A 105193-nucleotide genomic window follows, 5' to 3' on the forward strand; every position below is an offset into this window, starting at 1 on the left:
CGACCACAACCAACTCCTCGGCTGGTCCTGGCTGTTCGCCCCGCACAGCTGGCATCTGGGCGCCGAGGCCACCAGCCCGGTGCGCGCCTACGAGTTCGACGCCACCGCAGTCCGCTCGATGTGCCGGGACGACCCCGCGCTCGGCGCGAGCGTCGCCCAGTGGGTGGGGGACGTCCTCGCCCACCGCCTGCGCTCGTCCCGCACCCGGCTGCTGGACCTGTACGCCCCCTACGGCAGCGGCAGCCTCCTGTGAACGCGCCGCATCGAAGTGACAGCGCCGAAGGAGGCGTCATGCACGGCAGCCCGCACATCGTCAGCGACGTCATGACCCAGACCGTCGCCGCCATCGGCCGGGGCGCCTCCTTCAAGGAGATCGTGCGCATGATGCACGACTGGAAGGTCAGCGCCCTGCCCGTCATGGAAGGCGAGGGCCGCGTCGTCGGGGTGGTGTCCGAGGCCGACCTGCTGCCCAAGGAGGAGTTCCGCGACAGCGACCCCGACCGGCACACCCAGCTGCGCCGCCTGTCCGACCTCGCGAAGGCCGGCGCGGTGACCGCAGGGGAGCTGATGACCTCACCGGCTCTCACTGTGCACGCGAACGCGACGCTCGCCCAGGCCGCACGGACCATGGCGCACGCGAAGGTCAAGAGGCTGCCCGTCGTCGACGACCTGGGCATGCTGCAGGGCATCGTCAGCCGCGCCGACCTGCTGAAGGTATTCCTCCGCGAGGACGAGGACATCGCGGAGGAGGTCCGCCGCGAGGTGATGTCGTACCTCTTCCCCACCCCGGCGTCAGCCGCACGCGTCTCGGTACGGGACGGTGTCGTGACGCTCAACGGCCGTATCCGGGACGCGTCCCTGGTGCCCGTGGCAGCACGGCTCATCCGGGCCGTCGAGGGGGTCGTGGACGTGGAGTTCGACATCTCCGCGCACGGCCACTCCTCTGAGCCGGCCCCTGTCCCGTCGCGTCACAGCGAGGACGCCGCACCGTCGTGAACCGCCCCGCGAGAAAACGTTGCAGCATCGCGGCGCAGTGCTGACGGCATCGCGCACGTCCTCATCCAGCGCGCACCCACCGTACGGACACCACCCGTTCCGCCCGTTCACGCCTGCAGGCATGCGCAAGGCTGGTTGGCATCGGCGAGCTCCTGCACCTCCTGGTCCTCCCAGGCGGCCCGGTCCCACTGCGGTCCTGGCGTAAGAGGCATCCTGAGGTGCCGGTGCTCGAAGACGCGGGGGATTCGGTCCTTGTTGCGAGAGCCACGTGCCCCGTAGCCGTGGTGCCCTCGTAGGCACGGCTATGCGGCGACCCCGGTGCCGGGCACCGGGGTCTGGATAGAGCGGAGCATTCCGGCCCGCCCTATGGGGGCGTCAGCTCGTCGGCGACATGTGACGCCCACGTCTCGATCGCGGTGAAGTCGCGGAAGTCCCCGCCCTTTCCATTGCGGACGATCATCCGTGCCACCCATCCCTTCGCACTCTCCTCCAGGCAGCCCCCGAAGGTGACGTGATCCCTGGCGTCGACCTCGACCATGGCCTTCTTCACTCCGGGCACGGCCGGGATCTCCCGCTCCGAGGCCGAGGCGTCGAGCGGGCCGCTGCTGAACAGCCACAGCGGGCGTTCGGCCAAGTCGTGGCGGTGCCGGCGGAGGAACCGGCGCGCGTGCTTCTGCCAGCGCCCGGCGTACAGTCCGCCGCCGACCACCACCGCGTCGTACGACGCCACCGTCGCGACGGTCTGGGCCGGAAGGGCCTCGACCGTCAGCCCGCTCTTGCGCAGGACGTCGGCGATGGTTTCGGCGATCTGCGCCGTCGATCCGTTCGTGGTTCCGTAGGTGACCAACACGGTGCCGGTCATGGCGGTACGCCTCCTCTCACTTCCTGCGCAGCCAGTCGTCGGCCACGCCGTGCAGCGCCTGCTCCTGGGTGCGCAGGCGCGTGTCGTCCAGTCGGTAGGAGAGCTTGTCGACCACGCCGACCACGCCGTCGATCCGCGCGATCATCGACAGGGCGATCGCCGTCTCGCTTTTGCGTTCCATGTGGCCGGTGAGTGTGACGACGTCCTGCACAACGGCCACGTCGATGCTGCGCGGCGGAAGCCACAAGGTGCGCCTCAGTACGTCCTCGCTCACCTCGTCGCGGATCTCCCCGTCAGGCCGGAGGAACACCTGGAGCAGGTCGCGGCGGGTGACGATGCCCACCAGCCGGTCCGCCTCGTCGAGCACCGGCAGGCGTTCCACCTGGTGCCGGGCCATGGTGCGGGCGGCCTCGACGATGGGTGTCGTCGGCGTGGGCGGTGATGGGCGCCGCCGCCCGTGCCCGGACTGCCGGCCAGGCCGTTGACCGGCCACGAGCGCCCGCCGCGCGATCTGCGGACCTGCGTCCCCGATCACGCGGCGAGTCTGTGAGCCGGTCGCCGTCGTCACGCCTGCTGCGGTACGACGGCGACGGGGCAGGCGGAGTGGTGCAGGGCCGTGTGGGCGACCCGGCCGAGCTGGAGCCCGAGATGCCCCTCGCGGCGCCGCCCACCGACGACCAGCAGGTCGGCCTCGTGCGAGGCGTCCACGAGCACCCGGCGGGCATGACCCTCGACGGTACGCCGGCGCACATCGATGTCCGCCGGGACGTCCTGCAACGCCGCTTCCAGTTCCTCGGCCGCCCGCTCCTCGTGCAGGCGGGCGGGTTCGCCGGACATGAGCGGGTGGTCGGTGGATTCATGCGCGGGGCACCGCCACGCCCGCACGGCCTCCAGAGGCACCCCGCGTCGCCGTGCCTCCTCGACGGCGAACCTGACGGCTTCCGACTCCTTCACGTCCTCGCCGACGCCCACGACGACGCGGCGGCGCACCGGGGGCGTCGCCCGGTTGTCGTGGCTGCCGCGCAGCACGATCACCGGGCAGTCAGCGTGGGCGGCGACGGCCAGGCTCACGGAGCCGAGCAGCATCTCGGCGATGCCGCTGCGGCCGCGGGTGCCCACGACCAGCGCCGAGGCGTGCCGCCCCTCGCGCACCAGGGCGTACTCCGGCTCCTCGAACACCACGTCCGCGGTCACCTCCAGGTCAGGATGCCGGACACGTGCCCGCTCGGCGGCGGCGCCGGCAACGTCCTGGGCCAACGGCAGCGCGGTCGGCTTGCCGATGTCCCGGGCGAGTGCGGCACCCTCGTACCGCTCCCACAGGCAGGCGTACACCACCCGCAACGGCACCCCGCGCAGCACGGCCTCGTCGGCCGCCCAGTCGACGGCCCGCAGGCTCGGCTCGGAACCGTCCACGCCCACGACCAAGGGCCCACCGAGGGCTCGTTCCACCGCTGAGTTCATGATCTCCACTCCTTCAGAGGGTGCGTTCAGTCGTGCGCGACGACGGCGACGGGCGCGGTGGCGTGGTGCAGTACCGCATGCGTGACGGATCCGATGTGGACGCCGATCGGGCTGCGGCGGATCCGGCGGCCGACGACGACCAGCGATGCGTCGCGGGAGGCGTCTATGACGTGGTTGGCAGGGCTTCCGGACCGGGACTCCTCGGCGACCTCGACGTCCGGGTACTTCTGCCGCCAGGGGCGCAGCACCTCGGTCAGCGCGGCAGCCTCCTGTCGGCCCAGTTCGGCGTTGAGCTCGAGGTCGGCGGGCAGGCCGTAGGCGGAGTAGGGCGGAAGGTTCCAGCCGTGCACGACCCTCAGCGAGGTACCGCGGCGGGCGGACTCCTCGAAGGCGAAAGCGATCACCGTGTCATGGGGGTGGCCGATGTCGAGGCCGAGCACCACGGGCCGGTACGCGGTCGCGGCGGACGGGATGCCCGCGGGATCCGCCTCGTGCTCGTCGGCGGCCTGCTCTCCGGCCCGCACCAGCACGACGGGGGTCTCCGTGTCCGCGATGACGGCCATGCCGACGGATCCGACGAGGAATCCCCCGATCCCGCTCAGCCCGCGGGAGCCGAGGACCAACAGCTCGGCATCCTTCGCCGCCCCGGCCAACGCATCCGCCGGCCTGCCGGAAATCTGCTCCATGTCCACGTGCACCCCGGGATGGCGCAGGCGCAGTCCCTCGGCCGTCTCACGCGGAATGCGCTCGCTCCAGTGCGCTTGCGTCTCGGCCCCCAGGAGCGGGGCCTGCGCCATGGGCTCCGGGACGGGTTCCCAGACGTGCACCAGCCGCAGCGCCAGTCCGCGCAGCTTCGCCTCGCGGGCCGCCCACTCGGCGGCGGCGCGGCTCTCGGACGAGCCGTCGAGGCCCACGGTGACGTTGCGGGACATGGTGTCCACCTCCAGGTCGGGGTTCTGACTCCAGAGTGGCGACGAGGAGAGACCGGGTGCAGAGACCGCAGGTCCCCGGTCAGGGGCCGACAGGCCCCATCGGCCGATGGCGTCCGCGCGTAGTGCCCACGATGCCAGCGTCCATAGAGCAATACGTGCCAGCAAAGCGATGCCCATGTCGAGCGGACCGGGGGTGGTCCCCCCACCCCATCCGAGAGTCGTGCGCTCGGAGCCGAACCTCGTCCGAGAACACCTACGGAAGCAGGGGGCCGGTCTGCACAAGCAGCGGCACCCGCGGGCCGTTCGGCATCTCGCGGCCTTCCGGGTGCCCGAAGGATCACGAGGTCCTTCAGCCCAAGGAGGATCATGTTCCAGAGCCCGGTCTGCGAGCATCATCACGCCGGGTGCCATGACCGTCCGCCAACCTGGACTGTTACCGGTAGTTCGTTAAATCCGGCGGTGGTGTGGGTTGACGACGGGTCGAGTTGGTCGTAGGCCGGTGATAGGGGCCAACTGCCGTGCTGGGGGCTGAAGATGACCGCTCGCCGTCCGTGTCCGCGCGCCGGGGCCGCTGGAGGACTACGCTGCCCGGTTCGACGACCTCTTCTTCAGCCTGGCCCAGCGGCGGGGGTTTCGTGAGTATCTGACCGGGCTGCTGGCGCCGCGGGAGCGGAACAAGACGATCACCTGCCTGGCAGGGGCGGAGCCGGTGGCCGGTGCGGGAATGCCGGGGGTGCAGCGGCTGCAGTTCTTCCTGTCCGAGTCGCCCTGGGAGGCCGAGCAGATCAACGACCGGCGGCTTGAACTGCTGCGCGAGGAGCCGGCGACGGCTCCGCACGACGGCGGGGTCATCGTGATCGACGACTCCGGGGACCGCAAGGACGGCACCGCGACCGCGCACGTGGGCCGGCAAGTGGCTGGGCCGGCTGGGCAAGACCGACAACGGCATCGTCACGGTGACCACGGTGTGGACCGACGGCCACGTCTACTACCCGCTGCACGCGCACCCCTACACCCCCGCCCACCACTTCCCCCGCGGCCGGTCCGATCCCGCCTTCCGCACGAAACCACAGCTGTCCGCTGCCCTCGCGGCCCGGGGCAAGCAAGCGGGCTTCGGCTGCCGGGCGGTGGTCGCCGACTGCGCCTACTCCGTCAGCGACGACTGGTACTTCGCACTGCGCGAGGCCGGCCTGGCCTACGTGGTGGCGCTCAAGCCGCACCGCGGCACCTGGGTTCCGGCCGACCAGCCGCACACTCCTATCGAGGCCGCCCATACCCTGACCTGGCGCGATGCCAAGCGTCCCGGCGACTGGACGCCCGTGGAGCGTCACTTCCGCGACGGGCACACCGAGACCTGGTGGGCCGCCGATGCCCGACTGGGCGGCTACGGTCCCGACTCGCCCTGCCGTCTGGTCGTGGCCACCACCGACCCAGCCCGGCTGCCGGAGAAGGCCACCTGGTACCTGGCCACCAACCTGCCCAACCTCGACGCACCCCACGCCGCCACCAGCCCGCACCCGCCCGCCGACCTCGCCGAGATCGTCCGCCTCTACGGCCTGCGGCCCTGGATCGAACAGAGCTACAAACAGATCAAGGACGAACTCGGCTGGGCCGACTTCCAAGTCCGCTCCGACCGCGCCATCCGCCGCCACCAGACCCTGGTCAACTGCGCCTTCTCCTTCTGCTGGGACCAGTGGTTCGCCCCACCCGGACCCCTGGACGCCACCGCCCCGGACCCGTGCCCCGACGAGGGGCCAGAGAGGGGGACCAACCGAACCCCACCCACCCCAACTGCCCTGCTGGCCCAAGGCATTACGTTCGGTCCGCGCCTGGCTCACCCCTGCCACCACCCTGAACCGATGGTGGCGATCCTGGACGGACAGAGACCCACCCCCCGATCTCCAGGCCCTGATCGACGCGGTCACCACCGGACACGGTATTGATCTCTACCTCCGGATTTAACGAACTACCGGTAACGACCGGTCATGGACGTCATCGACCTTTGGCCGGGCCTGGCGGTGCGGGCCGTCGACGTACGCCAGCGGATGGGGACGCGCGGTCGCGCGAGGACTCCCGGACATGACGGCATGGACCTCCCGGAATCCGCCGACTGTTACTGGCACGGTTGACTTGTTCCTCGGACCCTTCAGGACCTGCGGTTTTCCAGCTGCCACACCCGGACCGGGCGGTGCCGGCGGCGCAGTGGGGGCGACCGGCCCTGGCTCTTCGGCCCGTGATCGCGGAGGATCTCTGAGAGGCAGGGGGCCGGTCACGCCCAGGGGGCGCTGCCGGCACCGCGACGGACAGCGCAGAACGAGGAGATGGCGATGGCGGACGGTCAGCGACCCGGTCACGAGGATCCGATCCGGGTCTTCCTGCTGGACGACCACGAGGTGGTACGGCGCGGGGTGCGCGACCTGCTGGACGACCAGCCGGACATCACCGTGGTCGGCGAGGCCGGTACCGTCGCGCAGGCCCTGGTCCGCGTCCCCGCGCTGCGCCCGCAGGTGGCGGTCCTGGACGTGCGCCTGCCCGACGGCGACGGCGTGACCGTGTGCCGCGAACTGCGGTCGAGCATGCCCGACCTGGCCTGCCTGATGCTGACCTCCTTCGACGACGAGGAGGCACTCCTCGACTCGATTATGGCCGGGGCGTCCGGCTACGTGCTGAAGCAGATCCAGGGCTCCGACCTGGTCTCGGCCGTCCGCACGGTCGCCGCAGGCCAGTCGCTGCTCGACCCCAGCGCCACCACCAGGCTGATGGCCCGACTGCGCAACGACCAGCAGAAGGAGGAGGAGCCGGACGCCCTGCCCGGCCTGACCGGCCGGGAGCGGGAGATCCTGGCGTTGATCGGCGAGGGACTGACCAACCGCCAGATCGGCCAGCGGCTCTACCTCGCGGAGAAGACGGTGAAGAACCACATCTCACGGCTGTTGGCCAAGCTCGGCGTGGAGCGCCGCATCCAGGCCGCGGTGATAGCCACCCAGGCCCAGGACCGGCTCCGGCGCGAAGAGAACTGAGCCGGCGTTCTTCGCGGAAGGCGGCTGGGCCGAACGTCCCCGATGCCGTCCCCATGCGGCCCACACCTGGCACATATCCCGTCCCGCATGCTGGGAGCGGACCCCGGTCACCATCGGGCACCAATCGAGAGGACGACGGATGGAGGGCGTGAAGCCGGGCTCCGCCGGTGAGAGCAGCCCCGCTTCCGCGGGCCGAAGCCGTCCTCGGCGCGCTGCTGTCCGCGTTCCCCACGAGCGTGTCCGGCTGGCCCGGATGCGCACCTCGCAGGACCGTGTCGCCGACGCGATCACCTCGTTCGCGGGGACGATGCGGTTCGTCTACCTGCACGCTGTCTGGTTCACGGGTTGGATCGCGCTGAACGAGGGCCTGCTCGGGAAAGCAGAGATCTTCGACCCGTATCCCTACGGGCTGCTCACCATGATCGTCAGCTTGGAAGCGATTTTCCTGTCGACGTTCGTCATGGTCAGCCAGAACCGGCAGGCGGCACGCGAGAACGTACGCGCCGATCTGGACTTCGAGACCAACCTGCGCTCCGAGGTGTGGTCGGTTCACATAGGAAAGGCACTGGGCCTCGACCCTCAGCAGATCGAACAGCACGTGCAGGAGATCATCGCGCAGAGCAAGGCAGGCATGGACCTCGAGCAGCGTGGGACGCCGGTCGACCCCCAGGACCTCTGATTCCCGCTCACCACCGGATCGCCGGGCATCCGGTGTCGCCCGGGGCCGCAGCACCACAGAAGGAGAGTGCACGTGGAGGCCATTGCGTACGGCGTCCTCGCGGACGAGGAGCCGCTGCTGCACGACGCATTCACACGTGAGTTCGCGGGCCGGCATGAACTGCGCTGTCTGGGACTTTTCCTCAACCGGGACACCGCCCCCACCGCGGCCGGGCACGAGATCGTGCTCACCAGCGTCAACGACACCCTCGACGCCGAGGTCCTGCGCACCCTGGCCTCGGGCGGCACGAAGATGATCGCCCAACGGGCCACCGGCTACAACAACATCGACCTGACGGCGGCCGGGGAACTCGGCCTGACAGTGGCCCGGGTGTCGTCCTATTCGCCCTACTCGGTCGCCGAGTTCGCCTGGGCGCTGGCGCTCGCCGTCGACCGGCGGATCGTCCGTGCCGCGCACCGCACCCGGGAGTTCGACTTCCGGCTCGACGGGCTGATGGGCCGCGACCTGCACGGCCGCACAGCCGGTGTGGTGGGCACCGGCAAGATCGGGGCCGCGTTCGCGCGGATCGCCCACGGCTTCGGGATGCGGCTGCTGGGCTGGGACGTCGCCGAGAACCCGGACTGCCTGGCCCTGGGCATGCAGTACGTCGAGCGGGAGCGGCTGTTCGCCGAGGCGGACCTCGTCAGCCTGCACGTGCCGCTGTTGCCGGACACCCACCACCTCCTCGACGCGCGTGCCCTGGGGCTGATGAAGGACGACGCGCTCCTGGTCAACTCCAGCTGCGGCGGCCTCGTGGACACCGACGCCCTGCTGGAAACCCTGCGCGCGGGGCGGCTCAGCGGCGTCGGCCTGGACGTGTACGAGGAGGAAGCCGGCGTGTTCTTCCTCGACAAGTCCCTGGAGGTGATGACCGACGAACGCCTCGCGCGGCTGATGACCTTCAACAACGTCCTGGTCACCTCGCACCAGGCGTACTTCACCCGGGACGCCGTCGGCCAGATCGCCGAAACGACGGTGGCCAACGTCGCGGACTACTTCGCCGGCCGAAGCGGTGACAACACGCTCGTCCGGTCGCCCACCACCTGAGGCGCCAACAATCTGCACATCACGGCACGGTGCGGAGCCCTGTGGGCAGGCGTCTGGCCGTAGCTCAGCGTGCTCCCTCCGAAATCCCACAGAGCCTGAAACCGAATGATCACTCCACGTACTGGGGGCTTCGCGCAGAAGTATGGACGGCATTCGGGGTTTCACCCGCCCGGCAGGTCCCATGAGGCGGACACTGGGATCAGCCGGCCGGGCGCGGGCTGACCGCCACAGCGTGTGGCGTGTCCGCCGAGCCGTCAGTGGGGTCTGCGTCCCGGTGGGTGCGTGCGAGGAGGATGCCATGGCATTGCGAGAGAAGACGGTGACCACGCTGGTCGCCGAGGCCACCGCGGCGCCGTCCATGCACAACGCTCAGCCGTGGCGTTTCCGCTTCCTGTCCGGTGAACGTCTCTTGCTGCTGTATGCCGACCTCGAGCGGGCCATGCCCCGTTCCGATCACGGCAACCGGGCGCTGCACATCGGCTGCGGGGCGGCACTGTTCAACCTGCGCGTCTCCGCCGCGCACGCGGGCCTCACCCCGGACGTCCGGCTGCTGCCCGAGCCGCAGGACCCGCTGCTGCTCGCCGCCGTCGATCTGACCGGGCAGGCCGGGCGCGCGCCGGACGAGGAGCTGGCCCGGCTGCACGGGGTGATCCGGCAGCGACACACCAGTCGCCATCCCTTCGCGGAGAAGGACATCCCCGAGGACATCCGGACCACACTGCAGGATGCGGCGGCACGCGAGTCGGCCGCCCTGCTCTTCCCCGGCCCCTGGCATGCCGAGACGGTGCTCGACCTGGTCCGCGACGCGGAGAGCCGCGATGTCATGGACTCCGGCGCCCGCGAGGACCTCGTCCGCTGGACCCGGCTCGGCCCGGAGGCGGACACAGCCGTCGACGGTGTCCCCGAGTACGCCTTCGGGCCGCGCAAGCGGGACGGCAAGGCCCCGGTACGGGACTTCTCCGGGCGCCGACCGGTGGCCGACCGCGGCACCACCACCTTCGAGTACACCCCGCACCTGGCCCTGCTGAGCACCCCCGGCGACGGCCCCGCCGACTGGCTGCGCGCCGGTCAGGCACTGGAACGGGTGCTCCTGGAGGCAACCCTGGCCGACCTGGCCACCTCCCTCACCTCCCACGCGCTGGAGACCCCCGAGCTGCGCCTGCTGGTCCGTGACCCGGGATCGGGCACGGGGCAGGTGCAGATGGTGCTGCGTCTCGGCTACGGCCCGCGAGGTCCGGCCACGCCCCGCCGCCCGGTCGCTGACGTTCTCGACATCGTGTAACTGCAAGACCGCTTCCGTCTGACTGGGCCTTGCGATCGCGCGCATATGTGAGTGTTCGCTCAGCGGCACGGCCTCGGTGGGCGGCCCTGGCGTCGGTATCAAGGCACATCCGGCGGAGGTCCCCGATCGGACCGTTGGCCGCATGGCCGTCTGGTTGTGGGACCGTTTCATCTTCGCGGCGGGACGATGGCGTTTGTGATCGGCGTCTTCCGCGCACTTCCGGCACGGCGTGTGGGGACGAGACGAGGGACGAATTGGCCCCACGTTGCTGTCGGTTGTCCTTGAGGTGTTTGGCGCGTGCGGTCGCTGGAGACCCGCACGGAAACCAGGCGCGACCCCGTGGCCCGTTCGGACCGAGGGGTGGCCGGGGGCGCTGTTGCCGCCAACGGGTCCGGTGGTGGGGGTGTCCGCATCCGCACGAGCCGATCGGCCTCAAAGGGAAGGCCATTCGGCCCTCGGCCCCCGTACGTGGATCAAGCCACGATGGTGAGCGCCATCCCCTTGCACATCCGTACTGCTGAGGAGACCCATGCTTTCGCCCGAGTCGGCCACCGTCGTCCGTGCCACCCTTCCCGCCGTCGGCGGAGCCCTGGACGAGATCACGGCGCGGTTCTACGACACGATGTTCGCCGAGCAACCAGAGCTGCTGGACGGGCTGTTCAACCGCGGCAACCAGGCCAGCGGACAACAGCGCCGCGCTCTGGCCGGGTCCATCGCAGGCTTCGCACAGGCACTGCTCGCCGACCCCGACGCCCGCCCGGACGCGCTGCTGTCGCGGATCGCTCACAAGCACGCCGCACTTGGTGTCACAGAGGACCAGTACACGATCGTCCACAAGTACCTGTTCGGAGCCATTGCCGACGTGCTCGGCGAGGCGGTCACGCCGGAGGTCGCCGCCGCCTGGGACGAGGTGTACTGGCTGATGGCCGGCGCGCTCATCGCCCGGGAGGCCCGCCTGTACCAGGAGGCGCAGGTCGACCCCCGCAATCCGTGGCGACAGTGGACGGTCGTCGAGCGGCGGGAGGAGACCCCCGACGCGGTGTCCTTCCTGCTGCGCCCGGCCGACGACGGCCCGATCCCCTCCGGCAGGCCCGGCCAGTACGTCAGCGTCCGCGTGAAGATGCCCGACGGCATACACCAGTTGCGCCAGTACAGCCTCTCCGGCGCCCCCGGCGACCAGCTGCGCCGTATCACCGTCAAACGGGTCGCGAGCGTGGCCGACGCCCCCGAGGGCGAGGTGTCCAACCAGCTGCACCTCACCGTCCGGGCCGGCGACGAGCTCACCCTGTCCGCCCCGTTCGGCGACGTCGTCCTCGACGACGCCGACGGCCCGCTGCTGCTGGTCTCGGCCGGCATCGGCTGCACCCCGATGGTCGGCATGCTCGAACACCTCGCGGCGACCGGAGCCGCCCGCCCGGTCACGGTGCTGCACGCCGACCGCTCTCCGGCCGACCACGCCCTGCGCGCGGACACCCGCCGCCTCGTCGGCCGACTGCCCGACGCCCGGACCGAGTTCTGGTACGAACAGGACGCCGCCGCCGAACCCGGCGCCCGCACCGGTCTGATGGACCTCGACGCACTGGACCTGCCCGCCGACGCCGACGTCTACCTGTGCGGCTCACTGCCCTTCATGCGCACCGTGCGGGCCCAGCTGCTGCAGGCCGGCATCCCCGCCCGCCACATCCGCTACGAGGTCTTCGGCCCCGACCTGTGGCTGGCCCACGCGGAAGGCTGAGCACAGGCACCGCACAAGGGTGGGGCGTCGGGCCGGTGACCCGGCCCGACGCGGACCATCGCCTCCCTCGTTCAGGGCCCGCGACGGCTGCCTCCCCGCCGTCTCCAGGGTGCGGACCCAGTCGAAGTCGCGCCGGGCGGGCGGCGACGCCGACCCGCCGAGGAGGCGGGCGGACCATGCAGACTGACAGTCTCGCGAGCGTCACCAGCTGGAGCTGTGAAAGAGCGCGGTGAGATGTTGGGGCGGAAGGGCGCTACAGCTGCGGCGGTTCATCCGGGCGGCGGCCGATCAGGGACTCGATGTGCTGCCGTACCAGGTGAAGGTCGATATCGGCGAGGAAGGCGGTCTCTGTATGCCCGCGGTACTTCATCTGGTCGGAGGTCAGAGCCCGAGGGATACCCCGGCCCCGAATCCACATCTTGATCTGGCGCTCGAACGCCCAGGCGTCACCGGTGAGGTCGAAATTCCATCGTGCGACCAACTGCCAGCCCTGGGAGAGGTGCTGGGTGAGGCGCTGCTCGATGTTGGCGATGCCCCACTTCAGAGCACGGTGACCGTCGTGGACGACGAGGTAGAGGTAGCCCGGCCGCGCGGGGTTGATGCCACGCTCCGCGCAGGTGGGACAGCCACCCTGCGGACCGCGGATGTTGTGCAGCGTCGGTCCCGGGTCCAGGACCGTCTCGCACGTCATGCAGCGTGATTTCCAGGGGAGTTCCGTGCTGCCGGGATACTTCACAAGCGGTTCGAGGGCCTTTTCCAGCATGCTGGAGATGGCCACCTCGTCGTCGAGCCGCAGGGCGTCTGAGATCTTCTCCGAGCGGCACGACCAGCATTGGTGACCGCGGGCGCGGACCTTCGCGTACGTGGGGGTTGCGACATGAGAGCAGCGCAGGCAGCGAGACAGCCAAGGCTGCAGTGACCCCGGATAGGCGATGAGAGGCTCCAGGTCGGCCGCACGCATCAGCTTGCGTGCAGACTCATCGGTGACCTCACGTCCGGCGCAGTTGGTGCAGCCGCCGCGGCCGTTCTGAACGTGTGACAGCTTCTTCGGCTTGATCGCCCCACAGTGGATGCACCTGGCCGGCCAGGGCTTTCCCGCTCCCGGATAGCCGACAAGAGGCTCCCAGCCCCACTCGAGCATGACGGCGGCCGCCTGCGCCCCGTCACGGGTGAGTTTCGCAGCGATCTTGAGGGAACGGCAGGTCTTGTTGCAGGCTCCGGTTCCTTTGTTCACGACGTCGTTGTAGCGCGGCGCGCTCACCTGGTTGCAGGTCAAGCAGCGGCATTTCCACGGATGTTGGGTCCCTGGGAAGGGTTCGACGGGGCGCGCTCCGCGACGTGTCATGGCTTCGACGGCCTCGGCTTCGGATATTTTGCGCGGCAAAACAGGCCCCCCTGATAGCACGGCATACGCCCAGCTCCGTTTGAGGGAGAACCTATTCCCAAAGCACGTTCCCTGGGCGGGGTGCTCCCTTTTCGGTACGGTGCGACGGCCGAATCCGACGCCGCTTGCCGGGCTTCGTCGCCGTGCGGTCCGCCGGGGCAGGGCTTCGAATCCCGAGCCGGGCCGCAGCCCGTATTCCGTGTCAGCCGTGACCTCGTGGCCCCGGTGCGCGCTGTCCGTCGGTCAGGGAGCGCATCCCCGCCCGGTACGCGGCCGCGTCGATCCGGCCTTGCAGCCGCCGTCTCACCAGCCGCCGCTCGGCCGTCTCGAGTGCGGCACGGTGGCCCCACAGCCGGGACCGGAGCGGGCGGCCGCCCTCGTCCGATGTCAGCAGACGAACTGTGTCATACAACGCGCCCGTAAGGATCAGTAGGTGGAGCACTGCGGCGGTGACGGTCATGGCACTGGCCCTGCAAGGAGAGTGGTCGTGTCCAGCCTGCCTCGGGGCTGCCTTACTGGTACAGGGCCGGGCGGGGACAAATGGTTGGCCGGCTGTCCCCTTCGGCGGCTGGACCGGCGAACGACTGGCGGCCGCGACCCGGGATCCGGGGAGACAAGGGCGGCCCCGGAGACTCGCCATGGGGCAGGCCGAGATCCTGGGCCTTCCGTAGGGGCGCCCGCCGTCGTCCGGCGCACGGCTTTAAGGCCGTTTGGCGCGCCGGCAGGGGCCGGTCAACCCTCTTCCGAGCGGGGCTGGTGGCGCAAGGTGGGCGATACGGGGAGATCGTTGCAAAGGAGCACCGCCATGCAGACCCGGGAAGTCGACGCCACAGCCGTTCAGTGCCTGCTCGCCGCGGCGGTGGCCGCACCGTCGATCCACAACACGCAGCCCTGGCGGTTCGGCCTGGATCTAGACAGCCGGTCAATCCAGGTCCGCGCCGCCCCCGGACGGCGGCTGTCGACGACCGATCCCGACCTGCGGGCCCAGCATCTGTCGGTGGGCGCGGCCGTCTTCAACCTTCGGGTGGCCGCAGCACACCTGGGCTGGGAGCCGGTGGTCCGGCTGCTGCCCACGGCGGACGATCCTGGCCTGCTGGCCATCGTGCAACTGGCCGGGCCCGCCGAGGACGGATCGGCGTCCCTGCGGCACCTGTACGAGGCCATTGAGCGGCGTCACAGCAGCCGGCTGCCCTTCACCGGCCGCCCCGTGCCGGAGCCGATCGTGACGGAGATGATCAGCGCGGCACGTGCGGAGGGCGCCCACCTGGAGGTTCCCGACATCATGGGGACCCGGCGCCTGCTGCGGTTGACCCAGGCGGGCGAGGTCCGCAACGCATCCCATCCGGGCCGTGTGGCCGAGGCGCGCGGCTGGCTCACCGCCCCGGGAGGCGAGACCGGTTACGGCATCCCGATGACCGCCGTCGGGGCCTTGGACGCGTCCGGGCGGATACCGATGCGGGACTTCACCGGCCGGCTGCCCGTGCCGCATCTACCTGCCCTGCACTTCGAACGCCACGCGCAGGTGGCACTGTTGTGGACGGCGTGGGACCGGCGGGAGGACTGGCTGAGGGCCGGCCAGGCGCTGCAGCATGTGCTGCTCACCGCGACCGAATACGGGGTGCGCACCTCGATGCTGCACCAGGCGATGGAATGGATGGATCTGCGGGCGGCAACGGGCGGAGGGCGTCGGCGGCGCTGCCCGCAGCTGCTGATCCGGTTCGGCTACGGCCCCGAGGGCGGCCGCACACCGCGCGCGACCGCCAACGCCAGGCCGCAACCCTCTCCAGGCCCCGAGCCCGGGCTTCCGGTGTGAGGACGGCTCCATCTACGTGATCCTGTCGGGTCGGCAGGTGCCCTGCCGACCCGACAGGAATCAGAGGCGCCCGCACCGGCCGCGGCTCATCGCGTGGTGCGCGTCCCCGTGATCTCGCGTCCGGTGACCAGCGCGGACTCGATGCGGACGAAGACTCCGTCACGTACGGGCATCCAGGACTGCGGGCCGATGTGTGCGAGCCGTTCGTGGTCAGCGGGGTCGGTCACCACGGTGGCCTGGCCGGTGACGACCACGCTCCAGCCGGACCGGGTCGCCGCGGTGAACGTCCGCCTCGAAGGCGACCACCACCCCGTCGATGGCGCGTACGAGGTCGGAGCCGGAAGAGGTGTAGAGCAGGACGGAGGCGTCCTCGTCCAGGGAGAAGTTGACCGGGAGGACCGCGGGCAGCGCCTGCCGGGTGTACACAACCCGGCCGACCGGCACCTTGGCCAGCAGGCGAAGGCAAGCATCCCGGTCGAGAATGCGAAAGGCATCGGTCTCGAGCATCCCACCATGGTCAGCGGGGATCCCGTGGCCGGGTAGGGCCGGTCGGCCCTACTTTGCCTCCCGGCCGCAGCCGCGGTGTCGAAGGAGTCGCGCGGGCCATCTGGGGCACGCGTCCGAGGAGGACTCGGCCTGATCCGAGGTGGGGACCGTCAGCCCGGCGGCAGGGACCCATGGCCCATGCCTCCCAGGTGTCCGGCAGCGGACAGTGGCTGAGGAGCCGCCGATCGTCTGCGGCCCCGTTGGCAGAACGACCGTGAGCAAGAGGGAAGGGACGGACAGCATGGTCCAGTCTTCGACGACGGAGAGCAGCAGGACGGCCTCGGGTGCACCGGCGCCGGGAGGGGCGTGGCTGATGCTGGCCCTGGCCACCGTCGGGTTCGCCGTCAACTTCTGGGCCTGGGCGCTGCTCAGCCCGCTCGGCCCTCGCTTCAAGGACACCCTGGACCTGACCTCCTTCCAGCAGTCGCTGCTGGTGGCCGTGCCGGTCGTGGTCGGCTCCCTGGGCCGTATCCCGGTCGGCGCGCTGACCGACCGGTTCGGCGGGCGCGTGATGTTCCCGATCGTCTCGGCCGCCACCATCGTGCCCGTCCTCTACCTGGGCCTGGCCGGACACTCCTCGCTCACCGCCCTGCTGGCCGGCGGGTTCTTCCTCGGCATCGGCGGCACCTCGTTCGCCGTCGGCGTGCCCTTCGTGAGCGCATGGTTCCCACCCGAGCGGCGGGGCCTTGCCATCGGCGTCTTCGGCATGGGCATGGGCGGCACCGCGATCAGCGCCCTGACCACGGTGAAGCTGGTCGACGCGCACAGCATGTCGACGCCCTTCCTGATCACCGCGGCCGTCCTGGCGGCCTACGCGCTGGTGGCCGCGCTGGTGCTGCGGGATGCCCCCGGACGCAGCGTGCCGACCGAACCGCTGGGCCGGCGTCTGGCCGCCACCCTGCGCCTAGGCGTCACGTGGCAGGCGTCCGCGCTGTACGCGGTGGCCTTCGGCGGCTACGTCGCCTTCTCCGTCTACCTGCCCACCTACCTCAAGACCGGCTACGGCCTGGCCCAGGCCGACGCGGCCAACCGGATGGCCGGCTTCGTGCTGCTCGCGGTGGCCATGCGGCCGATGGGCGGCTGGCTGTCCGACCGCATCGGCCCGGTGCGGGTCCTGGCCGGGGCGCTGGGTGTGGTGCTGGCCGGTGCGCTCGCGCAGTCCTTCACGCCGGCCCTGGCGCCGGTGGGCACGATCGCCTTCCTGACCATGGCCGCCGCGCTCGGCGCGGGCAGCGGCGCGGTGTTCGCGCTGGTGGCGCTGCTGGCTCCGGCGAACAAGGTCGGTTCGGTCACCGGCATCGTCGGCGCGGCCGGCGGCCTGGGCGGGTTCGTGCCGCCGCTGGTGATGGGCTCGCTGTACGGCGCCTACGGCTCGTACGCGCTCGGCCTGATCCTGCTGGGCGCGGTCGCGGCGGCAGCGCTGACCTTCACCGAAACCGGGGTGCGGCACGCGCTCACCCGCCGCACGCCCGGCGTCCCCTCCCACTGAACCGACGCAGAACGGAAACCGGAGTCCTTCGATGTGCGAATACTGCGGCTGTCAGTCCGTGGCGACGATCGACGAGCTGACCCGCGAACACGACGAAGTCGTCACCCTCATCAGCCACGTGCGCGACGCCCGACGCGACGGCGACCTCGCCGGCATGGCCGGACTCGCCCGCCGCATCACCACCGTCCTGGTCCCGCACACCCAGGTGGAGGAGCACGGGCTGTTCCCCGCGATGGCCCTGGAGTTCCCCGACCACATCGCCGTCCTGGAGGCCGAACACCGCAGCATCGAGACGGTGCTGGCCGAGGCCGCGGACGGCGTTCCGGCGGATCCCACCTGGCCCGACCGGCTGCTGGAGGTGCTCGCCCTGTTGCGTGACCACATCCTCAAGGAGCAGGACGGCGTCTTCCCCGCCTCGCTGGCGACCCTGTCTACCGAGCAGTGGGAAGCCGTGGAGGCGGTGCGCGCCGAAGCGGGCAGCGCCCTGTCCCGGCCTGCCGCCTGACGGCCGCAACCGGGTGAGAAGCCGCTCCAACTCCAACCCGACCGTTCCCGTGCCCGACCGGACCATCCGGCCGGACACGGGAACGTCGGTATGGTCCTGCGGAACCCGGGTAACCGCTTCGGCGCGCAGACGATCTCCATCAGCCGTGTTTTGCCTGATTGCGGTGTGACGGTTGACCTTTCGGGGGACGGCGGCCATAGAGTCGTGTGCGGCCGGACTTGATCACGACTCGAACGGGCCGATGCGCCCGGGGCGGAGTGGCACGGTGAGCACGGAGACCAGTCGGGAACGGGCACAGGCGGGCATGGACGGCGAGCTGGCGCAGGCCCTGGTACGAAGTCGCCGGTTCTTCACCCGGGCGGAGGTCTCCGACGACCTGCGCACCCTGCACAAGGCCGGCGGGCGGCAGGCGGACGATTTCTACCGGGACCGCTGGTCGCACGACAAGGTGGTGCGCTCCACCCACGGCGTGAACTGCACCGGCTCGTGCTCGTGGAAGGTGTACGTCAAGGACGGCATCATCACCTGGGAGGCGCAGCAGACCGACTACCCCTCGGTCGGCCCGGACAGTCCGGAGTACGAGCCGCGCGGCTGCCCGCGCGGGGCGGCCTTCTCCTGGTACACCTACTCGCCCACCCGGGTGCGCTACCCGTACGTGCGTGGCGTGCTGCTGCAGATGTACCGGGAGGCCAAGGCACGCCTCGGCGACCCGGTGGCGGCCTGGGCGGACATCGTCTCCGACCCCGACCGGGCCCGCCGCTACAAGCGGGCACGCGGTAAGGGCGGCCTGGTGCGGGCGAGCTGGGACGAGGCGGTGGAGATGGTCGCCGCCGCGCACGTGCACACCATCAAGGAGTACGGGCCCGACCGGCTGGCCGGGTTCTCCCCGATCCCGGCGATGTCGATGGTCTCGCACGCCGCCGGAGCCCGCTTCTACTCGCTGCTCGGCGGGGCGATGCTGTCGTTCTACGACTGGTACGCCGACCTGCCGGTCGCCTCGCCCCAGGTCTTCGGCGACCAGACCGACGTACCGGAGTCGGGGGACTGGTGGGACGCCGGCTACCTGATCATGTGGGGCTCCAACCTGCCGGTCACCCGCACGCCGGACGCGCACTGGATGGCGGAGGCCCGCTACCGCGGCCAGAAGGTCGTCGCCGTGTCCCCGGACTACGCGGACAACGTCAAGTTCGCCGACGAATGGCTTGCCGCCCAGCCCGGCACCGACGGGGCCCTCGCCATGGCCATGGGACACGTGATCCTCAAGGAGTTCTTCGTCGACCGGACCACGCCGCAGTTCACCGACTACGTCACGAAGTACACGGACCTGCCCTTCCTGGTCGCCCTCGACGAGGCTGAGGGCGAGCCGGGCACCTTCACGCCGGGCAAGTTCCTGACCGCCGCCGATCTGGGCGGCGAACACGCCGAGGCCGAGCACGCGGAGTTCCGCACCGTGCTGCTGGACGCGGCCACCGGCCGGCCGGTGGTGCCCAACGGAACGCTCGGCGACCGTTACGGCGAGGCGGGCGCCGGCAAGTGGAACCTCGACCTCGGTGGCATCCAGCCGTTGCTGTCCGCCGAGGGCGGCGAGGAGGCGCCGGTCGCCGTCGACCTGGCCCGCTTCGACGCCCCCGACGGCAGCGCGGCGCTCCTGCGGCGCGGTGTCCCGGTCCAGCGGGTCGCCGGGCGGCTGGTGACCACGGTGTACGACCTCCTGCTCGCCCAGTACGGGGTGGCCCGCGACGGCCTGCCCGGCCGGTGGCCGTCCTCGTACGAGGACGCGGAGGAGCCGTACACCCCGGCCTGGCAGGCGGCGATCACCGGAGTGGACGCCGGGAAGGCGGCCCGGATCGCCCGGGAGTTCGCGGCCAACGCCGAGGAGTCCGGCGGCCGTTCGATGATCATCATGGGGGCGGGCACCAACCACTGGTTCCACTCCGACACCATCTACCGCGCGTTCCTGACGTTGACCACGCTGACCGGCTGCCAGGGCGTCAACGGCGGCGGCTGGGCGCACTACGTCGGTCAGGAGAAGGTCCGCCCGATCACCGGCTACTCGGCCATCGCGACCGCCGGCGACTGGAACCGGCCGGCCCGGCAGATGATCCAGACCGCCTACTGGTACCTGCACGCCGACCAGTTCCGCTACGACCCGTTCTCCGCCGACACCCTCGCCGCGGCCGGCCCGGGCACGGGCGGCCCGTTCGCCGGGAAAACCACGGCGGATGTCATCGCGCAGTCGGCGCGGATGGGCTGGATGCCGTCGTATCCGACCTTCGACCGCAACCCCCTGGACCTGGCCGACGAGGCCGAAGCCGCCGGCCGGCCGGTCGCCGAGCACGTCGTGGACGAACTGAAGGCGGGGCGGCTGCGGTTCGCGGGCGAGGACCCCGACGCCCCCGAGAACTTCCCGCGCGTGCTGACCATCTGGCGGGCCAATCTGCTGGGCTCCTCGGCCAAGGGCAACGAGTACTTCCTCAAGCACCTCCTCGGCACCGACCACTCAGTGCGGGCCACCGAGGCGCCGCCGGACGCCCGCCCCAGGGAGGTGGTGTGGCGGGAGGAGGCGCCCGAGGGCAAGCTGGACCTGCTGCTGACCCTGGACTTCCGCATGACCAGCACGACCGTCTTCTCCGATGTCGTCCTGCCCGCCGCCACCTGGTACGAGAAGCACGACCTGTCCAGCACGGACATGCACCCCTTCGTGCACGCCTTCAACCCGGCCATCGCCCCACCGTGGCAGACCCGCACCGACTGGGACGCCTTCCACACGATCGCCAAGGAGTTCAGCCGCCAGGCCGCCGATCACCTGGGCGTCCGCAAGGACGTGGTCGCCGCCGCGCTGCAGCACGACACCCCGGACGAGATGGCCAACCCGCACGGCCGGGTGCTCGACTGGAAGGCGGGGGAGTGCGAGCCGGTCCCCGGCCGCACGATGCCGAAGCTGGTGACGGTGGAACGCGACTACGGCGCCGTCGCCGACAAGATGGGTGCTCTCGGCCCGCTGCTGGACACCCTGGGTGCCACCACCAAGGGCGTCACCTTCAAGGTCGGCCGCGAGCTGGAGTACCTGCGGCACAAGAACGGCACCGTGCGCGGCGGCACGGCCGACGGGCGGCCCTCGATCGCCCGCGACACGCACGCCTGCGAGGCGATCCTCGCCCTGTCCGGCACCACCAACGGCCACCTCGCCACCCAGGGCTTCCACACCCTCGAAGCCCGCACCGGCACAAAGCTGGCGGACCTGGCCGCCGAGCACGAGGGCAAGCAGATCACCTTCGCCGACACCCAGGCCGCCCCGGTGCCGGTCATCACCTCCCCGGAATGGTCCGGCTCGGAGACCGGTGGCCGCCGCTATTCCCCGTTCACCATCAACGTCGAACGCCTCAAGCCCTGGCACACCCTCACCGGCCGCCAGCACTTCTACCTCGACCACGACTGGATGACCGCCCTCGGCGAGCAACTGCCCGTCTACCGGCCGCCGTTGAACATGCACGCGCTCTTCGGCGAGCCCCGCATCGGCGACACGGGCGAACTCGGCGTGACCGTGCGCTACCTGACCCCGCACAACAAATGGTCGATCCACTCCGAGTACCAGGACAACCTGTTCATGCTCTCCCTCTCGAGGGGCGGCCCGACCATCTGGATGAGCACCCAGGACGCGGCCAAGATCGGCGTCCACGACAACGACTGGGTCGAGGCCGTCAACCGCAACGGCGTGGTCGCCGCCCGCGCCATCGTCTCGCACCGCATGCCCGAGGGCACCGTCTACATGCACCACGCCCAGGACCGCCTCATCGACGTGCCCCGCACCGAGACCACCGGCCGGCGCGGCGGCATCCACAACTCCCTGACCCGCCTGCTGATCAAACCCAGCCACCTCATCGGCGGCTACGCCCAGCTCTCCTACGCCTTCAACTACCTGGGCCCCACCGGCAACCAGCGCGACGAGGTCACCGTCATCCGCCGCCGCACCAACCAGGACGTGGAGTACTGACATGCGTGTGATGGCTCAGATGGCGATGGTGATGAACCTCGACAAGTGCATCGGCTGCCACACGTGCTCGGTCACCTGCAAGCAGGCATGGACCAACCGCACCGGCGTCGAGTACGTGTGGTTCAACAACGTCGAGACCCGGCCCGGCCAGGGCTACCCCCGCCGCTACGAGGACCAGGAGAAGTGGCGCGGCGGCTGGGAGCTGAACAAGAAGGGCCGCCTCGCGCTGAAGGCGGGCGGCCGGTTCAAGAAGCTGATCCAGATCTTCTCCAACCCGGTCCTGCCGTCCCTCGACGACTACTACGAGCCGTGGACCTACGACTACGAGACGCTCACCAACGCCCCGCTGCAGGAGCACACTCCGGTCGCCCGCCCCAAGTCCCTGATCTCCGGCAAGGACATGAAGATCTCCTGGTCGGCGAACTGGGACGACGACCTCGGCGGATCGGCTGCGACCAGCGAGCAGGACGTGCTGCTTAACCAGGTCTCGGAGAAGATCAAGTTCGAGTTCGAGCAGACCTTCATGTTCTACCTGCCGCGGATCTGCGAGCACTGTCTCAACCCGTCCTGCGCGGCGTCCTGCCCCTCCGGCGCCATCTACAAGCGGGAGGAGGACGGCATCGTCCTGGTCGACCAGGACCGCTGCCGGGGCTGGCGCATGTGCGTCACGGGCTGCCCGTACAAGAAGGTGTACTTCAACCACCGCACCGGCAAGGCCGAGAAGTGCACCTTCTGCTTCCCGCGCGTCGAGGTCGGCCTGCCCACCGTCTGCTCCGAGACCTGTGTCGGCCGGCTGCGCTACATCGGCCTCGTCCTCTACGACGCCGACAAGGTACTCGAAGCCGCCTCCACCCCGGACGACAAGGACCTCTACGAAGCCCAGCGAGGCGTCTTCCTCGACCCCAATGATCCGGAGGTTGTTCGCGAGGCGGAGAAGGCGGGCATCCCCCGGGACTGGATCGAGGCCGCCCAGCGCTCCCCGATCCACGCACTGATCAACACCTTCAAGGTGGCCCTGCCGCTGCACCCGGAGTACCGGACGATGCCGATGGTCTGGTACATCCCGCCGCTGTCCCCGGTGGTCGACGCCGTCCGCGACACCGGACAGGACGCCGAGAACCACCGCACCCTCTTCGCCGCCGTCGACGCCCTGCGCATCCCCGTCGACTATCTCGCCCAACTGTTCACCGCCGGCGACCCGGCACCGGTGGACGCGGTGCTGCGCCGCCTGGCCGCGATGCGCGCGTACATGCGCGACATCAACCTCGGCCGCGAGCCGAACGACGCCATCCCCGAGGCTGTCGGGATGACCGGGGAGCAGGTGTACGACATGTACCGGCTGCTGGCGCTGGCCAAGTACGACGAGCGCTACGTCATCCCTCCCGCCCACGCCGAACAGGCCCACAAGCTCGAAGAACTCGCCACCGAATGCAGCCTCGACTACGAAGGCGGCCCCGGCATGGGCGGCTCCGGACCCTTCGGGGAGACCTCCGGCGGCGCCGCGCCCATCGCGGTGGAGAACTTCCACGCCTTGCGCGACCGGCAGACCGCCGACACCCCGGCCACCCCCACCGACAAGGCCACCCGGGTCAACCTCCTCAACTGGGACGGCAAGAGCTCCCCACCCGGCCTGTTCCCAGACAGGCCGGCCGACAACGCCAACGGCGCGGACCGCGACGGGGAGGTGGAACCGAAGCCATGAAACGGAAGACCTCGCGCACCACCCGCACCCAGCCCTGGCACGCCGACGCGTGGCAGGCGCAGTCGCTGCTGCTCGCCTACCCCGACGAGAGCTTCGCGCAGTACCTGGCCCTGGCCGGCCGGGTCGCCACCACCATGCCCGAACCGGTCGCCCGCCCCCTGCTCCGCTTCACCGCCCACGCGCAGCAGACCGACCCCGCCGACCTGGCCGCCGCCTACGTGGCCACCTTCGACCACCGCAAACGCTGCTGCCTCTACCTGACCTACTACGCCCACGGCGACACCCGCAAGCGCGGCCTCGGCCTGCTGCGGCTGAAGCAGACCTACGCCGCGGCCGGATGGCGCCTGGGTGACGACGAACTGCCCGACCACCTCGCCGTGGTTCTCGAGTTCGCCGCGACCGACCCGGCGACGGGAGCGGGCCTGCTCACCGAACACCGGGCCGGCCTGGAACTCCTGCGGCTCGCCCTGAACGACGACGCCTCTCCCTGGGCCCACATCCTGGACTCCGTCTCCGCCACCCTGCCCGCCCTGGCCGGCGACGACCGCGAGGCCGTCATGCGTCTGGCCGCCCAGGGCCCGCCCGAGGAACAGGTCGGCCTCGACCCGTACGCGCCCCCCATGCCATCACCCGTGTCAGCCCCCGTGTTCCTGCCCGACCCCGTCGTAGGAGGTCCCCGATGACCGCACCCGCGCAGCCCCTCACCCTGGCGGCGGAGGCAGGCACCGGCGCCATCCTGCTGTGGGTCGCCCTGCCCTACGTCGCCCTCGCGATCTTCATCCTCGGCCACATGTGGCGCTACCGCTACGACAAGTTCGGCTGGACCACCCGCTCCTCCCAGCTCTACGAGAACCGGCTGCTGCGCATCGGCAGCCCGCTGTTCCACTTCGGCATCCTCGTCGTGCTCCTCGGCCACATCGGCGGACTGATCATCCCCAAGAGCTGGACCGAAGCCGCCGGGATCAGCGAGCACACGTACCACATCGGCGCGGTCGTCCTCGGCACCATCGCTGGCGTCGCCACGCTGGGCGGCCTGGCCATCCTGATCTACCGCCGCCGCACCGTCGGCCCGGTGTTCTCGGCCACCACCCGCAACGACAAGGCCATGTACGTCTCCCTGACGGCGACCATCGTGCTGGGCCTGTCCGCGACGGTGGCCGCGAACGTCGTCGGCGGGGGATACGACTACCGCGAGACCATCTCCCCCTGGTTCCGCTCCATCTTCTACTTCCAGCCCGACCCGGACCTGATGTCCGGCGCCCCGGTGCTGTTCAAGCTCCACGCGATCAGTGCCCTGCTGCTGTTCGCCGCCTGGCCCTTCACCCGGCTCGTCCACATGCTCACCGCGCCGCTGGGCTATCTGACCCGCCCCTACATCGTCTACCGCAGCCGCGACGTCCAACTCGGCGCCCGGGCCCCGCATCGAGGCTGGGAACGCACGGGTTCATGAGCGGTCGCCACCTGGACGTGCGGTGACACTGGGCCGACGGTGAGCGGACACCAGCAGGGCCGCGCGCCGGGTTTCCCCGGATGGCCGGCCAGCGCCTTCATCGACTCAAGTGGCCGCCACGCCCGGGGAGGCCGAGGGTCAGGCCCACGCTTCCCACGCGGAAATCACGCCGGAGTGCAGACTGGCGCGCGTGTCCCCTGCGAGCCCCCGGCGAATCAGGGCCGGAGCACCGATCAGGTGGAACCGCACCCGGGGACCGAGCGCAAACACCTCGCGCACCTCCTCGGCGGTGATCCCGTCGCCGCATTCCAGCTCTCGCAGGTCGAGAAAGAATGCGCTGTGCCCCTGGTCGGCGTGGGAACGGAGCCGCTGGTGCAGGGGGTGCCGGGTGGCGGTGACGAGGGCGCCGCTGACCGCGATCCATACCTGTGACGAGGTCTCCGCCAGGACCCGTGTCCGTATGATCGCCATCTGCACCATGCCCCCGCTGTGCTCGTCGACGTGCCGGCGGTGGTGAGGGCATGCAGCCGCTCATGGACCCGCGCCTGACTCTTGCTATCACCGCACTGGTGTCCTGCCTGATCAGGCGCGGTGCGTGTACGCGAAGCCTCCCCGAGTCCCGCACACGTGTAACCGCGAACTCCGCACCTGCGGTCCACGCATCCGAGGGCGAGACGCACCGGCGATGGCGCCGCAGGTGAGGACGGGGGCGGGGGGTGGTTTGAGGTCAGGACGGGTCGGTCTGTCCCTGGCCCTTGTGTCCCAAGTGGCTCACGCGTTCCAGAACCCCGCACAGCGTCAGCCGACGCGACGACAGCTTTCCTGCGTGTGCTCATGGAGATACCCGCCCGCGCCTGGCAGCACGCAGGTCCGGTCCGTGAGGACCGGGCCGCAGCCCCTCTCAGCGGGCTCCCTCTCAGCGCGGCTCACCAGTGGCCGAGGACCTTCAGCCACAGGCCGCCTACGCCCATCCAGATGACGATATTGGCGCCGGCGGCGATCAGCCCGGTGCGCCACCATTCGCCGAGGGTGACATAGCCGCCGCCGAAGAGCACGGGAGCCGGGCCGGAGGCGTAGTGGGTCAGGCCGCCGTACAGCGAGCTGATGAAGCCGAGCACCAGGGCGGCCAGCACCGGCGGGGCGCCGGTGGCGACGGCTGCCGCGAGGAAGGCGGCGTACATCGCGGCCACATGGGCAGTGTTCGAGGCGAACAGGTAGTGGGAGAAGAGATAGACCAGCGTCAGGATCACGAACGCCGTCTGCCAGCCCACCCCGGAGGTGGCGTCGGTGATGCTGTCGCTGAACCAGCCGATGACGCCGAGCTGCTGGAGCTGACCGGCCATCATCACCAGGACGGAGAACCACACCAGCGTGGTCCAGGCCGCCTTCTCAGCCACCAGGTCGCCCCAGGTCAGGACCCCGGTGACGAGCAGCAGGGCCACGCCGGTGAAGGCGGAGACGGTGGCCGACAGGTCCCAGACCTGGCCGCCGGCCGACCACAACAGGAGCAGCAAGACGAAGACGCCCGCCATCGTCCACTCCTGACGGGACATCGATCCGAGTTCGGAGAGCTGGGCGCGGGCCTGGCCCGGGGCCTCGGGCGTCTTGCGCACGCCCGGCGGGAAGACGCGGTGCAGCAGCGCGGGGAGCACCAGCAGCGCCACCAGCCCGGGGACGATCGCCGCGAGTGCCCAGAAGGTCCAGGTGAGGTGGATGCCGTGGTCGGCGGCGAGCTTCTGCACCAGGGGGTTGGCGGCCATGGAGGTCAGGAACATGGCGCTGGTGACCGTGTTGATCTGCATCGCGGTCACGGTCAGGTAGGCGCCGAGCCTGCGGCGGGACTCGTCGCCGGGGTGCGAGCCGGCGTTGGTGCTGAGCGAGCGGATGACGGGGTGGATGACGCCGCCGGAGCGGGCGGTGTTGCTGGGCGTGGCCGGCGCCAGCACCAGGTCGGTCAGTGTGATGCCGTAGGCGAGGCCGAGGCTGCTGCGGCCCAGCACACGGACGAACAGCAGCGCGATCCGCCGGCCCAGCCCGGTCTTGGTGAAGCCCAGGGAGATGAAGAACGCCGCGACGATCAGCCAGATCGTCGGCTCGGAGAACCCGCCGAGCGCGACATCCGGCTCCAGTGTTCCCGTGATCATGGTGACCGTAAGGCCGACCAGTGCGACCGCGCCGAGCGGCAGCGGTTGCAGGATCAGACCGAGCACGGTGCCGACGAAGATGGCCAGCACCGCCCAGCCGCCGGACTTGATTCCCTCCGGCTGCGGCAGCACATACACGATCAGGCCCGCCGCGACCGGAATGATCCACTTCAACGCCGTCCACACCCGCGCCCGCCGCACCGCCGTGGCGGTCCTGGCCGGAGCAGGGGCCGGCGCCGGCCTGGCTCGTGTTCCTTCGGTGTCCTGGAAGGGGCTCATCATCGCCATCCGGTAGGTGGAGTCCGGCTTGCCTCAGTGGGCTCAGCCGAACCAGGGGGAGCTTTCGCCTCCACGGTGACGGAAGGAGACGGCCCCCGGCGCGAGGCAACAGGCCCCCACGATGGGGCCAAACGGGCACCGGCAGGGAGGACCAGCGGGCGCCCCGGGTCCCGCCCGACGCAACTGCCCGGACGGTAACGGCCGCTGAGCGCGGGTGAGTTGTGCATCCCCCGTCGACTGGTCAACACCGTGGTCGTCGGTCGGCTGACCGCCCTCGCGTCCGGCAGCCTGCTGCCGCGTCGAGCGGTCCGGCTCGCCCCTCCCAGGGACAGCACAAGGGCCGCGCGCACAAGGGCTTGATCACCACGAGGGGGCCGGCGACCGAGATTAGGCTGGGCCGCAGGGCAATGAGGCTGCGACCAACGCGGGTTGCCGCACTGCCTGCCCGCGCTCGTCGACCCGACTCTGTGCACCGTGAGGTATATCGCTCTCCTGAGGCGGCACGGCGGTTGCCCGGCGATGGCCAGGGCCTGCGATGCCTCAGCGCCTGGATCCCCACGCACGGATGCGCCGACAACACCGGGTCCAACCCGGGGTGTACTACCCGAACTGGGCCACCCTCGGGCCGACGCGCACGTCGCGTGTCCTCGTCTGCCCGATACCGAAGGTGCCTTCGTCGGCACGACAGGCACCGGCAAAGGGGCTCAGGCTTCTGTCCGTGGGGGAAGGGGAACCGTCCATTCGGCGACGGTGCCGGTGGGCTCATTCGGGGAGAGGGCGAAGCTGCCGCCGAGGTCGGCGGCGCGTCGGCGGAGGTTGTCCAGACCGCTGCGGCGGGTAACCGCAGGGTCGACGCCGACTCCGTTGTCGGCAACACGCAACCGCACCCGGGTGCCGTCCGTCTCGGCGGTGACCTCCACGGAGGTGGCCTGCGCGTGCCGGGCAGTGTTCGACAGCGTCTCCCGCACCACCGCGACCAGCTGCTCGGCATGGTCGGCGGGCACGTCGGTATCGAGCAGACCGGTCATGCGCAGGGCAGGAGCGAAGCCCAGCGTCCGGGCGGCCTGGTCGGTCTCGGCCAGCAGCTTCGCGCGCAGTCCGCCGCGCCCGTCGGAGCGGTCGCGCTCGCGCAGTGCGTAGATCGTGCCCCGCACGGTCTTGATGGTGTCGTCGAGGTCGTCGACGACACGCTGGACGCGCTCGGCCACCTGCGGCCGGTCGGAGATGCGGCCGAGGACCGAGTTCAGGGTCAGCCCGGAGGCGAACAGCCGCTGGATGGCCAGGTCGTGCAGGTCGCGGGCGATGCGGTCGCGGTCGGAGAGAACCATCAGCTGCTCGGCTTCGCGTCGGTGCTCGGCGATCTCCAGGGCCAGAGCGGCCTGGTCGGCGAAGCCGTCGATCATGGCCATGGTGGCGTCGGAGAACTCTGGGCCGCCGCTCAGGTTGGCGACCTGCAGGACCCCGCGGGCGCGCTCGCCGCCCCCCAACGGGAGCAAGAATCCGGGCCCCAGGTCGATCTGTGCCGCGGAACCGCCCCCGGCCTGCTCCTCGCCGGACAGCGCGCCGCTGGTGATGCGCTGGTTGGAGTGGTAGACCTTCGCGGCCAGTGTGGTGGCCGGCAGCACCAGCCCGTGCACCTGCTCGGCACCTTCGCCGTCGGCGGCCTCGATCACCAGCTCGTCGCCGCCCTCGAACGGCACTGCCAGGGTCACCAGGTCCGCGCCCGCCAGCCGCCTGACGGTGGTGGCGACCCGGTGCAGGACCTGGTCCGGGTCAGTGCCCGACAACAGGCTCCGGGTCAGTTCGCTGCTGGCCGCCAGCCACTGCTCCCTGCGGCGGGAGTCCTCGTACAGGCGGGCGTTGTCGATCGCGACGCCGGCCGCAGCCGCGAGCGTACGCAGCACCGCCTCATCCTCGGCGTCGAACTGCGCCCCGCCGCGCTTGTCGGTCAGATACAGGTTGCCGAAGACCTGGTCGCGCACGCGCACCGGCGCACCCAGGAAGGTCGTCATCGGCGGGTGCCCCTCAGGGAAGCCCACCGAGGCGGGGTGCCGGCCCAGGTCGGCCAGGCGAAGGGGCTCCGGCTCGCGGATCAGCAGTCCCAGGATGCCCTGCCCCTCGGGATAGTGGCCGATCGCTCCGATGGTCTCCTCGTCCATGCCGACCGTGATGAACTGCCGGATCCGCCCTTCCGCGCCCACCACCCCCAGCGCCCCGTACTGGGCGTCCACCAGGGTCACGGCGGATTCGGTGATGCGCCGCAGCACCACGTCGAGATCCAGATCGGAGCCGATGGCGAGGACCGCGTCCAACAGCGTGTGCACCCGGTCCCGGGTCGCACGCACCTGCGCGATCTGCGCCTGCAGACCCTCCAGCAGCTCATCCAGCCGCAACTGAGGTGCCGCCGGACCGCTCTTGCGTTCCTCTGCCGGACCGTCCGTCATCCCCGCTCCCTCCGGACAAGGCGCCGATGGCACCTCCCCATCATGCCCGAGCGGCCCCGTCAGCAAGCGAACACGTGTGTTAAATAGCCGTCCCAGCAGCCAGATCTTATGCCCCACCGACGTCGGCGGCTGAAGCAGTCCCTTCCCATGGGCCGTCGCCAAGGGTCCTTGGCGGGAGCCGCGACCGTACCCGACCGTTGAAACGGGCACAGGGAGCATTCCGGAGACTGGCTCAGCCGCCGCGGTACCTCGGCCTGTGCCGTGTCCGGTGCGCAGCGACTCGCACTGGATGTCGTAGCGGACGCGCTGGAAGGGCGGCATGGCCCGGACCTGGAGGTTCAGGTCTTCGCGCAGGAACGTCTCGAAGCGGTCGGGGGTGATGTCGAGGCCAGGGGTGAGTTCCTCGCGGCGGGCGAAGGCGTCCTCGGTGAACCACTTTCGCTTGAGCACGTGCCCGGCGGTGACGGTGGGGATGAAGGAGGCGTAGCCGATCTCGGGCTCGGGGCCGGTGACGTCGAACAGATGGTTCTCGGTGTGGTGGATCTGGAACTCTTCCCGGTACTCCGGACGGCAGCCTTCCAGCTTGCCGTCGCGCAGGGCCTTGAGCAGTTCCATGGACGCGGACCAGATGTCCGGTGCCGGGTCGAGGGTGTACTTGATCTCCAGCTCGGTGCCGGAGAAGTGCTTGCGGAAGTACCGCAGATGGTTGTTGAGCGCCGTGCTCGACTCTGCGTGCGCCGTCAGCACGGGGTCGAACCAGCGCAGTTCCTCGACCGGGCCGTGGCCTACTGGGTCCCGGGTGGTGCGGACGAAGCAGGCGTCCTCGGGGTGGAAGCGGATCTGCGCGTACGCGTGGTAGCCGCCGCCGGGGTGTTCGGCCAGGTAGCACAGCGGCACCAGGCCGGGGGCGGCCTCGGTGCCGACCAGGCCGCGCAGGGCGGGGCCGGCGATGGCGTCGGGGAACAGTTCGCCGCCGTCGATCCTGGCCGCCCCGAGCCGGGTGCCGCCGGGGTGCAGCGCTTCGGCCGGGCAGGGCCCCAGCGCGTTCCAGCGGACGATCACGGTGGTGGCCGGTCGGCATACCTCCTGCGGTGGCACCCGTACGAGCACGATCGGATCGTCTGGTCGCCGTGGCGCGGTGCGGTTGAGGAGGTGGACGCCGCCGAGGACGACCCAGGCTCCCCGGTCCGAGGGCTGCTCATCGGGCACGCTGGTCTCCTTCGTGTGAAGCGGGTGCCACGGGTGATCGCCCTGCAGCCCGAAGGGGCCACCGGGTCGGCCGGACATCCCCGGATGGCTGCCTGCTCGTCGCTGCGACGTCCGGCCGGTTTGTCGGCCTAGGGTGGGGCGGGTGAGTCATGGTGAAGTCGGTCAGGTGATTTTGGACGAGGCTGTTGCGGATGCCCGCCTCGCCGCATGGGAGTTCGACGGTGCACGGGCCTGGCTGGAGGAAGCCCGCCGGCATCCCATGGAGCCGTTGGCGGCCGAGGTGTGGGTCACCGACCCTGCTTTCGAGCACGTCCTGCTGGTCAAGCACCGCGTGCGCGGATGGGTGCCGCCAGGCGGCAAGGTGGAGCCGGGCGAGGCGCCGCGGGCGGCGGCGGCACGAGAGCTGCTGGAGGAGACCGGCCTGCGCTGCGAGCTGCTGCCCGAGCCCGCAGCCGTGGCGGTGCGTTCCTACCGGGCCGACTGGACTCCGACGCTGGGCCTGTCCTACGCGGCGATCGTCGGACGCGACGTTCCGCTCGCCGGGGAGCAGAACCAGCCGGCGGCATGGTTCCGTCTGGACACAGGCTGGGACAGCGTCTTCCCCGAGGACCGCGAGCGGATCCGTGCGCACGCTCGCCGTCTGGCAGCGGGCCGGGCGGTCGGCTCCCGCTGAGGCAGGCCCCTGGCCGCCGTTCACAGGATGGCCTCGATCCGCTCGAGGTCGGCCGAGGGCAGGGTGACGAGCTCAAGGTCGTGCAGGAAGCGGCACCACACCGGCTCCAGGCCGGGTTCACGCTCGAACTCCTCACGGTCCAGGCATCCGTTGGCGTGCGCGGCGGTCCGCAGCGCGTGCTGCTGCAGCTGGGCCGGGTGGATCCACTGAGGGGTGCGGACCTCCCGGGGCGAGGGGCACAGCGACCCGGATACCTCGGCCTGGAAGATCCACCAGTGGTGGCCGACCGGACCGCTGGGCGTGCGGTGGCAGTGGTTGGGCCGCCACTGGTCCAGCAGCAGGTGCAGGTGGGTGACGGTAAGACCGACCTCTTCGGTGACTTCGTCGCGGGCGGCCTGCTCGGGGCCGCCATGCTCGTCGACGTGGCCGGCGACCGGGGCGATTCCGGCCGGAGGAATCGCCCGCTCGAAGACCAGCAGACCGCTCGGGGAGGAGATCAGTACCCCGACGCTTGCGTGGTCACAGAGGGGGGCCCCGCCGTCGGGAGCCGGGGCGGCCGGGGTCATGCGGTGGCCTCCGGCCGTTGGGCGACGACGACGAGCCAGCTAGTCACGGCCGGGGCGTCGGGGGTTGTCATGGCGTAGGCGGTGTCGAGGATCTGCATCCGCTGGGCGTGGGTGAAGCCGCCCTCGGGCCGCGCGAAGATGGGGATGGACAGCCACGCCTTCTTCTCGGCCATGGTGCTGTGCTGGGCGGTGACCTCTGTGCCGACGACCGTCAGTCCGGCTGAAGTCAGCTGCTCGGTGACGGTTTTCAGCGGCAGCTTCGGCGGCCTGTCCGCGTCGCGCGGCGGTGGGGTGTATCCGTGGGTCTCAGCGGCGACTTGGCGGATGAGGGCGTTCAGGGTAGGTCCGGTGCGGGTGGACAGTTCGTCGGGGTGCCGGACGCCGGCGAAGCCACCGCCGATGTTGAAGACGAAGCGCCCGCCTGGGCGCAGGATGTGGGCGACGGCCGCGAACACTGCGGTGGTGTCGGTCTTCCAGATCGCGGAGTTGCACACCACGGCGTCGGCGCTGCTGGCGTGCAGGTGGTCGGCGAGCCGTTCGGCCGGGGCAGTGATCCAGGTCAGGCGGGCGTCTGTCAGGGTGCGGCGGCCGACGCGCTGCATCGCGGCGGCGTTGTCGACGGAGACGACCCGGGCGCGGGCCGGGATCAGGTCGAGGATCGCGCGGGCGGTCGCGCCGGCGCCGCCGCACAGGTCGACCACCAGGCTGGCGTTGGCCAGATGACCTCGGCGGGCAAGGTCGCGGCTGGTCGCGTCGTACATGGGGTGGGCGCGGGTGAAGGCGTCGTACGCCTCGGCGTTGCTGTCCTCGTCCCAGCCGAGGATGGCGTCCTGGGGTGCCATGTTGTGTGGCCTCGCTTCTCAGGGCGGCCCGGCAGTGCAGGCCGGGCGTTCGGGCAGGGTCAAAAGAGCGCGGACTGTACGGCGGCGGGCGGTGAGGAGAACTGTGCGCCGAGGACGATGCGCCGACCCTTGAGGGTGCCGAGGTCGAGCAGGTAGGGCAGTTGTTCACCGTCGCCGTCGAGGGTGGCGAGGACCTGGGAGCCGAGGCAGGAGAGCACCGTCAGCCCGTGCTCACCGGAGCGTGGGTCGTGCGGGTACAAGGCGCGCCCGGTCTCCGGCGTCCGCAGCAGGTCGCCTTCGCTGGGCGGCGTCCACGGCTCCGGTGTGGCCGGGACGTTCAGGCCGCTCAGGGCCTCGGTGGCGCGGTCGAGGTGCCGCTGGTGCGCGGCACCGGTCGGGGTGAGGTCGCGCAGCTCGGCCAGGGCCGTCAGCTTGGCCGCGGCTCGCACGGTCTGCGTCAGGCCGAGGTGGCGGGTAAGGGCATCCTCCAGGAACCGCACGGCGCGGCCGTCAGCACTCCGGGCGAGGTAGGTAGCGATCAGGGCACCCTGTTCGTCGAGGCGGGAGCGCTTACGGGGTTCGGCCGCGGTGCCGATCTTGGTGGTGCCGTCGGCGAACGTCGCCAGGTACAGCCAGTGCGGCTGGGCCATGTACGCCGCCAGGGCGTCGGGAACATGCCCGCCGGAGTGGAACCGGTGGGCGAAGCGGAAGTCGTCCCGCCCAGCGCAGGCCGGGCACTGTCCGCCGGCCTCGGCCGGGGCCCGGTCAGGGCAGGCGACCGCCTCGACGCGGACGCGGTCGGCGAACCGGTACCGGCCGGTGCACCACCGGCCGGTACCGCTCACCTGGTAACTCAGGCGCCTGCCCATGACCGGGGCGTAGACGAGTGGTCCGCCGGTCACGGGGGCGAGCAGAAGACGGGGGTCTGCGCTCGCCCAGGTGATGCCGTGACAGACGTATGTCCCGCTGGCGGGCAGGGCCTGGTCCATGGTGCGTTCCTTGTCGATCGGGGAGGGAGGGCCGGTTTAGACGGTCAGGCGCAGACGGTCGGCCAGGGCAGCGGCGGCGGCCTTGAAGACCTGGTCTCGGTCCAACTGGGCGACGTCCAGCGTCAGCCAGGCGCCGCGCTCCGCCTGTTCGCGCATCTGGTCCAGGACGGTGTCCTGGTAGCGGATGAAGTCCTCGTCACCGCCGCCGGCGTGGCCGGCCTCCAAGGAAGTGAACGAGCCTTTGCGGACGAGAGCCTCGCGGGCACCGATGTTCAGGAAGAACACCAGGTCCGGCTTTGTGAGATGCGCGAAGATCTGCTCGCACAGGCGGGGGGAGACCTCGGGGTTGACCGCGTACCGAGCGAGGATCTTGTGGTGCGCGTTGTCGAGGATCACGTGGGTTCCCGCGGCGAGGGCCGGCTGGATGACGAGCCGGTCCTGCAGGGTGTACCAGGAGGCCAGGGCAAGCAGCCAGTAGTGGTCGCCGCATGCCTGGGCGACGCCGGCGTCGCGCCGGTAGACCAGCTCGTTGAGGCGGTCGAGGTAGGCGGACAGCTCCGGGTCCCGGCGGACGTCGGTGCTGTGCTTGCCGATGAGGACTGCCGTGTGGCCGGCGTCGTTGAGGGCCTGGTGCAGGCGGGCGGCGAGGGTGGACTTGCCGGCCCCGTCACCACCGACGAAGGTGATCAGCTTCCCGGCTGCGGTGGTGGTCGGCGCGTTCGCCGTCATCGGGATTCTCCCAGGGGGTGGGTCGGGCTGGCGGTCAGGCGGCCGGTGATGATGGTGCGGATGCGGTCCACCAGGACGGCGCGCTGGCGCAGGACGTCGCTGTGACGCTCATTGGACAGGTCGGCGGGATAGTGGGTGGCGAGGTTGTTGGAAATGACGTGGAGGTAACCGAATCTGATCCCCGCCTGGCGCGCCGCCGCCCCCATGGGGCCGATCTCCGGGTCGACGAAGGCGTACGAGGCGGTGTGCTGGGCCAGCCAGTCGCGGTTCTCCAGCAGGATCGACGGGGAGGACACGTGCAGGCCGCTGCGCACCCCATCGTGGGCGGCGGCGTAGTCGCCGAAGAAGTCGTCCCAGCTCACCAGCGCCCCGCGTACCAGGCTGGTGTTGCCGGTCGCCAGCCAGGCGTTCGGTTCGACGCCGGGGGTCAGCGAGCCGACCTTGCCGACGTAGACGACATCGCCTGCGCCGAGTTCGGCAAGGCGCGCGACGACCCGTCCGGCCACGTCTCCCCAGATGCTGTGGAGGAACCCGAGGTAGACCACGCGACGGCCGGCGACGTCGAGGCGCTGCCAGGCGTAGCCGGGTCCGCGGGTCCACACTCCGTTCTCGGGAGCGAGGTACTGAAGGCCCCAGCCGACGATCACCAGGTCGCCGTCCAGTTCCAGGTCGAGCGCGTCGAGCGCCGTTCGGCACTCCTCCTGCTCGGGCGGCTGATAGGTGACGGTGCCGACGGGGCGGCCGGTCATGGCCAGATACGTGGCGATGATCAGGGCGTAGTGCTGGACGTAGTCGGCTCCGGGGAACGCCTTGACGATGAGGTCACGGCCGTGGATCTCTGCGGTGGGCCGTTCGATGTTGAACAGCTTCCCGGTCTTCTCGTACCGGGAGATCACGGCCGTGCGGTCGTAGCCGCCGATGACGCGGATGCTGTCCCAGTCCTGGTCCTGGATGAGGTGGTGGACCTTGATCTCCAGGTAGCGCAGCAGCCTCGCGTGGGTCATAGTGTGCCCGGCCGGCTCGATCGGGGCGGCGCGCAGGAGTCCGGAGGTCGGGTCGGCGAGTAAGGGCGTCATCGGTGCTCCTCGGCGATCGTCACGGTGCTGCCGGCCGCCGCGCGAACGACGGAGATGTTCTTCCGGATGAGATCGAACCGGTCTTCGGGGATCGGGCCGAGCTTCTCGATGCGGGGCGTGGAGGACTTCTCGTATGGCCCTTCGGGCAGCAGGGCGACGCCCATCGCGCCGAGGATGACCGGGGCTGCGCCGTCCACGGAGGAGATCCACTCGTGCTCGCGCTGCTCGATCAGCTCCAGGTGCCCGGTCCGGCCCAGACCGAGCAGCCGGTAGATGAGCAGATCGTCGACCAGGCCGCGATCCTGCAGGTAGGCGGTCGCCAACCAGCGGGTGCGGCACAGTTGCTCGTCGGGATCCGGTCGACGCGAGGCCGGCAGGGCGATGGCCCAGGCCCAGCCGCTGGTCACGAAGGCGTCGTAGGTGCGCAGCCACTCGTCGTCGTCAGCGGCGTGCAGGACCGCGCACAGCCGGAATGCGTCGCCGGACAGCTTCCGGATCTCTCGCGCGGCCTTCTCGCTCGCCTTCAAGGTCGCGGCCCCGTCCCGCATGACGTCCGGCAGGATGATCTCCCTCGCGGATACCGCCAGCGCGGCTTCGACGAGGCTTTCCGCCGGCAGGGCGTAGCCGAGGTCGAAGAGCCCGTTGTCGATGATGATCTCGGCGCCGCGCTCGGCCTCGTGAGCGAAGAAGGCCCGGTAGCTCTCGTCGGACAGCACGTGCTGGGCGGCCACGTGGTGGACGCGGGCCGGCTCCTGGGCGACGAAGTTCTTCAGGTAGGCAGGCGGAGCGATGACGGAGAAGTCGATGCCCGCGGTGGTGATCACGACGCCCCCCACAGGCCGGTGGTGAGGGTGAGGAACTGCTGGGAAAGGACGGGGTCGGTGCCGAAGCGCCCGCCCGAGTGCACCGTGGTGGTGCGAGCCTCCTCCATCCGTACGCCCCGCATGCTCATGCACAGGTGCACGCCGCGTACGGCGACGGCGATGTTCTCGTGTCCGATCACGCCGTTGAGGTATTCGGCGACCTGGCGGGTGAAGCGTTCCTGGACCTGCAGTCGGCCGGCGAAGTGCTGGGCGATCCGCCCGAACTTCGAAAGGCCCACCACCTCGCCATCCGGCACGTATCCAGCCGTGACCTGCAAGTTCATGGGCAGCATGTGGTGCTCGCAGAGCGACCACACGCTCATGCCGCCCACGATGACCAGCTGACCACCCAGCTGGGACTCGGTGAAGCAGGTGGCCGTTTCGGCGCCGTCCGGGGACAGGAAGGCTCTCCACCAGGCCGCGACGCGGTCCGGGGTGCCGGTCAGCCCCTCGCGGGCGGGGTTCTCGCCCAGCTCGACCAAGAGCTGGTGGATCAGGCCGGCGACCCGGCCGGTGTCGATGACCGCAGCGGGCCCGGCGACGGCAGCGGTCGGCGCCGCCGCAGGGCTGGCGATAGAGGTCGTCATGGGCGTCTCTCGTTTCCGGGGACTGGGGAACGGATGGGGCGTGGAGTCGCGTGCGGTCAGCGGCCTCGGGCGTCCGCGAAGGCCAACACGTGAAGGCGGGTGGTGAAGTGCCAGTGCCGGGCCGCGACCCCGTCCGCGAGGACCCGGGTAGTCGCGGTGATCACCTCGGGGGTGGTGCCCTCCGGCATCACCCACACCGGCGCGAGCCGGTGGGCGTCGGCCAGCTCGGCGATCCGGTCGAGGTCGTCCACCGTGGAAGCGACGAACTTGAACGCCGCCCGCCCGGAGGCCACAAACGCCTCCAGCGCGGCTGGCACGATGCTCTTGGTCTCCTTCACGCCGAAGCTGGCAAGCTTGGGCGAGACGTTGAACCGGACCCCGTCGGCCACCAGCTCGGGAGTGGGCGCGATGGTGCCGTTCGTCTCGCACTCGATCCGCTTGCCGGCTGCTATCAGTCCCCGGACGAGAGGCACCAGTCGCGCCTGCTGGATCAACGGCTCGCCGCCGGTGATCACGACCAGCTCGACCGGTGAAGACGTGGCCCAGGCCACCAGGCCCGCGACGGATTGCCTCGTCGACTCCTCGTGCGGGTCGAACCGAGACCAGTCCCAGGTGTACTTCGTGTCGCATCTCGTGCAAGTGAGGTTGCACCGGGACAGGCGGATGAACAGGGCCGGGTGTCCGCAGCTTGGGCCCTCGCCCTGAAACGTCGGCACCTCGGTACCGAAGCACTCCGCGACGATCAGGGATTCGCCTTCGGCAGCTTCCGGTTCGAGGTTGAGCCGCTTGGTTGTGGTCATTGGCCCACCACATCGAAGCGGGCCCAGCTGCTTGCGGTCTCGCGGACCAGGACGGCGACAAGGCGGCCGGGGATCTCCGATTGGAGGTTCTGAACGAACCAGCCGGCCAGGAACTGGGCCAGGCGCTCCGAGGTGGGCTCGAAGGGCAGGATCTCGTGCAAGTTGTGGTGGTCGAGCTCGGTGTCCAGGAACGACTTGAACGGGGCGAGCGCACCGAAGTCCGTGACAAAGCCGGGATCCTCCAGCGCGGATGCAGTGAGGATGACCTCAACCTCGTAGCTGTGCCCGTGCTGGCGGGAGCACTTGTGCTCATGCGGCAGCCGGGGAAGCCGATGGCCAGCCTCGAAGGCGAACTTCTTACCGATGGTGAAAATGCCGGGCGGTAGTGGAACAGCAGTGAAGCCCATTCGATTTCTCCGAGAGGTGAGGGTGTGGCTGATTCGGGCGGGGTGGGGCAGCCGCCTCTTCAGGCGGCTACGCGCTGTGCCCCCAGGTGGTTCTTCGCGGCCTTGTCCAGCACCTTGGTGAAGTGCTCGGCGCGCTCATCGCCCTCGGCCTCCTGAGCGCGGAGGCCCCCGAAACGGGCCCAGTACCGCCGGCAGACGTCCCTCTCCATCAGCTTCGAGGCGTAGAACGGCAGACGCCCCTCCCGGACGAAGCCGAGGCGGTCGCGCAGGCTGGGCATGCAGATGAGCTGGTTGGCCTTCAGCAGCTGCATGTACTCCTCGACGTCCAGGTCCTCGGGCGTCCAGAGCTTGGCGAGGTCAGGGTTGGCGGACATCTGCGTCAGCCAGTCGAGTTGGTTGCGCGCGACGGTCGCCTCATTTCGTTCGGCCTGGTGCCGCGCGTCCTGCCTCAGCCGGGCGGCTCCGACCACGACGGTGGCGAGGGAAACCGCGCCGCCGGCAGCGAGAACGGCGGTGGTGAGCTTCATGCTTTAACGGTCCTTTCACGCAAAGTGATATGGGGCGAGGGCGGGTCTGTGGAAGCCTGCGGGGCTCGCTGCGTCATGCGACCCCCGCTAGCACGACGGCCGGTGAGCCGCCGACAATGCGATCCAGGGCGTACCGGCGGCGCACAGTGTCCAAAGCGACGGCGATCGGCGGCAGTCCGACGGCGGCCCTTCGCTGGTCCAGCAACTGCGGCGCCCGCAGTGGGCACAGCTCCACCCCTGCTGCGCTGAGGACGAGTTGCGTCCCGAACTCTTGGGGGCGCCCGCTGTTGACCAGGGCGCGGTCGTGAAGGTGGGCCCAGTGCTGGATGCGCGCATCGCCGTCCTGGACCGCACGTTTCAAAAGGGTGGTGGCCGCCCGCTGGAAGTCGGGTTCGTCGTCGGCGTGAAGAGCGATGCTCCAGGCGGCACGTGCTGCGTCGGGGCCCACGAGACGGTGGCCGGGCCAGTCATGTTCGGCCAGGATGCGGCGCAGCACTTTGGTGTCGGCGTGCTCAGCGTGACGGTCCTGGCCGAGGTGGACGGCGTCGAGCTGGTTGCGTACGCGTCTGGCCCGGCGTGCTGCCGACTGTGCGGCGCGGGCGATGAGTTCGCGGGCGAGGTCCGGCCGCAGCGGTTCCGCGGTCCTCACGCGATACTCCGCTGGTCGGCGGCGGACTGCGGCTCGTGGACCTGGCAGCCGATGAGCGCGCTCAGCCCAGGCCGAAGCTCAGCGGTGAGTTCGAGGCGCGCGACTCGCTCATGGTGCTGTCCGGTGCCCGATCCACGGACGTCCCAGCCCATGTCGGTGAGCCGACGAAGGAATGTGGCGATCGGATCGACGTCGAGAGGATGGCGGGCCATGGCCTCGGCCCGCACGAGCGGTACCTCGAGCCGGGCGGCGAAGTCGGAGGCCCAAAGAGTGATCAGCCGGACGGTGTCATCGGAGTGACCGGGCAGGGTGTGGACGCAGTCCAGGAAGAGGCACGGGCCTTCGCCCCATCCGAGGTCGGGCCCGCGTTGCGGGATCATGCAGGCCAGCAGCAGCCCGTCCTCGAACAGTCCAGCCGGTTTCATCTGCGGGGCGCGGAACAGGGCCGGGATATCGGACCGGGCGGGTGTAGGCACCCCGCGCATGGCGAGCCAGCGCTGACGGTCCTGGACGAGGGCCGCGGCCTCGTCCCGTTCGGCGTCGGTGCGCAACGACCGCATCTCGTACACGGCCGGTAACCCTTTCGCGCACTGGCTTCGAGGCGCGGGGGAGGACTCGATGGCCGCAGAAGCGGGTGAGGCATTCACTGGCTCGCTCCGCTCTCCATCGTGGTGGCCCGCCTGGCGCCCAACAGGCCCCACGCGTGGGCCCAGGCGACAAGTTGGGTGGTGTTGGCCGCCCCGGTCTTGTCGAGCAGTTCGTCATGTGCGGCTCGCACGTCGGCGGGCGCGATCTTGGCTATGGCAGCAATGTCGCTGGGACTGCTGTGCTCAGCGACCGCCCGCAGCAACAGTTGCTGCTCTGGAGTGAGTTCCGGCATTGGCCTGTCCGTTGTGGGCGGAGCGACCTGCCGGGCGTTGCACAGGAAGTGCACGATCACCGGGGGCTTGCAGCGGGGCGGGCAGTGGAGGCTCTCCCGGATGTCGCGTACGTACTGGCGGACGGTCACGGCCGACAGCCCGGTCCTCGCGGCGATCTCTTGAGGGCCGAGGCCGTCCACGAGGTGCTGGGCGACGCGCTGCTGGGTCGGGGTCAGGGGGGTGATCGGTGCGCTGGTCATCATGCGCGGGGTCACGGGTGTCTCTTTCGCGGCTGGGTTGAGGGATATCGGGTGGGGTGTCGCCGGACCCCGCGGGGGACGGGGGCCGGCGACACGGGCCCGTGCGCGGCGGTCTGGATTCACGGGGCGCCGCACACGGGGGCTCATGCGGCTGTCGGGTCGGGGCGGGCCCACGCCGCTTCGGCGGCGAGACGTTCTGACCACTGGATGTGGGCCTCGTCGAAGGCGGCGTCGGCGAGGCGTATGCGCTGGACTTCGCCGGTTCCGGCCGGTGGGTAGGTGAACTGGATGTCGCGCCACAGGCGCTGGAGGATGTAGTCGCCGTTGAGGGCATGGGCGCCGTGCAGCTCCATGGCGTCCTGGGTTGACTGCATCGCCCACTGGTGGCCGAGGTACTTGGCGTTGATCAGGTCGGCGTCGCAGGGCAGGCCCTGGTCGAGGAGGTGCACGGACTGATAGGCCAGGATTCGCCCGGCGCGCAGGCGGGCCTCCATGTCACCGATGCGGTCCCGCAGAACCGGCAGATCGGAGAGGGCGCCCCGGTAGCGGGAGCGCGTCTTGAGGTAAGCGGTCGAGGTGGCCACGACTGCCTCGTGTATTCCCAGGCTGACTGCGGCCAGGTTGGGACGGCCGTACAGGATGCTGCTGCTCTGCGCTACGCCCAGCCCCTGTCCGATCTCTCCGACCACGTTTTCCTCGGGGACGCGGACATGATCGAGGTCGAGGCGGCCGGCGGAGAAGCCGTGCAGGCCGAGGCCGGGACAGTGGTCGGCGACTGAGAGCCCTCGGCGCTTGGATTCGACCATGAACGCGGTCAGCGCCTGGGAGGTGCTCACGCCTGCCTTGGCGGTCCGGGCGACCACGAGGTGGGCTCCCGCGAGGTGGCTATTCCCGATGTGGATCTTGCTGCCGGTGATCACCCATTCGTTGCCGACGTGCTCGGCGATGGTCTCGATGCCGCCGATGTGTCCGCCGGCTCGCGGTTCGGTCACGGCGATCGACAAGAGCAGTGAACCGTCCGCTACGCGGGGCAGCCAGCGGCCCTTCTGCTCGTAGGTGGCGAAGTGCAGCAGGGCGCCGACGGGGATCAGCGTGGCCTGGAGGATGGCCGCCGCAGCCGCCGAGACGCGGGCAATGCGGTGGACGAGGATTGTCTTGGCCACGTGTCCGGCGTCCAGCCCGCCGAAGGAGGACGGGACGCTGACGGCGAACCAGCGTCGTGCGGCCATCAGGTCGGCGACCTTGCGCTCCACCCTGCCGGGGGCGGCCTCCATGCGTGCGGCGCGCGGCGCGATGTGCTCGGCCGCGAAGGCGTCCGCCTCGTCCCACAGCAGTTCGTGGCGGGCGTTGAGATAGGGGCGCAGCGCCGGCGGCGGCGTGGTGGGTGTGGCGGGCATGGTCCTCTCCCTCTCCCTGGATGAAGGTCGCACGGTGGAGCGGCCGGGGATCGCCTGCGGCTCCCGGGTGGGGGGTCGTGCAACGGACTAGCGGACGGGCGCGCGGGCGATGTGGTCCATCACCCGGACGCCGGCGTTGATGACGATGTCTCTCAGCCGTCGGGCCTCGCCCAGGGGCCGCTTCTCGGGGTCGATGACGCACACCGTGCCCAGCACGGTGCCGCTGTCGTGGATGAGCGGGGCACCGAAGTAGGAGCGGATCCCGACCGCGTCGACCACGGGGTTGCCGCTGAAGCGCGGGCTGGCGTGCACGTCGTGCAGCGGAAGGGCCTTCTTGCGGGCCATGACCTCCGGGCACCAGCCGTGGTCGCGGCTCATGGTGCGGCCGACGATGACGTACCCGCTGTCCGCGGGCGGCTGGTGCAGCCCGACGAAGGTCTGCTCCTCCAGGAAGAGGTTGACGAAGCCGTACACGAACCCGGCTTGTGTGGCCATGTCGCGGGCCAGTTCGTCGAAGTCCTCGCTGGCAGCGGTGGGCACGCCTAGGCGATCCAGCAGCTCGTACCGCTGCGCCAGCTCGGTCGCCTGCAGGGCCTGCGGGACGGGGACGGTCTGCCGCGCGCGGTAGGGGTCGTTGGGCTGATACGACATCAGGCGTCCTGAAAGGTGGTAGCGGATGCGGGGCGAGCGGGGCTTGCCGATGCGCTCTTCAAGGCGTGGCCAACGAGGGTCAGCAGGACGCCAGCGACGTGGTTCGGATCGCGGGCGTCGCAGGTGACCACCGGCACAGAGGCGGGCAGTTCGAGGGCGGTGCGGACCTCATCGGGGTGGTAACGATGTGCTCCGTCGAACTGGTTCACCGCGACGACGAAGGGCAGGCCGATGTCCTCGAAGAAACCGACGGGGGTGAAGCTGCTTTCCAGGCGGCGGGTGTCGACCAGGACGACCGCGCCGACGGCTCCGCGACAGAGGTCGTACCAGAGGTCGACGAACCGGTCCTGGCCGGGCGTGCCGAACAGGAACAATTCCAGGGGCACGGGCGCGTCGGGCAGGTTGAGGCGACCGAAGTCGAAGGCGACCGTGGTGGTCTGCTTGGCCTCGACGCCCGCCAGGCTGTCCACGTCCGCGCTCGCCTCGGTCAGGTACTCCTCCGTGCTCAGCGGCGTGATCTCACTGACGGCACCCACGGCGGTGGTCTTGCCCGCGCCGAAACCGCCAGCGATCACGACCTTAAGCACGGTCGGTGCACCGGTACGCGGGCGCGACGACGGCCGCAGCACCACGGCCGGGTCACCCGGCCTGGGGGTAGGCGATGGCATCGGGCCACTTCCTCTTCAGGCCCGCAGACAGGGCCGCCAGCAGTTGTGCAGAGGGACGTGCATGCGCGTCGGACGCGGCATAGGCGGTGACGGGGACGACCAGGGCGTCGGCGTCCAGGAGGTCGGAGATGAGGATCTTGACGGCGGTTACGGGACGGCCGAGTCGGCCCGCCAGCTCGGTCACCGAACGCCGGTGCTCCCGGCACAGGGCGAGGATCTCTGCGCATTCTTCGGCCTGGCCCGGGCCGGGCCGCCCGGGTCCGGCGTCCAGCACCGTGTCCAGGCCGAGCAGATGCCGTGGCCGGGTGCGACCGCGCGTCAGGATGTAGGTCCGCACGAATGTCGAATCCTCGGCCGCGCTCCCGTGTGCGGTCACCGGACCTCATCACCCGTGCCGACGCGGACGGGGATCTGCATGTAGGGGGCGAACTTCTGCACCAGGCGCCCCATCTCGAACCCGACGGTGCCGGCATCGGCGTCCATGGTCGCGATCACCGTGAGGACCGTGTCCACCACGCCCCGTTCGTTGCCGGGATGGCCCTCGAAGGCCGCGCTGCGACCGGAACTCTGGACGAAGATCAGACAGTCGTCTCGCTCGATGACGACCTGCCTCGCCGGCCTCTTCTTGTGGGTGGGGCCGGTGATGTTCGCCGCGAGTGAGGCCACTCCGCTGATGGCGGCCGACAGTTCGTCCGCCCAGTCCTTGTCGACGTCGCTGTCCAGCAGCCGCAGTCCGTCCCGCGAGAGCAGGACGGCGTGCGTGACGCCCGTCGTGTCGGAGGCGAACTGCCGCAGCAGCCAGGCCATGTTGTCCCGCTGTCCGCTTGCCGTTGTCTCGGTTGCGGGTGCGTCGCCGGTCACGTTGTTCATCGCGGGGTGGGTACTCATAGGGATCGCTCCAGAAGGGGGGAAGGGCCAGCGGATGTAACGGCCACCGGGAACGTGGAGGGACGAGGTTCAGGGCCTGGGGTGCTCTGTCGAAGCGGTGGGAGAACCGGCTTGCCCGCTGGCCTGGATGCCGGTGCGGAAGGCGGCTGCGAGCCCTGGCGTCGCCGCGATCACGGGGGCTTGCTCCCGCTCGTGTGGCGGATGGAACGTGCCGGCCTGGCGTCTACGCGTGGGAAGGGCGGGCGCATCGGCAGAGTGACCTGCCCGTGCGGGTTCCGGAGCCCCTGCGGTACCGGGGTGTGGGACCTGCCCCGGCCTCGGAGTGGCTGGAGTCGCGGCAACCTGCTGCGGTTGCGGCGCCAAGGGGCGGGCGTCCTGGGGCAGCGCGCTCGCATCGTCGACGGAGGGAATCGCTACCAGGAGCCGTGCCGGGATGACCACCAGGGCGGTGGTGCCTCCCGTCACGTTCTCCTGCAGGAGAACGGACAGCCCGTGCGACTGGGCGATCTTCGCGGCGACCAGCAAGCCGAGCTGCCCCGCTCGCACCTGGCCGCTGACGTCGACCTCTTCGGGGGCCTGGAGCAGGTGGTTCATCTGCGCCCGCGTCTGCGGATGCATGGGGATGGCCCGGTCCTCGACCTCGACCGCCAGCCCGTTCGCCACCCGCTGCGCACGCACCATCACCTTCGTAGCCGGATCGGAACACTCACAGGCGTTCTCGACCAGCTCAGCCAGCAGGTGCGTCAGGTCCGGACCCACATGGCCGGGAAGGCCCAGCTCCGCGCCCACGGACCCCGCCGCAACCGCCACCCGCGGATACTGCACGACCTCGGAGACGGCGCCGCGCAGCACGCTCTTGACGGGAACGGGCCGACGCACGCTGCGCAGGGACTGCCCGCCCAGCACCGCCGTGCTCTCGACCTGGCGACGCATCCGCGTCACGAGGTGATCGATCTCGAAGATCTTGGCCAGCAGCTCCGGGTCGTCGGTCAGCATCTCCAGCTGGCTCAGTGCTTCAAGTGCCTTGCCGACCAAGGCGTGCTCGCGCATGGCCAGGCGGCGCAGCACTTCCATGAGGACGACGGACTGGGACTCGTCGTGCACCCGTATCAACGACGCGACGGCCCGCACTTGGAGAGCATTCAACGCCTTGTCAATCTCGGCGTCAGGGCTGGCAGGTGGCGCCTGCAGGTCCGGCAGCGGCGGGCGTCCCCCGCGGCACAGCTCGTCCGCCGACCACTGCACCGACTTCTCGATGGCCGCGGCTGCCCCTGCGATTGCTGCCAGCGCCGTTGCCCGGGCCTCCTCCGCCGCTGCCTGTATGGCTCCTGCGGCCGTTCGCGCTCCGCGAGCCGCCATCGTGGCGACGCCCGCGAGTCCGCAGATCAGGCCGGCCAGGAGCCAGCCGGGGCCCACCGCGGACACCGACCAGAGGGTGAAGGCGGCACCCAGCAGGGCGGCAAGGAGCACTAGGGGCAGTGCGACGGCGCGGTGGACACGGTGCAGGGTGAACGCGTTGATCGGAGGCCGCCGTCGGCGGTGGCCGGTGGCGGCCGGCCGTGCCGAAAAGGCGCTGTCAGGCATGGGAATCCTCGTCAGGGTGGGGGTGGCTAGGCGTGCTGCAGCGTCAGGTCTGCGCAGGTCTTGTGTGTGCTGCGTGCGGTCGAGCGGGGTGACGGAAACGCGACCGCGCCGCGGTGGGAGGACTGCGTCGCCAGGAGTTGAAGCAGCCGGGCGCTCTGGATCAGGCCCATGTGGCTGAATGCCTGCGGGAAGTTGCCGAGCTGGCGCTGCTGGACGGGGTCGTACTCCTCGGCCAGGAGGCCGAGGTCGTTGCGCAGTGCGAGGAGGCGTTCGAACAGGGCGTGGGCCTCGTCGAGGCGGCCGGTCAGGGCCAGGGCGTCTACGAGCCAGAAGGAGCAAAGGACGAATGTGCCCTCGTCTCCGCTCAGGCCGTCCACCCCGGTGTGGTCGCCGATGGTCGGGTAACGGCGCACAAGCCCGTCAGACGTGGAGAGTTCACGGCGCACTGCGTCCACGGTGCCGATGACGCGCGGGTCGTTCGGCGGTAGGAAGCCAACGCGGGGGATCAGCAGCGTGGCGGCGTCGAGTTCCTTGGAACCGTAGGACTGGGTAAAGGTGTTGCGCACCGGATCGAAGCCCCTGGTGCAGACCTCGTGGTGGATGGTTGCCCGCAGCTCGGTCAGGCGGGCCAGGTCGATGTCGAGCGCGCCGGCTTCGGCCAGGCGGATGGTGCGGTCGATCGCCACCCAGGCCATCACCTTGGAGTGGACGAAGTGCTGGCGTGCCCCGCGGATCTCCCAGATCCCCTCGTCGGGCTCCCGCCAGCGCTGTGCCAGGTGCTCGACGAGCCGCTGGTGCAGGACCGCGGTGTCGGCACAGTGGGCCACACCGCTCTCTTGCGCGAGGTACAGGGTCTCGATCACCTCGCCGTACACGTCGAGCTGGAGTTGGTCCGCCGCCCCGTTCCCGACCCGCACCGGCGTCGAGCCCTCATACCCGGGCAGCCAGGGCAACTCCCGTTCCCGAAGATCACGCTCTCCGGTGATCGCGTACATGATCTGCAGGTTCTCTGGGTCGCCGGCCACGGAACGCAGAAGCCAGCGCCGCCATGCCTGCGCCTCCTGCCGGTAGCCGGTCTCCAGTAACGCGGCCAGGGTCGTAGCGGCGTCGCGCAGCCAGGTGAAGCGGTAGTCCCAATTGCGTCGGCCGCCGATCTCCTCGGGCAGCGAGGTGGTCGGCGCGGCGACGATCCCGCCGCTCGGGTGGTAGGTCAGTGCCTTCAGTGCGATCAAGGAACGGACCACGGCCTCACGGTAGGGGCCGTCGTAGGTGCACTGCTGCGTCCAGTCCTGCCAGAAGGCGAGCGTCTCGGTGAGCGCCGCGTGCGGGTCGGGGATCTCCGGAGCCGGTGCGTGGGACGGGCACCAGCTGAGCACGAACGCCACGCTCTGCCTGGCGCGGATGGCAAAGGCACTGACGACGACCCCGTCCTTCTCCGCCTGCGGGACGCAGGTGTCGAGCCACAGTGCGTCCGCGCCGGCCTCCGCGACCATGCGCCCATCGGCCTCGTGGATCCACGGGCTGACGCTGCCGTATCCCGGCCGCGGACGCATGGCCGAAACCATTGCCACCTCACCGGCCAGACCCTCGACGATCCGGATCACCTGCGGTGCCCCGTCGCGAGGCGGCATGAAGTCCAGGACGCGGACCGACCCGGCCGGTGTGCGCCAGATCGATTCGAGGACGAGCGTGTCACCGCGGTACCGGCGCTCGGCGACCGCTTCGGGCCCGGAGGGGCCAGGCGCGGCCGGGGCGATCTGCCAGGTGCCGTGCTTGTGCGTGCCGAGCAGGCCGGCGAAGACGGCCGACGAGTCGAACCGGGGCAGGCACAGCCAGTCGATCGAACCGTCGTCGCAGACGTGGGCACTGGTCTGCATGTCGCCGATCAGGCCGTACTGCTCGATGCGCGGGAGGCGTTTCATCGTGTGGGTCTCCGTAGTCCCCGTGGACCCGGGGGTGGCTTCGGGGCCGCCGGGGCGGCCGGGAAGTGTCGGTGAGAGAGGCACGGTGGTTACCGGTCCGGGGGAGGTCTGTTCTGCCTCGGCCGGGGATCCACGTCCCGTGGAGCAATGCGGCCGGTTACTCGCTCACCACGAAGAGCCAGCCACGCCATGGGACCGAGAATCAGCGCGATCAGAACTGCCCCGGCGGCGGTCATGTCCGGGGCTCCGACGCGGCCAGAACCACGCACGCGAGGGCGAGAGCGAAGACCGCGCCGCGCAGCACGTTGATCGGCGGCTTCCACCAGCGCCGTCTCTGGACCGACTTCGCAGGGGCCACGTCGTGGGCCTGCACGGCAGCGATAAGGTCTTGGGTCGCCTCGGCCAGCCTGACCAGATGAACCCTGCTGGGCATGTAGCCATCGGGGAGGCCGCCCGAACAGAGCTGCTGCGCACGGAGCAGGGCTGGCTCTTGCGAAGGCGTCAGAGCTCCGAGCTGGCTGACGTGTCCTCGCAGCCGCAGTGCGAGGTCCTCCACATCGGCGGCAGTATCGGGTAACGGCGAGTCCTCGCCCAGCACGAGCGCCACCGTTTCCGTCGCCGAGGCCGCCGGGTCCCGTCGCAGGATGGGCTCACCAAGGGCGTGGCTTCTCCTTCCCTGATCACTGAGTTGGCACGCCCGGCGAAGGGCCAGCGAGGGACGCATGACGCAACTCCTAGGTGAATCAAGCCAACTTGAGCGAGGAACGCTGTGCACCGCAGGCAACTGACGTGCAAGGTGAGTGATCCTGCGGCTACGTTGAGCGAACCGCGAATCCCTGTCAGGGGGTATGCCTACGCGGCCCTCAAGGCCGTCAAAGGCGTCAAAGATCATTTCGGAACCGAGGGGCAGTACATGGCCCGTGAGAGAAACGTCGCCCTTGCCGCGCTCCTGCGCGAAGCGGGCTGGTCCCAGCCCCAAGCAGCCGCCGCGGTCGCTCGCGTTGCTGCGGAGAGCGGTGCACGCGAACTGGAGGCCATTTCCCGCTCCCACATCGCCATGTGGGTCCAGGGCACGAAGCCCAGTGGACGAGCGCCTCATATCCTGCGTGAGACGCTGTCCCGCAGGCTCGGCCGACGCCTCACCCTCGCTGACCTCGGACTGGAAGATGGGCCGACAGGATCCACTGACAGTAGTTCTGACTGGAGCGTCGACCCTCTGACCGTGCTGACCGAGCTGGGAAGCGACGATCTGGACATGCACCGACGCAAGCTGTTGGCTACCACCGCGTACTCGGCCGCCGGCCTCGTCCTGCCTGCCGCTCCATGGTGGGCAGCCGCCCCGGCCACGGCGGCCTCGCGCCCTGCAGTCTCCTCCCGGCTGGTGACTCAGGCTGACATCGACGATGTCCGCAAACTGACCACCTTCTACTCCGCGAGGGACCAGCAGCGCGGTGGAGCCTCGGGGCGCTCGGCCCTGGCCGGCCATCTTCGCGACGAAGCGGTGCCGCTCCTGGGCAGCAGGTTCCGAACGGAACAGCACCGCCGGGATACGTACTCGGCCGTGGCAGAGATGACCTACCTCGCCGGCTGGATGGCCTTCGACGCCTCCGAGCATCGGACCGCCCAGCGCTACCTCACCCTCGCCGCACGCATTGCGGCCGAAGCCGCAGACGGACCGCTGGGCGGCCACATCCTGCGTGCCCTCGCCCATCAAGCAGTCGACCTCGGGCACCCACGCAGAGCGCTCGACCTGGCCGACGCCTCCATGTCCCGCACCCACTACGGCCAGGCCAGCTCGCGGGAGAAGGCCCTGCTCGCGGTAGTCCATGCCCGCGCCCTGGCCGCCGGCGGCGACCGCCGCGGCACTCTCGCGGCCATCAGTCGCGCGGAGAGGGACCTCGCACGTGCCGATAACGAGGATGCCCCCGACCGCGTCAGCTTCTTCCAGGAAGCCTCCCTTGCCCACGAGACTGCGTGTGCCTTGCGGGACCTGGGAAATCCTCTCGACGCGGAGTTGCATTTTCAGCGCAGCGTCGCCACCCGCCGACGGCAGCAGTATGCCCGTACCCACAGTGTGACGCTCGGCTACCTCGGTGCTGTCCAGGTCCAGCAGGGACGCCTCGATGAGGCATGTGGTACCTGGGGACAAGCACTGGACGCCATGGCTGGCGTCCAGTCCGGCCGCGCCCGCGACGTCATCGTCCGCATGCAGAGCGACCTCTCGCCTGTGCGGCAACGTGGTGGCCGCCACGTCGCCGAACTGGACCGCCGGGCGCGGGAAATGCTGCGCGCCATAGGCTGACCACAGGGCACGTCCGCAGCTATTGACGGCAGCTGCTGAACACGCGACCCCGTTAGAGAGGAACGAGCGCCGATGGCAACGTACGAGGTCGAATCGATCGCAACGGTGGTCGGGGGCCACACCCGCGTTCAGGACGATTACCAGGGCGGAGTCGAGTCGGTCATCCGTCTCAACGAGGCGTACCCCCTTGAGACGCTGCAGGGAATCGAAGAGTTTTCCCACCTGACGGTGACCTGGCTCTTCCACCTGGCGCGACCGGAAGACGTCCAGCTCCACGCACGCAGCCCCCGCGGGAATCCGGACTGGCCGTCGACCGGTACCTTCGTCCACCGCAACCATCGGCGTCCCAATCAACTGGCGATCAGCTACCCGCGGCTGCTCAAGGTCGAGGGGCGGGACCTGTTGGTCACCGATCTCGACGCTGTAGACGGAACGCCCGTGATCGACTTGGCACCGTACTTCGAACAGATGGGGCCTCGTGGCCCGATCCGTCAGCCTGCCTGGCCCGGCGAGATGCTCGAACCGAATTACTGGGCGAAGGCAAGCGAACGGCCCTCGGAGCGCCCTGTGTGACAGAAGCGACTGAGCTGCCCGGCTTGCCATTTGCATCGTCGGCAACCAACTGGAGGTCTGGCTCAGCTGCAGCCCTCGCGTCTTGGAACTCACACCACGTCTCCTCGCCGCTGCTCTCCCATGCGTCTGAGATCGCATCGACCAGCCGGATCCCGCGCCCCGATTCACCGTCGGGTCCGGCTTCCTTGAGCACAGCGGGCGCCGGGTTGTGGTCGGTTACCGAGACACGCACCACGTCGACGCCCACCGTGATGCGGAGCACGACTTCGCCCTCACCGTGGACTACGGCGTTGGTGACCAGCTCCGAGACGGCCAGTACGACGAGCCCCGCCACCGGCTCCGAAACATGGCACCGCCGCAGGAACGCCCTGGCTATGCGCCGCATCTCCCCGACCTTCGCGAGGTCGGGGAGAAGGGCCGCCTGACAGGCATGGGATGCCGCCGGTACCTCTGCCCTCGCCCATGCGCCGGGCTCGTCTTCCTGAACCGGCCTGACGCATGACGCGCCTGCTGTAGCCGCACAGCTACGGATGCCCCCGCCGGGCGGGGCCGCCTCTTGGAGCTTGGTCATGTGGGCTATGGCACCGCGCGGCGACGCCGTCGACCAGGGGAATCCAGAGGGGGAAAAATATGTCAAGGGGGAAACTGCAGGGGGGAATTGAGGCCATGATTGGATTCCGCCCACCAACAGAGGTCACACTCATGCCAGACCCGTTCGCCGACCTGCTCCTCCGGCTGCGGCAGGAGGCAGGCCGGACTCAGGAGGAGCAGGCGGAGGCGATCAACGCTGTCTCCGGCCGGGACACCATGACCCGCCGAGAGATTAGCCGTTATGAGAACTTCGAGAACATTCCTACCAACCACACGATCGGCCACATCGCGGCGGCCTGCGGTGTCCCCTTCGAGGAACTACAGCGAGAGGCCAAGGCCGCCCGCGCTCGGAAGAGAAAGGGGCATGCCGATGCAGGGGAGGAGCAAGACGCCGTGAAGCGTCGCACGCTCCTGGGTAGCGCCACCATCGGCGTGAGCGTGGCCGCCGAGCCCTGGGGGCGCCTCGCCTTCGCCCTCAGCAAGGGGGCCAAGATCGATTCGCCCGCTGCCGCCGCGCTCATCGACCGAGCCGCTGAACTGCACGTCCAGGAACTCAACCTCAGCGCGCGGCGGCTACAAAAAACGGTCGAGTCGCATCTTGACGCGATCACTGCGGCCCTGCCTCGTGCAGGCGATCACGAAGGCGCTCTCACCATCGCCGCCGGAGAAACCGCCGCTCTGGCCGGTTGGGTGGCCTGGGACCTGGGGGAGCACGACAAAGCCAACGCCTACTACAAAGTCACGTCGCAGTGCGCGGCGGCTGCCGGGCATCCTCCACTCCGAGCCCTGGCCCTGACCTACAGCAGCTACGGCGCTTTGGCGCCAAAGGCGAAGATGGAGTTCCTCTCCCAAGCCGCCAACGACGTGCGCGGCCACGGTAACGCTACTGCTGCCGCCTGGGTTCTCGGTAGGCATGCGGAAGAAGCTGCGGCGGCCGGCGACGAGGTGGGAGCGCTCCGGGCGTTAGACCGAGCGCGCTTCGCTTACGATTTCGCGGACCACGCCAGCGAGCAGGCATGGGTCAGGTTCGTGACCCCATACCGCATGGACTCGTTGGCCCTGTCCGTGTACGGCCAGCTGAGGCGTCCCGAGCTCACGTCCACAGCTGATACCGCGGTCGACCGCCTCGGAGACGGACTACCGGACGGGGGCGTCGTGGTCCTCGGTGATCTCGCTTCGGCCCTACTGCGTGGGGGTGACGTCGATCAAGGGGTGTACGTGTCACGTCAGTTCGTCGCAGCTGCAGAGGCCAAGCCCAACACGATGGGCAAGGAGCGCGCATCGACTATCGCCTCGTCGCTCCCTGACAGTGAGCAGGAACTCGGCCGCCATCTACGGAAGTTCGCATCCTGAGACCCCACACGCAGTAGGCGGGTAAGCCCAGGACGCCAGCGCCGTCGTACGGGCGGCCCGGCGCTCCGCAGAACCTATGCCGTCTCCTCGATAACCCAGGACAGGTACGCCTCCGACCCGCCGGTCACGGGCAGCGTGATCCACTGGGGTACGTCGTAGGGGTGCTTCTCGTGCAGCCACGCCTCCAGTGCCGGGAGACGGTCCGTCGTAGTCATGTACGAGATCCGCCACTCCTGCGCCGTCTCGACCTTCCCCTTCCACCAGTAAAAGGCTGTGATCGGCGCATCAATGTGAACGCCCGCTGCCAGCTTGCTCTCGACCGCGCCACGGGCCAACGCCTTCGCCTGATCCTCGTTGTCGCTGGTCGTCTGCGCGATCACAATCTCGTTGGCCATGCAATTACCTCTCCAGTCCAGTTACCGCGACTGTACCGAGCCGTCAAGGGCACACGTCACGCTGCTGAAACAGCATCATCCCGGCCCGTGCCGGACCATCTGCTAAACAGAGCGGCGTGATCATACGGGTCACCGAGCCATCGAGGCGGCGACGCCCCTGTCCGAGGACGGTCACGGGTAGTTGCGGCATCGAAAGCGGAACCCCGCGGGGCACAGAGCCGCGGGCACACCCGAGTGCGTGACCTGTGAACGTCGACCGCACGACGGCCCGTCCGCTACTGATGGACTTCAAGCGGGTCCCCGTCGTGCCGTCGGAGTGGGATCTTGACTCTATGGCCGCGGAGATGACGACGGCCGACGCGGCCACCGAGACCGAGTACGCCCTGTTTCGCGAGACGTACGGCACGGACGTCACCGAGGTGCGAAGGATACGCGTTCCTCCTCGCGAGTTGCGCATGGCGACCTACAAAGCCCCGTATGAGGCCACGCGACCGAGTGGCAAGCAGAGGCTCAGTACCGTGTCGACTGCCTGCATGGCCGTGCAGCGCCGTGACCCTGGAACTGGAGAGGGATCCATGTAACCCTCACGAACACTCCGACACTCAGGTGTTGTAGCTCTTCAGTTTCACTTCGCTCCCCAATTGCCTGCGCCCTCCACTGGTATGTCTGCAGCGTAGCCGGCGACCTCCGCCGCCTTCTTTTCGGAGGTTGTGGGCCGCTCGTCCGGGCTGGTCCCTGGCATCGTGCACATCGACATCACGGTGCGACCAAGTCAGGTGAAGGAGGAGCACGCCTTGCCCCTCTTCTCCGACGGAACGCCCCCTGCGTCTTTCGGTTGGCCTTCCCGCGGCTCGGCATTCGCCCACGGCAGACGAGAAATAGCCCCGAAGGACTGGAACCTCCTCTGGGAATATGTCAACGTACAACGTCCCGGAAAATACCAAGTCAGTGGCGGGATTCAGGATTCCAGGCCGACCTGCACGTCGGCCATGACGACGTCCGACACCTCGCGCTGCTCGGCCTCATCGCGGAGGCCCCGACCCAAGGAGCACCCCTGTCGAATGCCGCTCTCCGATCGGTCCGATTCAGCGCCCCCATCTGCTCGACACTTGGTGCCCTGAACGTATGGACCACATCGGAGCGAGAGGATTGCGCCGCTCCTCCCCGGCGCTGTGCCCCTGTGTTTGTGCGACCGCGTTGACAACGGACTCGGGGTGTTCGTGACGGACGGCGCGGCCTCGTTCTCCGATCGCGCCGACTGGCCCCCTGTGTTTCGTCCGATGCAATCGTCCGTGAGTTGCCCTGCGGGGCGCAACATAGACCACGATCGCCGGTTGGCCAAACCGGCGATCGTGACGACCATTGAGGTGTTCTCAGCGGCTGTGCTTGGCGGTGGAGCCGTTCGGACACCATGGCCCTTCATGTCGGCGACCAGTAGTCCCCGTAACTGACAGAGTTTGCCCATCAGTTGCGGCGGAGTGGGTGCAAGTCGAGCACTGCTGCTTGGGCCGCCGACATATCTGGAACATCCGAGGAAACATCAATGGCTCGTCCACCTGCGCTCAAGCTCGCCGAGGTCCTAGCGGAAATCAGGATGAGCCCGTCGGCTTTCTATCGCCTGCGCGCTCGCGGTCAGGCACCCCGAATGATCAAGCTGCCCAATGGTGAACTGCGCTGCCAGCGCGCCGATCTGGATGCGTGGTGGGATGCGTGTGAAAGGGATACGCCTGGATGGCGATGAGTTATAACATCCGCTTCTGGGAGATACGTGAGCGCCCCGACCGGCGCAAGCCTTTCCAGATTCGGTGGACGGTTAACGGGCGAGAGAAGTCTGAGTCCTTCATCGCGTTCGCGCTTGCTGACAGCCGGCGTGCGAAGCTGATGACAGCCGCGCGCGAGGGTGAGCCGTTTGACGAGCACACAGGTCTGCCATCATCCGAGTTGCGGTCCATCAAGCAGCGCACTACGTGGTACGACCTGGTGCACGAATACATCGAGCAAAGATGGGAGCGCACGCCAGGGAACACCCGCCGCACCCTGGCTGATGCCTTCGCTACGGTCACGCCCGCCCTGGTACGCCCCGGCGCAGCGTATTCCGATCCGCGGGTACTGCGGCGTGCCCTGTACTCGTGGGCATTCAACAAGAAAGCTTGGGAGTGCGAGCCCACCGAGGAGTGGCTCCATGCGCTGGACTGGATGAAGCGCAACTCGCTGCCGGTCAGCGCCCTCGCGGAAGCCGACGTTCTGAGGCGGGCCCTCGATGCGATGTGCCGCAAGCTGGACGGCAAGGCGGCTGCGGCTAAAACAGCCCGACGCAAGAGGGCTGCGTTCAACGAAGCTCTCAACACTGCGGTGGAGAAGGGGTACTTCGCAGAGAACCCCCTCAAAGGGCTCCGGTGGCAAGCGCCAGCAGTCAGTGAGGAGGTGGATCCGGCCGCCGTTCCCAATCCGGCCCAGGTGCTTCGGCTGCTCGAGGCCGTTGCTCGCCAGCGGGGGCGGGGTCCTCATCTTGAAGCATTCTTCGGTTGCATGTACTTCGCGGCTATGCGGCCAGCAGAGGTCATCCACCTTCGGATCGAGCAATGCCACTTGCCAAAGACGGGATGGGGCATGCTGAACCTCTCGGGCGGGGTCGTCACGTCTGGCAAGGGGTGGACCGACGACGGTGAGGTGCACGAGGTGCACTCGCTCAAGCGTCGCGCGGCAAGCGCGACGCGGCCTGTTCCCATCCCGCCGCAGTTCGTACGCATGCTGCGTGCCCATGTGAATCGGTTCGACGTGGCACCTGACGGTCGACTTTTCCGGAACCAGGCTGGCAACTACGTGGACGCTGCCGCCTACGGCATCACATGGGCGCGGGCCCGGGAATACGCCCTGACCCGTACTGAGCGCACTTCTCGCCTGGCCAAGCGGCCTTACGATCTCCGTCACGCCGGGATCTCGTTCTGGCTCTACTCCGGAGTGGACCCGGCCGAGTGCGCCCGCCGCGCCGGCCAGAGCATCGAGGTTCTCTTTCGCCACTACGCCAAGTTCCTTGACGGCCTTCGAGAGCAGGCGAACCGTCTCATCGAGCAGTCCATGAACGAGTGGCAGCGCGTCAGTCAGGGTGACGTACCCGAGGGCTGAACCGGGGGTTTGGTCCGTGACTGGTCCGGAAGCACTGGTCAGGAGGGGTGCAGTCGTGGGAGGAATTGGGAGTTAGCACGCAAGCCGGGCCCGGTCGAGAACGGGTTGCACGAAGGGCGCCTGACGGGAGAAAACCCAGGTCAGGCGCCTTTTCGCATGTGTCTAGAAGAAGCCCAGCCTCTTCGGCGAGTACGACACCAGAAGATTCTTCGTCTGCTGGTAGTGCTCCAGCATCATCTTGTGGTTCTCGCGGCCGATGCCCGACTGCTTGTAGCCGCCGAAGGCCGCGTGGGCCGGGTAGGCGTGGTAGCAGTTCGTCCAGACGCGGCCCGCCTGGATGGCCCGGCCCGCGCGGTACGCCGTGTTGATGTCCCGCGTCCACACCCCGGCGCCGAGGCCGTACAGCGTGTCGTTGGCGATCTTGATGGCGTCGTCGAAGGTGTCGAACGACGTCACCGACACGACCGGTCCGAAGATCTCCTCCTGGAAGATCCGCATGCGGTTGTCGCCCTCGAAGATCGTCGGCTGGACGTAGTAGCCGCCCTTCAACTCGCCGTCGTACTCGATGCGTTCGCCGCCGGTCAGGACTCGCGCGCCCTCCTGGCGGCCGATGTCCAGGTAGGAGAGGATCTTCTCCAGCTGGTCGTTGGAGGCCTGCGCGCCGATCATCGTGTCGGTGTCGAGGGGGTTGCCCGGCTTGATCTGCTCGGTGCGGGCGACGGCCGCCTCCAGGAACTCCGCGTAGTTGCCGCGCTGGATCAGCGCCCGGGACGGGCACGTGCACACCTCGCCCTGGTTCAGCGCGAACATCGTGAAGCCCTCGAGCGCCTTGTCGCGGAATTCGTCGTTCTGCGCCCAGACGTCGTCGAAGAAGATGTTCGGCGACTTGCCGCCGAGCTCCAGGGTGACCGGCTTGATGTTCTCCGAGGCGTACTGCATGATCAGCCGCCCCGTCGTCGTCTCGCCGGTGAAGGCCACCTTCGCGACCCGCGGGCTCGACGCCAGCGGCTTGCCGGCCTCCGCGCCGAAACCGTTGACGATGTTCACCACACCCGGCGGCAGCAGGTCCGCGACCAGGCTCATCCAGTAGTGGATCGACGCCGGGGTCTGCTCGGCCGGCTTGATGACGACCGCGTTGCCCGCGGCCAGCGCCGGCGCGAGCTTCCACGTCGCCATGAGCAGCGGGAAGTTCCACGGGATGATCTGCGCGACCACACCCAGCGGCTCGTGGAAGTGGTACGCCACCGTGTCGTCGTCGACCTCGCCGAGCGAACCCTCCTGCGCGCGGATCGCGCCCGCGAAGTACCGGAAGTGGTCGATCGCGAGCGGGATGTCGGCCGCCAGCGTCTCCCGCACCGGCTTGCCGTTCTCCCAGCTCTCCGCGACGGCGAGCTTCTCCAGGTTCGCCTCCATGCGGTCGGCGATCCTCAGCAGCACGGCGGAGCGCTCGGTCACCGACGTACGGCCCCAGCCAGGGGCCGCCGCGTGCGCCGCGTCGAGGGCCCGCTCCACGTCCTCCGCGGTGCCGCGCGCCACCTCGGTGAACGGCTGCCCGTTCACCGGCGACGGGTTCTCGAAGTACTGCCCCCGGACCGGCGGCACGTACTCGCCGCCGATGAAGTGGTCGTAGCGCGCCTGGTAGGAGACGATCGCGCCCTCGCTGCCGGGCGCCGCGTAACGAGTCATGCTGGTCAGCCTCCACACGATGCGCTGCCCGCCGTTGGGCAGCTCTCGTCCGGGACGGTAGGCGACGCGACGTTGCACCCACGTTGCACCGATGTCAGGCGGTACGAGGGCCGGGTCGGCGTGCCCCCGCGCGCGGCGCCGGTCAGCGGCGCGCCGAGGTGCCCGGCCACGCCGGGGGAGCGGCCAACTCGGCCTCCAGCGCCGCGAGCCGCGACCGCACCGGAGCCGTCGGGCGCACCGTCGCGAGCGCACGCCACACCTCCAGGTCGTCCTCGCCCCACGGCGCGTGCGCCCAGTCCGCCAGCAGGTCCGGGTCGCGGCGGGCGATCAGCGCCGAGCGCAGACCACCGGCGAGACGCTGCCGCAGCCGTACCACCGCCGGCGCCTGGGACCCGGGCAGCAGCGGACCGGTGTACGCCGCCGCGGCATCCGTGACCGCCCCCGTCTCCAGTCGCCGCTCCACCACCGCCACGTCCGACTCGACGGGCACCGTCAGGCGGTAGGGCCGCGAGGCCAGCAGCCCGGGACCGAGCGTCCGGCGCAGCCGGGCCAGTTCGGCCCGCAGCGTCACCGGCGTCACCGACTCGTCCTCGTACAGCGCGCACAGCAACTCGTCCCCGGTGAGGCCCTCCGGGTGGCGGGTGAGCAGCACCAGGATCTCGCTGTGCCGGCGGCTCAGTCTGAGTCTGCGCCCGCCGGCGGCGAGCAGCGCCTCGTCGCGGCCCAGCGCGGTCAGCACCGGTGTGTCGGCGGCGGGTCGCTCCGGGGTGAGCAGTGCGAGCTGGGACTCGGCGGCCCGCGCGACCGCCTGCACGAAGCCCAGGCTGTGCGGGTGCGCCAGGCCGTCGCCGCCCGTGATGTCGACCGCGCCGAGCACCCGCCCGGTGCGCGGATCGTGCACCGGCGCCGCCGCGCACGTCCACGGCTGCACCTGCCGGATGAAGTGCTCGGCCGTGAACACCTGCACCGGACGATCGACGGCGACGGCCGTGCCGGGCGCGTTCGTCCCGACCGCCGTCTCCGACCAGCGCGCGCCCGGCACGAAGTTCATGCCGTCCGCGCGCCGCCGGGTGGCCGGGTGGCCCTCGACCCAGAGGAGTCTGCCGTGCGCGTCGCAGACCGCGAGCAGGTGCTCGCCGTCGGCGGCGAACGTCCCCATCAGCTCCCGGACCAGCGGCATCACCCGGGCCAGCGGATGCTCCGCGCGGTAGGTGCCGAGGTCGCCGTCCGTGAGCTCCACGCTGGCGGTGCCGTCCGGTCCGACGCCAGCGCGGGCCGAACGCCGCCACGAGTCGGCGACGACGTCGCGGACCGGCCGCGGCACCGTGCCCGCCTCGGTGAACCACTCGTGCGCGCGCCGCAGCGTCCGCGTGCGCTCGGCAGGGTCGGCTCCCGGCTCCAGAGCCACCCAAGGATCGGTCAACTCGGCCTCCCGGAAGGTCGTGCGGTACGGGACATGGTTACTCCGGGTGTCCGTACGGACAATGGTTTCGACAGGTCTCACCCGAACGGTGTGGGCGTCACGGGCATCTTCGGCGTCGGGACAGCCGCCCGGGGCCATGGCCGGCTGCGCCTCGCGGAATCACGTTACGGCGCCCGCCGGCGGAGCCGAAGCGGGCAGCTCCCGGCCGTGGACAACTGCCCGGTTGTGGACAACTCCCTCACCCGATCGGGTGGTTGGGCCGGGGACACGGCCGTCGGAGGGAGGGGCGGTCAGCCGCGTTCCGCCACCGACGCCGGATCGTCCAGCACCGCCCGCACCACGGAGTGCGCCGCGCCGAGCAGCGGTCCCTCCGGGCCGAGCCGGGACACGGCGACCGGGCAGGCCGGGCCCGCCGTGCGCCGGGCCAGTTCCTCCCGCAGCGACGGCAGCAGCCACGGCGCGAGACCGGCCAGCGCGCCGCCCAGCACCACGCCCTGCGGATCGAGCAGGTTGACCGCTCCGGTGAGGGCGATGCCGAGTGCCGTACCCGCCTCGCGCAGGGCGTGGCGCACGTCCTCGTCGCCCGCCGCTGCCCGGTCGGCGAGCAGCCCCACCCGGTCCTCGCCGGGTTCCAGCCCGGCCGCGCGCAGCACCGCCTCCTCACCGGCGTACTGCTCCAGGCAGCCCCGCCCGCCGCACGGGCAGTCGGGCCCGTCGGGCCGGACGGGCACATGGCCCAGCTCGCCCGCGAAACCGCGCGTTCCGCTCAATGGCCGCCCGTCCACGACCACCGCGCCACCGATGCCGATCTCGGCCGACACGTGCAGGAAGTCCCGCGGCGTGCCGTCCCCGAGCCACAGCTCGGCCAGCGCGCCGAAGTTGGCCTCGTTGCCGACGGTCAGCGGGAACCCGGTGGGCAGCAGCGTGCCGAGGTCCGTGTCGTTCCAGTCGAGGTTCGGGGCGCGGACGACGGTCCGGGCGTCGCGTGCCACCAGGCCCGGTACGGCGACGGCGAGCCCGGCCGGCCACAGGCCCTCGCCCTCCGCCTCCGCGACGACCAGGTCGACCAGCTCGGCGAGTTCGGCGACGACCGGTCCGGGCGCCCGGCCGCGGTTCGCGCCGTGGCGCACGGCACGCGCGCGTATGTGCCCGCGCAGGTCGACCGCGCAGACCGCGAGGTGGTCGACGCCCACCTCGGCGCCGATCCCGGCCGGACCGCGCCCGCTGACCGCCAGCGCCGAGCCGGGACGCCCGACCCGGCCCGGCCGCTCCGGGCCGAGCTCCTCGAGCAGGCCCGAGCGGATCAGCTCGTCCACGAGGGTCGACACCGCCGCACGGGTCAGCCCGATGCGTGACGCGACGGCGGCGCGCGACAGCGGCCCCTCGGCGCTGACGGTGTGCAGCACCCGGGCGAGATTGCGGCGGCGCATGCCCTGCTGGGTGTCCGGCGTCCGGCGTCCGGGGCCGGCGGGATGGGCCTCGTGCAGCGGTGCGGTCATGCCTCGGTCAGTCCTCAGTCCGTGCGCCGCTCCAGCAGCGGGGCCGCGTCGGAGAGTACCCCGGCGATCCTGGCCAGCGCCGCCTCGTCCCGCTCCACCGGGTCGAGCACCGGTCCGGCGGCCGTGTTCCAGCGCCGGGCGACCGCGGCCGGGTCCTCGCCGGTCAGCAGCCCGGCCGCCTGCGCGGCGGCGCCGAGCGCGACCAGTTCCTTGGCCTCGGGGATCCGCACGGGTCGGCCCGACAGCCGCCGTACCGTCTGCTGCCAGGCGGTGCCGCGGGCGCCGCCGCCGATCAGCAGCAGCGGGGCCGACCTGTCCGCGTCCTCGTCGAGGACCAGGTCGAGGGCGCCCAGCAGCGAGTGCACCGCGCCGTCGTACGCGGCCTGGAGGAGTTGCCCGGCAGTGGTGTCGTGCCGCAGCCCGTGCAGCAGGCCGGACGCGTTCGGCAGGTTGGGGGTGCGCTCGCCGTCCAGGTAGGGCAGCAGCGTGACCGACGTGCCGGGCTCCACGGCCTCGCGGTCCAGGCCCAGCAGGCTCGCGACGCGGTCCACGGCGAGCGTGCAGTTCAGGGTGCAGGCCAGCGGCAGCCAGTCGCCGCGCGCGTCGGCGAAGCCGGCCACGGTGCCGGTCGGGTCGGCGGGCCGCCGCCGCGACACGGCGTACACCGTGCCCGACGTGCCGAGGCTCATCACCGGCGTGCCGGGACGCACCCCGAGGCCCAGCGCGGCCGCCGCGTTGTCACCGGTCCCGCACGCCACCAGGGTGCCCTTGGAGAACGGCAGGTCGTGGCTGTCGCGCACGGTGCCCGCCACCTCGCCCGGCCGCACCACGCGCGGCAGCAGGGCCGGGTCGAGGCCGACGCGCGCGAGGATCTCCTCGTCGTACGCCTCCGTGCCGGACGCCCACCAGCCGGTGCCCGAGGCGTCGCCGCGGTCGGTCGTGCCCTGCCCCGTGAGCCGCTCGGTCAGGTAGTCGTGGGGGAGACGCACCGCCCTCGTCGCGCGGACCGCCTCCGGTTCGTGCTCGGCGAGCCAGGCCCACTTCGTGACGGTGAACGACGCGGCCGGCACCGATCCGGTGCGCTCCGCCCAGAACTTCGCGCCGCCCAGCTCCTCCGTGAGACGGCGGGCCTGGGGCGCGGAGCGCACGTCGTTCCACAGCAGGGCGGGGCGCACCGGCTCGCCCCGGTCGTCCAGCGTGACCAAACCGTGCTGCTGGCCGCCGATCGACACCGCGGCGGCCTCGCGCGCCGCGTCGCCGCACTGGCGCAGCGCCTCGCACAGCGCGTCCCACCACTGGCGCGGATCGCTCTCCCGGCCCGCGCCGGACGACACGGTGTGCGGCGCCTGGCCGCTCGCGACGACCCGGCCGGTGGCCGCGTCGACGACCAGCGCCTTGGTGGACTGGGTGGACGTGTCCACACCGACGACGAGCGGACCCTCGGCTGCTGACATCGGGTTTCTCCCTTTTTCCGCGGCTCAGCGGGGATCTGACCTGGGGTTTTGCGGGCGACGGGGCCGATTTCGACCCTGCCGGCGCCCCTCGGGGACATCTGGTCCCTTCCCAGAGGTGCGTCCGCATACTAATTTGTAAAGCGCCATGACGAAATAGTCTCAGCGAGCAAGGAGCCGCGGCATGAGCTACCAGCCCACCCCCGAGGACAGGTTCACCTTTGGTCTGTGGACCGTCGGCTGGCAGGGACGGGATCCCTTCGGCGACGCCACCCGCCCCGCCCTCGACCCGGTCGAGACGGTGCAGCGCCTGTCCGAGCTGGGCGCCCACGGCGTCACCTTCCACGACGACGACCTGATCCCGTTCGGCTCCTCGGACGCCGAGCGCGAGGGCATCGTCAAGAGGTTCCGCCAGGCCCTCGACGCGACCGGCATGCGCGTGCCGATGGCCACGACGAACCTGTTCACCCACCCGGTGTTCAAGGACGGCGCGTTCACCGCCAACGACCGCGACGTGCGCCGCTACGCGCTGCGCAAGACCATCCGCAACATCGACCTCGCGGTCGAGCTGGGCGCCGAGACCTACGTGGCGTGGGGCGGCCGCGAGGGCGCCGAGTCCGGCGCCGCCAAGGACGTGCGCGACGCCCTGGACCGCATGAAGGAGGCCTTCGACCTGCTCGCCGACTACGTCACGAGCCAGGGCTACGACCTCAAGTTCGCGATCGAGCCCAAGCCGAACGAGCCGCGCGGCGACATCCTGCTGCCGACCGTCGGACACGCACTGGCCTTCATCGAGAAGCTGGAGCGCCCGGAGCTGTTCGGCGTCAACCCCGAGGTCGGGCACGAGCAGATGGCCGGCCTGAACTTCCCGCACGGCATCGCTCAGGCGCTGTGGGCGGGCAAGCTGTTCCACATCGACCTCAACGGCCAGTCCGGCATCAAGTACGACCAGGACCTGCGCTTCGGCGCCGGCGACCTGCGCGCCGCGTTCTGGCTGGTCGACCTGCTGGAGTCCGCCGGGTACGCCGGCCCGAAGCACTTCGACTTCAAGCCGCCGCGGACCGAGGACTTCGACGGAGTGTGGGCCTCGGCGGCCGGCTGCATGCGCAACTACCTGATGCTCAAGGAGCGCGCCGCCGCGTTCCGCGCCAACCCCGAGGTACAGGAGGCGCTGCGCGCGGCCCGCCTGGACGAGCTGGCCCAGCCCACCGCCGCCGACGGCCTGGAGGCCCTGCTCGCGGACCGGTCGGCGTTCGAGGACTTCGACGTCGACGCCGCCGCAGCCCGCGGCATGGCCTTCGAGCGTCTGGACCAGCTGGCCATGGACCACCTCCTCGGCGCCCGCTGAACCACGCCGCCGGACCTCCGGACAGAGCAACGGGAACGGGCCGGGACACGTCGCACGACGTGCCCCGGCCCGTCCCCGTCGGGTGGCGGAACGTCAGACACCGCGCGGCACGCGCACGTACGTGATCGTCGTCTCGACGCCGCTGTCCACCAGCCGGCCCTCCGCGTCGAACGCCTCGGCGCCGTCCGTCATGCCGAAGTCGTTGTCGTTGATCAGGGCGAGCGTGTCGTGGTCCACGCGCGCGATGCCCTCGATCTTCCCCGGCACGCCCTCGACCGTGCCGAAGTCCACCACCAGCCGCTTGGCGAGCACCGGCACGCCCGCGGCCGCCGGGTCCTCCAGCTCTTCGAGCGACGGGGACGTCGTGTCGTCGTCCCAGGCGCCGCCCAGGATGTTCGCGGCACGGTCCAGGCGCACCAGGTGCAGCCGGGCCGCCTTGTCGGTGCGCTCCTCCACCAGCAGCCGGTCGCCGCCCACCGCGACCACCGAGGAGATCTTCAGCTCGGACGTGTCGTCCTCACCGGGATCGACCACACCGACCGGGTCGAAGCGGTAGGCGTACTCGGCGGTGACCGCCTGCTTCTTCGGCGAGAACCGCAGCAGGCGCGTGGTGCGCGAGGCCTCTCCGGCATCCCCGTCCGGCAGCGACAGCGGGCTCTGCACGGCCATGACGAGGTCGCCGCCCGGCAGTTGGGCCAGCCCTTCGAAGCCGCGGTTGACCTTCCGGTGCAGCAGCACCGACGGCAGCGCCTCCACCACCGGGTAGTCGGCACCGGTCAGATTCAGCCCTTCGGGCACGTAGCGCGTGAGGACCTTCCCGCGCGCGGAGACGTGCACGAGGGAGGGCCCGTACTCGTCCACGAGCCAGAAGCTGCCGTCGGCGGCCCGCACAATGCCCTCGGTGTCCAGCCCGTTCGGGTCGTACGGCAGCGGCGTGCCGGCGTCGTAGGAGTACGGCGCCTCGTCGCGGCCCTGCTGGTTCGGCAGACCGGTCACGGGCTTCCCGGAAGAGGTGGTGACCGGGATGGCGTCCAGCACCCTCACCGTGTCGCCGGTGACGCGGACCTTCACGATCGCCGGGTCGAAGCCCGGCACCGGGAACGTACGGCGCTTCTTGCCGTCCACCTTGATCTGGCCGTTGGGGCCCCGGTCGGTGACCGTCCAGAACTCGCCCTCGCGGCCCGCCGGGTAGATGTCGCTGCCGATGCCGCCGAGGTCCACACCGCGGTCGTCCGCGACCGTGCCCGGCAGCAGCGCGTTGCTGAACCCGGCGAGCGGGATGTCGCCGAGCGTCGCCACGCGCGTGACGTGCGCGTCCGCCGTCTGGGCACCCGTGGCCGGGGCGGCCGCCGCCAGAGCGGCCACCACGGCGAGCGGCACGCCCGCGGCGACGGAACGGTGGATGCGGCGCCGGCCTGCGGCATACGGGGACATCGGGCCTCCTGGGAGCAAGTGTGCTGACAGTGGCCAGATTTGGTTGTGGTGCGGAACGTCGTACGACCACGGGGTGAACGCGGGGCATCGCGTGATCGTCGGAACGGCCGAGCCGGGACTGGGAACGGCCGAGCCGGGACTGGGAACGGCCGAGCCGGGACTGGGAACGGCCGGGAGCGATCGGGGAGCGGCCGGGAGCGATCGCGGAGCGGGTCAGCCCGCCGCCGGCTGTCCCGCCGCCGCGAGTGCCGTCGCCGGGTCCCGGGACGCGGCGCCCGCCGGCATCCAACGGCCGTCCTCCTCACGGTACGGCCACCAACGACCGTCCCTGCCGAGCCGCAGCTGAAGGGAGGAGCCGACGACGGTCCAGTGGTTGGCACGCGCGTGCAGCAGCGGCCGCTCGTCCTCGTCCCAGGCGGCGTCCAGCGCGGCACACGCGCGTGCGAGAGCCTCACCCTCCACCGCCCACTCGTCCTCCAGCACGGACAGCGCGGCCACGCCGCCCTGCCGCCACGCGCGTGCCGCCCGTGCCAGATCCTCCCGGCCGCGCCCCTCGGCGAGGCGCGCCGCCACGGACTCGTCGGGATCACCCGCTGCCAGGCGCGCCGCGTCCTGCGCGACGGTCGGCTCGGCCGCCGGCTCCCGGCGGTCGTGCCCGGGGCGCAGCGCCTCCGCCAGCAGACGGTGCGCCTCCGCCGCCGTCCGGGCCGCCAGGTATTCGAGCGCGGCCGGGTCGACACCGGGCGCCGGTGCCGCCTCGGTGTCGAAGGACGGCGGCGCACCAGGGGCGTCGGGAAGCTCGGGCAGGGCGGGCAGAGGCGGCAGGAGACCGCCCGTCGCGTAGGCCTCCACCGCGTCGACCCCGTCGGGCCGGGGCGGCTCCGTGGTGGCCGCGCCGCTGCGGGCCTGGAGGTCGTCCAGGACGGCCTGTTCGCCGCGTCCGCGCAACAGCAAGAGCGTGAACGGGTCCTGGTCCAGCAGCCGCGCCATCTGGTAGCAGAGCGCGGCGGTGTGCGCGCAGTGGTCCCAGGCGTCGCACTCGCACTCCGGCTCCAGGTCGCCCAGCCCCGGGAGCAGATCGACGCCGGCGTGCGCGGCGTCCTCCACCAGATGGGGCGGCATCTCCCGCTCCAGCAGCGCCGCGACGTGCCCGGCCCGCTCGGCGGCCATGCCCAGGAGGCGCTCCCACTGCTCGTCGGACAGCCGCTCCAGCAGGACGTCCGCCCGGTGCGCCGTGCGGTCACGGTCCTGGACCACGGCCGTGATGCGACCCGGCCGCACCGACACCGCGCCGACGGCACCCGCGCGTGCGAGCCGGCGCCCCGCCTTGAGCTGGGCCGAGTCGAGTGCCGTGTCCTCAAGGGCCTTCAGCCAGGCGTGCCCCCACCACGTCTGCGCGAATCCCTTCCCGCGCGCGGGCGGCAGCGCCGCGAACGTGCGTTCCGTGTGACCGTCGTACCCGCTCATCGCGTGCCCCCTCGCAACTCCACCAGATCGGCCAGTTCGGCGTCGGACAGCTCCGTGAGCGCCGATTCGCCCGCGCCGAGCACCGAGTCGGCGAGTTCCCTCTTGCGGCTCAGCATCTGCGCGATGCGGTCCTCGATGGTTCCCTCGGCGATCAGCCGGTGCACCTGCACGGGGCGCGTCTGCCCGATGCGGTACGCGCGGTCCGTGGCCTGCGCCTCGACGGCGGGGTTCCACCAGCGGTCGTAGTGCACGACGTGCTCGGCGCGCGTCAGGTTCAGGCCGGTGCCCGCCGCCTTCAACGACAGCAGGAACACCGGGACTTCGCCGTCCTGGAAGCGGCGCACCATCGTCTCCCGGTCGGCGACGGGCGTCCCGCCGTGCAGGAACTGCGAGTCCACGCCGCGTGCCGCCAGGTGCTGTTCGATCAGGCGCGCCATCTGCACGTACTGCGTGAAGACGAGGACGGCCGCGTCCTCGGCGAGGATGGTGTCGAGCAGCTCGTCGAGAAGCTCCAGTTTCCCGGAGCGCCCCACGATCCTGGGCCGTTCCTCCTTGAGGAACTGCGCCGGATGGTTGCAGATCTGCTTCAGCCCGGTCAGCAGCTTCACGATCAGGCCGCGCCGGGCCATGCTGTCGGCCCCGGAGATCTCGGCGAGCGCCTCGCGCACCACGGCCTCGTACAGGGCCGCCTGCTCCTGGCTGAGCGACACCGGGTGGTCCGTCTCGGTCTTCGGAGGCAGTTCCGGCGCGATACCCGGGTCCGACTTGCGCCGCCTGAGCAGGAACGGCCGGACGAGTCGGGAGAGCCGCTCCGCGGCGGCGGGGTCCTGACCACCCTCCACGGCCTGGGCGTACCGCGCGCGGAACGCGCCGAGCCGGCCGAGCAGACCTGGCGTCGTCCAGTCGAGGATCGCCCACAGCTCCGAGAGGTTGTTCTCCACCGGCGTGCCGGTGAGCGCCACGCGTGCGCGTGCGTCGATGGTGCGCAACTGCCGCGCGGTCGCCGAGTAGGGGTTCTTCACGTGCTGCGCCTCGTCGGTGACGACCATGCCCCACGGCACGGTGCCCAGCCGTTCGGCGTCCAGCCGCATCGTGCCGTACGTGGTGAGGACGAAATCGCCGTCCGCGAGGTCCTCCAGTCCCCGGCGCGTGCCGTGGAAGCGGCGCACGCGCGTGCCGGGCGCGAACCGCTCGATCTCCCGCTGCCAGTTGCCCATCAGGGACGTCGGGCAGACCACGAGGGTGGGTCCGGCGGCCGACGGGTCGGTCTGCCGGTGCAGGTGAAGGGCGATCAGCGTGATGGTCTTGCCGAGCCCCATGTCGTCGGCGAGGCAACAGCCCAGCCCCAACGAGGTCATCCGGGCGAGCCAGTTCAGGCCCCGCCGCTGGTAGTCGCGCAGCGTGGCCGCCAGGGCGTCGGGCTGCGGTACGGGCTCCTGCCCCTCGGGTTCCGCGAGCCGCTCCCGCAGGGCGGCCAGCCAGCCGGTGGGGCGCACCTCGACGCGGCGTCCGTCGATCTCCGTCGAGCCCGTCAGGGCGGCGCCGAGCGCGTCGACGGGCGTGATCCTCCGGTCCTGCTGCGCGCGGGCCCGTCGCACCTCCCGAGGGTCGACCAGGACCCACTGGTCGCGCAGCCTGACCAGGGGGCGGGTGGCCTCGGCGAGCCGGTCGAGTTCCGCGCGCGTGAGCCGCCGGCCGCCCAGCGCGAAGCGCCAGTTGAAGGCGAGCAGGGCATCGGCGGAGAGAAACGACGGCAGGTCCGAGGCGGCCTTGACCGGCTCACGGTCACCGCCGGGCGGGCCCACCTCGGCGTCCGCGGTGAGCTCCCGCGCGAGGCCCTTCGGCCAGTGCACGTCCACTCCGGCGGCGGCCAGCGCGCGCGTGCCCGCGGAGAGCAGTTCGGTGATCTCGTCGTCGGCGAGCTCGACGGCGTCGGGCACGGTGGCCGACAGCAGCCGCGCGAGCGGGGGCCAGGCCCGGGCGGCGCGGCGCAGCGCCAGCAGGGCGTCCAGGCGGGCGCGCGGCCCGAACGCCTCGGCCGCCGTGCCGCCCCACACCTCGGCGGCGTCCGCGACCAGCGCGGGGTCGCTCACGCTGTGCACCTGAAGGACGGCCCGGAACGTCACGGCCACGTCGTCCGTCACCGCCGTGCCCAGACCGGGCACCTCGACCCGCAACGAGAGCCGTACCCCGGCGTCGTGGCCCGCGGCCACGTCGGCGGCCCACGCGCGCTGGTCCGGCAGGTGCTGCGGCTCGTGCACCGCGTAGGCGGGGCCGCCGGTGACGAGGGGCGCGGCGGGGGAGCGGGGCAGCGTGTCGGCGACGGCGTCCAGGAAGGCCCGCAGCAGCCGCTCGGGGTCGGGCAGCAGCGGGGGCCCGTCGGCGGGCACGGGCACGGCGTGCCCCTCGGGCGGCATCGACGCGGCCAGGCTCCGCACCAGTTCCAGGTCCTCGGCGTGCAACGGGCCGAGACGCCAGGCGTCGTGGTCGGCGGAGGACAGTCCCGGCAGCAGCAGGCCGCGCGCCACGAGACGCAGGGCGTGCACGGCTGCCGCGCCCCAGAACGCGGCTGCCGGGTGCCCCTCCCCGCAGGCACGCACGCGCGTGAGGACGTGCAGTGCCGCGCGCACCGGCAGTACGACGGCGGGTACGGTCACGACCTCGACACCGTCGTCGCCGTTGCCGCAGGGCACGACGACCTCGAGGTCCTCCGTCGAGCCCACGTCGACGGTGGGAACGGTTTGGCCGTCGGGATGCCAGAACGCGATCCGACCGGTGCGGGCGGGGACGCCGGGCAGGAAGACGGCACAACAGCGGGCGAGTTCGGAGACCCCGGAGCAGGTTGCCACAGAAGACTGCTGCACAGCGATGGCGCATTCCTCAAATTTGACTAGTTGGCGGAGTCGTCGATAGTACAGCATCGAACGCACTCGTCCCGCATGATGTCGGCGTGACGTGAGTCACTGGATGCGGTGGGGTTCGTGTGGGAGGCGTGTGCCCCGGGCCGTGTCCCGCCGTGTCCCCGACGCGCGTCAGGGTCCGGCCTCAGGGACGGCTCGGGGTCGCGGTCCGGAACCGCGCGGAGCGCGCGGCCGTTCTTGAGACTGAGAGCGGCAAAGGCCGCGAAGGAGGCGACGCTCATGTCGAAGAACGCCAAGATCGCCGCGGGGGGTGTGGCGGCCGGGCTCGTCCTGATGATCTGGCTGCCCTGGTGGGCCGCGCTCCTGATCGTCCTGGGAGTCCCGGCCGCCGCGTACCTCGCGCTCGACCCCTCGCAGCGGCGCAGGCTGCGCCGGATCAACCGCAGGGAGATAGGCCGCTGAGGCCCCGCCGCCGCTAACGCCGCGCCGCGTCGCCGTCCAGGGCGCAGGAGTTCACCACGTCGCCGCTCGCCGGCCTGCCCACCGTGTGGTCGGCGGGCGGCGGGGTGCCCCGCTCCACCCAGGCGGTCAGCGCGTCGAACGCCGAGCGGTGGCAGGGCAGGATCGGCCGCAGCCGGTCGGGATGCGTGTCGTACAGGCCGTCGACGTGCGTACCGCCCTCGATGCCGTAGTAGCGGTGCAGCCGCCCCCGCCCGCTCGCGTCGACCATGCGCGCGTACACGTCGGAATCGGCGGCCTTGGGCAGCAGCGCGTCCATGTCGCCGTGCAGCGTGATCAGCGGCTTTCCGATGCGGCCCGTCAGCGCCACGCGGGACACGGCGCGGTGCACGGCGCCGGGACGCGACGCGTAGTCGTACGCCGCGTCGGAGGCGCACGGCGCGAGGATCTCCTCCACGGTGCTCCCTGCGGACGGACCCGGACACGCCGGGTCGTAGTCCGGGTCGAACTCGGCACGGTAGATCTTCTGCGTGACCCCCCAGTACGCCTTCTCGTGGTACGGCCACAGGAACTCCGAACCCCGAGCGAAGCCCACCGCGTACAGGTCCTCGTCCCGCGCGGTGCCCCGCATCCGCGCGACCGTCGCCGGCAGCGACGTGAGCAGGCTGGGCCCGCGCGTGGTCCACAGGGCGCCCTCCCAGTCCACGCCTCCGTCGTACAGCTCCGGGTGGTTCTCCAACTGCCAGCGGGTGAGGTAGCCGCCGTTGGAGATGCCGGTGATGTACGTGCGGCGCGGCGCGTGCCCGTAGCGCTGGGCCACCACCCGGCGGGCCGCCCGCGTGAGTTCCGTGGTGCGCGTGTTCCACTCGGCGACGGCGTCGCCGGGCCGGTCGCCGTCCCGGTAGAAGTCGGTCCCGCTGTTGCCCTTGTCCGTCGCGGCGTAGGCGTAGCCCCGCGCGAGCACCTGGTCGGAGATCGCCTTGTCCGTCGCGTACTGCTTGCGGGTGCCCGGTGCGCCGGTGACGACGAGCCCGCCGTTCCAGCGCTCGGGCAGCCGGATCACGAACTGCGCGTCGTGGCGCCAGCCGTGCGTGGCGTTGAAGTGCGAGGTGTCGGGGAAGTAGCCGTCGAGCTGGATCCCCGGCACACCGGACGGAAGGCGGGTGCCCGCCGCCGTGAGGCCCGCCTGGTCGGCCGGGTCCGTGTACGGCGTGCCGGCGAGTCCCGTGGTGGTCAGGTCGGCCAGGCAGGCGCTGCGCTGATGCGCGGCTCCGGGGACCCGCAGACGCTCGTGCTGCGCGCAGGAGGTGCCGTCGGCGGGCGCGGCGACGGCGGGCGCCGGGCCGGTGAGAGCCGCCGCCGTGAGAACGGCGGCGACGAACGGAACACCTGGGGACAGACGCATCTGGGCCTCCGGAGTGGGACGGGACAGCCGGCACGGCGGGGAAGTGGAGCCGAGGGCTGCCCCATCGTGCGGTCCTTCCCGCACCCCATCCATGGGTTGGGACCACATGGAGCCGCGTCACCGCATAGGGGTTCGTCACAGGAGGCGCCGTGAACGGGCGGCACGGTTCAGCTGGGGCGGACCGCCATCTTGTCGAGGGCCTCCAGCAGGCCCGGCAGTTCCGGGCCACGGCCCACCGGCAGGACCTCGCCGGGTTCCTCGTCGAGGAGCACGAACGCGATGTCGTCGGTCCTGGCCACCAGCGACCAGCCGGGGCCGTCGGCACGCAGCGTCCGCGCGTCGCCCGGGGCGAACGACGACCGGACCCGGCCGAGGGGCGGCGGCGAGTCGAGATAGGCCCGGGCCTCGGCCAGGACCCGTCGAATCCCGCCGTGACCCCTGGGGGCGTCGGGCTCGTCGGGGGCCACGGGCGCGTTGGGAGTTCCCTGCCCTGCCGCGCCCTCGGCGGCGGCCTCCGGGTCCCGGTTCCCCGCGGCCGCCTCGGGGCTCTCCGCGCCGCTCGCCGCACCCTCGGCGTCCGACACGGCGCCCTGCCCCGCTGCCCCGCCGACGAACTCGGCGTCGTCGATCTGCTCGCGCCACGTCGCCCACTGCAGGGCGATCTCGTCGGCACCCAGGCGGCGCTGTGCCGGGCCCCAGACCGAGGTGTCCGGCGGCGTCAGCGGCGGGCCTTCGGCGATCTCGGGGGCGGGATCGTGCGGCGCGGGAACGTTCGGCGCCGCGACCGCGACCGCGAGGGGCCAGCCCGGCAGCGCGGCGACGACGCTCCGCTCGTCCGGCGACAGGTCGTACTCCATGCCGCAGTCCCAGGAGGCGATGGCCACGGCGACCAGCGACACGTCGTCCACGACCACGGTCCATCTGGCGCCGTCGCCGTCCTGGCCGAGCACCAGGCCGTAGCCGTCGGCGAGCGGGGGGAGACCGAGCGCGGCGCACGCCTCCGGATAGTCGTCGCCCAGCACACTCGGGAACTTCGCCGGCGTCAGCAGCACCGCCGTGAGCACATAGAGCGCATCGTCGTCGGCGGCGACGGCGTTCTCGTCCGTCCCGGCCATCCCAGCCTCCCCAAAGGTTTGTCCAACGGCGCGCACACTAATGCGCCGGGAATGCCCTTGTCACGACTCCCAGTGCCATCCGGAGCTGCGGCTTTCCGTGTAGACCGGGCGAATCGACCGCGCGCCTTACTCCCGGGTCAGTCAGGCCGGCCACCGCGCCCCGCGCCGCGCGCCGTCGCGCCCCGTACATCTCCCGCTGCACAACGTAGAGTTGGAGTTCCGACGGCAGAAGGGGGACGCGGTGCGGCGCTTCGCACGGCTGGAGCAGATCCGGCGGATGGATCCGTACGAGGACGCCGCGGAGATCTACCGGCTCTCCTCGGCCTACGAGTTCCCCTGGGACTTCACCCGCGCTCTCGAACTGGCCCTCTACCGCACCTACGCGGTGCCCTCCATCGGTCGTCTGCTGGCCGAGACGGCGGAGCTGACCGACCGCACCCAGCGCCGGTACGACGACACCTCGCTCCTGCTCGACGCGATCGTCGAGCACGGCTTCGGCAGCCCGCAGGGCAGAACCGCGATCCGCCGCATCAACCAGATGCACCGCGGCTACGACATCAGCAACGACGACATGCGCTACGTGCTCTGCACGTTCGTCGTGGTGCCCAAGCGATGGATCGACGCCTACGGATGGCGCAGGCTCTCGCGCCACGAGACCGTCGCCGCCGCGGTCTACTACGCCACCCTGGGACGCCACCTGGGCATCAAGGACATCCCGGAGACCTACGAGGAGTTCGCCGACTGCCTCGACGCTTACGAGGACGCCCACTTCGGCTGGGACGAGGGCGCCCGGCGGGTGTCGGACGCCACGCTCGCCCTGATGGCTTCCTGGTACCCGCGGCCGGTGCGCCCACTGCTGCGCACCGCGACACTGGCCCTCCTCGACGATCCGCTGCTGCGCGCCTTCCGCTACACCCCGCCCGGGCCCGGCACGCGCGCGTGGGTGCGCCGCGCGGTGCGGCTGCGCGGGCGCGCTGTCCGTCTGCTGCCCCCGCGCCGCGAACCGCACCACGCCCGCCAGAACTGGGAGATCAAGAGTTACCCCGACGGATACCGGCTCGACGACCTCGGCACCCGCCCGGTCCCGGGCGTGCGCGGCTGCCCCGTCCGGCACGTGCCCGGACCGGCGGCGGAGTGAGTTCGGGCGGGAGCTGACAGTGCCGCCCGGGCGGGTACGTACCGGACGGACGGGCGCCGAGGAGTCGCGTCCGGGTTCGGACGGCGGCTGCCGGCCAGGTCCGGTGGCCGGCGGGCCGGGAGCGCCGTCAGCCCGATCGGACCGCCAGCGCGAGGAACCTGGCGTCCTCGTCGACGTACGACGTCAGCCGCCAGCCCGAACGCGCCAGCAGTGGACGGAGATTGGGTTCGGCACGCAGGTCGGCCGGGGTGACCTCACGGCCCTGGCGCGCGGCGAGCGCGGCCCTGCCGATCGGATGGAACAGCGCGAGCCCGCCGCCCGGGCGCACCACGCGCGCCAGCTCGCGCAGGTTCTCCTCCGGCTGCGGCAGATGCGCGATCAGCCCCGCCGCGAACACGGCGTCGAGCGAACCCGGACGCAGCGGCAGCGCCGCCACGTCCGTGAGCAGCAGCCACCCGTCGCGGTCCCGTCCTGCCCGTACGGCGGCCTCCAGCATGGCCGGTGTCAGATCCGCGCCGACCACCACCCCGGAGGGCCCCACCGCGGCCCGCAGCGGCTGCAGGGCCCGGCCGGTGCCGCAGCCCGCGTCGAGCACGCGGTCGCCCTCGCGCAGACCGAGGTCGGCGACGGCGGCCGCGTAGGCCGGACCGTCGTCGGGGAACTTGGTGTCCCAGTCGGCGGCGCGGGCGGTGAAAAACTCCTGCACGTGCGTGTGGTCGTCGCTCATGCCCGCATGATCCCGCACCAGAGCGCGTGACGCGGCGCACCGGAGCGCAGGACCCGGCGGACCGGAACCCACGCAACGAGGCAACGGAAGCTGCGACTCCGTATACCGGAACGTGTGATGCCCGGTGCACACGTTCGAGCGTGACCCGATCGGTCCCGGGTGTGTCTGCGTCATATTGCGGCACCTTTCGAAATGCGCCCCGTTCGTGCGCCCTTGACCCCGCTAGCGTCCCGGGGCCATGGGACACCTGGACCACGCCACCCTCGGCTGGCTGACCCCCGCGCTGTCGTACGCGATGGCCTGCACCGGCGCCGCCCTCGGCCTGCGCTGCACCGTCCGCGCACTCGGCACCACAGGGCGGGCGCGGCGGAACTGGCTCGTCACCGCCGCCTCCGCCATCGGCACCGGCATCTGGACCATGCACTTCGTGGCCATGCTCGGCTTCGGCGTCAGCGGCACGGACATCCGGTACGACGTGCCGCTGACCCTCGTGAGCCTCCTCGTCGCCATGGCCGTGGTCTGCGGCGGCGTCTTCGCCGTCGGCTACAGCCGCGACCAGGGGCGGGCCCTCCTGATCGGCGGGTTCACCACCGGGCTCGGCGTCGCGAGCATGCACTACCTGGGCATGGCCGCCGTTCGGCTGCACGGGCAGGTGCACTACGACCCGACGCTCGTGGGCCTGTCCGTGCTGATCGCCGTCGTCGCGGCGACGGCCGCGCTGTGGGCCGCCCTCAACATCAAGTCGCCCGTCGCGGTCGGCGTCGCCTCGCTGATCATGGGCGCGGCCGTCAGCAGCATGCACTACACCGGGATGCTCGCCGTGCGCGTGGACGTCACGCCCTCCGGCGAGGTGCTGCCCGGGGCCACGGCGATGCAGTTCGTCTTCCCCCTCGCCGTGGGCCTCGGGTCCTACCTGTTCCTCACCTCCGCCTTCGTCGCGCTGTCACCCACGGCGGGGGAGCGGGAGGCCTCCACGGCGGCACAGCGGCCGATGGAGCACACCGTCCGCTGACCACGGGCCCCGGAGCCATGGGCCACAGGCTCCGGAGTCACGGCCCACAGGCTGCCCACAGGCTCCGGAGCCACGGGTCCCGAAGCCACTGGCCCCGAGCCTCCCGCCGGGCAGGCACACCGTCCACCGACTTCCGAGCGAGGAGGCCAATGCGCACCCCCCGTAGGACCCCCGCCGCCGGCGCCGAGGCGCCACCCCCCGTGCGAGGCCGCCGCGCGCACGCCGGACCCCCGGCCGACGAGGGCGCGGACGAACTGCCCGTCACGGCAAAGGACGACGCACGCGCGCGTGCGTGGCGGCACCGAATACGCCCTCGCACCGTCCGCGCCAAGATCGTGTGCCTGCTGATGGTCCCCGTCGTGTCGCTGCTGGCCCTGTGGGCCTACGCCGCCGTGAGCACCGCCCAGGACATCGCCCGCCTGCGACAGGTGCAGCGCGTGGATGCCAAGATCCGCACCCCCGTCGCGGACGCCGTCGCCGCGTTGCAGGCCGAACGCGCGGTCGCGGTGCGCGCCGCGACCGCGCCGTCCGCCCAACGCGGCGGCCACCTCAGGGAACTGGCCGAGCGCACCGACAGCGCCCTCGCGAAGCTGCGGCTCGGCGACCGCAACACAGTCGCCGACAGCGAGGAGTTGCCCACCGGAGTGGCCCGGAGGCTGGAGACGTTCGTCGCCGGTGCCGAGCGGCTACCCGCGCTGCGAGCCGACATCCTCGACGGCAGCGCCGGCTGGGACCGGACGTACGAGACGTACACGAGGACCATCGCCTCGGCCTTCGGCGTGAGCGGCGCGCTGACCGGCATCCAGGACGCCGAACTCGGCTCCGACGCGCGCGTCCTGCTCGAGTTCGCCCGGGCGGGTGAGGCCCTCGCCCAGGAGGCGGCGGTCCTCGGCAGCGCCCGCCTCGCGGGCGGACTCGACGGCGAACGGCTGCGCCTGTTCATCGGCGCCGTCCACGAACGCCGCACCCTCAGCGAGGCCGCCGCGGCCGACCTGCGCGGACCCGACAGGGCCGCCTGGCGGCGGCTCGCCGACGGCGACGCCTATGCCGTCCTCGGCGACACCGAGGACGCGGCGCTCGCGAGCGACCCGGGCGCGAAGGCCCTCGCCGCGGCGCCCGAAGCCCGCTGGGACAGCGCCCACGCGCGCGTGCGGGACGGCATGCGGACCGTCGAGCGGGACGCGGCGCACGCGGTCGCGGACCGGGCCGACCCGTTCACCCAAGGAGCGCTCACCCCGGCAGGTGCCGCGGTCCTCCTCGGCCTGGCCGCCGTCGCCGCCTCGCTCGTCATCTCCGTGCGCATCGGCCGAGGGCTCGTCGTCGAGCTGGTCGGGCTGCGCAACCGCGCCCTGGAGATCGCACGGCGCAAACTTCCCGACGCCATGCGGAAGCTGCGCGCGGGCGAGGAGATCGACATCCGTGCGGAGGCACCCCGGGGACCGGCCTCGGAGGACGAGGCGGGACAGGTGGCCGAGGCCCTCGCCACCGTGCACCGGGCCGCGCTGCGGGCCGCCGTCGAGCGCGCCGAACTCGCCAGCGGCATCTCCGGCGTGTTCGTCAACCTCGCCCGCCGCAGCCAGGTCCTCGTCCACCGGCAACTCAGCCTCCTCGACAGCATGGAACGCCGCTCCGACGACCCGAACGAGCTGAGCGACCTGTTCCGGCTCGACCACCTCACCACCCGCATGCGCCGCCACGCCGAGAGCCTGATCATCCTGTCGGGAGCGGCACCCGGCCGCGCCTGGCGCATGCCGGTCTCCCTGACCGACGTCGTCCGCGCGGCCGTCTCGGAAGTCGAGGACTACGCGCGCGTGGAGGTACGGCAGCTCCCGGAGGCGTCCGTCGTCGGCGCCGCCGTCGCCGACCTCACCCACCTCCTGGCCGAGATCATCGAGAACGCCGCACAGTTCTCGCCTCCCCACACGCGCGTGCGCGTCAGCGGCGAACCCGTCGGCAACGGCTACGCCGTCGAGGTCGAGGACAGAGGCCTCGGCATGGGCAAGGACACCCTCACGGAGGCCAACCGCCGCATCGCACAGTCCGAGGCGCTCGACCTGTTCGACAGCGACCGGCTCGGCCTGTTCGTGGTCAGCAGACTCGCCGCCCGGCACGGAGTGAAGGTGCACCTCCAGCCCTCCCCGTACGGCGGGACCACCGCGGTCGTCCTGCTGCCCACCGCGCTGCTGCACACCGATGCGACGGAACGTTCCAGCGGTGATCCGGCCGAGGCCCTCCGGCTCCAGGAGCGCACGCACGCGCGCGTGGCGGACACCACCGGCCCGCCGGAGCCCGTCCCGGCGCGCGCCGACCGGCCCGCTCTCGTCGTCCCCGTCCCGACGGTCACCGGGACAGCGCCCCGCACTCAGCCCCCGGGAGTGGCCACCTTGCGTCCGCACCGCCCCGAGCACGACTCCGCCGACTGCGACGAACTACCGCGCCGAGTACGGCAGGCCAGCCTCGCGCCCCAACTCAGGGCGGAGCGGCCGACGGACACGGCATCCGCGTCCGAGCCCCGCAACGACGACGAGCGCACACCCGAACTCGTCCGCGACCGCATGGCCGCGTACCGGGCCGGCTGGGTGCGCGGTGGCGGCGGGCGGCCCGGGCCCGGCACCGCCCGGGGCGCCGCACCGGGCACCGACAGCGACGAGGGAGATCCCGCATGATCCAGGACCCGCGCACGAACTCCGGCCACAGGTCCGGCGAACTGGACTGGCTGCTGGACGACTTGGTCCTGCGCGTCGGCGAGGTCCGGCACGCCGTCGTGCTGTCCAACGACGGACTCGCCATCGGCGCGTCGACCGGCCTGCGGCGCGAGGACGCCGAACACCTGGCCGCCGTGTCCTCCGGGTTCCACAGCCTGGCCAAGGGCGCGGGCCGGCACTTCGGCGCCGGAGGCGTGCGCCAGACCATGGTCGAGATGGATGACGCGTTCCTGTTCGTGGCCGCCGCGGGCGACGGCTCGTGCCTGGCCGTCTTCACCGCAGTGACCGCCGACATCGGACTGGTGGCCTTCGAGATGGCGCGGCTCGTGAAACAGGTCGGCGAACACCTCTACACGCCACCGCGCGCCGCGCCCCGGCCCACCGCCGCCGGATGAACCGGGAGGCGGATCCGACAGGATGACCGAGGACATGGCCGGCGCCCCGCACGAACAAGGCAGCCGGTGGTACGACAACGAGGCCGGACCCTTGGTGCGCCCGTACGCCATGACGGGCGGCCGGACCAGGCCCGGGCCGAGCGGAGTGCGCTTCGACCTGATCGCGCTCGTCACCCCGACCCCCGGTGCGCCGGGCGCCGAGGACGCCTCACTGGGACCGGAGCACCGCGCCCTGCTCGACCTGTGCCGCACCGAGACCCAGTCGGTCGCGGAACTGTCCGCCGGCGCGGATCTCCCCGTGGGAGTCGTCCGGGTGCTCCTCGGCGACCTCCTGGAGCTCGGCCGCGTGACGGTCCACCGCCCCGTACCGCCCGCCCAATTGCCCGACGAACGGATTCTGCGCGAGGTGATCGAAGGCCTCCGCGCACTGTGATGAACCACCCCCCGCTGCCCCCAGCCCTTCCGGCCCTCCGCACGCCGACCGTTTCCGGCGCTCCCGAGAGAAGTGAACGATGGTCTCCGAGCACTCCGACGCCACAGACGCCGACTCCGCCGCCCTGGCGCTGAAGATCCTGGTCGCGGGCGGATTCGGCGTGGGAAAAACCACCATGGTGGGCGCGGTCAGCGAGATCAGACCGCTGCGCACGGAGGAACTGCTCAGTGAAGCGGGCCAGTTGGTGGACGACACGGACGGCGTCGACCACAAGGTCACGACGACTGTCGCCATGGACTTCGGCCGCATCACGATCAGGTCGGGGCTCTCGCTCTACCTGTTCGGCACACCCGGACAGGACCGCTTCTGGTTCCTGTGGGACGAACTGTCCCAGGGCGCGCTCGGTGCCGTCGTCCTCGCCGACACCCGCCGCCTGGAGGACTGCTTCCCGGCCGTCGACTACTTCGAGCACCGGCGCATCCCGTTCGTGGTCGCGGTCAACTGCTTCCCGGGCGCCCGGCACCATGACGCCGGGTCCGTGACACGCGCGCTCGACCTCGACCGGGGAACTCCCGTCGTGCTGTGCGACGCCCGCGACCGCGACTCCGGGAAGGAGGTGCTGATCCGGCTCGTCGAGTACGCCGGGCGGATGCACACCGCCCGGCTCCTCGACTCCGTGGGCTGAAGGTCCGGGGTGCTGAAGGTCCGGGGCGCTGCAGGGGCGCCGCACAGGCCAACGAGACGCGGGAACGCCGTCCGGTGAGCCATGAAACGCATGAACGCCATTCACAAGCCACCGAGTAGCGGCCGCACCACTCGTCGTCGGTCATCTTCCGTGCCACGCGCTCGTCCTCCTTGCCCGCAGCCAGGCGGTGGGGAAGGCTGGCTGGGGGAGATGCCCCTGCCAAGGGGGAGACATCGCACGGGGAGAACACGGGGAGACCGGACCATGGCGCAGACCAAGGGCCTCGGCTGGCTGCTGGACGACTTGACCGAGCGCGTCGCGCACGTGCGGCACGCGCTGGTGCTGTCCAACGACGGGCTGGTGACGGGGGCGAGTACGGGACTCCGGCGCGAGGACGCGGAGCACCTCGCCGCCGTGTCCTCCGGGCTGCACAGCCTCGCCAAGGGCTCGGGGCGGCACTTCGGCGCGGGGGACGTGCGCCAGACGATGATCGAGTTCGATGACGCGGTGCTGTTCGTCACCGCCGCCGGCACCGGCAGTTGCCTGTGCGTCCTGAGCGGCGCCGAGGCCGACATCGGCAGGATCGCCTACGAGATGACGCTGCTCGTCAACCGGGTCGGAGAGCACCTCGACGTGGACGCGCGGCAGCCGGAACGGAAGCCGAGAACGGAGCCCTGACCTGGCGATTTGCCCGGTCCCGTGGAGTTTTCCACAGGCTCGTCACGAGAGGGTCGCAAGCGGCTACGGTTTTTTCCGAGGCCGCCACGACCGGGCGAGCCGTCCACTCCACGGGGGAGACCGACCATGACCGGCAACGCCGCAGTCTCAGCGCCGACCACCACTTCAAGGACCACCACATCAAGGACCGCCGCGCTGCTCTCGCCGAGCCGAGCCGCGCGGGAACTGGGACTCAAGCGAAGCGAGTTCGACCTCGCCGTGCACCTCGGCCGCGTCAGGACCGTGCGCGACGAGGGCGGCGGACGTGTCCCACGCGAGGAGATCGAGCGCCTGCGAGCGGAGGACGGCTTCCCGGACGGGCTGCGCAAGCGCGTCGAAGCCGTGGGCACCAGGGACGGCGCGGCAATCCTCGACGTGCCCCCGGGCAGGTTCACCCGCCTCGCCCGCCTGGGGCTCGTCGTACCGGTGAAGTTCTATCTGAACCGGTACCGGACCGTCGTCTGGCTCTACCTCGCGGAAGAACTACGGCAGTTCGCGGCCGACGGGAACAACGCGCCGCTGCTGAGCGGCCGCACCCCCGAAGGCCTGCGCGGGCAGCTGGCGGAGGGAGTGGACCTGCGCCCGCGCAACTGGCGAGGACGCCACCTCGGGTTCCTGCTGCGCCAGGCCGACGGCGACCCGTGGGCCCGCGCCGCCGCCGTGACCTGCCTGCTCGATCCCGTCCAGGTCGCCGAGATGGTCAAGGACCCCTACGAGCGCGCCTACTTGGTCCGGTTCCGTCCGGGCCCTCCCGCCCACGGCGCGCCCGGATCGCCCGCCGCCGGCCTCGCCCAGGAGATCATGACCGCGCACGACCCGGACGAGATCGGCTGGCTCCGCGCCGACCTGGCACGGGCACTGGACGAGGCACGGGCCGACCGCCCGGCGCCGCGTCCCGCACCGAAGCCGGACGCGACGGTTCCGCAGGCGGGACGGAAGGCAGACGGGCCGGAACGCGCCACGACCGAGCCGGAGCAGAGCACGGTCCCTCCGGGCTCGACACGCGGCCTGCGGGGCTGGCTGCGCCGCAGAGGAGCACGGCCTACAGCGCCCTGAACAGCCCTTCCTGCACGACGGACACCAGCAGACGTCCCTCGAGGTCGTAGATCCGGCCACGAGCCAGCCCCCGTCCGCCCGTCGCGATCGGCGACTCCTGGTCGTACAGGAACCACTCGTCCGCGCGAAACGGCCGGTGGAACCACATCGCGTGGTCCAGCGACGCCATGTCGAACCCCCGCGGACCCCACAGGGGTTCGACGGGAATACGCACGGCGTCCAGAAGGGTCATGTCGCTGGCGTACGTCAGCGCGCACGTGTGCACCAGCGGGTCGTCCCCCAGCGGGCCCACCGCGCGCATCCACACGGCGCTGCGCGGGTCGGCGTCCTTGACCTCCTCGGCGGTCCAGCGCAGCCGGTCGACGTAACGGATGTCGAAGGGCTGACGGCGCGCCATCCGCTCCAACTGCTCCGGCAGAGCGCCCAGATGCTCCCGGATCTCGTCGACGACCGTCGGCAGCGACTCCGGCGACGGAACCTCGCGGGCCGGCGGCAGCTGGTGCTCGAAACTCCCCTGCTCAGGCTTGTGAAAGGAGGCGGTGAGATTGAAGATCGTGCGCCCCTGCTGCACCGCGGTGACCCGGCGGGTCGTGAACGACCGCCCGTCCCGCACCCGCTCGACCTGGTACACGATCGGCACGCCCGGCCGGCCGGGCCGCAGGAAGTACGCGTGCAGCGAGTGCACGGGACGGTCGCCCTCCGTGGTGCGGCCGGCGGCGACCAGGGCCTGCCCGGCCACCTGGCCGCCGAAGACCCGCTGCAGGGACTCCTCCGGGCTGCGCCCACGGAAGATGTTGACCTCGATCTGCTCCAGGTCGAGCAGGTCGACGAGGCTCTCGGCCGGGTTCGTCATGGCTGGTGTTCTCCTGTGCTCAGAGCTGACCGACGGCGGTGACGCGCACGATCGCACGGCCCTCCGCGTCGGAGGCGGTCAGATCGACCTCCGCGCTGATGCCCCAGTCGTGGTCGCCGTTCGGATCGTCGAAGATCTGGCGGACACGCCACAGGCCGTTCTGCGGCTCCTCCTGGATCACCAGCAGCTTGGGCCCGCGCGCGTCGGGACCCGTGCCCAGGTCCTCGTACTCGTCCCAGTACTTGTCCATCGCCTCGCCCCACGCCTCGGCGTCCCAGCCGGACTCGGCGTCCATCTCGCCCAGCTCCTCGACCTGGTCGAGGGCCGCGAGCTCGACCCGGCGGAACATCGCGTTGCGGACCAGCACGCGGAAGGCGCGGGCGTTCGTGGTGACCGGCTTGACCTCGTCGGCCTTCTCCTGGGCCTCCTCGGCGGTCATCTCCTCCGGGTTGGCCAGCTGCTCCCACTCGTCCAGCAGGCTCGAGTCGACCTGGCGCACCATCTCGCCCAGCCACTCGATCAGGTCCTGCAGATCCTCCGACTTGAGGTCGTCGGGGATCGTGTGGTCGAGGGCCTTGTAGGCGCCGGCCAGGTAGCGCAGCACGATGCCCTCGGTGCGGGCCAGCTCGTAGAACGACACCAACTCCGTGAAGGACATGGCCCGCTCGTACATGTCACGCACGACCGACTTCGGCGACAGCGGATGGTCACCGACCCAGGGGTGACTCTTGCGGTACGTGTTGTACGCGTGGAAGAGCAGCTCCTCCAGCGGCTTCGGGTACGAGACGTCCTGGAGACGCTCCATGCGCTCCTCGTACTCGACGCCGTCCGCCTTCATCGCGGCCACGGCCTCGCCGCGCGCCTTGTTCTGCTGGGCCGCCAGGATCTGCCGCGGGTCGTCCAGCGTGGACTCCACGACGGACACCATGTCCAGGGCGTACGACGGCGACTCGGGGTCCAGCAGCTCGAACGCGGCCAGGGCGAACGTGGACAGCGGCTGGTTCAGCGCGAAGTCCTGCTGCAGGTCCACCGTGAGGCGGACGATGCGGCCCTCGGCGTCCGGCTCGTCCAGCTTCTCCACGATGCCGCCGTCGAGCAGCGAGCGGTAGATGGCGATGGCCCGCCGGATGTGCCGCAGCTGCTGCTTGCGCGGCTCGTGGTTGTCCTCCAGCAGATGCCGCATCGCCTTGAAGGCGTTGCCCGGCCGGGCGATCACCGACAGCAGCATCGTGTGCGTCACCCGGAAACGCGAGTTCAGCGGCTCCGGCTCGGACGCGATGAGCTTCTCGAAGGTCTGCTCCGTCCACCCGACGAAACCCTCGGGCGCCTTCTTGCGGACGACCTTGCGGCGCTTCTTCGGGTCGTCACCGGCCTTGGCGAGGGCCTTCTCGTTCTCGATGACGTGCTCGGGGGCCTGCGCGACGACGAAGCCCTCCGTGTCGAAGCCCGCCCGGCCGGCCCGGCCCGCGATCTGGTGGAACTCACGCGCGCGCAGCGTGCGCACCCGGCTGCCGTCGTACTTGGTGAGCGCCGTGAACAGCACTGTGCGGATGGGGACGTTGACGCCCACGCCGAGCGTGTCCGTGCCGCAGATGACCTTCAGCAGGCCGGCCTGCGCGAGCTTCTCCACCAGACGCCGGTACTTCGGCAGCATGCCGGCGTGGTGCACACCGATGCCGTGCCGGACGTACCGGGAGAGGTTGCGCCCGAACTTGGTGGTGAAGCGGAAGTTGCCGATCAGCTCGGCGATCCGGTCCTTCTCCTCGCGCGAGCACATGTTGATGCTCATCAGCGCCTGCGCCCGCTCCACGGCCTGAGCCTGCGTGAAGTGCACGATGTAGACGGGAGCCTGCCGTGCCTCCAGCAGATCCGTGAGCGTCTCGGTGAGCGGGGTGTAGCGGTACTCGTACGACAGCGGCACCGGGCGGGTCGCCGAGCGGACCACGGAGGTGGGGCGGCCGGTGCGGCGCGTGAGGTCCTTCTCGAAGAAGGACACGTCGCCGAGCGTGGCCGACATGAGCACGAACTGCGCCTGCGGCAGTTCCAGCAGCGGGATCTGCCAGGCCCAGCCGCGGTCCGGCTCCGCGTAGAAGTGGAACTCGTCCATGACGACCTGACCGACGTCCGCGTTCTTCCCGTCGCGCAGCGCGATCGAGGCGAGCACCTCGGCCGTGCAGCAGATCACCGGGGCGTCGGCGTTGACGGAGGCGTCGCCGGTCAGCATGCCGACGTTCTCGGTGCCGAACAGCTTGCACAGCTCGAAGAACTTCTCCGACACCAGTGCCTTGATCGGCGCCGTGTAGAAGGTGACCTCGTCGCGGGCCAGCGCGGCGAAGTGCGCACCCGCCGCGATCATGCTCTTGCCGGAGCCGGTGGGCGTCGACACGATCACGTTCGCGCCGGAGACCACCTCGATCAGCGCCTCTTCCTGATGGGGATAGAGCGTGAGACCGCGCTCCTGGGCCCAGGACTCGAAGGCTTCGTACAGGGCGTCGGGGTCGGCGGTCGGCGGCAGCTGATCGATGAGGGTCACGCCCCCATCTTGCCTGGCCCCCGGCCCGATGCGGGAATCGGATGCCCGGCCGAAGATCGCGAACGCTACGCTGTGTCGCCGACGGCGCGTCAGCGCCCCCGGTCAACTGGACAGCGGCACAAGAGGAATGGGGCGGGCAACGGCGATGATGGGACCAGCGCACTCACTGTCGGGCGCCGCCGCCTGGCTCGGCGTCGGAGCGGCCGCCGCCGCGGCCGGGCACACGATGCCCTGGCCCGTCCTGCTGGTGGGCGCGCTGATCTGCGCCGGGGCGGCGCTCGCCCCCGACCTCGACCACAAGGCGGCCACCATCTCGCGGGCCTTCGGCCCCCTGTCGCGGGGGCTGTGCGAGATCGTCGACAAATTGTCCTACGCCGTCTACAAGGCGACGAAGAAGCAGGGCGACCCGCGCCGCTCGGGCGGGCACCGCACGCTCACGCACACCTGGCTGTGGGCCGTGCTGATCGGCGCGGGCACCTCGGTACTGGCGATAACCGGGGGCCGCTGGGCCGTGCTCGCGATCCTCTTCGTGCACATGGTGCTGGCCATCGAAGGGCTGCTGTGGCGGGCGACCCGCGGCTCCAGCAGCGACGTCCTGGTATGGCTGCTGGCGGCGACCAGCGCCTGGATCCTCGCGGGAGTCCTGGACCAGCCGGGCAACGGCGCGGACTGGCTGTTCACGGCGCCGGGCCAGGAGTACCTGTGGCTGGGCCTGCCCATCGTGCTGGGCGCGCTGGTGCACGACCTCGGCGACGCGCTGACGGTCTCCGGCTGCCCGATCCTGTGGCCGATCCCGGTGGGCCGCAAGCGCTGGTACCCGATCGGGCCGCCGAAGGCGATGCGGTTCCGGGCGGGCAGCTGGGTCGAGCTCAAGGTACTGATGCCGGCGTTCATGGTCCTCGGCGGATTCGGCTGCGCGGCGGCGCTCAACTTCATCTGACGGCGGCGACCGCTCCGACGCCCGGTGCCTGTGCTCCGCCGCCGGCAGCGGGCGCCCGCCCCGGGGCCGGCTCCTCAGCCGGCGCCCCGGCCCTCGCCACCGCCGTACCGGCGCTCGAAGCGGGCGACGCGGCCCTCGGAGTCCACCGTGCGCGCCTTGCCCGTGTAGAAGGGGTGGCTCTCCGAGGAGATCTCCACGTCCACGACCGGGTACGTCTCGCCGTCGTCCCACTCGATGGTCTGGTCGCTGGTCGCGGTCGACCGGGTCAGGAAGGCGTACCCGGCGGAGCGGTCACGGAAGACGACGGCGTGATAGGCGGGGTGCTTGTCCTGCTGCATGGCTGCTCCTCGTGCGGAGTCGGCGGTGCGACCGGGCGGGTCGCGGGACGGACGGGATCAGCCCGGCAGGCCCTCCTCGTCGACGATGTGCACGGCGGCCTCCTCCGCGGAGGCGGCGGCTCCGTCGATGCCCACGTCCATGGCGACCAGCGCGCCTTCCTCGTCCTCGTGGGCGCCCTCGTCGGGTGCGACGAGCCGGCCGGAGCGGGCGTCGCCCACCTCGTTGTCCAGCAGTTCGCCGTCGGTGCCCTGGGAGTCGCCGAGCCCGTCGCCGTCGGGGGGTGCGAGGTCCGGCAGCTCCTCGGCGAGCCGCTGGTCCAGGGTCTCGCCCCGGTGGCGCTCCGCGGCCGTCACACCGATGTGTTCCACCGCGAGGGGCCGTTCCGGCGGGGACCAGCCGCGGTCGAGCGGGTCGTCGACACCGTCGTACTCCAGGGTGTCCTCCGCGTCGAGCAGCCCCGTGTCCTCCCGCTGCTCGGACCCGTCGGGCTGGTAGACGTCGTCTCCCCATCCGTCGGCGCTGTTCACGGGTACCTCCAGGGGGTGAGGACGGGCCCCTTCTCGTCGCGGACCACAGTGGGCCACGCCTGCCGGGAGCACAGGCGCCGCCCGTCGCCGAACCACGTGGTTCCCGGGGGCTCCCCGAGCCGGTGCCTTCCTCCAGAGTTCCACCACGGTTCGGGACGGCGCAACGGCAGGGAGCGGCGCCCGGTGACCGGCCCGCCACGGCCCGCCTCGACACCCGCCGCGGCGCGCGGCCGGGCCGCGCCAGGGGCAGGCGCGGGGCCCCGGCCGGCGGGGACCCCTAACGATCCGCGCGGGCGCGTCACCCGTGCCACGACCGCCACAGCGCCGCGTACGCCCCGTCGGCCGCGACGAGCTCGTCGTGGCTGCCGAGTTCGCTGATGCGGCCGTCCTCGACGACGGCGATCACGTCGGCGTCGTGGGCGGTGTGCAGCCGGTGGGCGATGGCGACCACGGTCCGGCCGTCGAGCACCCGGGCCAGGGACCGTTCCAGATGACGCGCCGCCCGCGGGTCGAGCAGGGACGTCGCCTCGTCCAGGACCAGCGTGTGCGGGTCGGCCAGCACCAGGCGCGCCAGCGCGATCTGCTGCGCCTGGGCCGGGGTGAGCGCGACGCTGCCGGAACCGACCTCGGTGTCCAGGCCGTCGTCCAGCGCCCGGGCCCAGTCGTCCGCGTCGACGGCCCCCAGCGCCGCCCACAGCTCGGCGTCCCCGGCGTCCGCGCGGGCGAGCCTGAGGTTGTCCCGCAGGGAGCCGACGAAGACGTGGTGCTCCTGGTTGACGAGGGCGACGTGGGAGCGGGTGCGCTCGGCGGGCATCCGGGAGAGCTCGGCGCCGCCCAGGGTGATCCTGCCGTCCCGGGGCGCGTAGATGCCGGCGAGCAGCCTGCCCAGGGTGGACTTTCCCGCGCCGGAGGGACCGACCAGCGCCAGCCGCGTGCCCGGGGCCACTTCCAGGGACACCTTGCGCAGTACATCGACGCCCTCGCGGTAGCCGAAATGCACACGGTCGGCGTGCACGTCGCGCCCCTGCGGGCTCAGTTCGTCGTCGCCCGCCTCGGGTTCGATGTCCCGCACACCGACCAGACGTGCCAGCGACACCTGCGCCACCTGGAGCTCGTCGTACCAGCGCAGGATCAGCCCCACCGGGTCGACGAGCATCTGGGCGATGAGGGCGCCCGTGGTCAGCTGGCCGACCCCGATCCAGCCCTCCAGGACGAACACGCCGCCGATCAGCAGCACGGAGGCGAGGACGGTGACATGGGTGACGTTGATGACCGGGAAGAGCACCGAGCGCAGCCAGAGCGTGTAGTTCTCCCAGGCCGTCCACTCCTTGATGCGGCGCTCCGACAGGGCGACGCGGCGGTCGCCGAGACGGTGGGCCTCGACGGTCCGCCCGGCGTCCACGGTCTCGGCGAGCGCGGCGGCCACGGCGGCGTACCCGGCGGCCTCGGAGCGGTACGCCGAGGGCGCCCGGCGGAAGTACCAGCGGCAGCCGACGACCAGCAGGGGCACCGCCAGCAGCACCGCCGGGGCCAGCTCCGGAGCGGTCACCACGAGACCGCCGAGCAGCAGACCCGCCCAGACGACGCCGATGGTCAGCTGGGGCACGGCCTCGCGCATCGCGTTGGCGAGCCGGTCGACGTCCGTCGTAATCCGGGACAGCAGATCGCCCGTCCCGGCGCGTTCCAGCACGCCCGGCGGCAGCCCGACCGACCGCACGAGGAAGTCCTCCCGCAGATCGGCCAGCATCCGCTCGCCGAGCATCGCGCCGCGCAGCCGCACCTGCCGCACGAACGCGGCCTGGACGAGCAGTGCGGCCACGAACAGCCCGGCGGTGAGCTCCAGGCGCAGCTCCCCGGCCCCGTCCGACACCCGCTCCACGAGCCCGCCGAGCAGGTAGGGGCCGGCCATGGAGGCGATCACGGCGATCGTGTTGACGGTGACGAGCAGCAGGAAGGCGCGCCGGTGCCGGCGCAGCAGTTCGGCCACATAGGCGCGTACGGTCGCGGGGGCGCCGACCGGCAGCGTGCTCGCCGTGGTCGGTGCCGCCGGGTCGTACGCCGGTGGCGCCACGCCGATCATGCGGTCTCCTCGATCTCTTGCAGTTCTTCCAGCTCTTCAAGAACGTGGCGCGGGCCGGACGGCTCGCCGGACCCGTCCCGGTGCGGCTCGGACGCGCCGCCCGCGAGCAGGGCGGCCCTGCCGGCCTCTTCCTCGCGGGAGGTCGCCTCGTCGTCGGTCTCGCGGGTCACGACCGCGCGGTACCGGGGCTCGGTCGCCACCAGTTCGCGGTGGGCGCCCACCGCGACGACCTGCTCGTCGTGCAGGAACACGACGCGGTCGGCCCGGTCCAGCAGCAGCGGGGACGACGTGAACACCACGGTCGTGCGGTCGGCCCGCAGCTCGCGCACGCCGCGTGCGATCCGGGCCTCGGTGTGGGAGTCGACGGCGGAGGTCGGCTCGTCCAGGACGAGCACCTCGGGATCGGTGACCAGTGACCGGGCGAGCGCGAGCCGCTGGCGCTGGCCGCCGGACAGCGACCGGCCGCGCTCGGTGATCCGGGCGTCCATCGGGTCCTCGGCGTCCAGCGAGCCCTGCGCGAGTGCCGCGAGGACGTCGTCGCACTGGGCCGCGGCCAGCGCGTCGGCGGGGGCGACGGCACCCGAGGCGGGGACGTCGAGCAGGTCCCGCAGCGAGCCCGACAGCAGCACCGGGTCCTTGTCCTGGACGAGGACGGCGGTGCGCGCCGAGTCCAGCGGCAGCTCGTCGAGCGGCACCCCGCCCAGCAGCACCGAGGTGCTCTGCTCGGAGGAGTGTCCGCCCAGACGTTCCGCCAGTCGTCCGGCCGCGTCCGGGTCGCCGCACACCACGGCGGTGAGCAGGCCGGCGGGAGCGAGCAGACCGGTGGCGGGGTCGTACAGGTCGCCGGAGGGGACTTCGGCGGCGCGGGACCCCGTGGTGTCCGTGGCCCTCTCCAGCGACAGCACCCGCGCGGCCCGCTTGGCCGACGGACGGGAGAAGGAGTAGGCCATCGCGATCTCCTCGAAATGGCGCAAGGGGTATGTAAGGAGCATGACGGAGCTGTAGACGGTGACCAGTTCGCCGACGGTGATGCGGCCCTCCTGGGTCAGCCGTACGCCGTGCCAGACGACCGCGATGAGCAGCAGACCGGGCAGCAGCACCTGGATCGCGGCGATCAGCGACCACATGCGGGCGCTGCGCACGGCCGCCCGGCGGACCTCCTGGGAGGCGCTGCGGTAGCGGTCGAGGAACAGCTCCTCGCCGCCGATGCCGCGCAGCACGCGCAGCCCGGCGACGGTGTCCGAGGCCAGCTCGGTGGCGCGGCCCGCCTTCTCGCGCTGCGTGTCGGCACGCCGGGTGGCGCGGGGCAGCAGCGGCAGTACGGCGACGGCGAGGACGGGCAGGCCGACGGCGACGATCACGCCGAGGGCGGGCTGGTAGACGAGGAGGCCGACGCAGACGAGCACGATGGTGAGGAATGCCGCGGTGAAGCGCGACAGGGCTTCGACGAACCAGCCGATCTTCTCGACGTCCCCGGTGGAGACGGCCACGACCTCGCCGGCGGCGACGCGCCGGGTCAGGGCCGAGCCCAGTTGGGCGGTCTTGCGGGCCAGCAGCTGCTGGACGCGGGCGGCGGCCGTGATCCAGTTGGTGACGGCGGTGCGGTGCAGGAAGGTGTCACCGACGGCGTTCGCGACGCACACCAGCGCCATCAGGGCTCCGGCCAGCGCGAGACGGGGGCCGGACCGGTCGACGACGGCCTGCACGGCGAGTCCCACGCAGAACGGCAGGGTGGATACGGCGCCGAAGTGCAGCAGACCCCAGGCCAACGACTTGGACTGGCCGCCCAGTTGGTTCCGGAAGAGCCACCACAGGAATCGGGGCCCCGAGCGAGCGTCCGGCTCACCCGGGTCGGGATACGGAAGGTCTTGGATCTGCATGACGTCCCAGTGGCTCGTGTCAGGTCGGGGAGGAGGGAGTCGCTGTGCGGGAACAGCAAACCGTGACAGGTTCGCGTCGCAGAGTGGTGGGAGGCAACCGGTTTTTCCACGCCGTCGGGCGGCCTCGGCCGTGCCTCCGGGCGCGGCGACACGGCGACGGCCCGCGGCGGGGCCGGGTGATCCGGCCGTCGCCCACGCCGCGGGCCTCTGTGTCACGCGTGTCCCGGTGGGGTCAGCAGGTGCGGTGCTCTCCGTCGCTGGCGTGCCCGTGCCCGTGCCCGTGCCCGTGCTCGTTCCCCTCGGGCGTGCCGTCCACCAGGGTGTCCAGGAGCCCTTCGAGCACGGTCCGTTGCTCGGCCGTCAGCGGCGCCAGGATTTCCTGCGCCGCGGCCCGTCGTGCGCCGTGCAGCTCGCTCACGGCCTCGTGTCCCTCGTCCGTGAGCTCGATCCGGATCACGCGGCGGTTCGTCGGGTCGGGCGCCCGTCGCACCATGCCGCTCGCCTCGAGTCCGTCGACGAGTGTCGTCACCGCGCGGGGGACCACCTCCAGGCGCTCGGCCAGGTCGGCCATGCGCGGCGGCGCGGGGTAGTGCGCCAGCGTGCGCAGCAGCCGGGCCTGCGCCGGAGTGACACCCAGGCCGCCCTCCTGGAAATGGCGCTTCTGGATGCGGTGCATCCGGCGGGTGAGGCGCAGCAGCTGTTCGGCGAGCGGGCCGTCGTCGGAGTCGGCGGTGGTCATGCGGGAACAATATCAGGACGTTGTTCATTGTGAGTATAGGTAACAATGAGTTAGGCTCACTGGGCCGCAGCCCAGGCCCGCCCGTCGTCGCAGCACTCGTCCCTTCCGTAGGAGCCCATGCACCCCGATCACGAACCCGCCTGGACGCCGCCGGCCGACTCCGAGGAGCAGCCGCGGCAGGTCCGCCGCATCCTGAAGCTGTTCCGTCCCTACCGGGGCCGTCTCGCGATCGTCGGCCTGCTGGTCGGGGCCGCGTCGCTGGTCTCGGTCGCCACGCCCTTCCTGCTGAAGGAGACGCTCGACGTCGCGATCCCCGAGGGCCGCACGGGGCTGCTCAGCCTGCTCGCCCTCGGTATGATCCTCAGCGCCGTCCTCACCAGCGTCTTCGGCGTGCTGCAGACCCTGATCTCCACGACGGTCGGGCAGCGCGTCATGCACGATCTGCGCACCGCCGTCTACGGCCGGCTCCAGCGCATGTCGCTCGCCTTCTTCACCCGCACGCGCACCGGCGAGGTGCAGTCCCGGATCGCCAACGACATCGGCGGCATGCAGGCCACCGTCACGTCCACGGCGACCTCGCTGGTCTCCAACCTCACCACTGTCGTCGCCACGATCGTCGCGATGCTCGCCCTCGACTGGCGCCTGACCGTCGTCTCCCTGCTGTTGCTGCCGGTGTTCGTGTGGATCAGCCGCAGAGTCGGCAACGAACGCAAGAAGATCACCGCGCACAAGCAGAAGCAGATGGCCGCGATGGCCGCCACGGTCACCGAGTCGCTGTCCGTCAGCGGCATCCTGCTGGGCCGCACGATGGGCCGCTCCGACTCGCTCACCGGCGCCTTCTCAAAGGAGTCCGAGCGGCTGGTCGACCTGGAGGTGCGGTCGAACATGGCCGGGCGCTGGCGCATGGCCGTGATCACGATCGTCATGGCCGCCATGCCCGCCGTCATCTACTGGACCGCCGGCATGGCGCTCCAACTGGGCGGTCCGCAGGTCTCCATCGGCACGATCGTCGCGTTCGTCTCGCTCCAGCAGGGCCTGTTCCGCCCGGCCGTCAGCCTGCTGTCGACCGGCGTGCAGATCCAGACCTCGCTCGCGCTGTTCCAGCGCATCTTCGAGTACCTGGACCTGCCCGTCGACATCACCGAGCGCGACAACCCGGTCCACCTCGACCGGATCAAGGGGGAGATCCGCTTCGAGAACGTCGAATTCCGCTACGACGACAAGGGCGCCCCGGTCCTTGACGACATCGACATCACGGTCCCCGCGGGCAGCAGCCTCGCCGTCGTCGGCCCGACCGGCGCCGGCAAGTCGACGCTCGGCCACCTGGTCCCACGGCTGTACGACGTGACGCGCGGCCGGGTCACCCTGGACGGGGTCGACGTGCGGGACCTCGACTTCGACACCCTCGCGCGCGCGATCGGCGTCGTCTCCCAGGAGACGTACCTCTTCCACGCCTCCGTCGCCGACAACCTGCGTTTCGCCAAGCCGGACGCCACCGACGAGGAGCTGCGCGCGGCGGCGAAGGCCGCCCAGATCCACGACCACATCGCCGCCCTGCCCGACGGTTACGACACCGTCGTGGGCGAGCGGGGGCACCGCTTCTCCGGCGGTGAGAAGCAGCGCCTGGCCATCGCCCGCACCATCCTGCGCGACCCGCCCGTCCTCATCCTCGACGAGGCGACCAGCGCCCTCGACACCCGCACCGAGCACGCCGTGCAGGCGGCCGTCGACGCGCTGTCGGCCAACCGCACCACGCTCACCATCGCGCACCGCCTGTCCACCATTCGGGGTGCCGACCAGATCGTGGTCCTCGATGCGGGCCGGGTGGCCGAACGGGGCACGCACGACGAGCTGTTGGAGCGCGACGGCAAGTACGCGGAGCTGGTCCGCAGGGACGCCCGACTGGAGCTGACAAAATGAAGATATGCCGGGTTTGTGACGTTTAGCGGGTTACCGTGCCCGCATGCAGATGAACACTCCGCCACGGAGCACGATTCGACTGACGCGCCGGGGCCGTCTCGCCCTCATCGCGACCGGAGCCGTCGTGGCAGGCACCGCCGTGGCGGTGCCGCTGCTGAGTACGGGCGGCGACGAGGACTCCCGGCCCACGTCCCTGGTGATCCCGGAGGGCTGGCGTGCGCACCAGGTCTACGAGGCCGTCGACAAGGCCCTCGCCCTGCCTGCCGGAACCACGAGGAAGTCCCTGGCCAAGACCGACCTCAAACTGCCCAACGACGCCGAGGGCAACCCCGAGGGCTACCTCTTCCCGGCGACGTATCCGCTCGACGAGAAGACGACGCCGGAGCAACTGCTCAGGGCCATGGCCGACACGGCCCACAAGAAGTTCAACGGCGCTCCGATCGCCGCCGGCGCGGAGCGCAACGCGATGAACGTCTACCAGGCGGTCACCATCGCGAGCATCGTGCAGGCCGAGGCGGCCACGAAGGACGACATGGGCAAGGTGGCCCGGGTGATCTTCAACCGGCTGGAGCGCGGCATGCCGCTCCAGATGGACTCCACCATCAACTACGCCCTGGGCCGGTCCATGCTGCGGACGACCGTGAAGGACACGCGGCTCGACAGTCCGTACAACTCGTACCAGCGCATGGGTCTGCCGCCCACGCCCATCGACAATCCGGGCGAGGACGCGATGCGCGCCGCGATCTCGCCGACGCCGGGGAACTGGCTGTACTTCGTCACGGTCAAGCCCGGCGACACCCGCTTCACCGCCGACTACGCCGAACACCGGCGCAACGTCGCCGAGTTCAACCGCCAACAGGACAAGTCTGGTTCACCCGCGGCCAAGTGAGCCGTGCGGGACATCACGCGGCCACCGGCGCGGGCTCACCGGCCAGCAGCCGCCTGATGTCCCGTACGGCCGCGCGTCCCGCGCGGTTGGCGCCGATGGTGCTGGCGGACGGGCCGTAGCCGACGAGGTGGACGCGCGGGTCGGCGACCGCGCGCGTGCCCTCGACGCGGATCCCGCCGCCGGGTTCGCGCAGCCGCAGCGGCGCGAGATGATCGACGGCGGGCCGGAAACCGGTCGCCCACAGAATGACGTCGGCAGCCACCTGCCGCCCGTCGTTCCACGCCACACCGTCCGCTGTGATCCGGTCGAACATCGGCTGCCGGTCCAGCACACCGTCCCGCAGGCCCTGCCGGATCGCGTCGTTGAGGGGCAGGCCGGTCACCGAGACGACGCTCTTCGGCGGCAGCCCCTGCCGCACCCGTTCCTCGACCAGCGCGACCGCGGCACGGCCCGCCTCCTCGTCGAAGGGACCCTCCCGGAAGACCGGAGGACGCCGGGTCACCCACGTGGTCGCGGCCGCGAGCGGGGCGATTTCCAGCAGGTGCTGCGTCCCGGACGCGCCGCCGCCCACCACGACGACCCGCTGCCCGGCGAACGCCTCGGGCCCCGGGTACCGCGCGGTGTGCAGCTGCCGTCCGCGGAACGTCTCCTGGCCCGGGTAGCGCGGCCAGAACGGCCGGTCCCAGGTGCCGGTCGCGTTGATCAGCGCGCGGGTCGCCCAGGTGCCGTCCGAGGTCTCGACTAGCAGCCGCCCGCCGTCGCCCTCCCGTACCGCCCGGACGTCCACGGGACGCCGTACCCGCAGGTCGAAAGTCTGCTCGTAGTCGGCGAAGTACTCGGCGACGACCTGCGACGACGGCCGCGCGGGGGCCGCGTCCGTGAGCTCCATGCCGGGCAGGGAGTGCATGCCGTGCACCTTGCCGTACGTCAGTGACGGCCACCGGAACTGCCAGGCGCCGCCCGGACCGGGCGAGTGGTCCAGCACCACGAAGTCCCGGTCCGGGCGGAAACCGGTGCGCCGCAGGTGGTAGGCGCCGGCCAGACCCGCCTGCCCGGCGCCCACCACCACGACCTCGACCTCACGCGTGTTGTTCACGCTTCTACCAACAGGGAAGGGCCCGCCGATCTTCCCGGCACGGCCCCGGGCTCAGCGCCCGCCCGCCACGAGGAGCGGCGCACCCGACTCCGCATCCGCAACCGCACCCGACTCCGCACCCGCCAGCAGCCCGCGCGCCGCGAGCTCGGGAATCACGCCCTCCCCGAACCAGTAGGCCTCCTCGAGATGCGGATAGCCGGACAGCACGAAGTGCTCGACGCCCAGCGCGTGGTACTCCTCGATGAGATCCGCGACCTCGCTGTGACTGCCGACCAGCGCGGTGCCCGCGCCGCCCCGCACCAGGCCGACGCCGGCCCACAGGTGGGGATGGATCTCCAGGTCGGCGCGGGAGCCGCCGTGCAGGGCCAGCATGCGCTGCTGCCCCACCGACTCGCTGCGGCCGAGCGCGGCCTGCGCCGCCGCGACGGTGTCCGCGTCGAGGTCGTCGAGCAGCCGGTTCGCCGTCGCCCAGGCGTCCGCGGAGGAGTCCCGGGAAATGGTGTGCAGCCGGACGCCGAAGCGGACCGTGCGGCCCTCCGCCTCGGCGAGCGAGCGGATCCAGTCGATCTTCTCCTTGACCTGCGCGGGCGGCTCGCCCCAGGTCAGATACACGTCGGCGTGCCGCGCCGCGACCGGTCCGGCGGCCGGCGACGACCCGCCGAAGAACAACGGCGGCACCGGGTCGGGCGGCAGCGCGGTCAGCCCGCCCTCGACCTGGTAGTGGGCACCGTCGAAGTCGAACGGCCCGCCCCGCCACACGCCGCGCACGACGGACAGGAACTCGTCGGTCCGGGCGTACCGCTGGTCGTGGTCGAGCCGGTCGCCGAAGCGGCGCTGCTCGGCCGAGTCGCCGCCGGTGACGACGTTCAGCAGCAGCCGCCCGCGGGTCAGGCGCTGGTACGTCGCCGCCATCTGCGCGGCGAGCGTCGGCGACAGCAGCCCCGGACGGAACGCCACCAGGAACTTCAGCCGCTCGGTGTGCTGGGCGAGCGCCACCGTCGTCAGCCAGGCGTCCTCGCACCAGGTGCCCGTCGGCGTCAGCACCGCCTCGAAGCCCAGCCGTTCGGCCGCCTTGGCGATCTGCGCGAGGTACGCGATGTCGGGCGCGCGCACCCCGCTGACCTTGCGGGCGGCGCCCAGGTCGTTGGGGGCGTACGCGTGCCGGTCCACCAGGGTGCGGCCGTCGCCGCCCGTGGGCAGGAACCAGTGGAGTCGTACGGTCATGTCGTGTGATCCCTTCTCGGCCGCACGGGTCAGTCGCGGGCGGGGGTGGTCGAGGGCGGCAGGTCGCCGTTGAAGCGCCGGTCGACGAAGTCGCCGAAGTCGACCTTGCGCGGGATGAGCTTCAGTTCGGTGAAGGCGTCGGCGATCTCCTGCTCGGAGGCGACCAGCGGATCGTCGACGGCGACCGCGACCCGGCTGGCGTTGGTGCGCTTCACCGAGTCCAGCGCCACGTCGTAGGGCAGGCCGGTGTCCTTCGACCACACCTCGGCCCAGTCCTCCTTGTGGTCGCGGACCCAGGCGGTCGCGCGCCGCAGCCGCTCCAGGTAGTCCTTGAGCGCGGTGACCTTCTTCGGGTCCTCCAGGGCGCGCGGCGCCGCCACCTGGAAGGTCAGCCCGTTCGTCACGCCGTCGCCCGTCGTGAGGATCCGCCCCTGCTTCGCCCGCAGCACCTGGGAGGTGTACGGGTCCCAGACCGCCCACGCGTCGACCTTGCCGGAGGTGAACGCGGCGAGCGCGTCGGCCGGCTGGAGGTACTTGACCTCGACGTCGGCGAGGCTCAGCCCGGCCTTCTTCAGGGAGGCGACCAACTGGTAGTGCGCGGAGGAGCCCTGGGCCACCGCGACGGACCTGCCCTTGAGCTCGGCGGGACTCTTCAGCCGTGAGTCGTTCGGGACGAGGATGGTGTCGCCCCTGGACGTGCCGTGCCAGGCGGCCACGACGGAGATCTTCGAGCCGGCGCCGGCGGCGAACACGGGCGGGGTGTTGCCGACGCCGCCGATGTCGACGGCGCCCGCGTTGACGGCCTCCAGCAGGGGCGGGCCGGAGGTGAATGTCGACCATTTGATCTTGTAGTCGAGGTCCTCGAGTTCCCCGGCGGCCCTGAGGACGGCCTCGGAACCTCCCTTCTGGTCCCCGACGTCGAGCGTGACGGAGCCCTGCCCGTCGGTGCCGTCGCCCGAGGTGGAGGCGGCGGAGTCGCCGCCGCAGGCCGAGGCGAGGAGAGCGAGGGGGAGGAACAGCGCGGCGGGGAGGAGGCGTCGTCTCATGACGTGTCCGTTCGTGAGGGTGGAACTTCGTGGCGGGCAGTTCAGGCGGCTTCGCCGGCCGGTTCGACGCCGAGGCGTTCGAGGAGGGCGGCGCGCAGCTCGGCGAAGCGGGGGTCGGTGATGTCACGGGGCCGGTCGAGTGCGACGCGCTGCTCGTGGGCGATGACGCCGTCGTCCATGACGAGCACGCGGTCGGCGAGCAGCACGGCCTCCTCGACGTCGTGCGTGACGAGCAGAACGGCGCAGCCGCGCCGCTGCCACAACTCGCCGACCAGCCGCTGGGCGGTGATGCGGGTGAGCGCGTCGAGTGCGCCGAACGGCTCGTCCAGCAACAGCAGATCGGGCTCCCGCACCAGGGCGCGGGCCAGCGACGCGCGCTGGGCCTCGCCGCCGGACAGGGTCTTGGGCCAGGCGTTCGTGCGGTGACCGAGCCCGACCTCGCCGAGGGCCCGCTCGGCGACGGCGCGTTCGGGCCTGCCGGGCAGACCGAGCAGCACGTTGCGCCACACCTTCTTCCACGGCATCAGGCGCGGCGCCTGGAACGCGACCGCCTTGCGGCGCGGCACGAGGACGGTGCCCTCGATGTCCCGGTCGAGACCCGCGAGGATGCGCAGCAGCGTCGACTTGCCGCAGCCGCTGCGCCCCAACAGGGCGACGAATTCGCCCGGTTCGATGTCCAGCCGCAGGTCGTCGATGACGGCGCGGCCGTCGAAGGAGCGGGTCAGCCCTTCGACGCGTACGGCCTGCCGGGTCACCGGCCGGTGAACGTCGGTCGCCATTGCAGCAGCAGCCTTTCGAGGGAGCGGACGATGAAGTCGGCGAGCAGACCGAGGAACGCGTAGACGACGAGGCAGACCACGATCACGTCGGTCCGCAGGAAGTCCCGCGCCTGGACCATCAGGAACCCGATGCCGGAGTCGGCGTTGACCTGCTCGGCGAAGACGAGGGCCAGCCAGGAGATGCCGAGGGAGTACCGCAGCCCGGTCATGGCGCCGGGCAGCGCGCCGGGCAGGACGACGTGCCGCACGAGACCCCACCGCGACAGTCCCAGCGACTCACCGGCCTCGATCAACTGGGCGTCCACACCGCGGATCCCGGCGTAGACGTTGAGGTAGAGCGGGAACGTCACGCCGAGGGTGATGATGGCGACCTTCGGGGCCTCGCCGATGCCGAACCAGATGATGAACAGCGGGATGAGGCCGACGAACGGCACGGTCCGCAGCATCTGCACCGACGCGTCGACGAGGTCCTCGCCGATCCGGAACAGCCCGGAGACCAGGGCGAGTCCGGTCCCGACCACGGCGCCGAGCAGCATGCCTGCGGCGACTCGCTGGAGCGAGGTGCCCATGGCCGAGGGCAGCGAGCCGTCGGTCACCATGTCCCGGCCCACTTGGGCGATGCGCCCGGGCGAGGCCAGCACGTCGGCCGTCAACACACCGGTGCTGCTGAGGAGTTGCCACAGCACCAGCAGCAGGACGGGACCGGTGGTACGCCGCAGCCAGCGCGGCACGCGGGCACGGCGGGAGGACGCGGGGACGAGGGGGACGAGGTCGGGCGACCGGCCGGTCCCGGCGGCGACGCGGTCGTCGGCATCGGAGAACGCGGCCGACTCGGCCTCACGCGGGCCGGGGACACCGGATATCGGGGAAATATCCGGACCGGAGGGGTCGGGCGGGGCATGACTGATGCTCATGAGCACTCCACGAACGGGTGGCAAGGAGGCAGGAGGGACACCTCGGCGCGCGCAGCCGCACGGCCGGCCCGGGAGTCAGCGAGGCCGCGGGAGCCGGATACGACTCAGGCGGGACTCAGACGCGGGGCAGGGCGGGGCGGAGCGGGGCAGGACAGGGCGCCGAGGCGAACAAAGAGAGAAAGAAGAGCGAGAGAGGGCGTCAGCAGCCGCGGCGACACGCGGCGGAAGCCACCCGCAGCAGGTCGATGTGACCGCGCGTGGTGAGCAGGGCTGAACGCAACATGCCGCCGAACCTAGCCAGATGTCGTGCGCACGGTCAACGGGCGTCTCGGCACGTGGACCTCCCGTATCGGCAGCCGGTCGGCCGGTGGCGCGCCCGCCGCCCCGTTTGCGTCAGGATGGGGGCATGTCCGATGCGTTCACCACCCGAGTTCTGACCGTCTCCACCGGGTCCCGGGAGCGGGTCGCCGACCTGACCCGCGACTGCGAGGCCTTCCTGCGGGAGGTCGCGGCCGGCCGCGACGGCCTCCTCAACATCTTCGTCCCGCACGCCACGGCCGGGATCGCCGTCATCGAGACGGGCGCCGGCAGCGACGACGACCTCCTGGCCGCGCTGCACACCCTGCTCCCGGCGGACGACCGCTGGCAGCACCGCCACGGCAGCCCCGGCCACGGCCGCGACCACGTCCTGCCGGCCCTCGTCCCGCCCCACGCGACGCTGCCCGTGGTCGGCGGCCGGCTGGAGCTGGGGACGTGGCAGTCGGTGTGCCTGGTGGACACGAACGTCGACAACCCGGACCGTCAGGTGCGGCTGTCGTTCCTCGGGTAGGGACGCGTCCGCCCCGGCTGCGCGGGAGGCCGCCGGCCGTCCCCGCGCAGGCGGCGTCCCGTCGGCGTCGGCGTCACCAGGTGATGCGCAGCAGCAGGTTGGGGGAGCCGGAGCCGGGATTGCGGACCACCGGGGTGGCTGCCGCGACGAGGGCGTTGGCCACCTGGGCGGGTGATGCCGAGCGGTGCTCGCCGAGGTAGAGGGCGGCCGCGCCGGCGACGTGAGGAGCCGCCACCGAGGTGCCGGAGATGGTGTTGGTGGCGGTGTCGCCGGTGCCCCAGGCCGAGGTGATGGACGCGCCGGGGGCGAACAGGTCCAGCACGCGGCCGTAGTTGGAGGAGGACGTGCGGCTGTCACCGAAGTCGGTGGCGCCGACGGTGAGTGCCTCGGTGACACGGGCCGGCGAGAACGCGGAGGCGTCGGTGCCGGATCCGCCCGCGGCGACGGCGTAGGTGACACCGGACGCGATCGACTCCCGTACGGCGGTGTCGAGGACGGTGCTGGCACCGCCACCGATACTGAGGTTGGCCACGGCGGGCTTCACGGCGTTCGCGGTGACCCAGTCGATGCCGTCCAGCACCCCGGCGACGGTACCGGCGCCGTTGGAGTCCAGCACGCGTACGGCGACGACGGTGGCCTTCTTGGCGACCCCGTGCACCGTGCCGGCGACGATGCCGGCGATGTGGGTGCCGTGGCCGTTGCCGTCCGGGGCGGTGGTGTCGCCGTCGACGGCGTCGTAACCGTAGGAGGCGCGACCGCCGAAGGCGCGGTGGGTGATGCGCACTCCGGTGTCGATGATGTACGCGTGAACGCCTTCCCCGGCGCTGTCGGGGTAGGTGTACGAGCCGTCCAGCGGCGGGTACGCCTGGTCGATGCGGTCCAGGTTCCAGGGAGGGTTGAGCTGAGTGGCCCGGGCCTGGACGGTGGTGTTCTGGACGACCTGCGCGACGGAGGGGTCGGCGGCGAGCCGCCGGGCCTCGGACTCGGTCATGCGGGCGGCGTAGCCGTTGAGGACGGCGGTATAGGTGCGCTCGACCTCGCCGCCGTAGCGGGAGACCAGGCCGCGGCCCGCGGCCGAGGCGGCCCCGATGCCGGAGTTCTTCCCCAGCACGACGATGTAGCTGTCCTTCACCGCGTCCTTGCCGTTCCCCGCGCCGACGATCCGGCCTTCGCCCGCAGCGGCCTGGCCGGGGGTGGCCGCTGCCAGTGCGAGGGCGACGGCAGTGGCCGCCGCGGACAACGCGGCGGTGAGCCGCCACCGGGTTCTGTGTGTCACTGCCATCGGAAAGACGCTCCTGCACGTGGTGGTCCGCCGCTGGGATGGTGAGGTGCCCCATCATTGATGCGCCCACGACAAGAAGCTGCAAGAGGGTCTACGTGTCCGGGGGCGGTCGGCCCGGCGATTCAAGCCAGGAAACGGCTGATACGGAAGCCGGGCCGCGCCGTGCGACGGGCCGGTGCGGGCAAGGGCCGTGCGACGGGCCGGTGCGGGCAAGGGCCGTGCGACGGTGCGGTGCGGGCAAAGGCCGTGCGACGGTGCGGTGCGGGCAGGGCCGTTCACCGCCCCACAGGATCTCCCTCCGCGCCGTCCTCCCGGGTGCGCAGCATGGCGTGGCCGCCGTGGTCCAGCGGCGTCGGCAGCTTCAGGCGGGCCGTCTCGTCGCCCGTGCGGGTGTCGACGAGATGGACTTCGCCGTGGCCGCCGCGGGTGACGGCCGCATGGTCCGAGCCGGGTGATGCCGCCACGGCCCGGCGCTGGACGCCCTCCCAGGGGGTACCGCCGCGTCGCGGGGCGCCCGACATGGCCGGGAGCGGGACGCGGCGGTCGGTGCCGTCCGGGCCCAGCAGGATCAACTCGTCGCCGTCCGGGTGGATGCGGGTGAACACCGTGTGGTTCCTGGCCAGGGCCAGCCGGAACACCAGCCCGGGGCCCAGGTCGGTCAGGGTCGTCCCGTGTGTCGTCAGGTCGTGGTGCCAGGCCTGATTCGTCCACTCCGGCCAGCGCAGCGGGTCCGTGGGGCCGCCCCGCAGCGTCGACCACAGGGCCGGACGGCGGGTGTCCAGACGCAGGTACCAGCCCCGGCCCTTCGCCCCCCAGGGGATGACCGGTTGCGGGACGAGGCCGTCGCCCGCGCGGCGCGCCACGTGGACGCCCTCTCCCGTGGCGGCGAACACCAGCCCGCGCCGGGGGAGTTGGGCGTCGCCGTGGCCGTCGTCGGGCAGCGCGAGCCGCGCGGACGGGGTGACGGGCGGGCAGCCGGGCGGGGCGGTCAGCAGGTCGGCGAACCGGTGGACGGCCAGTGCGCCGGGTTCGCGGTGGCGCAGGACGACAAGGGGGCCCCCTTCCCCGTCGCCCTCGCCCTCGTACGCGCTCTCGCCCTCGTACGCGCTCTCCCCCTCGTACGCGTACTCGCTCTCGTACGCGCTCTCGCCCTCGCCCTCGTACGCGTCGAGGACCGTGACCCCCGGTTCACCCACCCGTGTGCGCACCCGCGCCGCGTCCCCCGTCTCCAGGTCGGCGACAGTCAGCACGTCCGACCACGGTGCGGCGTTCTTGCCGAGGCCCGTCGTCACGGCCGCCCACCGGCCCGACGGGTCGACGGCGAGGTGTTCGGCGGGCACCGCCACCGGTATCGCGGCCGCGACCAGTTCGTCGCCGAACGGATCCAGCACCAGCAGCTCGCCGCTGCGGTCGTCCACGCAGGCCACCCGCCCGCCCGGCAGGGCGAGGAACCCGGCGTGCTCCGACAGGTGGCGGCCGTCGAGGCGGCCCGCCTCCGTGCCGTCCGGAACGGTCAACACATGGACCACTCCGGCCAGATGGTCGGAGACGAGCAGGAGCGAATCGGCGGACACGGGGACCTCCATCGGCGGCGGGGGAGGGCGGAAACCAGCCCTGATACTGAAAATGATTATCATGTATTGTCGTCGCGTTCCGGGTCCCTGAAGAAGAAGCGAGGGCATCGTGCTGCGCGCACCGTCGAGATTCGTCCGAAACTGGCTCATCGCCGCGACAGCCATATCCGTCCTGGCGGGGTGCGGCTCCTCGACCGAACCCGCCGAGGGCGGGCAGGCCACGGCCGCCGCCAGGACGGACGTCACCGTGGAGCCCATCAAGGCCACGCGCACGCTCACCGACACGGGCGGCAAGAAGATCTCCCTGGAGAAGGAACCGCGGCGCATCGTCTGCCTGTTCGCGCTCTGCGACGACATCCTCACCGAGCTGGGCATCGTCCCGACGGCCACGAACAGCGCGCTCCTCGCCCACCCCGACTTCCTGGGCAAGGAGAAGGCGAAGCAGGTCGACATCGTGCCGGGCGGTTTCATCGCCCCCGAGGTGGAGGCGGTCCTCTCCCACAAGCCCGACCTCGTGATCGGCCTGGAGGACACCCACGGCAAGCTCGCCCCGGCGCTCGACGGCGCCACCACGTTCTGGCCCATGCAGCCCGAGACCTGGCAGGACAGCGTGGGCTACCTGCGGGACGTCGCCGCGCTGACCGGCCGTACCACCGAGGGGGAGAAGGCCGAGAGGACCTTCCGCACCAAACTCGCGAAGGCCGAGGCGGCCAGGAGCGACAAGACCGCGCTCGTCATCTACGGCAGCGACGAGAACTTCGGCGTGGCCACCCCGGAGGGCGACGTGGCCGCCAGCCTGTTCCCGAGGATCGCCCACTACCCGTGGAAGTCGCGGGGCGTGGAGGGCAGTTACAGCCTGGAGGAGATCCTCGCGCGCGACGTCGACGTGATGTTCGTCGAGACGATCTCCTTCGGCGAGCCGGACGGCAAGCTGTCGGAGAAGCTCGCCAAGAACCCGCTGTGGGGGAAGATCCCCGCCGTGCGGAACGGGGACGTGCACGAGGTCGACTCCGAGGTGTGGGCCAAGGGGCGCGGCACCCGCTCGCTGGGGATCGTGCTGGACGAGGCCACGGCCGCGCTGCGGTGAGTGCGTCCACCACGTCCGTCGACGACGATTCCCCGACCCCCGTCGACGACGTCTCCGCCGGGCCGGCCGTGCGCGTGCCGGGGCGATGGCGGCTGCCCGTTCTGATCGGGCTGCTGGTCGTCGCCTCCGGCTGTGCGCTGAGCCTCGGCACGCCGCAGATCCCGCCGCACCGGCTGCCCGCCGCGCTGCTGGACGGGGACGCCTCGCTCGCCGGGATCGTCGTCGGCGAACTCCGCCTGCCCCGGCTGGTGCTGGCGCTCGTCGCCGGTGCCTGCCTGGGCGCGGCGGGGCTCGTGCTCCAGGAGGCGCTGCGCAATCCACTGGCCGTGCCCGAGATGCTGGGCGTCTCCTCGGGCGCCGCGCTGGGTGTCGCCGCGCCGCTCGTCCTGGCCGTGTCGCTGCCCGCCGTCGTCCAGCCGCTGCTGGCCATCGGCGGGGCCGTGCTGGGCGGCGGACTGACGCTGCTCGCCGCCGGGTTGGGGCGCAGCCCGTCCGCGGTGCTGCTGACCGGTGCCGCCGTCGCCGCCGCGTTGCAGGCCGCACTGCTCGTCCTCATGGTGATGGCCGACCAGCTCGACCTCCAGCTCATCTACCGCTATCTGCTCGGCTCACTCTCCGGCCGCACCTGGGAGGACGTCACCGGGCTGTGGCCGTGGCTGCTCGTTGCCGTCCCGGCGCTGGTGCTGTGCGCGCCGGTGCTGTCGGTGCTGCGCCTCGGCGACGAGGACGCCGAGGCGCTCGGCGTGCGGGCGCAGCGGGCCCGGTTCGCCGCGCTGGCCATCGCCGTCGTCCTCATCGCGCCGGTGACGGCGGTGTGCGGGCCGGTGGCGTGGGTCGGGTTCCTCGCCCCGCATCTGGCCCGCAAGCTCGCCCCCGCCGCGGACGCGGTGCGGTGGCTGCCCTGGTCGGCGGCGTGGGGCGCGGTCGTGGTGGTGGTCGCCGACGTCCCGGCCCGCCTGGCGCTCGCGCCGGTCGAGGTGCCGGCCGGCGCCTGGACGGCGCTGCTCGGGGTGCCCGCAGGGGTCGCGCTGCTGCGCTCGGGCGGAGGACCGCGCGCTTCCCGGCGGTCGGTCGTGGGGCGGAAGGGAGTGCTCCGGTGATCGGGCCTGTGTCCGCGCTCCGGCGGTGGACCGCGTGCGCCTCGGCGGGCGGCCGGGACCCGGTTGGGGCTGCGGTGGCGTTCCGGCGTTCGCCCGTGCTCGGGTGGGAGGCCGTGCGTGGCGCGGCGGTCCGTCGTGGGCGGGAAGAGGGCCATGCGGTGTTCCGGCGTTCGCCCGTGCTCGGGTGGGAGGCCGTGCGTGGCGCGGCGGTCCGTCGTGGGCGGGAAGAGGGCCATGCGGTGTTCCGGCGTTCGCC

The 105193-nt window shown here is 71.3% G+C and carries 90 protein-coding genes and 4 pseudogenes (1 of these 94 only partly in view); 37 read left to right on the forward strand and 57 right to left on the reverse strand.

Annotation, left to right across the window (positions count from 1 at the left end; translation table 11 throughout):
* Both ACZ7D7_RS26065 and ACZ7D7_RS26070 read left to right on the forward strand, forming a co-directional pair.
* Positions 1–253, forward strand: partial view of a Crp/Fnr family transcriptional regulator gene (locus ACZ7D7_RS26065; protein ID WP_470827354.1) — the 3' portion only. 212 nt of this gene lie to the left of the window's left edge; 253 of the gene's 465 nt are visible here — the last part of the coding sequence; its start codon lies off the left edge, out of view; its stop codon occupies positions 251–253.
* A 38-nt stretch (positions 254–291) separates the two neighbouring features.
* Entirely contained in the window at positions 292–996 is a 705-nt protein-coding gene (locus ACZ7D7_RS26070) for a CBS domain-containing protein (protein WP_470827355.1), read from the forward strand.
* Between the two features lie 364 nt (positions 997–1360).
* Here the strand turns inward: ACZ7D7_RS26070 and ACZ7D7_RS26075 are convergent, their stop codons facing one another.
* The 4 genes and pseudogenes from ACZ7D7_RS26075 to ACZ7D7_RS26090 all read right to left on the reverse strand — a co-directional run bounded on the left by ACZ7D7_RS26075 (position 1361) and on the right by ACZ7D7_RS26090 (position 4251).
* Positions 1361–1858, reverse strand: coding sequence for a flavodoxin domain-containing protein (locus tag ACZ7D7_RS26075; RefSeq protein WP_470827356.1), 498 nt, complete (start codon positions 1856–1858; stop codon positions 1361–1363).
* A 16-nt stretch (positions 1859–1874) separates the two neighbouring features.
* Positions 1875–2451, reverse strand: a pseudogene (locus ACZ7D7_RS26080) (BON domain-containing protein); the annotation flags it as partial.
* A complete protein-coding gene (locus tag ACZ7D7_RS26085) occupies positions 2423–3319 on the reverse strand; it encodes a universal stress protein (RefSeq protein ID WP_470827358.1) in 897 nt (298 codons plus the stop codon). The pseudogene ACZ7D7_RS26080 and the gene ACZ7D7_RS26085, both read right to left, overlap by 29 nt.
* Before the next feature lie 26 nt (positions 3320–3345).
* Positions 3346–4251, reverse strand: a complete 906-nt coding sequence (locus ACZ7D7_RS26090) for a universal stress protein (RefSeq protein WP_470827360.1) — start codon at positions 4249–4251, stop codon at positions 3346–3348.
* 534 nt (positions 4252–4785) lie between these two features.
* Here ACZ7D7_RS26090 and ACZ7D7_RS26095 point away from each other — a divergent pair.
* The 6 genes and pseudogenes from ACZ7D7_RS26095 (at position 4786) to ACZ7D7_RS26120 (ending at position 12053) form a co-directional block, all read left to right on the forward strand.
* Positions 4786–6194 (forward strand): annotated as a pseudogene (locus tag ACZ7D7_RS26095) (IS701 family transposase).
* 384 nt (positions 6195–6578) lie between these two features.
* Positions 6579–7271 carry a response regulator gene (locus ACZ7D7_RS26100; RefSeq protein WP_470827361.1) on the forward strand — a complete coding sequence of 231 codons (693 nt, stop codon included), beginning with the start codon at positions 6579–6581 and terminating at the stop codon, positions 7269–7271.
* A gap of 139 nt (positions 7272–7410) precedes the next feature.
* Positions 7411–7950: a DUF1003 domain-containing protein gene (locus tag ACZ7D7_RS26105; RefSeq protein WP_470827362.1), complete on the forward strand. Its 540-nt coding sequence runs from the start codon at positions 7411–7413 to the stop codon at positions 7948–7950.
* A 72-nt stretch (positions 7951–8022) separates the two neighbouring features.
* Positions 8023–9036 (forward strand): 2-hydroxyacid dehydrogenase, encoded by a 1014-nt coding sequence (locus ACZ7D7_RS26110; protein WP_470827364.1) that lies wholly within the window; start codon positions 8023–8025, stop codon positions 9034–9036.
* A 298-nt stretch (positions 9037–9334) separates the two neighbouring features.
* A complete protein-coding gene (locus ACZ7D7_RS26115; protein WP_470827365.1) occupies positions 9335–10318 on the forward strand; it encodes an Acg family FMN-binding oxidoreductase in 984 nt (327 codons plus the stop codon).
* 529 nt (positions 10319–10847) lie between these two features.
* Positions 10848–12053 (forward strand): globin domain-containing protein, encoded by a 1206-nt coding sequence (locus tag ACZ7D7_RS26120; protein WP_470827367.1) that lies wholly within the window; start codon positions 10848–10850, stop codon positions 12051–12053.
* Positions 12054–12306: 253 nt separating this feature from the next.
* Here the strand turns inward: ACZ7D7_RS26120 and ACZ7D7_RS26125 are convergent, their stop codons facing one another.
* Positions 12307–13329, reverse strand: a complete 1023-nt coding sequence (locus ACZ7D7_RS26125; RefSeq protein WP_470827368.1) for a hypothetical protein — start codon at positions 13327–13329, stop codon at positions 12307–12309.
* Between the two features lie 913 nt (positions 13330–14242).
* Here ACZ7D7_RS26125 and ACZ7D7_RS26130 point away from each other — a divergent pair.
* The gene (locus ACZ7D7_RS26130) at positions 14243–15250 is read left to right on the forward strand and encodes an Acg family FMN-binding oxidoreductase (RefSeq protein WP_470827369.1); all 1008 of its coding nucleotides are present in this window, start codon (positions 14243–14245) and stop codon (positions 15248–15250) included.
* 86 nt (positions 15251–15336) lie between these two features.
* Here the strand turns inward: ACZ7D7_RS26130 and ACZ7D7_RS26135 are convergent.
* Positions 15337–15757 (reverse strand): annotated as a pseudogene (locus tag ACZ7D7_RS26135) (pyridoxamine 5'-phosphate oxidase family protein).
* 280 nt (positions 15758–16037) lie between these two features.
* On the opposite strand from ACZ7D7_RS26135, the gene ACZ7D7_RS26140 reads away from it, so the two are divergent.
* From ACZ7D7_RS26140 to narI, 6 genes are all read left to right on the forward strand, one after another.
* Positions 16038–17285 (forward strand): nitrate/nitrite transporter, encoded by a 1248-nt coding sequence (locus tag ACZ7D7_RS26140; RefSeq protein WP_470827371.1) that lies wholly within the window; start codon positions 16038–16040, stop codon positions 17283–17285.
* A gap of 31 nt (positions 17286–17316) precedes the next feature.
* Positions 17317–17790 carry a hemerythrin domain-containing protein gene (locus ACZ7D7_RS26145; RefSeq protein WP_470827372.1) on the forward strand — a complete coding sequence of 158 codons (474 nt, stop codon included), beginning with the start codon at positions 17317–17319 and terminating at the stop codon, positions 17788–17790.
* 304 nt (positions 17791–18094) lie between these two features.
* Positions 18095–21784, forward strand: a complete 3690-nt coding sequence (locus ACZ7D7_RS26150) for a nitrate reductase subunit alpha (RefSeq protein ID WP_470827624.1) — start codon at positions 18095–18097, stop codon at positions 21782–21784.
* Position 21785: 1 nt separating this feature from the next.
* Entirely contained in the window at positions 21786–23486 is a 1701-nt protein-coding gene (narH, locus tag ACZ7D7_RS26155) for a nitrate reductase subunit beta (protein ID WP_470827373.1), read from the forward strand.
* A complete protein-coding gene (gene narJ, locus ACZ7D7_RS26160; RefSeq protein WP_470827375.1) occupies positions 23483–24169 on the forward strand; it encodes a nitrate reductase molybdenum cofactor assembly chaperone in 687 nt (228 codons plus the stop codon). The genes narH and narJ overlap by 4 nt, the downstream gene beginning before the upstream one ends.
* Positions 24166–24936 (forward strand): respiratory nitrate reductase subunit gamma, encoded by a 771-nt coding sequence (gene narI, locus ACZ7D7_RS26165; protein WP_470827376.1) that lies wholly within the window; start codon positions 24166–24168, stop codon positions 24934–24936. Before narJ ends, narI begins: the two co-directional genes overlap by 4 nt.
* 138 nt (positions 24937–25074) lie before the next feature.
* Here the strand turns inward: narI and ACZ7D7_RS26170 are convergent, their stop codons facing one another.
* From ACZ7D7_RS26170 to ACZ7D7_RS26180, 3 genes are all read right to left on the reverse strand, one after another.
* A complete protein-coding gene (locus ACZ7D7_RS26170) occupies positions 25075–25416 on the reverse strand; it encodes a hypothetical protein (RefSeq protein WP_470827377.1) in 342 nt (113 codons plus the stop codon).
* A gap of 446 nt (positions 25417–25862) precedes the next feature.
* Positions 25863–27254: a DASS family sodium-coupled anion symporter gene (locus ACZ7D7_RS26175; protein WP_470827378.1), complete on the reverse strand. Its 1392-nt coding sequence runs from the start codon at positions 27252–27254 to the stop codon at positions 25863–25865.
* Positions 27255–28063: 809 nt separating this feature from the next.
* Complete coding sequence (locus tag ACZ7D7_RS26180; protein WP_470827625.1) at positions 28064–29803, reverse strand: sensor histidine kinase; 1740 nt, start codon at positions 29801–29803, stop codon at positions 28064–28066.
* 1351 nt (positions 29804–31154) lie between these two features.
* Here ACZ7D7_RS26180 and ACZ7D7_RS26185 point away from each other — a divergent pair.
* A complete protein-coding gene (locus tag ACZ7D7_RS26185) occupies positions 31155–31685 on the forward strand; it encodes an NUDIX domain-containing protein (RefSeq protein WP_259297237.1) in 531 nt (176 codons plus the stop codon).
* A gap of 20 nt (positions 31686–31705) precedes the next feature.
* On the opposite strand, the gene ACZ7D7_RS26190 is transcribed toward ACZ7D7_RS26185, so the two are convergent.
* The 21 genes from ACZ7D7_RS26190 to ACZ7D7_RS26290 form a co-directional block, all read right to left on the reverse strand.
* Positions 31706–32251, reverse strand: coding sequence for an NUDIX domain-containing protein (locus tag ACZ7D7_RS26190; protein WP_470827379.1), 546 nt, complete (start codon positions 32249–32251; stop codon positions 31706–31708).
* Entirely contained in the window at positions 32248–33093 is an 846-nt protein-coding gene (locus tag ACZ7D7_RS26195; RefSeq protein WP_470827381.1) for a class I SAM-dependent methyltransferase, read from the reverse strand. Before ACZ7D7_RS26195 ends, ACZ7D7_RS26190 begins: the two co-directional genes overlap by 4 nt.
* A 59-nt stretch (positions 33094–33152) precedes the next feature.
* On the reverse strand, positions 33153–34082 hold the full coding sequence (locus ACZ7D7_RS26200) for a DUF2797 domain-containing protein (protein ID WP_470827383.1): 930 nt from the start codon (positions 34080–34082) through the stop codon (positions 33153–33155).
* 36 nt (positions 34083–34118) lie between these two features.
* Complete coding sequence (locus ACZ7D7_RS26205; RefSeq protein WP_470827384.1) at positions 34119–34811, reverse strand: dTMP kinase; 693 nt, start codon at positions 34809–34811, stop codon at positions 34119–34121.
* A complete protein-coding gene (locus tag ACZ7D7_RS26210; protein ID WP_470827386.1) occupies positions 34808–35887 on the reverse strand; it encodes a hypothetical protein in 1080 nt (359 codons plus the stop codon). Before ACZ7D7_RS26210 ends, ACZ7D7_RS26205 begins: the two co-directional genes overlap by 4 nt.
* The gene (locus ACZ7D7_RS26215; RefSeq protein ID WP_470827388.1) at positions 35884–36711 is read right to left on the reverse strand and encodes a hypothetical protein; all 828 of its coding nucleotides are present in this window, start codon (positions 36709–36711) and stop codon (positions 35884–35886) included. Before ACZ7D7_RS26215 ends, ACZ7D7_RS26210 begins: the two co-directional genes overlap by 4 nt.
* Positions 36708–37337, reverse strand: coding sequence for a GTP cyclohydrolase I (gene folE, locus ACZ7D7_RS26220; RefSeq protein ID WP_334540804.1), 630 nt, complete (start codon positions 37335–37337; stop codon positions 36708–36710). Before folE ends, ACZ7D7_RS26215 begins: the two co-directional genes overlap by 4 nt.
* A gap of 56 nt (positions 37338–37393) precedes the next feature.
* Positions 37394–38137, reverse strand: coding sequence for a 7-carboxy-7-deazaguanine synthase QueE (locus ACZ7D7_RS26225; RefSeq protein WP_334540805.1), 744 nt, complete (start codon positions 38135–38137; stop codon positions 37394–37396).
* Positions 38134–38544: a 6-pyruvoyl trahydropterin synthase family protein gene (locus tag ACZ7D7_RS26230; RefSeq protein ID WP_073948153.1), complete on the reverse strand. Its 411-nt coding sequence runs from the start codon at positions 38542–38544 to the stop codon at positions 38134–38136. The genes ACZ7D7_RS26225 and ACZ7D7_RS26230 overlap by 4 nt, the downstream gene beginning before the upstream one ends.
* A gap of 59 nt (positions 38545–38603) precedes the next feature.
* On the reverse strand, positions 38604–39071 hold the full coding sequence (locus ACZ7D7_RS26235; RefSeq protein WP_470827389.1) for a DUF6082 family protein: 468 nt from the start codon (positions 39069–39071) through the stop codon (positions 38604–38606).
* A 73-nt stretch (positions 39072–39144) separates the two neighbouring features.
* On the reverse strand, positions 39145–39720 hold the full coding sequence (locus ACZ7D7_RS26240) for a DUF6624 domain-containing protein (RefSeq protein WP_176119292.1): 576 nt from the start codon (positions 39718–39720) through the stop codon (positions 39145–39147).
* Entirely contained in the window at positions 39717–40289 is a 573-nt protein-coding gene (locus tag ACZ7D7_RS26245; protein ID WP_470827390.1) for a hypothetical protein, read from the reverse strand. Before ACZ7D7_RS26245 ends, ACZ7D7_RS26240 begins: the two co-directional genes overlap by 4 nt.
* Before the next feature lie 74 nt (positions 40290–40363).
* On the reverse strand, positions 40364–40855 hold the full coding sequence (locus tag ACZ7D7_RS26250; protein ID WP_470827392.1) for a LuxR C-terminal-related transcriptional regulator: 492 nt from the start codon (positions 40853–40855) through the stop codon (positions 40364–40366).
* A 128-nt stretch (positions 40856–40983) separates the two neighbouring features.
* Complete coding sequence (locus ACZ7D7_RS26255; RefSeq protein WP_470827394.1) at positions 40984–42237, reverse strand: acyl-CoA dehydrogenase family protein; 1254 nt, start codon at positions 42235–42237, stop codon at positions 40984–40986.
* An 87-nt stretch (positions 42238–42324) separates the two neighbouring features.
* Positions 42325–42888: a GAF domain-containing protein gene (locus ACZ7D7_RS26260; protein ID WP_470827396.1), complete on the reverse strand. Its 564-nt coding sequence runs from the start codon at positions 42886–42888 to the stop codon at positions 42325–42327.
* The gene (locus ACZ7D7_RS26265) at positions 42888–43520 is read right to left on the reverse strand and encodes a GTP-binding protein (RefSeq protein ID WP_470827397.1); all 633 of its coding nucleotides are present in this window, start codon (positions 43518–43520) and stop codon (positions 42888–42890) included. Before ACZ7D7_RS26265 ends, ACZ7D7_RS26260 begins: the two co-directional genes overlap by 1 nt.
* Positions 43521–43527: 7 nt before the next feature.
* Positions 43528–43932 carry a DUF742 domain-containing protein gene (locus ACZ7D7_RS26270; RefSeq protein ID WP_470827399.1) on the reverse strand — a complete coding sequence of 135 codons (405 nt, stop codon included), beginning with the start codon at positions 43930–43932 and terminating at the stop codon, positions 43528–43530.
* Positions 43929–44444 carry a roadblock/LC7 domain-containing protein gene (locus tag ACZ7D7_RS26275; RefSeq protein ID WP_470827400.1) on the reverse strand — a complete coding sequence of 172 codons (516 nt, stop codon included), beginning with the start codon at positions 44442–44444 and terminating at the stop codon, positions 43929–43931. Before ACZ7D7_RS26275 ends, ACZ7D7_RS26270 begins: the two co-directional genes overlap by 4 nt.
* A 69-nt stretch (positions 44445–44513) precedes the next feature.
* Positions 44514–46028: a sensor histidine kinase gene (locus tag ACZ7D7_RS26280; protein WP_470827402.1), complete on the reverse strand. Its 1515-nt coding sequence runs from the start codon at positions 46026–46028 to the stop codon at positions 44514–44516.
* Between the two features lie 26 nt (positions 46029–46054).
* Positions 46055–47950, reverse strand: coding sequence for a glycoside hydrolase family 15 protein (locus tag ACZ7D7_RS26285; RefSeq protein ID WP_470827403.1), 1896 nt, complete (start codon positions 47948–47950; stop codon positions 46055–46057).
* 232 nt (positions 47951–48182) lie between these two features.
* Positions 48183–48674: a DUF6415 family natural product biosynthesis protein gene (locus ACZ7D7_RS26290; protein WP_470827404.1), complete on the reverse strand. Its 492-nt coding sequence runs from the start codon at positions 48672–48674 to the stop codon at positions 48183–48185.
* 189 nt (positions 48675–48863) lie between these two features.
* Here ACZ7D7_RS26290 and ACZ7D7_RS26295 point away from each other — a divergent pair, with 189 nt between their 5' ends.
* Together ACZ7D7_RS26295 and ACZ7D7_RS26300 are read left to right on the forward strand one after the other, a co-directional pair.
* Positions 48864–50252 (forward strand): Tat pathway signal protein, encoded by a 1389-nt coding sequence (locus ACZ7D7_RS26295; protein WP_470827626.1) that lies wholly within the window; start codon positions 48864–48866, stop codon positions 50250–50252.
* A 72-nt stretch (positions 50253–50324) separates the two neighbouring features.
* Entirely contained in the window at positions 50325–50825 is a 501-nt protein-coding gene (locus tag ACZ7D7_RS26300) for an SAM-dependent methyltransferase (protein WP_073948162.1), read from the forward strand.
* A 109-nt stretch (positions 50826–50934) separates the two neighbouring features.
* On the opposite strand, the pseudogene ACZ7D7_RS26305 reads toward ACZ7D7_RS26300, so the two are convergent.
* Positions 50935–51396: pseudogene (locus tag ACZ7D7_RS26305) on the reverse strand (ATP-binding protein); the annotation flags it as partial.
* A 131-nt stretch (positions 51397–51527) separates the two neighbouring features.
* Here ACZ7D7_RS26305 and ACZ7D7_RS26310 point away from each other — a divergent pair.
* A complete protein-coding gene (locus tag ACZ7D7_RS26310; RefSeq protein ID WP_470827406.1) occupies positions 51528–52769 on the forward strand; it encodes a helix-turn-helix transcriptional regulator in 1242 nt (413 codons plus the stop codon).
* 74 nt (positions 52770–52843) lie between these two features.
* On the opposite strand, the gene cutA is transcribed toward ACZ7D7_RS26310, so the two are convergent.
* The gene (cutA, locus tag ACZ7D7_RS26315; RefSeq protein ID WP_073948164.1) at positions 52844–53164 is read right to left on the reverse strand and encodes a divalent-cation tolerance protein CutA; all 321 of its coding nucleotides are present in this window, start codon (positions 53162–53164) and stop codon (positions 52844–52846) included.
* A 1543-nt stretch (positions 53165–54707) separates the two neighbouring features.
* Between cutA and ACZ7D7_RS26320 the strand changes: the two genes are divergently transcribed.
* Together ACZ7D7_RS26320 and ACZ7D7_RS26325 are read left to right on the forward strand one after the other, a co-directional pair.
* Entirely contained in the window at positions 54708–54905 is a 198-nt protein-coding gene (locus ACZ7D7_RS26320; RefSeq protein ID WP_470827408.1) for a helix-turn-helix transcriptional regulator, read from the forward strand.
* Positions 54896–56290: a tyrosine-type recombinase/integrase gene (locus ACZ7D7_RS26325; protein WP_470827410.1), complete on the forward strand. Its 1395-nt coding sequence runs from the start codon at positions 54896–54898 to the stop codon at positions 56288–56290. Before ACZ7D7_RS26320 ends, ACZ7D7_RS26325 begins: the two co-directional genes overlap by 10 nt.
* Before the next feature lie 162 nt (positions 56291–56452).
* On the opposite strand, the gene exaC is transcribed toward ACZ7D7_RS26325, so the two are convergent.
* From exaC to xylB, 4 genes are all read right to left on the reverse strand, one after another.
* Positions 56453–57976 carry an acetaldehyde dehydrogenase ExaC gene (exaC, locus tag ACZ7D7_RS26330; protein ID WP_470827411.1) on the reverse strand — a complete coding sequence of 508 codons (1524 nt, stop codon included), beginning with the start codon at positions 57974–57976 and terminating at the stop codon, positions 56453–56455.
* 142 nt (positions 57977–58118) lie between these two features.
* Positions 58119–59399 (reverse strand): GAF domain-containing protein, encoded by a 1281-nt coding sequence (locus ACZ7D7_RS26335; protein ID WP_470827413.1) that lies wholly within the window; start codon positions 59397–59399, stop codon positions 58119–58121.
* A gap of 290 nt (positions 59400–59689) precedes the next feature.
* Positions 59690–60898 (reverse strand): ROK family protein, encoded by a 1209-nt coding sequence (locus tag ACZ7D7_RS26340; protein ID WP_470827415.1) that lies wholly within the window; start codon positions 60896–60898, stop codon positions 59690–59692.
* A gap of 14 nt (positions 60899–60912) precedes the next feature.
* Positions 60913–62352, reverse strand: coding sequence for a xylulokinase (xylB, locus tag ACZ7D7_RS26345; protein WP_470827417.1), 1440 nt, complete (start codon positions 62350–62352; stop codon positions 60913–60915).
* Positions 62353–62533: 181 nt separating this feature from the next.
* On the opposite strand from xylB, the gene xylA reads away from it, so the two are divergent.
* Positions 62534–63697, forward strand: a complete 1164-nt coding sequence (xylA, locus tag ACZ7D7_RS26350) for a xylose isomerase (RefSeq protein ID WP_470827419.1) — start codon at positions 62534–62536, stop codon at positions 63695–63697.
* Between the two features lie 93 nt (positions 63698–63790).
* Here the strand turns inward: xylA and ACZ7D7_RS26355 are convergent, their stop codons facing one another.
* From ACZ7D7_RS26355 to ACZ7D7_RS26365, 3 genes are all read right to left on the reverse strand, one after another.
* Entirely contained in the window at positions 63791–65131 is a 1341-nt protein-coding gene (locus ACZ7D7_RS26355) for an esterase-like activity of phytase family protein (RefSeq protein ID WP_470827420.1), read from the reverse strand.
* Between the two features lie 213 nt (positions 65132–65344).
* Positions 65345–66598 (reverse strand): SWIM zinc finger family protein, encoded by a 1254-nt coding sequence (locus ACZ7D7_RS26360; protein ID WP_470827421.1) that lies wholly within the window; start codon positions 66596–66598, stop codon positions 65345–65347.
* A complete protein-coding gene (locus ACZ7D7_RS26365) occupies positions 66595–69519 on the reverse strand; it encodes a DEAD/DEAH box helicase (protein ID WP_470827422.1) in 2925 nt (974 codons plus the stop codon). The genes ACZ7D7_RS26360 and ACZ7D7_RS26365 overlap by 4 nt, the downstream gene beginning before the upstream one ends.
* 219 nt (positions 69520–69738) lie before the next feature.
* On the opposite strand from ACZ7D7_RS26365, the gene ACZ7D7_RS26370 reads away from it, so the two are divergent.
* A complete protein-coding gene (locus ACZ7D7_RS26370) occupies positions 69739–69921 on the forward strand; it encodes a hypothetical protein (protein ID WP_470827423.1) in 183 nt (60 codons plus the stop codon).
* A 13-nt stretch (positions 69922–69934) separates the two neighbouring features.
* Here the strand turns inward: ACZ7D7_RS26370 and ACZ7D7_RS26375 are convergent, their stop codons facing one another.
* The gene (locus tag ACZ7D7_RS26375) at positions 69935–71323 is read right to left on the reverse strand and encodes a tannase/feruloyl esterase family alpha/beta hydrolase (protein ID WP_470827424.1); all 1389 of its coding nucleotides are present in this window, start codon (positions 71321–71323) and stop codon (positions 69935–69937) included.
* Positions 71324–71490: 167 nt separating this feature from the next.
* On the reverse strand, positions 71491–72438 hold the full coding sequence (locus ACZ7D7_RS26380; RefSeq protein ID WP_470827426.1) for a hypothetical protein: 948 nt from the start codon (positions 72436–72438) through the stop codon (positions 71491–71493).
* 241 nt (positions 72439–72679) lie between these two features.
* Here ACZ7D7_RS26380 and ACZ7D7_RS26385 point away from each other — a divergent pair, with 241 nt between their 5' ends.
* Positions 72680–73576 (forward strand): oxygenase MpaB family protein, encoded by an 897-nt coding sequence (locus ACZ7D7_RS26385; RefSeq protein WP_470827427.1) that lies wholly within the window; start codon positions 72680–72682, stop codon positions 73574–73576.
* 127 nt (positions 73577–73703) lie between these two features.
* Here the strand turns inward: ACZ7D7_RS26385 and ACZ7D7_RS26390 are convergent, their stop codons facing one another.
* Positions 73704–74303: a class I SAM-dependent methyltransferase gene (locus tag ACZ7D7_RS26390; protein ID WP_470827428.1), complete on the reverse strand. Its 600-nt coding sequence runs from the start codon at positions 74301–74303 to the stop codon at positions 73704–73706.
* 238 nt (positions 74304–74541) lie between these two features.
* Here ACZ7D7_RS26390 and ACZ7D7_RS26395 point away from each other — a divergent pair, with 238 nt between their 5' ends.
* From ACZ7D7_RS26395 to ACZ7D7_RS26425, 7 genes are all read left to right on the forward strand, one after another.
* Positions 74542–75315, forward strand: coding sequence for an MHYT domain-containing protein (locus ACZ7D7_RS26395; protein WP_470827430.1), 774 nt, complete (start codon positions 74542–74544; stop codon positions 75313–75315).
* A 149-nt stretch (positions 75316–75464) separates the two neighbouring features.
* Positions 75465–77981, forward strand: coding sequence for a sensor histidine kinase (locus tag ACZ7D7_RS26400; RefSeq protein WP_470827432.1), 2517 nt, complete (start codon positions 75465–75467; stop codon positions 77979–77981).
* Positions 77978–78415, forward strand: a complete 438-nt coding sequence (locus ACZ7D7_RS26405; protein ID WP_470827434.1) for a roadblock/LC7 domain-containing protein — start codon at positions 77978–77980, stop codon at positions 78413–78415. The genes ACZ7D7_RS26400 and ACZ7D7_RS26405 overlap by 4 nt, the downstream gene beginning before the upstream one ends.
* Before the next feature lie 22 nt (positions 78416–78437).
* The gene (locus tag ACZ7D7_RS26410) at positions 78438–78848 is read left to right on the forward strand and encodes a DUF742 domain-containing protein (protein WP_470827436.1); all 411 of its coding nucleotides are present in this window, start codon (positions 78438–78440) and stop codon (positions 78846–78848) included.
* 79 nt (positions 78849–78927) lie between these two features.
* A complete protein-coding gene (locus ACZ7D7_RS26415) occupies positions 78928–79533 on the forward strand; it encodes a GTP-binding protein (protein ID WP_470827437.1) in 606 nt (201 codons plus the stop codon).
* A gap of 264 nt (positions 79534–79797) precedes the next feature.
* Positions 79798–80211, forward strand: coding sequence for a roadblock/LC7 domain-containing protein (locus ACZ7D7_RS26420; RefSeq protein WP_470827438.1), 414 nt, complete (start codon positions 79798–79800; stop codon positions 80209–80211).
* A 126-nt stretch (positions 80212–80337) separates the two neighbouring features.
* Positions 80338–81306 carry a DUF6397 family protein gene (locus tag ACZ7D7_RS26425; protein WP_470827440.1) on the forward strand — a complete coding sequence of 323 codons (969 nt, stop codon included), beginning with the start codon at positions 80338–80340 and terminating at the stop codon, positions 81304–81306.
* Here ACZ7D7_RS26425 and ACZ7D7_RS26430 read toward each other — a convergent pair.
* On the reverse strand, positions 81293–82159 hold the full coding sequence (locus ACZ7D7_RS26430) for an acyl-CoA thioesterase (protein ID WP_470827441.1): 867 nt from the start codon (positions 82157–82159) through the stop codon (positions 81293–81295). The genes ACZ7D7_RS26425 and ACZ7D7_RS26430 overlap by 14 nt on opposite strands.
* A 19-nt stretch (positions 82160–82178) precedes the next feature.
* Positions 82179–84692, reverse strand: coding sequence for a DEAD/DEAH box helicase (locus ACZ7D7_RS26435; protein WP_470827443.1), 2514 nt, complete (start codon positions 84690–84692; stop codon positions 82179–82181).
* Between the two features lie 145 nt (positions 84693–84837).
* Here ACZ7D7_RS26435 and ACZ7D7_RS26440 point away from each other — a divergent pair, with 145 nt between their 5' ends.
* Positions 84838–85632 (forward strand): metal-dependent hydrolase, encoded by a 795-nt coding sequence (locus tag ACZ7D7_RS26440; protein WP_470827444.1) that lies wholly within the window; start codon positions 84838–84840, stop codon positions 85630–85632.
* Between the two features lie 74 nt (positions 85633–85706).
* Here the strand turns inward: ACZ7D7_RS26440 and ACZ7D7_RS26445 are convergent, their stop codons facing one another.
* The 5 genes from ACZ7D7_RS26445 to ACZ7D7_RS26465 all read right to left on the reverse strand — a co-directional run bounded on the left by ACZ7D7_RS26445 (position 85707) and on the right by ACZ7D7_RS26465 (position 91197).
* Positions 85707–85970 (reverse strand): type B 50S ribosomal protein L31, encoded by a 264-nt coding sequence (locus tag ACZ7D7_RS26445; protein WP_470827446.1) that lies wholly within the window; start codon positions 85968–85970, stop codon positions 85707–85709.
* A 57-nt stretch (positions 85971–86027) separates the two neighbouring features.
* Positions 86028–86498 (reverse strand): DUF5709 domain-containing protein, encoded by a 471-nt coding sequence (locus ACZ7D7_RS26450; RefSeq protein WP_470827448.1) that lies wholly within the window; start codon positions 86496–86498, stop codon positions 86028–86030.
* Positions 86499–86796: 298 nt separating this feature from the next.
* On the reverse strand, positions 86797–88578 hold the full coding sequence (locus tag ACZ7D7_RS26455; RefSeq protein ID WP_470827449.1) for an ABC transporter ATP-binding protein: 1782 nt from the start codon (positions 88576–88578) through the stop codon (positions 86797–86799).
* Positions 88575–90458, reverse strand: coding sequence for an ABC transporter ATP-binding protein (locus tag ACZ7D7_RS26460; RefSeq protein ID WP_470827450.1), 1884 nt, complete (start codon positions 90456–90458; stop codon positions 88575–88577). Before ACZ7D7_RS26460 ends, ACZ7D7_RS26455 begins: the two co-directional genes overlap by 4 nt.
* Positions 90459–90690: 232 nt before the next feature.
* Entirely contained in the window at positions 90691–91197 is a 507-nt protein-coding gene (locus ACZ7D7_RS26465) for a MarR family winged helix-turn-helix transcriptional regulator (protein ID WP_470827452.1), read from the reverse strand.
* A 117-nt stretch (positions 91198–91314) separates the two neighbouring features.
* On the opposite strand from ACZ7D7_RS26465, the gene ACZ7D7_RS26470 reads away from it, so the two are divergent.
* Positions 91315–93117, forward strand: a complete 1803-nt coding sequence (locus ACZ7D7_RS26470) for an ABC transporter ATP-binding protein (protein WP_470827453.1) — start codon at positions 91315–91317, stop codon at positions 93115–93117.
* A 43-nt stretch (positions 93118–93160) separates the two neighbouring features.
* Positions 93161–94006, forward strand: coding sequence for an endolytic transglycosylase MltG (mltG, locus tag ACZ7D7_RS26475; protein WP_470827454.1), 846 nt, complete (start codon positions 93161–93163; stop codon positions 94004–94006).
* A 13-nt stretch (positions 94007–94019) separates the two neighbouring features.
* Here mltG and ACZ7D7_RS26480 read toward each other — a convergent pair whose 3' ends face one another.
* The 6 genes from ACZ7D7_RS26480 to ACZ7D7_RS26505 all read right to left on the reverse strand — a co-directional run bounded on the left by ACZ7D7_RS26480 (position 94020) and on the right by ACZ7D7_RS26505 (position 99348).
* Positions 94020–95102 (reverse strand): NAD(P)-binding domain-containing protein, encoded by a 1083-nt coding sequence (locus tag ACZ7D7_RS26480; RefSeq protein WP_470827455.1) that lies wholly within the window; start codon positions 95100–95102, stop codon positions 94020–94022.
* 51 nt (positions 95103–95153) lie between these two features.
* On the reverse strand, positions 95154–96326 hold the full coding sequence (locus ACZ7D7_RS26485) for an LLM class flavin-dependent oxidoreductase (RefSeq protein ID WP_470827457.1): 1173 nt from the start codon (positions 96324–96326) through the stop codon (positions 95154–95156).
* A 29-nt stretch (positions 96327–96355) separates the two neighbouring features.
* Entirely contained in the window at positions 96356–97372 is a 1017-nt protein-coding gene (locus ACZ7D7_RS26490) for an ABC transporter substrate-binding protein (protein ID WP_470827459.1), read from the reverse strand.
* Between the two features lie 41 nt (positions 97373–97413).
* On the reverse strand, positions 97414–98151 hold the full coding sequence (locus ACZ7D7_RS26495) for an ABC transporter ATP-binding protein (protein ID WP_470827460.1): 738 nt from the start codon (positions 98149–98151) through the stop codon (positions 97414–97416).
* Positions 98124–99065 carry an ABC transporter permease gene (locus ACZ7D7_RS26500; RefSeq protein WP_470827462.1) on the reverse strand — a complete coding sequence of 314 codons (942 nt, stop codon included), beginning with the start codon at positions 99063–99065 and terminating at the stop codon, positions 98124–98126. The genes ACZ7D7_RS26495 and ACZ7D7_RS26500 overlap by 28 nt, the downstream gene beginning before the upstream one ends.
* 199 nt (positions 99066–99264) lie before the next feature.
* On the reverse strand, positions 99265–99348 hold the full coding sequence (locus ACZ7D7_RS26505) for a putative leader peptide (RefSeq protein WP_349817350.1): 84 nt from the start codon (positions 99346–99348) through the stop codon (positions 99265–99267).
* Between the two features lie 123 nt (positions 99349–99471).
* Between ACZ7D7_RS26505 and ACZ7D7_RS26510 the strand changes: the two genes are divergently transcribed.
* Positions 99472–99894, forward strand: a complete 423-nt coding sequence (locus ACZ7D7_RS26510) for a secondary thiamine-phosphate synthase enzyme YjbQ (protein WP_470827464.1) — start codon at positions 99472–99474, stop codon at positions 99892–99894.
* A 73-nt stretch (positions 99895–99967) separates the two neighbouring features.
* On the opposite strand, the gene ACZ7D7_RS26515 is transcribed toward ACZ7D7_RS26510, so the two are convergent.
* A complete protein-coding gene (locus tag ACZ7D7_RS26515) occupies positions 99968–101176 on the reverse strand; it encodes a S8 family peptidase (protein WP_470827465.1) in 1209 nt (402 codons plus the stop codon).
* 275 nt (positions 101177–101451) lie between these two features.
* Positions 101452–102762 (reverse strand): hypothetical protein, encoded by a 1311-nt coding sequence (locus ACZ7D7_RS26520; protein ID WP_470827467.1) that lies wholly within the window; start codon positions 102760–102762, stop codon positions 101452–101454.
* Between the two features lie 97 nt (positions 102763–102859).
* Between ACZ7D7_RS26520 and ACZ7D7_RS26525 the strand changes: the two genes are divergently transcribed.
* Entirely contained in the window at positions 102860–103837 is a 978-nt protein-coding gene (locus ACZ7D7_RS26525) for an ABC transporter substrate-binding protein (RefSeq protein ID WP_470827468.1), read from the forward strand.
* Between the two features lie 113 nt (positions 103838–103950).
* Complete coding sequence (locus tag ACZ7D7_RS26530; RefSeq protein WP_470827627.1) at positions 103951–104937, forward strand: FecCD family ABC transporter permease; 987 nt, start codon at positions 103951–103953, stop codon at positions 104935–104937.
* Positions 104938–105193 lie beyond the last annotated feature (256 nt).

Source organism: Streptomyces sp. NPDC037054, assembly GCF_055606745.1.

Excerpts from the sequence above, each read along its gene's own strand:
- ACZ7D7_RS26070 (WP_470827355.1), top strand. The coding sequence starts at position 292 with ATGCACGGCAGCCCGCACATCGTCAGCGACGTCATGACCCAGACCGTC.
- ACZ7D7_RS26075 (WP_470827356.1), bottom strand. The coding sequence starts at position 1,858 with ATGACCGGCACCGTGTTGGTCACCTACGGAACCACGAACGGATCGACG.
- ACZ7D7_RS26085 (WP_470827358.1), bottom strand. The coding sequence starts at position 3,319 with ATGAACTCAGCGGTGGAACGAGCCCTCGGTGGGCCCTTGGTCGTGGGC.
- ACZ7D7_RS26090 (WP_470827360.1), bottom strand. The coding sequence starts at position 4,251 with ATGTCCCGCAACGTCACCGTGGGCCTCGACGGCTCGTCCGAGAGCCGC.
- ACZ7D7_RS26100 (WP_470827361.1), top strand. The coding sequence starts at position 6,579 with ATGGCGGACGGTCAGCGACCCGGTCACGAGGATCCGATCCGGGTCTTC.
- ACZ7D7_RS26105 (WP_470827362.1), top strand. The coding sequence starts at position 7,411 with ATGGAGGGCGTGAAGCCGGGCTCCGCCGGTGAGAGCAGCCCCGCTTCC.
- ACZ7D7_RS26115 (WP_470827365.1), top strand. The coding sequence starts at position 9,335 with ATGGCATTGCGAGAGAAGACGGTGACCACGCTGGTCGCCGAGGCCACC.
- ACZ7D7_RS26120 (WP_470827367.1), top strand. The coding sequence starts at position 10,848 with ATGCTTTCGCCCGAGTCGGCCACCGTCGTCCGTGCCACCCTTCCCGCC.
- ACZ7D7_RS26130 (WP_470827369.1), top strand. The coding sequence starts at position 14,243 with ATGCAGACCCGGGAAGTCGACGCCACAGCCGTTCAGTGCCTGCTCGCC.
- ACZ7D7_RS26140 (WP_470827371.1), top strand. The coding sequence starts at position 16,038 with ATGGTCCAGTCTTCGACGACGGAGAGCAGCAGGACGGCCTCGGGTGCA.
- ACZ7D7_RS26145 (WP_470827372.1), top strand. The coding sequence starts at position 17,317 with ATGTGCGAATACTGCGGCTGTCAGTCCGTGGCGACGATCGACGAGCTG.
- ACZ7D7_RS26150 (WP_470827624.1), top strand. The coding sequence starts at position 18,095 with ATGGACGGCGAGCTGGCGCAGGCCCTGGTACGAAGTCGCCGGTTCTTC.
- narH (WP_470827373.1), top strand. The coding sequence starts at position 21,786 with ATGCGTGTGATGGCTCAGATGGCGATGGTGATGAACCTCGACAAGTGC.
- narJ (WP_470827375.1), top strand. The coding sequence starts at position 23,483 with ATGAAACGGAAGACCTCGCGCACCACCCGCACCCAGCCCTGGCACGCC.
- narI (WP_470827376.1), top strand. The coding sequence starts at position 24,166 with ATGACCGCACCCGCGCAGCCCCTCACCCTGGCGGCGGAGGCAGGCACC.
- ACZ7D7_RS26170 (WP_470827377.1), bottom strand. The coding sequence starts at position 25,416 with ATGGTGCAGATGGCGATCATACGGACACGGGTCCTGGCGGAGACCTCG.
- ACZ7D7_RS26180 (WP_470827625.1), bottom strand. The coding sequence starts at position 29,803 with ATGACGGACGGTCCGGCAGAGGAACGCAAGAGCGGTCCGGCGGCACCT.
- ACZ7D7_RS26190 (WP_470827379.1), bottom strand. The coding sequence starts at position 32,251 with ATGACCCCGGCCGCCCCGGCTCCCGACGGCGGGGCCCCCCTCTGTGAC.
- ACZ7D7_RS26195 (WP_470827381.1), bottom strand. The coding sequence starts at position 33,093 with ATGGCACCCCAGGACGCCATCCTCGGCTGGGACGAGGACAGCAACGCC.
- ACZ7D7_RS26200 (WP_470827383.1), bottom strand. The coding sequence starts at position 34,082 with ATGGACCAGGCCCTGCCCGCCAGCGGGACATACGTCTGTCACGGCATC.
- ACZ7D7_RS26205 (WP_470827384.1), bottom strand. The coding sequence starts at position 34,811 with ATGACGGCGAACGCGCCGACCACCACCGCAGCCGGGAAGCTGATCACC.
- ACZ7D7_RS26210 (WP_470827386.1), bottom strand. The coding sequence starts at position 35,887 with ATGACGCCCTTACTCGCCGACCCGACCTCCGGACTCCTGCGCGCCGCC.
- folE (WP_334540804.1), bottom strand. The coding sequence starts at position 37,337 with ATGACGACCTCTATCGCCAGCCCTGCGGCGGCGCCGACCGCTGCCGTC.
- ACZ7D7_RS26225 (WP_334540805.1), bottom strand. The coding sequence starts at position 38,137 with ATGACCACAACCAAGCGGCTCAACCTCGAACCGGAAGCTGCCGAAGGC.
- ACZ7D7_RS26230 (WP_073948153.1), bottom strand. The coding sequence starts at position 38,544 with ATGGGCTTCACTGCTGTTCCACTACCGCCCGGCATTTTCACCATCGGT.
- ACZ7D7_RS26235 (WP_470827389.1), bottom strand. The coding sequence starts at position 39,071 with ATGAAGCTCACCACCGCCGTTCTCGCTGCCGGCGGCGCGGTTTCCCTC.
- ACZ7D7_RS26255 (WP_470827394.1), bottom strand. The coding sequence starts at position 42,237 with ATGCCCGCCACACCCACCACGCCGCCGCCGGCGCTGCGCCCCTATCTC.
- ACZ7D7_RS26260 (WP_470827396.1), bottom strand. The coding sequence starts at position 42,888 with ATGTCGTATCAGCCCAACGACCCCTACCGCGCGCGGCAGACCGTCCCC.
- ACZ7D7_RS26275 (WP_470827400.1), bottom strand. The coding sequence starts at position 44,444 with ATGAGTACCCACCCCGCGATGAACAACGTGACCGGCGACGCACCCGCA.
- ACZ7D7_RS26280 (WP_470827402.1), bottom strand. The coding sequence starts at position 46,028 with ATGCCTGACAGCGCCTTTTCGGCACGGCCGGCCGCCACCGGCCACCGC.
- ACZ7D7_RS26285 (WP_470827403.1), bottom strand. The coding sequence starts at position 47,950 with ATGAAACGCCTCCCGCGCATCGAGCAGTACGGCCTGATCGGCGACATG.
- ACZ7D7_RS26290 (WP_470827404.1), bottom strand. The coding sequence starts at position 48,674 with ATGCGTCCCTCGCTGGCCCTTCGCCGGGCGTGCCAACTCAGTGATCAG.
- ACZ7D7_RS26295 (WP_470827626.1), top strand. The coding sequence starts at position 48,864 with ATGGCCCGTGAGAGAAACGTCGCCCTTGCCGCGCTCCTGCGCGAAGCG.
- ACZ7D7_RS26300 (WP_073948162.1), top strand. The coding sequence starts at position 50,325 with ATGGCAACGTACGAGGTCGAATCGATCGCAACGGTGGTCGGGGGCCAC.
- ACZ7D7_RS26310 (WP_470827406.1), top strand. The coding sequence starts at position 51,528 with ATGCCAGACCCGTTCGCCGACCTGCTCCTCCGGCTGCGGCAGGAGGCA.
- cutA (WP_073948164.1), bottom strand. The coding sequence starts at position 53,164 with ATGGCCAACGAGATTGTGATCGCGCAGACGACCAGCGACAACGAGGAT.
- ACZ7D7_RS26320 (WP_470827408.1), top strand. The coding sequence starts at position 54,708 with ATGGCTCGTCCACCTGCGCTCAAGCTCGCCGAGGTCCTAGCGGAAATC.
- ACZ7D7_RS26325 (WP_470827410.1), top strand. The coding sequence starts at position 54,896 with ATGGCGATGAGTTATAACATCCGCTTCTGGGAGATACGTGAGCGCCCC.
- exaC (WP_470827411.1), bottom strand. The coding sequence starts at position 57,976 with ATGACTCGTTACGCGGCGCCCGGCAGCGAGGGCGCGATCGTCTCCTAC.
- ACZ7D7_RS26340 (WP_470827415.1), bottom strand. The coding sequence starts at position 60,898 with ATGACCGCACCGCTGCACGAGGCCCATCCCGCCGGCCCCGGACGCCGG.
- xylB (WP_470827417.1), bottom strand. The coding sequence starts at position 62,352 with ATGTCAGCAGCCGAGGGTCCGCTCGTCGTCGGTGTGGACACGTCCACC.
- xylA (WP_470827419.1), top strand. The coding sequence starts at position 62,534 with ATGAGCTACCAGCCCACCCCCGAGGACAGGTTCACCTTTGGTCTGTGG.
- ACZ7D7_RS26355 (WP_470827420.1), bottom strand. The coding sequence starts at position 65,131 with ATGTCCCCGTATGCCGCAGGCCGGCGCCGCATCCACCGTTCCGTCGCC.
- ACZ7D7_RS26360 (WP_470827421.1), bottom strand. The coding sequence starts at position 66,598 with ATGAGCGGGTACGACGGTCACACGGAACGCACGTTCGCGGCGCTGCCG.
- ACZ7D7_RS26365 (WP_470827422.1), bottom strand. The coding sequence starts at position 69,519 with ATGCTGTACTATCGACGACTCCGCCAACTAGTCAAATTTGAGGAATGC.
- ACZ7D7_RS26370 (WP_470827423.1), top strand. The coding sequence starts at position 69,739 with ATGTCGAAGAACGCCAAGATCGCCGCGGGGGGTGTGGCGGCCGGGCTC.
- ACZ7D7_RS26375 (WP_470827424.1), bottom strand. The coding sequence starts at position 71,323 with ATGCGTCTGTCCCCAGGTGTTCCGTTCGTCGCCGCCGTTCTCACGGCG.
- ACZ7D7_RS26380 (WP_470827426.1), bottom strand. The coding sequence starts at position 72,438 with ATGGCCGGGACGGACGAGAACGCCGTCGCCGCCGACGACGATGCGCTC.
- ACZ7D7_RS26390 (WP_470827428.1), bottom strand. The coding sequence starts at position 74,303 with ATGAGCGACGACCACACGCACGTGCAGGAGTTTTTCACCGCCCGCGCC.
- ACZ7D7_RS26395 (WP_470827430.1), top strand. The coding sequence starts at position 74,542 with ATGGGACACCTGGACCACGCCACCCTCGGCTGGCTGACCCCCGCGCTG.
- ACZ7D7_RS26400 (WP_470827432.1), top strand. The coding sequence starts at position 75,465 with ATGCGCACCCCCCGTAGGACCCCCGCCGCCGGCGCCGAGGCGCCACCC.
- ACZ7D7_RS26405 (WP_470827434.1), top strand. The coding sequence starts at position 77,978 with ATGATCCAGGACCCGCGCACGAACTCCGGCCACAGGTCCGGCGAACTG.
- ACZ7D7_RS26410 (WP_470827436.1), top strand. The coding sequence starts at position 78,438 with ATGACCGAGGACATGGCCGGCGCCCCGCACGAACAAGGCAGCCGGTGG.
- ACZ7D7_RS26415 (WP_470827437.1), top strand. The coding sequence starts at position 78,928 with ATGGTCTCCGAGCACTCCGACGCCACAGACGCCGACTCCGCCGCCCTG.
- ACZ7D7_RS26420 (WP_470827438.1), top strand. The coding sequence starts at position 79,798 with ATGGCGCAGACCAAGGGCCTCGGCTGGCTGCTGGACGACTTGACCGAG.
- ACZ7D7_RS26425 (WP_470827440.1), top strand. The coding sequence starts at position 80,338 with ATGACCGGCAACGCCGCAGTCTCAGCGCCGACCACCACTTCAAGGACC.
- ACZ7D7_RS26430 (WP_470827441.1), bottom strand. The coding sequence starts at position 82,159 with ATGACGAACCCGGCCGAGAGCCTCGTCGACCTGCTCGACCTGGAGCAG.
- ACZ7D7_RS26440 (WP_470827444.1), top strand. The coding sequence starts at position 84,838 with ATGATGGGACCAGCGCACTCACTGTCGGGCGCCGCCGCCTGGCTCGGC.
- ACZ7D7_RS26445 (WP_470827446.1), bottom strand. The coding sequence starts at position 85,970 with ATGCAGCAGGACAAGCACCCCGCCTATCACGCCGTCGTCTTCCGTGAC.
- ACZ7D7_RS26455 (WP_470827449.1), bottom strand. The coding sequence starts at position 88,578 with ATGATCGGCGTGGCGCCACCGGCGTACGACCCGGCGGCACCGACCACG.
- ACZ7D7_RS26460 (WP_470827450.1), bottom strand. The coding sequence starts at position 90,458 with ATGCAGATCCAAGACCTTCCGTATCCCGACCCGGGTGAGCCGGACGCT.
- ACZ7D7_RS26465 (WP_470827452.1), bottom strand. The coding sequence starts at position 91,197 with ATGACCACCGCCGACTCCGACGACGGCCCGCTCGCCGAACAGCTGCTG.
- ACZ7D7_RS26470 (WP_470827453.1), top strand. The coding sequence starts at position 91,315 with ATGCACCCCGATCACGAACCCGCCTGGACGCCGCCGGCCGACTCCGAG.
- mltG (WP_470827454.1), top strand. The coding sequence starts at position 93,161 with ATGCAGATGAACACTCCGCCACGGAGCACGATTCGACTGACGCGCCGG.
- ACZ7D7_RS26485 (WP_470827457.1), bottom strand. The coding sequence starts at position 96,326 with ATGACCGTACGACTCCACTGGTTCCTGCCCACGGGCGGCGACGGCCGC.
- ACZ7D7_RS26490 (WP_470827459.1), bottom strand. The coding sequence starts at position 97,372 with ATGAGACGACGCCTCCTCCCCGCCGCGCTGTTCCTCCCCCTCGCTCTC.
- ACZ7D7_RS26495 (WP_470827460.1), bottom strand. The coding sequence starts at position 98,151 with ATGGCGACCGACGTTCACCGGCCGGTGACCCGGCAGGCCGTACGCGTC.
- ACZ7D7_RS26500 (WP_470827462.1), bottom strand. The coding sequence starts at position 99,065 with ATGAGCATCAGTCATGCCCCGCCCGACCCCTCCGGTCCGGATATTTCC.
- ACZ7D7_RS26505 (WP_349817350.1), bottom strand. The coding sequence starts at position 99,348 with ATGTTGCGTTCAGCCCTGCTCACCACGCGCGGTCACATCGACCTGCTG.
- ACZ7D7_RS26510 (WP_470827464.1), top strand. The coding sequence starts at position 99,472 with ATGTCCGATGCGTTCACCACCCGAGTTCTGACCGTCTCCACCGGGTCC.
- ACZ7D7_RS26515 (WP_470827465.1), bottom strand. The coding sequence starts at position 101,176 with ATGGCAGTGACACACAGAACCCGGTGGCGGCTCACCGCCGCGTTGTCC.
- ACZ7D7_RS26520 (WP_470827467.1), bottom strand. The coding sequence starts at position 102,762 with ATGGAGGTCCCCGTGTCCGCCGATTCGCTCCTGCTCGTCTCCGACCAT.